Origin of the sequence: Allostigmatella hybrida, assembly GCF_020103775.1 — a bacterium.
Classification (GTDB): domain Bacteria; phylum Myxococcota; class Myxococcia; order Myxococcales; family Myxococcaceae; genus Hyalangium; species Hyalangium aurantiaca.
Map to the genome: position 1 here is coordinate 169,213 of NZ_JAHXBH010000004.1, position 114,686 is coordinate 283,898.

Here is a 114,686-nt window from a genome sequence, read left to right on the forward strand (position 1 = left end):
AGCTGGAGTTGATGAACTTCTCCAGCCGCTCGGTGACGCCCTTCTGCACGCGCTCCTCGAAGAACTTCATGTCCGGGGCGCACTCATTGAGCACCGCCTGGAAGACGTACTTGAGGAAGCGCTCGGCGAGCGCCGCGTCGTCGTTCAGGTTGGCGAAGGCGATCTCCGGCTCGATCATCCAGAACTCGGCCAGGTGGCGCGTGGTGTTGGAGTTCTCCGCCCGGAAGGTGGGGCCGAAGGTGTACACCTTGGACATGGCCAGGCAGTACGCCTCCACGTTGAGCTGGCCGGAGACGGTGAGGTAGGCCTCCTTGCCGAAGAAGTCCTTGTGCCAGTCCACCTTGCCCTCGGGCGTGCGGGGCGGGTTGAGGGCATCCAGCGTGGAGACGCGGAACATCTGCCCGGCGCCCTCCGCGTCGCTGGCGGTGATGATGGGGGTGTTCACCCAGAAGAAGCCCTCCTCGTGGAAGAAGCGGTGGATGGCCTGCATCGCCGAGTGGCGCACGCGGGTGATGGAGCTGAAGGTGTTGGTGCGCACGCGCAGGTGGGCCACCTCGCGCAGGAACTCCAGCGTGTGCTGCTTGGGCTGGATGGGGTAGGTGTCCGGGTCGTCCACCAGCCCCAGCACCTGCACCTCGTCGGCCTGGACTTCGAAAGCCTGCCCCTTGCCCTGGGACTGCACGAGGGTGCCCCGGCAGATGACGGAGGCGCCCGTGGTGAGGTGGAGCACCTCCTTCTCGTAGTTGGGCAGCGTGTTGGGGGCGACGACCTGAATGGGATCGAAGCACGAGCCATCGCTCACGTTGACGAAGCTGATGCCCGCCTTCGAGTCCCGGCGCGTGCGCACCCAGCCCCGCACTTCCACCTTGTCCCCCGCGCTCACCGCACCCGCGAGGGCCTTCTTCACACTGATGACCTGCATGGCGCTCTCCCTGGCTTCCTGCTCCCAGCCGGAGCAGCGAGTTAGCCGTGCGCGGGCCGAAGGACAAGGCCCGCGTGGGAACTCCCACCAGGACTGACACCCGTGTCAGGGCACCCCGGGGGCAGAAGGCCCCGGCGTGACGAAGTTCCAAGGGTTATCGCTGGCACTGGAGTTGCTCAGGAGACCGTGCATGCGCAAGGCACTTCGAATCCTCCTCCTCGTCGCGGGCTGTACCGTGATGATGGCGACCTCCCAGATCGATGACATGGGCAGACGCTCGGCGTTCGTCACGCTGGGGGCGGGGGAGGCCCAGACCTTCGCGGTCCAGGCGCACCCGACGAAGGCTGTCGAACTCCAACACCGGCTTCATGTGAGGTTCTCGAGCGAGTGGAAGGGCGGGGAGGGGGCCTGGGTGGTGGGGCTGGTCTCGAAATGGGGAGCTGGCCCGCTCCAGGTCACCCCTCAGGACACCTTCACCGTGGGCCAGGAGCTGAGCGGCGGGTGGCGGGTGGCCTTCGTGGCCCAGGTGCCCTTCGAGACGCGCTCCGGCGATGGCTGGGAGCTGCCCGAGGGGGATGCCCTCCTCACGCTGTACGCCCCGGAGCAGGCGCTGCTGGGCGAGCTGGAAGTGGACCTCAAGGCCATGGAGGCCCAGTGCAAGTGTGACGTGTACGCGGGCGTGAGCCCGCAGGCCGGCTCCTTCGTGCCGGGAATGCCTGCGGATGGCGGCGATGGGGGCTGAGCCCACAGGCGCCTGCCCCCGGCTCTTCACCCGGGCGCTGCCCGTGGCCTGCATGGGGCTGGTGGCCCTCAATGACCACTGGCTCAAGGGCTCCGGGCTGTTGCCCGGGTGGCTCACCGGAAAGCTGTCGGATGTGGCGGGCCTCTATTTCGCGCCGCTGTTGCTCGCGGAGTTGTCGCTGCTCGCGTGGCCTGCCTCCGGCCCCCCGGCCGTCCTGCGCCGGGTGGTGGGGGCGGCCCTGGCCGTGGGCGGGGTGTTCACCGCCATCAAGACCTGGCCTGCGGCCGACGCGCTGTACGAAGCGGGGCTCTCCGCGCTGTGGCGGCACCCCGCTCGAAACACGATGGACCCCACGGACCTCCCGGCCCTGCTCGTGCTGGGGCTGGCCGTGGGGGCGGCCTGGCGAAGCATGGACCGTGACGAGGCCCCGGCGCTTCCCGCCGGATGTCAGGGCAAAGGAGCTGGACGATGAACACGCGAATGCTGGGAATCCTGGCCGTGGTGGCCCTGATGGGCTGTGGCGGCGACGAGCGGGCGAGGGCGGTGTGCGCGGGGCTGATCGATGGCGCGTTCAAGCACTACGAAGAGGCCCTGGCCCCCTGTGTGAATGCCTCGGAGGAGGCGGGTTTCTTGAGGCGCTACACGCGCAACCTCGACCGGTGCGAGGACACGCTCGGCCATCATTGCACGGAGAGCGATCTCAGCCAGATCGAGCAGTTCGGAGAGTGCCTGAGCACGCTCCCCCAGTGCGTGCCCAGCAGCCCAGACGCGTTCCTGCAAGCCACCGAGAGCTGTCAGCAAGAGCTGAATCACGTGCGCACGGAGTGTCAGTGGTAACCCCTTGAGCAAGCGTTCGCCATAGCCGGGGATGAGTGCCCCGAGCCCCGAGTACCCCCAGCGAGCGAAGGCCTATACTCTGGCGCGCTGGCGCGACGACGTCATGGGGACCGGTGTGCTCGCCCACGAGGGTGCTCGTTCATGTTGGATATTCCAGGGTACAGGGTTCTCGGCACCCTCCGGGCCACGGGCTCGAACGCGCTGTTCCTGGCGGTGCGAGAGGCCGATGGCCTGCCCGTCATCATCAAGACGCCCATGGCGGCCTCTCCGGGCCGCATGGAGAGCGAGCGGTACCGGCGGGAGTTTGGCATCCTGCAACGGCTGCGGGACGTGCGGGGCGTGGCCAGGCCCTATGCCTGCGAGCGGCTCGGCGAGCGGCCCGTGTTGCTGCTGGAGCGGGTGCAGGGCCAGACCCTGTCCGAGTCCACATCGGCGGGGCAGCCCCTGGAGCTGTCCCGGTTCCTGAGCCTGGCCCTGTCGCTGGTGTCCACGCTGGGGGAGGTCCACTGCCGCAACGTCATCCACAAGGACATCAAACCCTCCAACATCATCCTGGAGCCATCGGGGGAAGGGCGGCTCATCGACTTCGGCGTGGCCACGCTGCAGCAGGTGGAATACCTGGACGCGGCGCCGACGCACTTGATCGAAGGCACGCTGGCGTACATGTCGCCGGAGCAGACGGGGCGGATGAACCGGGTGGTGGACTACCGCACCGACTTCTACTCCCTGGGCGTCACCTTCTACGAGCTGCTCACGGGGCACCGTCCCTTCCAGGGAAAGGACGCACTCGAGTGGTTTCACGCCCACATGGCGCAGCAACCGAGGCCTCCGCACGAGCTCAACCCGCTGGTGCCCCAGGCCCTGTCCGCCGTCGTGCTCAAGCTGATGGCGAAGACGGCCGAGGAGCGCTACCAGAGCACCGAGGGCCTGCGGGCGGACCTGGAGCGCTGCCGCGAGGCGTTGGGCCAGGACGTGCGGGAGCTGTTCCCGCTGGGCACTCAGGACACGCCCAGCCGCTTCCAACTGCCGCAACGGCTCTACGGGCGCGAAGCCCAGGTGTCCACCCTGCTGGAGGGCTTCGAGCGGGTGGCACGCACGGGGAGGCCGGAACTCTTTCTCGTCAGCGGGTACTCGGGCATCGGCAAGTCCTCCGTGGTGCATGAACTGCACAAACCCGTGGTCCAACGCCGCGGCTTCTTCCTGAGTGGCAAGTTCGATCAGTTCCAGCGGGATATTCCCTACGTCTCCCTGGCCCAGACGCTTCGGGGCTTGGTGCAACAGTTGCTCGCGGGAAGCGAGGAGGAGCTGGCCCGGTGGCGCCAGCGGGTGAATGAAGCCTGGGAAGGTGCGGGTCAAGCGCTCGTGGAGCTGGTGCCCCAACTCGAAGTGCTGGTGGGCCCCCAGCCCGCGCTCCAGGACGTGCCGCCCAGCGAGGCCTCGCGCCGCTTCTACCGGGTGGTCCGCCAATTCCTCTCGGTGTTCGCCACCCTCGAGCAGCCCCTGGTGGTGTTCCTGGATGACCTGCAGTGGGCGGACCTCGCCAGTCTTCAGCTGCTTGCTCAAATGCTGTCCCAGCCCGAGTCCCTCCCGGTGCTGTGGATTGGCGCCTACCGGGACAACGAGGTGAGCCTCACGCACCCGCTCATGCCGGTGTTGGAGGAGGTACGCAAGGCGGGCGCAAGCGTGACGGATATTCACCTGGAGCCGCTGAGCGTGGCGCAGGTGGAGCACCTGGTGGGCGACACGCTGCCGGGGGCGGGGAGGGACGTGGTGGCGCCCCTCTCGGCGCGGGTGCACGAGAAGACGGGGGGCAATCCCTTCTTCCTGCTGCAGTTGCTGGTGGCGCTCCACCAGGACGGCCTGCTGGTGCGTGTGCCCGGAGAAGGCTGGCGGTGGGATGCCGAGGGCGTGCGCGCCCGGGGATATTCGGAGAACATCGTCGGCTTCATGGTGGGCAAGCTGCGCCAGTTCCCCCCGGGCACGCAGGACTTGCTGCGGCTGGCCGCGTGCGTGGGCAACCACTTCTCCCTCCCACTGCTGGGCACCCTCGCCCACCAGGGAGGGGGAGGGGACGTGGAACAGGGGCTCGAGCCCGTGCTCCAGGAAGGCCTGCTGGTGCGCACGGGCCCGGAGCAGTACCGCTTCCTGCATGACCGCATCCAGCAGGCGGCCCTCTCCCTTCTCTCCGAGGCCGAGCGCGGGGCGCTCCACCTGCGCATCGGCCGCCTGCTGCTCGAGAGTTTTCCCCCGGGACAACTGCGCGAGTCGCTCTTCGACGTGGTGAGCCAGCTCAACGCGGGGGCGGCGCTCCTGGAGGAGCCCGCCGAGCGCCACCAGCTCGCGCGGCTGAACGCCGAGGCGGGTGACAAGGCCCGGGCCGCGGTGGCGCTCCCGCGCGCCATCACCTACTTCTCGACGGCCTTCACGTTCATTCCCGGAGACCCGTGGGAGACGGACCCCGCGCTGGCCTTCAAAGTGAGGCTCGAACAGGCGCGCTGTGCCTTCATGCACGGCGACATTGCCGAGGCGCGCCGTCTGGCCGAGGAGCTCCGCCCCCGGGTGCGCACGCCTCCGGACATCGTGGCCGTCTATGGCCTGAAGCAGGACATCCACTTCGCCATGGGTGAGGGCGAGGAGGGCATCACCTGCATGCTGGACTGCCTGTCCCTGCTGGGCATTCCGCTCTCACGAGAGCCCTCCCGGGAGGAGGCGGTGGCTGCCCATGAGGAGGTCTGGGCCTTGCTGGGAGCGCGTCCCATCGAGAGCCTCATCGAGATGCCCGCCATGACCGACCCGGACATGAAGCTGTCCGTCGGCGCCCTCTTCAAGCTTTTCTATGCCGCGGGCTCCATCAACCAGAACCTGCACATCATCACCCTGAGCCGGATGGTGTCCCTCACCCTCCGCCACGGCTTCGTGGATGCCGTTGTGAGTGGATATGGCTGGTTTGGTGTCCTCACCGGCTCGTACTTCCAGCGGTACCGGCAAGGCTTTGCCTTCGCCAGACTCGCTCTCGGGTTCATCGAGCGGTACAATCTGTCCACCAGCCGGGCAGCGGTTCTCTTCAGCACGCAGTTCATCAGCTGTTGGACCGAGCCCCTGGTCCATGCGCAGGAGCTCTCCCTCAGCGCCCTCCACCACTCGCTTCAAGTGGGGGACATCATCACCGCTGCCTTCAGCAACCTCTATAGCGTCACCAATCGCCTCGCCATGGGGCACAACCTGGAGGAGGTCCACGAGGAGTCGCTCGCGCGCGGCGAGTTCTTGCGCAAGACGGGCTTTCTGGATCCCCAGGAGTGGCTGCTCCCGGTTCAGCGCTACGTGCAGCAGATGCGCGGTCAAACCCTCTCGTTTGGCACACTCGACGGGGAGGGCTTCGAGGAGCGGTCCTTCGAGGCCGGGATGCCCGGGCGCAGGATCGGCACGCGGTGCTTCTATTGGATCATCAAACTCCAGTCGCACTTCATGTGCGGCGCCTACGCGGAGGCCCGGGAGGCCGCGGACAAGGCCCTCGAGTTCCTGTGGACCATCAGTGGCCAGCTCCCCCTGCGCGAATTCCATCTCTACCGGGCCCTGACCCTGGCCGCGTGCTTCGAGGACGCTCCGCCCGAGGAACAGCAGCGGTGGCTCGAGGCCATCCAGGGTCATCAGCGGCAGCTCGCGGCGTGGGCGGAGCATTGCCCCGAGAACTTCCACGCACTCGAGCGGTTGGTGTCCGCGGAGCTGGCCCGCCTGTCGGATCGGCCGGACGTGGCGACACGCGCCTACGAAGCGGCCGTCCGCTCGGCGCGAGAGAACGGGGCCACCCAGTACGTGGGCCTGGCCAACGAGCTCGCCGCGAACTTCTGGCGCACGCAGCAGTCACCCACCGTCGCTCATGCCTTCGCACGCGAGGCCCGGGCGGCCTACCGGCAGTGGGGCGCCCTGGGCAAGGTGCAGCACCTGGAGTCCCTCTGGCCCCACCTCTCCTCCTCCACGGACGCCGGGGAAGCACTGACCACCAGCAGCACGGATTCCACTCGCATCGACGCGCTCACGCTCGTCAAGGCCCAGCAGGCCGTCTCCAGTGAGATCGAACTGGAGCGGCTGGTGAAGACGCTGCTGCATGCGGCCATCGAGAACGCGGGCGCCCAGCGCGGCGCCCTGTTGCTGCCCGACGGGGACACACTGGCGGTGGCCGCCACCTCCGAGGCCCCTCCGGGGGGGGACGCCCCCGCGCTGCCCTGGACGCTCCTGTCCTACGTGCGGCGCACCCGCGAGCACGTGCTCATCGGCGATGCCTCCAAGCCACACCCCTTCGCGTCCGATGCCTACCTGGCACACCACGGAGCGCGCTCGGTGTTGTGTCTGCCCCTGCTGAGAAAGGAGCAACTCTCCGGGGTGCTGTACCTGGAGAACAACCTGGCGGCCAATGCCTTCAGCCCCATGCGCCTGGCGCTCCTGGGACACCTGGCCTCCCAGGCGGCCATCTCCATCGAGAACGCCCGGCTCTATGAGGACGTCCAACGCGCCAAGACGGAGCTGCGCCGGGCGAACGAAGAGCTGGAGCAGCGGGTGGAGGAACGCACGCGCGAGCTCAAGCAGGCCCAGGCCCGGCTGGTGGATACAGCGCGTGAGGTGGGCATGGCGGAGGTGGCCGCCAACGTGCTGCACAACGTGGGCAATGTGCTCACCAGCGCCGTCGTCAACATGGAGGGGATGCGCAAGACCGTGGGCTCGCTGCGCGTGGGCCGGGTGAAACAGACGGCGGCGCTCCTCGTGGAGCAGCGGGGGAACCTGACGGACTTCCTGACGGGCAACCCCCGGGGCCGGCACCTGCCGGACTACCTCATGGCGCTGGGCGGATCGCTGGTGAAGGAGCAGACGCTCCTGATGGAGAACATGGATGCGATGAACCGGCACATCGAGCACATCCGCGCCATCGTCCAGGTGCAACAGACGTATGCGAAGAGCTCGCTGATGACGGAGGAGTGCGAGCTGCCCCAGCTCATCGACGACGCGCTGCGCATCCAGCTGGCGGCCTTGCAGCGCCATGGGGTCACCGTGCACCGGGAGCTGTCGGCGGTGCCGCGGGTGAAGGTGGACAAGCACAAGGTGCTGCAAATCCTCATCAACCTCATCAGCAACGCCAAGCATGCGTTGGACCCGAAGCCCGAGGGCCAGCGCAACCTGTGGGTGCGGCTGTGGGTGGAGGGGCCGGTGGTCCGCATCCAGGTGGTGGATGATGGCGTGGGCATCGCCCCCGAGGTGAAGGGCAAGCTGTTCTCCCACGGCTTCACCACGCGCAAGGACGGCCACGGCTTCGGCCTGCACTCCAGCGCGCTGGCGGCACAGCTCCTCGATGGCCGCCTGACCATCGAGAGCGAGGGACCGGGAAAGGGCGCCGTCTCCACCCTGGAGCTTCCGCTCCACTAACGGAGTGCCGTCCGGCTCACACCGGACGGCACCGGGCTTCGTCTCCTTCACTCAGGACAGGGTGATCGCGTACACCTCGAACCGGGCGTCGTTCGGCAGGCTCATGGAGTGCACCTGCTTCGTGGGATCAAGTGCGAGGGATTGGCCGAACAAGCGCACCGGCGGTCCATCTACGCCGCTCCCGGCCTTGATCCGGTGGGGCATGTCGAGCAACACGCTGCTGCCAGACGGCGGGCTGCCCGCCCAATCCCCGGCGGTGACCGGGAGGTCCACCACGCTGCCATCGGTGTACCGGACGGAGACCGTCGTCGTCACGGGACCATTGTGCGACGTGGAGACCAGGTGGAGCGTCTGGTAGTTGCCTCCCGGAAGCAGGATTCCCTGGCCTCGTGCCTCCACGAAGTTGTTCGTGGTCCCGCCCGGGTCGGGCGCCGAATACGTCACACCCGCCCAGGTGACGGAGCCGGCCGCGGGCAACAGGGTGGCGTCATAGCTCCAGCCCTGGCCGTCGAAGTTGCCCTCTCGCGATTGGGCAACCGTCGCGGTGCCGTCATGGTTGCGGTCGTTCGTCAGATCCACGGCGCATTGTCCGGAAACGCCGGTCAGACAGACGCCCTCCGGCCGCAGCTCGAGGGTCACGTTCCGGGTGACGGTGTTCGCCCCCTCCGCCGAGACGGTCACCTGGACGGGATACACGCCCGCGGGCGTGTGGGCGGGCACGGTGACGGCGAGGGGCCCGGTCCACTGCACGGGCAGACGCCGTGACGACAATGTGAAGGACGTGGCCGGGGCGGACCAGCCCGCCGGGACGGCCGGCGTCACGGTGATGTTCAACCCCTCGGGGGCCTGGCCGAGCACGTCCAGCGTCAGCCCGATCGTCTGGGCCTCGCTGCTGAGGGGCAGGACGGCCGCGGACGGCCGCACGGAGGCGTCGACATGGCGGCGGGAGTCCCCCTCGCCCGGATTGATCGACGGGGGCCTCGTGTTGCTCCCGGTGCCCCAGTTCGAGGGCTCGTCGCCGAGCGTGTGGGCCAGCTGGCCGCCCCGGAGGAGCTCGTTCCACTCCACATGGGTCCGGGTGAGCTCCTGGCCATCGAGCGTCACACGCTGGATGTACCGCCGGGTGTCACTGGCACCGGACGCCGTGAGGGTCAGTGTGCTGGCCGGACGGGGGCCGAAAGCCCCGATGCGAACCACGGCGGACTCGAACTGGGGGCTGGACAGGGCGAGGAAGTTCGCGCCACTCATCGTCGGATACAGGCCGAGCGAGGAGAACACGTACCAGGCGGACATGGTGCCCAGGTCGTCATTGCCCGTCATTCCGTCCGGCCCCGTGGTGAACAAGGTCATCGCCGCGCGCACGACGGTGGCCGTCTTCGCGGGCGCACCCGCCCACAGGTACAGGTAGGGCGCGAGCAAGTCGGGCTCGTTGTTGGGGTTGTACGTGGGCTTGCCGTAATAATCGTAGGGTTGGGTGATCCAATCCGCGCGAGCAGTCCCGGCAGGATCTGCGAGCAGCTTGTCATAGGCGAAGAAGGTATCCAGGCGCTGTTCGGCCGCGCGCTCACCGCCCATGAGCGCGATCAGCCCGGCCGGATCCTGGGGTACCAACCACTGGTACTGGTGAGCCCCTCCCTCGTGGAACTGGTGGGAGGCCTCCACCGGATCATACGGCGTCAGCCACGTGCCATCGGCCGTGCGGGGACGGAACTGGCCGAGGGAGGCGTCCCACAGGTTGCGGTACCACTGCCCGCGCCCGGCGAACATCTGGGCATCGTCCTCATGTCCGAGCCCTCGCGCCATCAACGCGAGCGCCGCGTCGGCCGCCGCGTACTCGAGCGTCGCCGAGGCCGGGTGCACGCAGTCGTTGTCCCCACCCTTGTGCGCGCAGTCGACGCCCAGCCTCAAGCCGGAGGGGATGTAGCCCCGCTCGTTGTAATACTCGACGCCCGAGCGGCCGTTGTAGGGCGAGTCGGAGGGAGGCGTCTGGAGCGCGTTCTTGCGCAGCAGCGCGTAGGCCTCCTGCTCATGGCCTGCGAGGAGTCCCCGGGCCCAGACCTCGACGAGGAAGGGCGTCACCGGATCTCCCGTCATGATGTTGGTCTCGCTGTTGGCGAGCGACCAGCGGGGCAGCCAGCCCCCATCCCGGCCGATGGCGAGGATCGACAGCGCGACGTCCCGGGCGACCTGCGGCTCGATGACTTCCAGCAAGTGGTTCTGGGGGCGGTACGTGTCCCACAGCGAGAAGTTCTGATACGGCGTGTAATCGCTCGCCTCGTGGACCTGGTTGTCGAAACCGACGTACCGGCCGTCCACGTCACCGGCCGGGTTCGGGTGCAGCTGCGCATGGTAGAGGGCGCTGTAGAAGGCAACCTGCCGGTCGCGGGTGCCTCCGCTGATCTGGATGGCGCCGAGCTTATGGGCCCACGCGTCATGCAGCCGGGTCCGCGTGGCCTCGAAGTCGAAGGACTCTCCGGTCTCCTTCGTGAGGTTCTTCCGGGCGCCCTCGAGCCCGGTATAGGACAGGCCAACCTTCACGATGACGTCCAAGTCCGTGGTCGCATCGAACGTCACCCAGGCGCCGTTGCTCCCAGAGCCGGCCGCGTCCCGGGAGCCCGGAGTCCGGGTGGCGCCGCGCCAGGTGCCGTGGGCCGCGAAGGGCCGGTCGAACGTGGCCGTGAAGTACACCGTGTGCTGGTCCCGCCCGGCGCAGAAGCCACCCGCCCGGACGCGGCCCTCGAGGGTCCTGTCCCCGACGACGTGGATCTCCGAGTCCTGGACCGCCTGGTTGGCTTTGCCGGTGTTGAACAGGACGTTCGCGGTGGCCGTGGACGGGAAGGTGAAGCGCAGCCAGCCCGTCCGTTCGGTGGCGGTGAGCTCGGCGTTGATGCCGTAGCGCGAGAGTCCGACACGGTAATAGCCTGGCGTGGCCTCCTCGTCGTCATGCGAGTACTTCGACTTGTAGCCGTTGACGTCGACGGACTCGACGGCACCGGTCGTGGGCATGATGGGCAATTCGCCCATGACACCGCAGCCGACACCCGACAGGTGCGTCTGACTGAAGCCGTAGATGGCGTCCTGTTGGTAGTCGTATCCGCCCTGTCCGCCCGTGTCCGGACTGAGCTGCACCATGCCGAAGGGCGCGCTCGCGCCGGGAAAGGTGTTGCCGAAGTTCTGGGTACCGATGAAGGGATTGACGAGCTGGGTGGGATCCACCGGAGGAGGTGGGGGCGGTGGCGGTGGCGGAGGTGGGGGCTCCTCCTCCCCTGGAACGTCGGGCTCCTCGCTGGGGGGCTGCGGGTCCTTGCATCCGGCGAACAGGAATCCGGCGACGGCCAGACCCACCAGGCTTCTCCTGTGGAACAACCCCATGAACAGAACTCCTCGTTGTGTCGGCATTATTGAGGTGAAGTGTAAAGTACAGGAAGGATGGAGAGTCGGCTGAGGGGACGTTGGCCGCAGCTTCGGTGGCTAACGAAGTCTTTGCATCATTTTGCGCCCCGCCGGATCATCCGCCCTGAGTGCATCCCCTCATGCCTCACGAATGGAGAAACGCCTTGCAGAAACCTTCCTGGAAGCACCTGATGTTCACCTCTGGCCTCACCGTTCTCTCCGCATGCGGAGCTCCGTCCGCTGATGCCACCGAGTCCCAGGCACAGGCGGAAGGCGCTGCCTTGACGGCCAGCACACCGGCGCCGGTGCGGGAGGGCGCATCGGCCCTTGAGACCCTGGCCGCGGGCAAGTTCTTGAGGTCCTCCGACGCCATCCCCGGGCAGTACATCGTCGTGCTGAAGGGCACCTCGCTCCGCGCCGCCCAGGTCTCCCAGGCCGCCCAGAAGCTCGCGCTGCCGCAGCGCGCCACCGTCACCCGGACCTACGCGCACGCCCTGAATGGCTTCGTGGCGCAGACCACCGAGGAGGGGGCCCGTGCGATCGCCGCCCAGCCCGAGGTGGAGTACGTGGTGGAGGATGGACGCGTCCACACCACGGCGACGCAGTCTGGCGCCACCTGGGGGCTGGACCGCATCGACCAGCTCAACCTTCCGCTCAACGGCACCTACAGCTATGGCCCGACCGGCGCCGGGGTGAACGTCTACATCATCGACACGGGCATCGAGACGAGCCACCCCCAGTTTGGGGGCCGGGCATCCGGCGATTACACCGCTGTCGCCGACGGCAATGGCACCAACGACTGCAACGGTCACGGCACGCACGTGGCCGGTACGGTGGGCGGAGCCACCTGGGGCGTGGCCAAGGCGGCCCGGCTCCATGGTGTCCGCGTGCTGGGCTGCAATGGCTCGGGGACGATCTCTGGCGTCATCGAGGGCGTGGACTGGGTGACGGCCAACCGCATCAAGCCGGCGGTGGCCAACATGAGCCTCGGCGGATCGCCCAACCCCGCGCTGGACGCGGCCGTCAGCAATTCGATCGCCTCGGGCATCACCTACGTCATCGCCGCGGGCAATAGCTACATCGACGCGTGCTATCCCTCCCCCGCGCGGGTTCCCGAGGCCCTCACGGTCGGGGCCTCCAACAATACGGATTCCACGGCCTCCTTCTCCAACTGGGGCCCCTGCCTCGACGTCTACGCCCCGGGGGTGGCCATCACCTCTGCCTATCTGGGCGGCGGTACCGCGACCCTGGATGGCACCTCGATGGCCGCTCCCCATGTGGCCGGTGTGGCGGCGCTGTACCTCGAGAGCAACCGCACCGCCACCCCCGCCACGGTGGCCGCGGCGATCGTCCTCAACGCCCCGGCGAACAAGGTGCGCAACACCATCAACGGCTCCACCACGCGCCTGCTCTACAGCAACCCTCCTCCCGCTTGCGGCACGCTCGGCAGTGGCCAGGCACTCGCGCCTGGACAGACACTCCCGGCATGCTCTGGCAAAGCCGTCCTTGCGCATCAGACGGATGGGAACGTGGTGCTCTATGCCCAGTCAGGCGCCGTGCTCTGGAATACGGGCACCTGGAACCAGACCACGTCTACCTTCATCATGCAGACCGATGGGAATCTGGTGCTGTATCCCAGCTCGATGAGCGCGATCTGGAACACCGGGACCTATGGGAACAGTGGGGCCTACCTGAAGGTGCAAGACGACTGCAACCTCGCTGTGTACAGCGCGGGGGGCTCTCTCCTCTGGGCGAGCCAGACTACCTGCCGGTAGTGCAGCTCGCTCGCGGAGCGGCTACGGCGCGGTGGATGCCCGCTGGGTATAGACAGTGGGCATCACCGCGCGCATGCGCGCGCCCAGCCCGACGAGGCTCTCGGAGTGTCCGAGGAAGAGCAAACCCGAGGGGGACAAGTGGCTCAGCAACCGCTCCACGGCCTGGGCCCGTGAGGTCTGGTCGAAGTAGATGAGGACGTTGCGGCAGAAGATGATGTCGAAGCGCCCCACGACGCCGTGCCCATCATTCAGGTTCACGCGGTGGAAGCGCACCAGCCCGCGCAGCTCCGCGTCCGCCTTCATCCACGCTTCCTGGCTGCCCACGCCCCGCAGCATGAAGGCCCGGAGATAGTGTTTGGGAATCTCCTGCGCCTTTTTGACCGGGAAGCGGGCCTGACGGGCCTGCTCGAGAATGCGCGTGGAGAGGTCCGTTGCCAGGATGTCGATTTCCCAGCCCTCCGAGGCGGGCAGGTGGTGGCGCAGCACCATGGCCAGCGAGAAGGGCTCCTCGCCTGTCGAGCACCCCGCGCTCCAGACGCGGACTCGCCGCGGCTCATCACTTCCGGCCGTCTTCTGCGCCCTCCAGCGGGGGAGCACCTCGCGTTCCAGGAACTCGAAGTGACGGGGCTCCCGGAAGAAGTGCGTCTCGTGCGTGCACAGCGCGTCCAGTAACCGCACCCGCTCCAGGTCGTCCGTCTCCGCCCGGCGGAGGTAGGCGCTGAACGAGGGACTCTTCAGCTCGCGCAACCGGCGCGCCAGCCGCCCCACCACGAGGGCCTTCTTCGCCGGAGAGAGCCAGATGCCCGCCTCACGGTAGAGCAGCCGCTGGAAACCCCCGAACTCCCGCTCGGACAGCGGAGGAGGTTCGAAGAAGGCCTCGCCCTGGTTCATGTCTCCTCTTCAGGAAGGCCATGGGCGGCCGTTTCGGACGGGGGCGCTGCCGTGGCCAGAGCGATTTCCTGGGTGCTGAGCACCTTGTTGATGTCCAGCAACAGGACGAAGTGCCGCCCCGTCGCCACCCGCCCCATGCCCACCAGATAGTCCGCGTGCACCGGGGTGCCGAAGGAGGGTGGGGGCGCCACATCCTCGGGCGCCAGCTCGATGACCTGGCCAATCGCGTCGGCGAGAAGCCCCAGGACGATCTCCTCGCCCTCCAGCCGCACCTCCACCACCACGATGCAACTGCGGCGGGTGAGGGTGGCCGGTGGCAGGTTCAGCTTGACCGTCAGATCCACCACGGGCACCACGTTGCCGCGCAGGTTGAACACCCCGCGGACCCACACGGGCGCTCCCGGGACGGGCGTCACGGTGTCGTATTCGATGATCTCCTTCACCTGCAGGATGCCGAGCGCATACTCCTGCGCGGCGAGGATGAAGCTGAGGTACTGCGTGGCGGCGGACGTCTCCTCGGTCGTGTTGTTCATGGTCACACCTGGAAGCGCTTGAACTCGCGATCCTCGTCGGTGGGAGCGAGGGGGGCGCGAGGCGGCGGGGGGGCGCCCGTGCCGAGTCCACGCGCGGCGGCTTTCAGCCCGGGCGCGGCCGGGCCGCCCGTGAAGCGGTGCCCCATCAGCCGCGAGCCGCGCTCATAGCCATCTCCCACCCGGAAGAAGGACACCAGTTGCTGCAATGCCTCTGCCTGGGCGGACAGCTCCTCTGCGGTGGAGGCGAGCTCCTCGGAGGCCGAGGCATTGCGCTGGGTCACCTGGTCCACGTGCAGCATGGCCTTGTTCATCTGGGTGACGCCACCGGCCTGTTCCGCGGAGGCGGCCACCACCTCCTGTACCAGGTCCGCCGTCTTGCGGATGGAGGGCACCAGCTCCACCAGCAACTGCCCCGAGCGCGAGGCCACCTTCACGCTCTGGGAGGCCAGGCTGGAGATCTCCCGCGCGGCCGTCTGGCTGCGCTCGGCCAGCTTGCGCACCTCGGTGGCCACCACCGCGAAGCCCTTGCCATGGGCTCCCGCGCGCGCTGCCTCGATGGCCGCGTTGAGCGCCAGCAGGTTCGTCTGGTAGGCGATCTCCTCGATGATGGAGATCTTCTCCGCGATGGAGCCCATGGCATCCACCGTCTCCTTCACGGCCCGGCCGCTCTCGTCGGCATCCCGGGCGCCCTGCACGGCCATCTGCTCCATCTGCCGGCTGTGCTCGCGGTTCTGGGAGATGGTGGCGGTGATCTGCTCGAGGCTGGAGGTGGTCTCCTCCACGCTGCTGGCCTGCTCGCTGGTTCCCTGGGACAGGCTCTGCGACGAGGAGGACACCTGCGCCGAGGCGGAGGCGAGCGTGCTGGCGCCCTCGCGCACCTCACTGATGACTTGGGCGAGCTTCTGCACCATGCGCTGCATGGCCCCGAGCAGCCGGCCCGTCTCGTCCTCGGTCGTCGAGGCGATGCGCACGGTGAGGTCTCCCTCGGCGATGCGGTCCGCCACCTGCACCGCGTCGGCGAGGGGCCGGGAGATGACACGCGAGATGAGAACGCTGAGCAGCACACCCGCCAGGAAGCTGAAGCCCACGACGGTGAAGATCCACCCACGCGCGGCGGCATAGATGTCATCCGAGTCGCCCGAGGCGGTGCCCGACGATTTCTGGATGGCCAGCACCAGCTCCTCCAGCTTGTCGCTGGCGCTCTGATAAGTCTCCTGCAGGCGGCCTTGCTCGACGGCGCGCGCCTCCTCTTTCTGGTTGGCACGTGAGAGGGTGATGAGCCGCTCATGTTCCTCCAGGAAGTCCTTCCAGAGCCTGTTGAACTCCTCAAGCATGCGCCGCTCCTCGGAGGAGGAGATGAGCGCCTCGTACTTGCGCATGTTGGAGTCGATCGACTCCAGCTCCTGCCGCATGCTCCGCTCGTAGCTGGCCATGCGCACGGCATCGGTCGACAGCAGGTGTTGATGCTCGTAGATGAGGAAGTCCGAGGTGTCGGTGTTCGCGGTCGAGACGAAGATGATGCTGGGCATCCGGTTGTCGGTCACCACGTCGGTCGCATCGTTCATCTTGCTCAACTGGTGGATGGCGAAGGCGCCGAGCAGGACGCTGAGCATGCTCAAGCAGAGGAAGGAGAGGAGCAGCTTGGAGGAGATCTTCAAGTCGTAGAACCAAGTCATAGGAGAAGGGAGAGAGGCTCAGGCTGGGAGGGCCGTGGGGGGCGTCTTCACGGCCTGTTGGAGGAGCGCGGGCACATCGAGGATGAGGGCAACCCGGCCATCGCCCAGCAGGGTGGAGCCCGAGAGCCCAGGCAATCCCTGACAGAATTTTCCCAGGGGTTTGATGACCGTCTGGCCCTGGCCGAGCAGCGTGTCCACGGCGAGGCCCGCGACGCCCCGCCCATGGCCGATGACGACGAGGTTTTCCCGGGCCGGGGCGCTTCCCTCCAGGCCGAAATGCTCACGTAAGCGGACGTACGGGAGCGCGGCTCCCCGCAGGTTGACGAAGCCGGTGCGGCCGGGATGGCTCTCCTCCACGGGCAGCTCCACGCACTCGAGCACGTTCTCCAGCGGGATGACGTACGTCTGGGCGCCCACGGCGACGCTGAAGCCTTCGATGATGGAGAGGGTGAGTGGCAGGCGGAGGCTGAAGGTGGTGCCCTGTCCTGGGGTGCTCTCCACGGAGACGGTGCCCCGCAGCATCTCCACGTTGCGCTTCACCACGTCCATGCCCACCCCGCGGCCGGACAGGTCGGTGACGCGCTCGGCGGTGGAGAAGCCCGGCTCCAGGATGAGCCGCAGGAGGGCTCCGTCGTCCGGCGTCTCCTCCGGCCCGAGCATCCCCAGGGTTCTGGCGCGCCGGGTGATGCGCTCGCGGTCCAGTCCCGCCCCGTCGTCGGCCACCTGGATGACGATGGTGCCCGCCTCATGGAAGGCCCGGAGGGCCAGGGTGCCGGTGGGCTCCTTCCCGCTCGCCTGGCGCACCTGGGGCGTCTCCAGGCCGTGGTCCATGGCGTTGCGAACCAGGTGGTTGAGCGGATCGCGGATGAGCTCGGCGACGGTGGTGTCCACCTCCACGTCCTCGCCGCTCACCTCCCAGCGGATCTGCTTTTCCAGGCGGAGGCTCAGGTCTCGCACCGTGCGTCCGAAGGGCTGGAAGGTGCGCCCGATGGGCACCATTCGCACCTTCATCACCAGCTCTTGCAGGTCCAGGTAGAGCCGGTCTCCCTCCCGATGGGCCTCCAGCAATTGTTGGGGCGTGTAGCGGTTCGCCTGCGCGAGCATGGTGGCCAGGCGTCCGCGCGCGATGGCGATCTCCCCGGTGAGGTCCAGCATCCGGTCCAACCGGTGCAGCTCCACCCGCAGGGTGTGCTCCCGGGGCGCAGCGGCTTCAGGGGAGGGTTTGGCGGGTTCCTGTGGCAGCGCCCGGCCGGTGAAACTCGCGGGGCGGGCGGCCTTGACCAGGCTCGCCAGGAGCCCTTGCACCTCCGCGGCAGGCAAGCCCAGGGAAGGGTCGCTCGTTCGCGTCAACCCCACCCGCTCCCGGAGCCCATCCACCGCCTGCAAGAGCAGTGAACCCAGCCCCTCGTACAGCATGATGGCCTGCGTCTCCAGCAGGGTGAGCAGGTCTTCCAGCGTGTGGGCCAGCTCCACCACTTCGGTGAGCCCCAGCGAGGAGGCGGCTCCCTTGAAGGTATGGATCGTGCGGAAGACGGCCTGCAGGCGCTCCGGACCGAATGAGCGTTCGAGCGCCAGCAGCTCCTGCTCCAGCGTGGCGAGCAGTTCCTCGGCTTCGGCGAGGAACACAGCGTGGACCTTCTCCAACTCGGGAGTCATGGGTCCGGGACGCAAGAGCAATCCGCACGCCAAGGATAAATCTGTTCAGAAGTGCGCGGAACTCCTCGCCTTGTGAAACGGGGCCATGCTCGATGCTCAAACTTTTGAATCTGGATTCTAGACTTTGGACGAAAGGCCCAAGCTCTTCAGGCGCTGATAGAGCGAGCTGCGGGGAATCCCCAGCCGCTGGGCAGCCCGGCCGACATGGCCTCCCTCGGCTTCCAGCACGCGGGTGATGTGGCGGCGCTCCACCTCGCGCAGGGTGAGGTGCAGCTCAGGCCCCATGGAAGCCTCCTCGGGGAGTTCGTTGAGCATTCGCGCGATGGCGGAGCCGTTGAACTGCAAGTCCTCCACGCGCAGGGTGGAGCGGGATGAGAGCAGCACGGAGCGCTCCAGCACGTTGCGCAACTCGCGCAGGTTGCCGGGCCAGGGGTAGGCGCGCAGGGCGGCCTCCGCTTGCGGGGCCAGCTTGAGTCCTGGGCGTCCGAGTTCACGCGAGAGCTGGGCGAGCGAGGCGTGGGCCAGAGGCGGGATGTCCTCGGGGCGCTCCCGCAGGGCGGGAATGTGCAAGGGCAGGGTGCTGATGCGGAAATACAGATCGCTGCGGAACTGCCGGGCCCTCACCCGCTCGACGAGATCCTGATGGGTGGCGGCGATGAGCCGGATGTCCACCGAGCGCTCCTCCACCTCTCCCAGGCGCCGGAAGCGCCGCTCCTCCAGCACCTTGAGGAGCTTGGGTTGGACGAGGGGATCCATGTCTCCCACTTCATCGAGGAACACGCTGCCCCGGTGGGCGCGCTCGAGCAGGCCCTGCTTGCTGCTGACGGCACTGGTGAAGGCGCCTCGCTCGTGGCCGAAGAGTTCCGTCTCCAAGAACTGGGGGGACAGGCCCGCGCAGTTGAGCTGAATCAGGGGCTCATGGGCCCGGGGCCCGTGGCGGTGCAGCCAGGATGCGAGCACGCCCTTGCCCGTCCCGGTCTCTCCCTGGATGAGGATGGAGCGGTCACTGTCGCGCACGCGCTGCGCGGTGGCTTCCAGCCGGCGGATGAGCGGACTGGTGCCCAGGAAGGGGTCGAGGTCCTCCGGTGGGTTCCGGGTTCTCCGTGCCTCGTGGATGCACTCCATCGCCCGGGACAGCACGGGCCACTCCACCGGCTTGGGGAGGAACTGCTCCGCCCCAAGCTTGACGAGCTGCACGGCCCTGTCGATGGACGCGTTCTCGGCGAGGACGATCAGGGAGGTCAGGGGGGACATCTCGCGCAGCTCGGGAAGCAGCTTGTGCACGGAGAGACCCGGCAGACGGTCATCCAGCAGCACCACTTCCAGCGGGGCACGGCGCAGGGACTCATGCACCTCCTGGGTGTTCCGGGCCTCGAGGACCTCCCAGCCGTGCGCCTCGAGCCACCGGCGAAGGGTTGAACGGACCAACGGCTCCGCATCAGCGATCAAACACCTACTTCCCATGGCGTTTCACCGTCTTCCTCGTACCGGGTCCCCGGCGAAACGCACGGGCGGCCCCCCTTCGCGCCCGGGAGGCCACCCCGGCGCGACACAGCTAACAAAATATGAACACGCGGCGTGTATCGAAGAGCATGTCACGCGGAACAGGGGGGCGCGTCCCGTGGGGAAGCAGCGGCCCTGGCCGGCGTTTCACTCAGCGCCCGGGTTATCCGCCGCCGGGAGACTTCGGGCTGGGCACTGCGCGAGCGCAAGGTCTTCCTGCTCGCCCTGTCCCCATAACGGCGTTGGCGTCCGCACGTGGCTCTGGATGGTGCTGCATGGGAGGCTCCCCCTGAGGGTCCGTCAGGTGCGCCCGGAGTCTACCGGATCGAATCCTGAAAACACCAGAAACAGAAGCTCTCGGGGGCCAGGGCGGGATACCGGGCCGAGACAGCGAGACTCAGGCCCTTGATAACACCCCATGGGAAATTCATATCAATTCGAAAGGCCGAGGGAGTGAAGACGCTTCTTGAGCGGATGAGATGTCTATTCGAGGCATCCCATCATCGACGCGGACCGTGTTGCCGGCGTGGGCCGTCACGAAAGATAGACATGCTTGCCAAAGAGAGAAGAGACTTCTCGGAGAGGGCGTAGCGTTTCCCTCCATTCGCTGAGGAATCGATGAAACTTCCCTTTCGAGCCCGTCCGCACCAGGGCCTCTTCGCCACACTGGCCGTGCTCCTGCTCGCCGCTGCCGGCTGTGGAGGCAATGAGGCTCCTACCCTGGCCGAGCGCACGCAGTCGGCGGCCAGCGCGCGGCCCCTGGAGACCGTCACCTTCCGCGTCGCGGCGAAGGACGCCGGGAGTTCATCCCTTCGCTTCTCCTGGGAGGCCAGCACAGGCACCCTCGGGGACCCGAGCCATACCGCCACCACCAGCGAGGTTGCTTGGACCGCCCCCGCCTGTGCCGCCCGCGCCACGGGAGAGGCCACCGTCACCGTCACCCTTCAGGACGAGGAGGGCAGCGCGCTGGCCCATCCCTTCACCGTCTCGCTCCAGCCCTGCCGCGCCCTCTCTCTCTCCAGTGGGGCCTCCCACGCCCTCGCGGCGCTGTCGGACGGAACGGTCTGGAGTTGGGGGAGCAACTCGAGCGGTCAGTTGGGCGATGGGAGCACCCGCCTGAGCAGCACGCCCATCCAGGTGTCTGGGTTGAGTGGCATCACCGCCGTGGAGGCAGGTGACTTTCACTCGCTGGCCCTGCACAAGGATGGCACCGTCTGGGTCTGGGGCCCCATCCTCGACAGCCAAAAGGGCGATGGCTCCTCCATCGACCAGCTCACGCCCATCCAGGTGCCCGGGCTAACGGGCATGACCGCGCTCGCCGCTGGCATCGAGCACTCCCTGGCGCTGCGCAACGACGGCACCGTCTGGGCCTGGGGAGACAACTCCTCCGGCCAGTTGGGCGATGGGACCCGTACCGTGCGCCCCACGCCCATTCAGGTACCTGGGCTGACGGGCATCGTGGCCGTCTACGCGGGCGCCTACCACTCGCTGGCCGTGCGCAAGGACGGCACCCTGTGGGCCTGGGGAGACAACTCCTCCGGCCAGTTGGGCGATGGGTCCTACACCGCCCACGCCACCCCCCTTCAGGTGCCCGGGCTGACGGGCATCACCGCCGCCGCTGGAGACGAGAGCCACACCCTGGCGGTGGGCAAGGACGGCACCGTCTGGGCCTGGGGGCAGAACTTCGGTGGCCAGCTGGGCGATGGGTCCTATGACGAACGTACCACCCCGGTCCAGGTGCCTGGGCTGACGGGCATCACCGCCATCGCGACGGGCTATATCCACTCCCTGGCGCTGCGCAGCGACGGCTCCCTGTGGGCCTGGGGAGACAACGCCAAGGGCCAGCTGGGCGATGGAACGCTCACCGAGCGCCTCACCCCTGTTCAGGTGCCCGGCCTGAGCGGCATCACCGCCATCGCGGGGGGCTACAAACAGTCGCTGGCCCTGCTCAACGACGGCACGGTCCGGGCCTGGGGCCAGAACAGCTTTGGCCAGTTGGGCAATGGGGCCACCTCCCACCGCTTCACGCCCGTACGGCTGGCGGGACTCACCGGCGTGACCGCCGTGGCAGCCCACACCAGCCACTCCCTGGCGGTGGGCTCCGGCGGCGTTGCGTGGTCCTGGGGGCTCAACACCCTGGGGGCGCTGGGTGACGGAACCTCCGCCGGCGAGCGGGACACGCCTGCCCCGGTGTCCGGGTTGACAGGGGCTGTCGCGGTCTCCGCCGGCTCTTTCCACTCGTATGCGCTCCGCAACGACGGCACCGTCTGGGCCTGGGGCAGCAACTCCTTTGGCCAGCTGGGCGATGGGAACTCTCAGATCAGCCGCACCACCGCGGCCCTGGTGCCAGGGTTGACGGACATCACCGCCATCGCTTCTGGCTCCTCTCACGCCTTGGCCTTGCGCGGTGATGGAACGGTCTGGAGTTGGGGAGAGAACCGTGATGGCCAGCTGGGCAACGGGACTACCTCCCAACAGGGCACGCCTCTTCAGGTGCCCGGGCTGACGGGTGTCACTGCCGTGTCCGCCGGCGCCAGGCACTCGCTGGCCGTGCGGGTTGACGGCACCGTCTGGGCCTGGGGGCGCAACGCCCAGGGCCAGCTGGGCGATGGAACCACCACCCAACGCCTCAGCCCGGTCCAGGTGCCCGGGCTGATGGGGGTCACCACCGTCTCCGCGGGCCTCTTGTTCTCCGTGGCCGTGCGCAATGACGGCACCCTCTGGGCCTGGGGAAGCAACTCGTCCGGCCAGCTGGGCGACGGGAGCACGGCGCAGCGCCTCACCCCGGTTCAGGTGTCTGGGCTGACGGGCGTGAGCGCTGTCTCCGCCGGGGCAGTCCACTGCCTGGCCGTGCGCAATGACGGCACCCTCTGGGCCTGGGGGAACAACGAGACGGGCCAGCTGGGCGAGGGGATCATCCCCGGCCGGCTCCTTCCGGCCCAGGTGTCTGGGCTGGCGGGCATCACCGCCATCGCCGCGGGCTATGACTACTCCCTGGCCGTGAGCCATGACGGGGCCCTGTGGGCTTGGGGCAGCAATGAGTTCGGCCAGGTCGGGGACGGAAACGCGGCGTCCTACAAAACCCCTGGGCCCGTGCTGCTGCACTGACCGGGCTATTGCAGCAGCAGCCTGAGCACCGCTGGCGAGGCGGCCACGAGCACGCCCGCCATGAGGGCCAGCAGCATCTGAACGAAGAACAAACCCTCCAACGGGTTTGATGACGGCGTACAGGTAGCAACCTTTGAGTGCCCCGAGCAGGCCGGCCCCCACCAGGGAGGGCACCATGCTGATGAAGAGCCGCAGCCCGGAGCGTGTCAGCGCCAGCGGCAGCCATGCTGGGAGGGGACTGGGTGTTTTGCTTTTTATGCTTGGAATACTCGTTTTGTGATATGTGATAAGGGCCGTGGACAAGGCGTCAAGTCGGCCGTCTGTGGCGTGGACGAATGGCGCTGCGTGCCTGTCTCCCCGGAGGGACCATGTCCAAAGTGCTCCACAGTGTCGGTGCCGCCGTTGCGGCGCTCTTCGTGTCCGCGCCGTCGGTGGCCGTGGCGGCCATCTGTAACAAGTATTGCGATGGCCGAGACCCTGCGCTGTCGCCGAAGGACCGCCAGCCGGTCAGCGCTTCCATCCACTCGCGGAGCATCGTTCTGCACTTCAACGATGACGACGCGATGGCCTGGGCCTCCATCGAGAACGGCAATCCGGGAGACCAGGTGTGGCTCGACCGGTCTTTTGATGGGGGCCGCACCTGGGGATCCGGCAGCAAGCTGGGCGAGGCGGCGATTCCGGGTTCGTACCGGAGTTGGCGCACCCTGATGTACAACGTGGACGACTGGAGCACCCACGGCGTGGGGGCCCTGCGCGCCTGCGGCAAGGCCGGTGACCGGCCTGAGATTGCCTGTACGCCGTGGGCCCGCACCACGTGGAACGCCTGGGACCGGCGCACCGCCGCGGCGACCGCGCTGATGCAGTTCTACGACAACAACACCGGGCTGTTCAGCACCACCGGCTGGTGGAACTCGGCCAACGCGCTGACCGCGATCATCGACAACATCCGCGTGTCCGGCATGCCGAGCTACCGCTACGCCATCGCCAACACCTATGACCGCAACCGCTCCGCGCAGGGCGGGAACTTCACCAACGACTACATCGACGACACGGGCTGGTGGGGGTTGGCGTGGATCGCCGCGTACGACCTGACCGGCGAGACCCGGTATCTGGACACCGCCCGGGCGGACGCCGATTACATGGCGCGCTACTGGGACAGCGTGTGCGGCGGCGGGGTCTGGTGGAGCACGGCCAAGCAGTACAAGAACGCGATCTCCAACAGCCTCTACCTGCAGCTCAACGCCGCGCTGCACAACCGCATCCCGGGGGACACCGTCTATCTGCAGCGGGCCCGTTCAACGTGGATGTGGTTCCAGGGCACCGGGATGATCAACTCCTCGAACCTGGTGAATGACGGCGTCAACCTGAGCACTTGCAAGAACAACGGGGATGTCGCCTGGACGTACAACCAGGGCGTCCTGGTCGCAGGGCTCGCGGAGCTGTACCGCGCCACCGGGGACAGCACCCTGCTGACCCGGGCGCGCCAGCTCGCGGACGCATCGACCACCCACCCGTCGCTCCACGTGAACGGAATCCTCCGGGAGCCGTGTGAGAGCGGCGACTGCGGAGGGGACGGCCCCTCGTTCAAGGGGGCGTACGTCCGTGGGTTGGGAGCGCTGAACGCGCTGCTGGCCGACCGGCCCTACAGCGCTTACCTGCGCCGTCAGGCGGACTCCGCGTACACGAAGAATCGCAACGCCCTGGACGCGTATGGCCTGCGGTGGGCGGGAGGCCTGGACCGCACGGACGCGGCCCGCCAGCACAGCGTGGTCGATCTGATGAACGCCGCGCCCTGAACCGGGCGCCGCTCAGGTCTCCTGGAGCCGGCTCCAGGCAGCGCGGTAGCGCGTGAGGCGCTCGGCCTCGTGGGGGCCCACGGCGGGCAGCCGCCGGACATCCATGTTGTCCTCCAGGTCCGCCAGCTTCACGCGGCGGGCCAGAGGGTGGGGGCGGAGGCGCTCGATGAAGGCCTCGTAGCTCTCACCCTCCCGCTTGGTGAGGCAGTCCAGCGCGCCCAGCACCTCGTCCGGGTAGCCCAGGGCGCGCAGCCGCTCCAGCGTGTAGGGGGTGTCCTCCACCACGTCGTGGAGGATGGCCGCCATGCGCTCGGTGTCCGTCTGCAGGCGCATCATCACCCGCAGGGGGTGGAGGATGTAGCTCTGTCCCGCCTTGTCGCGCTGGCCCCGGTGGGCCTCCACGGCCAGGGCGATGGCATCTTCCAGGGTGGGCATCAGCACTCTCCAGGCCGGGGAGCCATCCACGGCGGACTCGGGTTCACCAGAGGTCCTTCTTGCCGCGCAGGGCTTTTTTCTGGCTGTCCTGCTTCTTGCCCTCCAGGCGCCGCCGCTGGGAGCCCTTCGTGGGCTGGGTGGCCCGGCGCACCTTGGGCACGAAGGTGAGCGCCTTGAGCCCTTGCCGGAGCCGCTCCAGCGCCACGCCCTTGTTCTGCACCTGGCTGCGGCGCTCGGTGGCGGTGACGGACAGCTCGGTGGGCGGGTGGGTCAGCCGCACGCCGCTGGCCGTGGTGTTGCGGTGCTGGCCGCCAGGGCCGGAGGCGATGAAGTACTCCACCTCGCACGTCTTCAGCAGCGCCTCGTCGTCGAGCTGGAGGGCCGCCAGGGCGGCTTGTCTGCGGATGGGGGAAACGCTCATGGCGGCCCGTACCCTAGCACCCGCGAAGGCGAGGGCGGACAGGCGCCTGGAGGGTGTTAGGTTCCCGGCCATGGTGCTCAAGATCGTTCAGGCGGGAGAGCCGGTGTTGCGGCAGCGCGCGCGGGAGCTGACGCCGGAGGAAATCGCCAGCCCGCAGGTGACGCAGCTCATCCAGCTCATGCGCGACACGATGCGGGATGCGCCGGGCGTGGGGCTCGCGGCGCCCCAGGTGGGCGTGGGATTGAGGCTGGTGGTGGTGGAGGACCGGGCCGAGTACCAGCTGGGCGTCAAGCCGGAGGAGCTGGCCGCGCGCGAGCGTCAGCCGGTGAACTTCCACGTGCTCATCAACCCGAAGCTCGTGGTGGAGGATCCGGAGCCCGTGGAGTTTCACGAGGGGTGCTTGAGCGTCAGCGGCTTCTCGGCGCTGGTGCCCCGGGCGCGTGGCGTCCGCGTGGAGGCGCTGGACGAGCACGGGGCCCCCGTCACCCTGGTGGCCCGGGGCTGGTACGCCCGCATTCTCCAGCACGAGTTCGACCACCTGGAGGGGACGCTCTACCTGGACCGGATGGAGCCCCGCAGCTTCACCACCGCGGAGAACCACCGCCGGCACTGGGCGGGCCGTCCCACCGCCGAAGTTCGCGCGGCGCTCGGATTGCCGGAACGTTCCCCGTGAGACATCAGGGTCCGTGAACACCCGCACGGAGAGTGGGGTGGAAGACGTGTACGGTCGCCGCCAGCAGCCCCGTCACAAGACGACCTGTGGGGGCGTGTGCAACTGATAGGGTTGTCCTCCAGAATTCGCCTGCTTCACCCAATCCCCCTTTGTCGAGGTACGCATGAGTTCGGTTCGAGTTGTGCGCCGTTGGGCTGCCGCCAGTGTGGTGTCGCTGCTGGCTGTTGGATGCGGTCAGGAGATGAGCCAGGAGCAGGCGCCTCAGGCGGCCCCGGCCTCCGCGTCGCAAGAGATTGTCGGTGGTGCCAACACCACCATCGCCGAGAACCCGTGGCAGGTCTCCCTGCAGGATGGCAGCTTCCACTTCTGCGGCGGCTCCATCATCAACGAGAACTGGATTCTGACCGCGCAGCACTGCGTGAACAGCGGTGGGTCCATCTCCAAGCCGGGCCGCGTGGTGGCCGGCATCACGAAGGTCTCCGGAAGCAGCGCCGGGCAGATCCGCACGGTGGCCGAGGTCGTCGTCTATCCGGGCTATGTGGACGCGAACATTGGCAAGGATGCGGCGCTGCTGCGCCTGTCCTCGCCGCTGGACCTGAGCGGCCCGAACGCGAAGGCCATTCCCCTGGCCACGGCGGCGGACGGCTCGGCGGGCTTCCCCAGCACGGGCTCCTCGGTGCGCGTCACCGGCTGGGGCACGCTGCGCAGCGGCGGCTCTTCTCCGGACACGCTCCAGACGGTCGATGTGTCGGTGCTGACCAATGCCCAGGCCCAGTCGAGCTACCCCCAGGAGACCATCTCGGCGGACCAGCTCGCCGCGGCCGCGGCCGGCAAGGACTCGTGCCAGGGTGACAGCGGCGGTCCCCTGACCGCGCTCAAGGGCAGCACCCGCGTCCTGGCGGGCATCGTGAGCTGGGGTTACGGCTGCGCGGATGCGCGCTACCCGGGCATGTACGCCCGCGTGTCGTCCTTCGAGAGCTGGATCAACTCCACCATCAACGGGACGACGCCTCCTCCCACCGGCTCGACGCTGCTCAACCAGAGCGGTATCTCCGGTGCGTCCAAGGCCTGGAAGCACTACGCCATCACCGTTCCGTCCGGCGCCACCAAGCTGACCGTCAACCAGTCGGGCGGCACGGGTGACGCGGACCTCTACGTCCGCCGGACCTCGCAGCCCACCACCAGCAGCTATAACTGCCGTTCCCAGAACGCGAACAACACGGAGTCCTGCTCCGTCTCCAGCCCCGCCGCGGGTACCTGGTACGTCTCCGTGTACGGCTACTCCGCCTTCTCGGGTGTGACGGTCACGGCCACCGTGCCGTAGTTCCCAGGCCTTCACCTTGAAGTTTTGGAAGCCCTCTTTCTCCACCGGGAGAAAGGGGGCTTCTGTGTTTGAGCCCTCGAGTGTCCAGCACGAGGCGCCTGTACTGGCACCTGGAGGATGGGGTGCTCATCTTCCCGCACTGAGAACCGGGGAGGGGGCGCATGGGCTGGAAGGGATGGCGGTGGGGGAAGGTGCTGGCCGCGGTGCTGTGCGTGCAGGCCGTGGGCTGTTCGTCGGACGAACCCGCTCCCACTGGGCCGCCGGACGCGGAGGAGGCGCCTTCCGCCCCTCCCACGCCCCCCCAGGCGCAGGTGCCCGTGCCTCCCTCGCCTCCGGAGGACCCGGCGCCCGCGTCCGCGTGCGAGGGCCTCCTGCCCGAGCAGCTCGGGCCCAGCCGGAGCATCGTCGTGGATGCCCTTTCCCCGGAGGTCTACTGCGGATCGGGCAGGAGTGATGGCGCGGGTTTCCTGGCGCTCCTGAATTCCAACTCGCATGGCGTGGATGTCTGGCAGGTGGTCTCGGGGGAGGGCGTCGCCACGGGAAAGCGGATGGGGTTCGGTGACGGGGCGGGCTACCCAGTGCCCCAGCCCCAGGGGTTCCTCGTCTCCAGGTTTACATCTAGGGGGGAAGAGCTGATGGCCTTCTCCTCCTTGGGAGAGCAGCTGAACCACCAGCAGCTGACGGATGTGTATGACGATTACCCCAGCGTGGCCTACGATCCCCAGGGGGGCGCGCTGGCCGCCGTGTGGAAGACGCGCCCGGGCAATCTCCAGGTTTTGACGTACCGGTTCTTCGATACTGTGGGGATGCCCCTCGGGGAGACCCTCGAACTGGGAGCGCTGCCCCTGGACGAGAACCGCGACGTCTTCGCGGGGGTGGACACGAAGGGCCGCGCGCTCCTGCTCTGGCCAGAGCCTGGGGGCAGCAACTGGACCGGCCAATGGCTGAGCCGCCAGGGGGGGCCCTTGACCCAGCCCTTCACGTTCCCGGCGCCCGCGGTCTCCGCGTCGTTCTGGCTGCTGGAGCCGCTGGCTGGCGGAGGCCTGGCACTGCGGGGAGGAGAGCAGTGGGTGGCGCGGTTTCCCAGTGGAGAGGCCGTGGCCCAACCCGCTCCCGCCTGGCTGGCCAGCCACCCGGGCTCCCGCCTGACCCTCATCCGGAACCAGCAGGCCAACGTCCTCGCCCCGGTGCCCACGATGAGCGGAGCCGGGTGCCAGCAGTCCCTGCTTGTCTTCGCCAGTGACGGCACCGCCTGTGGCGAGCTTGTGTTTCCTCCGGATGGAAGTAACTGCTCCCCTTGGTCCTTGGACGTCGGACGGGATGGAACCGTCATCCAGAAACTCGAGCTGAGCGCCCAGGCCACCCCCCAGTGCTCTTGGCGGTGGTGGCCCGGGCTGCTGCGGTAGGGCGGTGCCGCCCCGGCCGCTTACAGCGACTCAAGGAACGTAATCACCGCGTCCCGGTCATCCTTCGAGAGCGCCTCGAACCTGGCGCGGCTGGCGCTTGCCTCGCCGCCGTGCCAGCCGATGGCCTCCTTCAGCGTGCGGGCGCGGCCGTCATGCAGGTAGCGCACGTTCTGGGCGCCGCCCTGCACGAACTTCAGCGAGCCCACGCCCCACAGGGGCGGCGTGCGCCACATGCGGGGGGCCGCCTGGCCTTCGGTCAGCGTGTCGGCCAGCTCCGGGCCCATGTCGTGCAGCAGCAGGTCGGTGTACGGGCGGATGGTCTGGTTGCGCAGCTCGGCGAACGGGTGGGTGTTGCCCGTGGTCATCTGCGGCGTGTGGCACGCGGTGCACTGGGCCTGGGCGAACAGGGTCTTGCCGCGGGCAATCTGCGCCGGGTTCACATCGTGCTCCGGCGACACGCGGATGCCCTCGGGGTAGCCGCTGCGCAGGCTGCGCTGGGCCGGCACACCGATGAGTGCCAGGTAATCCGACAGCCGCTGGAGCTCCGTCTCGGACACGGACGTGGCGCCCGTCGCGTTGTGGCAGTTGGGTGAGCCCTTCTGGCAGTCGCGGGAGGGGAACACGGGCGAGGTGACGCTCATGTCCTTGATGAGCGCATCGCCCACCTGCTGGCGCAGGCTCGCCTTGGTGGCCTTCCAGCCGAAGCGGCCCAGGTGCACCTGGCCCGTCTCGGGGTTGGTCACATAGTGGGGCACGCCGCGCACGCCGTCCCCGTTCGCGTCGTTGGGGTCCGCCAGTGCCAGGAGGGTGGTTTCATCCACGGCCTCCAGCAGGCCCAGGCCGATGACCTGCGGGGCCTGCCGCACGGAATAGAGCGACGGCGTGGGCCCGCTGAAGGTGTAGACGGGCTTGAGCAGCTCCACCGTCTCACCGCCCGACAGCGTGCGCGTCGTCTTCGTGTAGGAGGCCACGCTCACCCCGTAGTTGGGGGCGGAGGTGGAGGCCGCCTGCTGCTGCACGTTCCAGCCGTAGGTGGGATCCGGCAGCACCGCGCCGCTGCTGCCCGCGGTGCCGGTGAGCACCGACAGGGTGGAGAGCTTCGCGCCCACGGCCGGGGCCACGCCGCGGCCGTTGGCCGTGTGGCACTCGATGCAGCGTGCCTGGTTGTAGCGGGGGCCGAGCTGGCCCTTGTGCTCGGTGAACACCGGATTGGTGGTGGGGTGCTCGGAGTGCGTGCCGTCGGCGAACGAGGTGTGGAACAGGCGGCGGCCCTGCACGAAGCGCTTGGTGTTGGTGATGCCGATGTTGTTGGCCATCTGCTGGAACACCCGGTGCGGCTCCTCCGAGTAGTTGTAGGAGACGCTGGCCTGGCCTCCCAGCAGCGTCTCGTCCGGCAGGGGCTCGGAGTCCAGGTTGGGGACGATGCCGTACCAGGGGCGCATGCCCACGCCCACCACGTAGAGCTGCTCGAACGAGTAGTAGCGCTCGCCGCCGCCGTCGATGACGGGCGCCAGCAGGCGCGGGGCGGGGGCCAGTTCGATCTTGTCGCCAATCTTCAACGGGCTGTGCGGGGACGTGCGCCAGTTGGAGGTGAACGACATCATGCAGTCGCTGGACCCCGCGTGGCAGATGGGCTGATTGCCTTCGTTGGGGTTGTTGAAGCCGTAGTTGAGCGACCAGCCGAAGTCGCGCACGTTGGGGTTGTTGATGTTGCGGAACAGGCTGAAGGTGGTGCCCCGGAACGTGCCGTCATTGACGTGCAGGTACACCTCGATGCGCTGGCGGCCGGCGGGCACGTGGTCGCGGATCTCCAGGCCGAAGGTGCGGTTCTGGAAGTAGAAGGTGGGGAAGGTGAAGTACCGCCCCGGCCCCTTGTCGGGCTCATCCCAGGCCTCGCCGCGCTCACGGGCATGGCGCTCCGTGGGCCGGGCGCCCATGAAGGTGACGAGGGTGCCGTCGGCTTCCCTGTATTGGATTTGCTCCGTGATGCTGGTGCCCGGTGGGTACAGCGGCGTGTAGGCGGCTGCCAGGGTGTTGCTTGGGGACGCAGCCTCGGGGGTTACATCCGCCGCGCTGTCTTCTCCGGGGGCGGCCCCACAGGCCGTCAGTGAGACCGCCGCGGCCACCATGGCCGCGAGCGTTGAAGCGGATGGACTTCCAGACGGATCGGGAGAGGGGAATACCGGTGTCTTGGATTTCAAGGCGCCTCCTTGAGAGGGTGTTGCGTGGGACGGCGCCTCCCTGTCTACCTGAAGATGGAAATGGATTTAAGGACTAAACTCGAATTTCATGCTAGGGGTATTTTTCTAATCCAGGAGGGAAGCGGCACATGAAGCGGTTGATGATGGGATTGGGGCTTGCTGTGTGTTTGGGAGGCGCGTTCGAGGCGCACGCCCGGCGGGCGCCCGAGACGCTGACACTGTCGGGTAAACAACTGTTGATCAACGGCAAGCCTTTCACCGCGAAGGGCGTCAACTACCACCCCGTGCCCCGGACGGGGCCGGGCAACTGGCCCGACGACTGGACCATGAACCGGGCGGTGGTGTTCAGCGACTTCGCGAAGATGAAGGAGATGGGCGTCAATACCATCCGCGTCTACGTGTTGTACGACCGGCTGTTCCAGAACTGGGAGGAGCAGAATGATCCGTCCACGGACCCGGGCCGGGTGGACCCCGCGGTGCTCGCCAATTACCGCGCCGTGCTGGACGAGGCCGACCGCCAGGGCATCTATGTCATCATGAACTACTTCCTGCCCACGAACGCGGACCTCCGCGCGGGGCAGCAGGTGAAGTTCAACAAGGACGCGCGTACGCGGCACAAGCTGCGCTTCCGCAACATCATCAATGTCTTCAAGAACCGCACCGAATTCCCCATGGTGTTGATGTGGGCCTTCGGCAATGAGAACAACTTCGATTGGAACCGCGGACAGATGACCGCCGCGGCGATGTTCGACTTCTACGGAGAGGCCATCCGCGAGGCCGATCAGCAGGCCGATGCGTCGCATCCCTACACCGTGGTGCTCGGGGACAACCCCCAGCTGGACATTCACAACAGCAGCCTGCTCAACCGGGCGCCGCTCGTGGATGTCTGGTCTGTCAACATGTACAACACGGAGCAGGGCTTCAAGAACATCATCCAGGGCTATCCGCTCAACAAGCCGCTCCTGTTCACGGAGTTTGGCTATGACGCCTGCCAGCACAACCAGGGGTGTGACTTCTCCAATCCCGAGGGCCGGGGCACCGCGGAGGCGCAGCAGCACCAGGCCGCGTTCTACAAGAACCGCTGGGAGAACACGATGCTGCCCAACCTCAGCGCCCGGAACGCCAACAACAAGCTGCTCGGCGGCGTCGTGTTCGAGTGGAGCGACGAGTGGTGGAAGGATGGCAGCGGGCCCCGGGATGTCCACAACACCGGCGGGTTCTCCAACGCGAACCTCGGCCCCGATTACTTCCTGAACGAGGAGTGGTTCGGGCTGTCCACCGCCCTGACGGAGACGCAGACCACGGGGCGGTATTACCGGTCCGCCTTCAACCAGCTCAAGACGATGTGGACCGCCCCGGCCCTGATGTCCGCCGAGGAGGCCACGCAGGGGACTGCCACAAGGCCCTGAAACCCGGTATCGTCTGGCCGAGTATTCATGAGCCAGGCCAAACCTGCCGGGACGGAAGTCTCCTCTTCGGAGGGCGCCTCGTCCGAGGCCCCCTCCCCCTCTTCGTCCCCGGGCGTCTTCCCCCCCACGGTGGATTCCTCGGGCATTGGGGAGGCGCCCACGCTGCGGACGTCCGCGCCCGCGCGTCTGGCGCCTCCTTCGCCGGGCCAGCTGCTGCCCGTGGTGGACCCCGCGTTGTATGCGCTCGAAGGGGAGCTCGCTCACGGCGGCATTGGCCGCATCCTCCGGGCGAGGGATCTGCGGCTGGGCCGGGCCGTGGCCCTCAAGCAGATCCTCTCGCCGTCGCCGGAGGCCGAGTCCCGCTTCATGACCGAGGCGCTCGTCACCGCGCGGTTGCAGCACCCGTCGATTGTGCCGGTGCACGAGGTGGGGCGCTGGCCCGACGGCGAGCTGTTCTACTCGATGAAGCTCGTCTCCGGCCGCTCGCTGGCGGAGGTCGTCTCCGAGCTCAAGAGCTTGAAGGAGCGCCTGGCCTTTCTGCCCCATGTGCTGGCGGTGGCGGAGGCCATGGCCTATGCGCACTCCGAGCGCATCATTCATCGGGACCTCAAGCCGGCGAACATCCTCGTGGGAGGGTTTGGCGAGACGGTGGTCATCGATTGGGGCCTGGCGAAGGACCTGTCGCGCGCGGACCCTCCCTCCGCCCCCGATGCGTTCTCCCCCGCGGCCCTCTCCTCCGATGGAGGATTGACCCGGGTGGGCACGGTGATGGGGACGCCCGCGTACATGCCGCCCGAGCAGGCCGCGGGCATGCCCGTGGACGAGCGCGCCGACGTCTATGCCCTGGGGGCCATCCTCTACCACCTGCTCGCGGGGGCCCGTCCGTATGACGGGGACACCTCGGATCAGGTGCTGACGCGGGTGATCAAAGGACCCCCGCCGCCCCTGGCCAGCCTCCAGGAGTTCATTCCGAGGGATCTGCTGGCCATCGTGACCAAGGCGATGGCCCGCCGCCCCGAAGACCGCTACGCCACCGCGCGCGAGCTGGCGGAGGACTTGAGGCGCTTCCAGACGGGGCAGATCGTCGGGGCGTACGCGTACTCGCGCATGGAGTTGCTGCGCCGCTTCCTGCGGCGCTACCGGGCCGTGGTGACCGTCACTGGGGTGGCCCTGCTGGTGCTCGCCGCCGTGGGTACGGAGAGCGTCCTGGAGATCCTGGCCCAGCGCGATGCCGCCCGGGCCTCCCGCCAGCAGGCCCAGGAACTCTCCGACAGCCTGCTGTTGACGAAGGCCCGGGACATCGTGGAGGAGGCGCCCAACGACTCCCTCGAATCCCTGCGGGGCATCTCCGCTGGATTCAATCAGTGGTCCGCCGCGCGGGTGGTCGCCGCGGATGCCCAGGCCCATGGGTTCGCCACCGTGCTGCGGGGGCACACCCAGCACATCAATGACATCGCCTTCACGGCCAGCGGCGACTACCTCATCTCCGCCAGTGACGACCACACGCTGCGGGTCTGGGACACCCGGCTGGGCAAGAGCCACCGGCTGCTGCGCGATGACGCCCGGACCGAGACGGACACGGACACGGATGATGTGTGGCGCATCCAGATGCTCCCGGGCGGCGGGTTCATCTCGAGCGGCAAGGATGGCGTGCTGCGCCAGTGGGACCTGGCCACGGGCAAGGCCAGGCTCTTCGCCACCTTGCCAGGGCCTGTCTCGGCGCTCACCCTGGGGTGCCAGGACCGGTGCCTGCTCGCCGCGACCCAGACGGATGAGGTGCTCTATTCCTGGGACCTGGGCACGGGGCAGCTCCGCACCTTCCACACGGGCGTCCCGGGCATCGAGGAGCTGCTGGCCTCGCCGCGCGGCCCCTGGGTGTTCGTGCGCGGCTACCAGGACGCCCCCTCGGCCCTGGGAGACGTGAAGGGTGGGGCCTTCCAGGTCCTGAATCAGGCCCGGTCCACCGTGGGGGGATTTTCCGAGGACGGCCTCCTCTTCACGGTGAACATCCAGGGGGAGCTGCACCGCTGGGTGCCTGGAGCCCCCGAGGGGCAGCTGCTCGCGCGCGGCCTGGGCATTGGCACGGCCCTGACCTTCGTGCCGCGAACGCCCTGGGTGGTGATTGGCACCCAGGAGGGGGTGATCCGGCTGCGGAATGCCTCCACGGGCGAGGCCCGGGAGTTCCGCCAGCATGAAGGGTCTGTCACCAGCCTGGATGTCACCTCGGATGGCCAGTACCTCGCATCGGCCAGTGCCGACCGGACCTCGATCCTCTGGGAGCTGGAGACCGGGGAGCCCCGCGTGCTGCGGCGGGCCCGGCAGCAGGCCCACCTCGTCCAGTTCTCGCCGGATGACCAGCAGCTGGCCGTGGCCAGCTTCAACGGGCAGGTGCGCCTGTTCTCCATGCAGGACAAGCTCCACCATGTGCTCTTCTCGGGCGTGGGGCCCCAGGTCTCCCTGGAGCTGTCCCCGGAGGGGGATTGGTTGGCCACCCTGTCCCGCCAGGGGGAACTGCGCCTCTTCGAGGCCCGCTCGGGAACCCTCTTCCTGAATGCGCCGGGCTTCGTCCCGGACGCGTTGAGCTTCTCCCCGGCGGGCCAATGGCTGGCCGTGGGGGGGAGTGATGGACGGGTCCACCTGTACGAGCCCTCCACCGGGAGCAAGCTGGCCGCATTGCAGGGACATACCGCCCGGGTGGTGGCCGTCGGCTTCTCCGCCAGCGGCGAGCACCTGGCCTCGGCGGATGAGCAGGGGAATGTGTGGGTCTGGGAGGCTGGGGAGGGGAAGGGCACCTTGCTGGGGACGCATGAGTCGCGGGTCTGGCAGCTCGCCTTCTCCCCGGATGGCAAGCGTCTGGCCACGGCGTGCGATGACGGCACCGTGCGGGTGTGGGAGCTGGAAACGGGCACGTTCCGCGTCCTGTCCGGCCACACGGGGGCCGTGCGGACCGTGGCGTTCTCCCCGAAGCCCCTGAACGGAGAGGTCCTCGTCACGGGGGGCATGGATCACCGCGTGATTTTCTGGGACCTGGAGACGGGCCAGAGCCGCTCGCACACCACGAGCGGGGGAGGGGTCCTGGAGCTTCGCTTCTCGCCCCAGGGCACGCTGGTGGCCAGCCGTGACCAGAAGGATGGCTCCGTGAGGCTCTGGGATGGACGGACGGGCGAGCCGTACGCCATCCCCGTGCTCAGCCATCAGGCGGATGTGCTGGGCTTTGCCTTCTCACCCGATGGCTCCCGCCTGGCCTCGGCGAGCCTCGACAAGACCGCCCGGATGTGGGACCTGGCGACCGGAGAGAGCCGCGCGCTGCGGGGCCACATGGGGCCCGTGGAGGCGGTGGCCTTCTTCCCAAAGGGGACGATGCTCGTCTCCACGGGAGCCGATGGCAGCCTCCGGCTCTGGCCGGACAGCTTACCCCTGGAGCCGGAGGCCCTGCGCGCCTGGTTGAAGTCCTTCACGAAGGACGAGCGGCCGCCCGCGAACTCCTGGCAGTGAGGTAGAAAGTCGCATCAAGCCGTGCCGGTCCAGTGCAGGTGCAGCAGCGGGAAGGGCTTGCCCTGGCCGTCCCGCTCCGAGCGGCCTTCCACGGCAAACCCCAGGTGTTGGTAGAACCCCACCGCCTGGGGGTTCTGCTCGTTCACGTCCACCGCCGTGATGCCGCCCTCGTCGAGGACGTGCCTCAACAGTGCCCGGCCGAAGCCCTGGCCATGGTGGGCCGGATCCACGAAGAGCATCTCGACCTTTCCCTCCGCGGTGCCGATGAAGCCCACGATGGAGCCCCCCGCCCCACGGAGGCAGACGAGCCTCACCGCATCCAGGTAGACGTCCCGCACCAGGGGCTTGAAGAACTGGATGTCCTCCTCGCCCAGGAAGTGGTGCGTGGCGCGCACGGCGGCCTCCCAGACTTCCACCAGGCGCGAACGGTCGACGGCATTCAGCACCGTCAACCGTTCCGGGGTCATGGGAGAGGTGGGGCTCATGGCAGGTCTCTACTTGCCCTTCACCTGCTCCTTGGCCCAGGAGTCCTTCAGCGTCACCGTGCGGTTGAAGACGGGCTTGCCTGGCTGGGAGTCCTTCGAGTCCACGTTGAAGTACCCCAGCCGCTCGAACTGGAAGAAGGCCTCGGGGGCCGCCTGGCCCAGCATGGGCTCGACGCGGGCGTTGGAGAGCACCTCCAGCGAGTTCGGGTTCAGGAACGTCTTGAAGTCCTTGTCCTTGTCGCGGTCCGGGTGCTCCACGGAGAAGAGCCGGTCGTACAGCCGCACCTCCGCCACGGGCGCGCTGGCCGGCACCCAGTGCAGGGTGCCCTTCACCTTGCGCCCATCCGGCGAGTCTCCGCCCCGGGTGGCCGGATCATACGTGCAGCGCAGCTCCACCACCTGGCCCTTGTCGTCCTTGATGACCCGCTCGCACTTGATGAAGTACGCCGAGCGCAGGCGGACCTCCTTGCCGGGCGCCAGCCGGAAGAACCCCTTGGTGGGCTCCTCCATGAAGTCATCCGCCTCGATGTACAGCTCCCGCTCGAACCGGAGCTTGCGCTTGCCCAGCTCCTCCTTGTTCGGGTGGTTGGCGGTCTCCAACTCCTCGCTCTGGCCCTCGGGGTAGTTCTCGATGACGACCTTGAGCGGCCGCAGCACCGCCATGGCCCGGGGGGCGCGCTCGTTGAGGTCCTCCCGGATGCACAGCTCCAGGACGCTCATGTCGATCCAGCTGTCCGTCTTGCTCACGCCGATGCGCGTGGCGAAGTCCCGCAGGGAGGCCGGGGTGAAGCCGCGCCGGCGCAGGCCGCTGATGGTCATCATGCGCGGGTCGTCCCAGCCGGACACCAGCCCCTCGTTCACCATCTGGAGCAGCTTGCGCTTGCTCATCACCGTGTAGGTGAGCTTCAGGCGCGAGAACTCGTACTGGTAGGGCCGGTCCCCTTTGATGAGGCTGTCGACGATCCAGTCGTAGAGCACCCGCCGGTTCTCGAACTCCAGGGTACAGATGGAGTGGGTAATCCCCTCGATGGCGTCCGACAGGCAGTGGGCGAAGTCGTAGAGCGGGTAGATGCACCACGTGTCGCCCGTGCGGTGGTGGTGCGCGTGGCGGATCCGGTAGATGGGCGGGTCTCTCAGCACCGGGTTGGGCGAGGTCATGTCGATCTTCGCCCGCAGGGTGTGCGTGCCGTCCGGGAACTCGCCCGCGCGCATGCGCCGGAACAGGTCCAGGTTCTCCTCCACGGAGCGCGTGCGGTAGGGGCTGTCCCGGCCCGGGGTGTTGAAGTCACCCCGGTACTGGCTGATCTCGTCCGCCGTGAGGCTGCACACGTACGCCTTGCCCTGCTGGATGAGCGAGACGGCGAACGTGTAGAGCTGCTCGAAGTAGTCCGAGGCGAAGAACTTCCGGTCGTCCCACTCGCCCCCGAGCCACTTCACGTCGCGCTCGATGGACTGGACGTAGTCGGTGTCCTCGGTGAGGGGGTTGGTGTCATCCAGGCGCAGGTTGCACTTGCCGCCGTATTGTTGGGCCAGGCCGAAGTTCAGGCAGATGGCCTTGGCGTGCCCGATGTGCAGGTAGCCGTTGGGCTCCGGGGGGAAGCGGGTGTGCACCCGCCCGCCGTGCTTCCCCGCGCGCCGGTCCTCCTCGATGATTTCCTGAAGGAAGTTCTGGCCTTGCGACTCGCTGGTCGTCGTCATGGCCCGGCATCCTCTTGGAGCTTTCCAGCCTCGGCAAGGGGAACGAGGTTCACCCGGCGTAAATCCTCAGCGCAGGCCTGCCCGGCGGCCCAGTTCGGCGGCCAGGGCGCGCAGCTCCTCCACGCCGGGGGAGCCCGGGCTGGTATCGAACACCACCTCGTAGCCCAGCCCCGCCTGGTTGATGGCCTCCGAGCGGGGGATCCGCATGGGCAGCACCGGCACGGTGGACTCCTGGAGCGCCCCGTCCATGGCGTCGTTGGTGGCCTTGGTGCGGCGGTCCCAGAGGTTCACCACCGCCACCAACTCGCCGCCCCCCTCGCGGAGGTCCTTCCAGGCGGTTTCGATTTCCCCCAGCCCCTGGAGCGCGAAGGCCCCGGTGGGCACGGGGGCCACCACCACGTCCGCGTGGTGGAGCACCGCCTCGGTGTAGGCCCCGAGGCTGGGGGGCGTGTCCACCACGAGGACGTCCGGGGTCCAGCCGAGCGTCTTCAGGGCCCGGGGGAGGGCCTGGAGGCGGTGGCCCCACTGGAACAGCTCGCGCTCCTGGGCCGCCATGCGCGGGTGGGCCGGGGCGATGAAGAGGGTGGGGCGCTTGGCGGAGGCCACCACCACCTCGTCCAGGCGGCGGCGGGGCCGGGGGCCGAGCGCATCCCCCACGCAGGGAATGTCCCCGGGCTCCAGCCCCAGCACCAGCGAGGCGTGGGCCTGGGGGTCCAGGTCCAGCAGCAGCACCCGGTGCCCGGCATCGGCCAGGGCCGCCGCCACGTGGACACAGAGGGTGGTTTTTCCGACTCCACCCTTGATGGTGGAGAACGCGATCATCGGCATGACGCCCTGACGGAAGACGGGGGGAGGCTCAAGAGGGGATGCGGGACAGCGCCGCGTCGAAGAGGATCATCTCCAGCCGGTCCTGGTCGTACTCGGACATGCCCTCGAAGGCGAACGAGAGCCGGTAGTTGCCAATCTGCTTCTTGGAGGAGATGACCCGGGCGCGGCCGATGACGGGGTCCATGCCGTCCGGCATCCGCAGCGTGTAGCCCACCAGCTCCTTCTCCCCGGGCGGCTTGGTGAGCACCACCGAGAAGCCCCCCTTGGAGATGTCCAGCGTCATGGCGCGCACGATGCCCGTGTTGAGGCTCAGCTCAATCTGCATGGCCTGCGCGACGCGGAACGTCTGGCGGGCCATCTCCCCGGGCCGCAAGGTCATCCCCTGGGCCGCGGTCAACGCGCGGGCGAACTGCTCGCGGGCCATGACGTAGAGCTGCTTCTCTTCGTCGTTGAGCTGTTTCTGACGGGCCCTCTTGTGGAGTGCCCGGAATTCCTGGAGCCAAGCGTTGATGCTCATGGTCAGATGCTATGCGCCACGGACACGGAAGTGCACCTTCTCGATGGGTGCACGGCCCTGGGGTCTGGCGCTCCTTTCAGCTCTTTCCATTCTGACGTGGGAGGCGCCGGGAGCGGTACAAAATGCGTGAAGGAGACGGGATGACGTCGAAGCCGCTGCCGAAGAACAGGCGCTCGAAAGAGGAGGTGCTCGCGGAGCTGCGCACCCTGCGCGCGGACGATGCGCGGTGGAAGGATGGGCGGACCTTCAGCCTCGTCTACCACGTGGATGACGAGCACTCGGCGCTCCTCAAGGAGGCCTACGGCGAGTTCATGTCCGAGAACGGGCTGTCGCCCCTGGCCTTCCCGTCCCTGCGCCGCATGGAGTCCGAGGTGGTGTCCATGGCCGCGGAGCTGTTCCACGGCGATGCGGACGTGGCCGGGACGATGACCACGGGGGGCACCGAGAGCATCCTCATGGCGGTGAAGGCCGCGCGGCAGTGGGCACGCGAGGAGAAGGGCATCGCCCGCCCGGAGATGATCGTCCCCCGGTCGGTCCACCCCGCCTTCGAGAAGGCCGGGCACTACTTCGACGTGGACATCCTGCACGCGGACCTGGACGCGGACTTCCGCGTGGACGTGAAGCACGTGGAGCGCCTCATCACCCCGCGCACGGCGCTCATCGTGGGCAGCGCCCCCCCGTACCCCCACGGGGTGATGGACCCCATCTCCGAGCTGGCCGCGCTGGCCCAGTCCCGGGGGCTGCTGTTCCATGTGGATGCGTGCCTGGGCGGGTTCTTCCTGCCATTCGCCAAGAAGCTCGGCCAGGACATCCCCCCGTTCGACTTCGAGGTGCCGGGCGTCACCTCGCTGTCCGCGGACCTGCACAAGTATGGCTACGCGGCCAAGGGGGCCTCGGTGGTGCTCTACCGCGACCGCGCCCTGCGGCGGCACCAGTTCTATGCCTATGGCGGGTGGCCGGGCGGGCTGTATGCCTCGCCGTCCATGACGGGCACGCGCCCCGGGGGCGCCATCGCCGCCGCCTGGGCCGCGATGCAGTACCTGGGCGAGGAGGGCTACCTGGAGAACGCACGGCGCGTCCTCTCCGCCATGCGGACGCTCACCGAGGGCATCCACGCGATTCCCGGCCTGCGGGTGCTGGGCAAGCCGCAGATCGGCGTCTTCGCGTTCAGCTCGGAGTCGCTCAACGTGTACGAGCTGGGCGATGCGATGGACGCCCGCGGCTGGAAGATGGACCGGCAGCAGAACCCGCCCGCGCTGCACTGCATGCTGACCCCGTCGCACGAGCGCATCGTGGAGCCCCTGCTCGCGGACCTGCGGGAGTGTGCGTCGCGGCTCGCCGCGGGAGAGCCCGCCCCGGAGGGCAGCGCGGCCATGTACGGCATGGTTGGCGCCATCCCCGACTCGAAGCAGGTGGACGGCTTCCTGATGGAGTTCCTGGACGGCGTGTTCGACCGGAGCTGAGGCGGTGCGCGTGGCGATGACGGCCTTCCAGGTGGTGTTCTTCCTGCTCTTCCCCCTGCTGGCCATCCGCATGGGGGAGCGGTTCCGCGTGGCGAAGGTTCTCGGCCCGGTGACGCTCTGTTATCTGGCGGGTTTCCTGTCCGCCAACCTGCCCGGGGTGAAGCTGTCCCAGGCCGCCTCGATGCAAGTGAGCGAAGCCGCGGTCCCGCTGGCCATCCCCCTGTTGCTGTTCTCCGCGAACGTGCGGGGGTGGCCGAAGCTCGCGCGGCCGTTGCTCATCTCCTTCTGCCTGGCGTGCGTCTCGGCGGTCCTGGCCGCGGGCCTCGTCGGCTGGGGCTTCCGGGGAGAAACCCCCGAGTGGTGGAAGATCGCCGGCATGCTGGTGGGGGTGTACGTGGGCGGCACCGCCAACATGGCCGCCATCGGGCGGGTGCTGGAGGCCCACAACGAGACCTTCATCCTGCTCAACACGGCGGACCTGGCCGCGGGGGGCGTCTACCTCCTTTTCCTGCTCACCTTCGCGCAGCGGGTGCTGCTGCGCTTCATGCGGCCCTTCACCGCCCTGGCGCACGCCGAGCCCTTCGCGCACCCGGGGGAGTCCCTCGGCACGTGGACGAAGTCCCACCTGCGCGACATGGCCCTGGGGTTCGGGCTCTCGGTGGTTCTGGTGGCCGTGGGGCTCGGGGCCACGCTGCTCGTGTTCCAGAAGCTGGAGGCGGGCCCCGCGCTGCTGCTCATCACCTCGCTGGGAATCGCGGTGTCCCTGTCCAGGCGCGTGCACGCGCTCGTGGGGACGTATGAGCTGGGGGAGTACGTGCTGCTCATCTTCTGCGTGGCCATGGGCTCCCTGGCCGACCTGCGGATGCTGAGCGGGGGCAGCGTCACGCTGCTGCTCTTCGTGGTGGCGGTGATGGGGCTGGCCATCGTGCTGCACGTGGCGCTCTCGGCGCTGTTCCGCATCGACGTGGACAGCACGCTCGTGTGCTCGACGGCGACCATCTACGGCCCGGCCCTGATTGGCCCGGTGACGGCGGCCCTGCGCAACCGGGCCCTCGTGGGGCCGGGGCTCACGCTGGGGCTCGCGGGCCTGGCGCTGGGCAATTACCTGGGGCTCGCGACGGCCTGGGGCTTGCGCTGGCTGGCGGGGGAGTGAGGCCGCGCTATTCGCGCGTCACCGCCCGGAGGATGAGCTCCCGGCGCTGCTCCAGCCGGCGCAGCGCCAGAGGGAGGACGAGCCGGTAGAGCCCCGCGTAGAGCCCGGCGCTCAGGGAGATCATCGCCACCGTCTGGAGCGTGGGGCCGGACTTGCCCGCGAGCTTCATCGCCCAGCCGAAGGGCATGCTGCCCAGGGCGGCGGCGGCGATGCCGAGCAGCGAGGCCATGAGGGGCAGCTTGTCCCGCCGCTGCAGGCTGGCGTGGAACTTCACCGGGAAGTACAGCGACAGGAAGTTGCCCGCCGCCAGCGTCAGGGGCACCAGCGCGGCCACGGAGGCCATGGCGCACAGGAAGTCCACCCAGGAGCCGTGGCCGAAGTACACGCGGTAGAAGAGGCCAACGAGCAGCGCCATGCCCAGGCCCGCCACCCCCTGCACCAGGTTCTTGGCGCGCAGCACCTCCGCCAGGTCCACGGGCGCCGCCAGGAACACGGCGAAGCCCTGCCCGTCATAGGCGAAGGTGTTCTGCGAGAAGGTGGAGGAGATGACGATGGCGCCGTAGACGGCCAGGCCTCCCATCAGCCACGCATCCGCGGAGTCCCCCAGCAGGTACGCGAAGAGCGCCCGCCCGGACAGGAGCTTCAGGAGGATGGCCAGCACGAAGGGCACGGACAGGAGCAGCCGCGCCCGGGGGTTGCGCCACAGGTCCAGCGCCTCGCGCGCCACGAGCGTGCGGAACCGGCTCCCCGTCCGGGCGAAGGGGTTCCGGTCCCCGGACTCCTTGCGGGCATGCCCCGCGCGCCCGGATTGGCGGTGGAAGCGCAGGAGCAGCCCGTACGCCACCGCCAGGCCCACCAGGGCGAACAGCCCCAGGCCGAAGGCCTCGGCCAGGGCGATGCGCACGCGCCCGTGGGCGAGCTGCCCCAGCGAGTCCCCGAAGAAGCCCGGCGGCACGCGGCTCAGCGCGATGGCCGCGTTGGTGATGAGGCTCATGTCCAGGGCGTCCATGCCCCCCGCCTCGCTCACGGCCGTCAGCCACGAGGTGTCGATGGGGGGAATGAGCGAGGCGGCGAAGAGGAACAGGGCGAAGCCGCTGCCCAGGATTTCCGCGCTGCGCTTCTCCCGGAGCACGTTGAGCACGGCGTGCAGCGCCACGCGGCTCCACGCGGCGCACAGCAGCGCGAACAGCGCGTAGTTGAGGGCCGCGAGCCAGGGCGCCCGGAGCCCGTTCACGGAGGCATAGCCCAGGGCCGCCCCCGTCAGCGGGGCGTAGAAGACGAGCGCCCGGGGCTCGAAGAGGCTCGCCACGGTGGAGGCGATGAGCAGCCGGAAGGGGGAGATGGGGAAGGGGGCATACCGGCTCAGCTCCGAGTGGTCATCCACCCCCGCGGACAGGAGGGGCCACGCCACCCACACCGCCGCCGTGACGAAGCACAGCAGGTTGAGTAGGAAGTAGGGCCACACGTTGCTCGAGGCCACGGGCCGCCACCGCATGAGGCCGAAGAAGACGAGCCCGAAGAAGACCGCCGGGGCGCTGGAGAGCAGGAACGTGGCCACCGCCAGCAGCCGGTGGGGGCGCCCCGCGCCCCGGTTGAGGCCGATCTGAAGCCGCAGGCCCCACAGCAGCCCCAGGTGCCGGAAGAAGCCGGGCGCACGGGGCGGGCTCACGCGGATTCCTTGCGCGGGGCCGCCGCCTCGCCGGGCACCTCCCCGTAGAAGGAGAGGCGGGCGTTGCGCGCGGCGGGCACGGCGATGAGCTTCTCGAAGAGGGCCTCCAGCGAGCCGGTGCCATGGCGGCCCAGCAGCTCGCCCACGGGCCCCTGGTCCAGCATCCTCCCGCCGCGGAGGATGCCCGCGTGGGTGGCCAGCCGCTCGGCGATCTCCAGCACGTGCGTGGTGAGCAGCAGCGTCACCCCCCGGCGGCTCAGCTCCCGCAGCAGCTCCCGGATGACGCCCGCGGCCAGCACGTCGATGCCCTCGAAGGGCTCGTCCAGGAGCACCAGCTCCGGGGCGTGGATCAGCGCCGCGGCGATGGCGAGCCGCCGGCGCATGCCCTTGGAGTACTCGGCCACGAGCGCGCCTGCCTTGTACGTGAGCTCCGTGAGCTCCAGCAGCTCCGCGGCCCGCGCCGCCGCCTCGTCCCCCTCCAGGCCGTACATGCGCCCGCAGAAGGTGAGGTACTGGCGCCCGGTGAGCCGCTCGAAGAGGCTCAGCTCCTCGGGCACCATGCCGATGCGGCTCTTCACCTGAAGGGGGTGCCGCACCGCGTTCAGGCCCAGCAGCGTGATGGAGCCCGCATCCGGGCCGTACACGCCGGTGAGCAGCGCCAGCGAGGTGGACTTGCCCGCGCCGTTGGGACCGAGATAGGCGTAGAAGGCGCCCCGGGGAATCTGGAGATCCAACCCGTTGAGCGCCGTGAAGCTCCCGAAGCGTTTGATGAGCCCTCGGGCGTCGACGGCCAGGGCCGTGGGGGAGTGCGGCATGGGTGGCCGGAAGTCTCGGCTGGCCGTGCCCTGCGCGGCAATCCCCCCTCGTCTCAGTGCATCGCCTCAGTGCATCAAAGACATCTCGGGCGGCCCGACGATCTGCTGCACCGTCATGCGCACCTTGTCCAGGTCCACCGGCTTGGAGATGTAGCCGGCGGCGCCCACCAGCTCCGCTTCCCATTCGAAGCCGTAGCCGGAGATGATGATGATGGGCAGCCCGCGCGCCCGGGGCATCTTCTTGAGCGCATCCAGGAGGCCCCAGCCGCTCATCACGGGCATCCGTAAATCCAACAACACCGCGCCAGGCATGTCGCCTTCGAGCAGGTCCAGCGCCTCGCGGCCGTTGGCCGCCTGAACGGTGCGATAGCCCAGTTCTTCCAGGGCATCGCAGATGAGCGTGCGGTGGCTCGCGTCGTCGTCGACGACCAGGATGTGAGACATGTTGGTGCCTCGGTCAGACAGCCAGTGGGGGTTGGCGTGATTCTATGGACCGCAACATGGGATCTCCCCTTGAAATACGGAAGGGGGGGATCCGTTTTTCAACAGGTTTTGGCCCGGGAACCATGCACTTTCCGGGCTAGGGGGCACCATAGAGCCGCAGGGCGTTCTGCCCCAGGATTCCCGCCTCCACCTCATCCCCCAGGCGCAAGCTTAGCAGGGTTTTCAGCTCGCGATCCCAAGCATACGGCAGGTTGGGGAAGTCCGTCCCATAAAGGATGCGCTCGGGGCGCACCTCCAGCGTCCTGCGGGGCAGCGCGATCGGGAAGTAGTCCGCCGCCGCCATGGTGGTGTCCAGCCAGAGCGTGTCGTAGCGCTCCAGCAGGCGCTCGTAGCCCCCGAACTCGTCCGCCCCCAGGTGGGGCACGCACAGCTTCAGGCGGGGGTGGTCCCGGAGCACCCGCTCCACCCGCTCCGCCGAGCAGAGCGCATGGGTCTCGCATTTATAATGAGGGCTGGAGGGCTCGCGTCCCGCGTGCATGACGAGGGGCCGCCCCGCCTCGGCGCACGCCGCGTACACCTCGTGGAGGGCAGGATCATCCGGGGCGAAGCACTGGACGTGGCAGTGCAGCTTCACCCCCTGGAGCCCCGCGGCGAACGCCTCCGCGAGGATGTCCCGCGCGCCTTCTTCGCCGGGCAGCACCGTGGCCAGGCCCACCACGCGCGGCTCGGCGCGCATGACTTCCGCCACATAGGTGTTGAGGAACCGGGCCATGCCCGGCTTGTGCGCGTAGTGCAGCGCCACCACCCGGCTCACCCCGCGCGACAGCAGGAAGTCCAAGACCTGGGGGGTGTGCAGCTTGTAGCGGATGGGCCAGCCGTACTTCTCGAACCACCGCCAGATGGCCTCGAAGACGCCGTCCGGGAACAGGTGGACGTGGGCATCCACCACCGGGGGCAGCCCCTCGGGCAGCCGGGGCCCCTCCGCATCGTTCAGGGCCACCAAGGGCGTTCCCAACCACCCAGGGGTGGGACCGAGGCAGGCCGGAACGTCACCGGAGGACATAGGCGAACCCCCGTTACTCCTTCTTGGGCGGGGAGGAGGGCTCCTGATCCACCCGCCGCAGGAAGTGGTTCTGCTGGGAGTAGCCCTGCCGTTCCAGCCGCTGGGCCTCGATGAGGTCCGCGACCTTGGCGCACACCTGGCCCAAGGTCCGGAGGGACTCGGCGAGCAACTTCTCCATCTGCGCCTGGGGCTCCTCGCCTGGGCGGATGGCTTTGTCGCGGCGGAAGAGCAGGGGCAACTTCATCCGCCTCAATCTAGGGGATGTGTCGCGACGGTGCCACCCAGCTGCCCTCGCGTCGCAGGGCCGCTGTAGGTGCCGCGGCAAGTCGATCTCAACAGATTTACAAAGCGGCAAATTTACGAAACGGGCCTTTGAGGGGTCTCCTCCCCTCGAAAAGCCCGGTGGGAGGGCTGCCAAGGGCCCGAATCGCCTGGGGTTTGACGAATTTTCAAGTGGGGGGGTGACGCGAAGTTAATTCGTGCTTAGAGTCTGGCCATCCCACTTAACGAACTGGGGACTGCGCATGGCTTACGACGGCGAGCTGGTGAAGATGCAGAATGGTCGCTGGGCGCGGTTCCAGCGATGCCGGATGTTCCGTCCCGATGGGGAGGTCGCCGGCGAGACGATGTTGCTCATCGCGGTGGAGCTCGATGAGCGTTACCAGGGGCTGCTGGACGAGGTGGAAGACTCGCTGGCCCAGTACCGGCGTCAGGGCATTCCGGTTCAGGTCCAGATGCACCCGGACGCCCAGGGCGTCACCCTCCAGCCCGGTGCCGCGGCAGAGAGCGTTCACTGAGGCCATTGTCCTTCGGGACAGGGCTTGTGTTGACTGTTGAAAATCTCAGGGCCCCGCGTCTTTTCTGACGCGGGGCCTTGTCTTTTACAACGCGGTGCGGCCAAGCCTTGGATTTTTCAGGAGTGGACCTGAAAAAAGCGCTCGGCGTTCTCGTACGCCACCCGGCGCACCACCCGTTCGGAAAGATTGGCCTTGGCGAGCAGCCGCGCCAGCCGGGCGAGGCCGAGAATGTCGCCCGCCCCATCTCCGGCATCCGAGTTGAGCAGCAGCCGCTCGCTGCCCAGCTTTCGCACCAGCACCACGGCCCGCTCGGCCTTCAGGGCCTCCGGGTGCAGTGTCAGCCCCGCCCAGTGGCCGCAGCCCAGGATGGGTCCCACCGTGCGCGCCGTGGCGTGATCCACCAGCACCCGCGAGGGCAGGTTTCCCGCGGTGCGCAGCAGCGTGAGGATGCGCCGGGTGTGGCGCTCCTTGTCCTGGGTAGGTGTATGGACCACCACCCGGAGCTTCAGCCGCCGGGCCAGCGCGAGCTGCTCCAGGAAGGCTTCCTCCTCCTCCTCGCCGCCCCCGTGCAGCCCCGTCTCGCCCAGCGCCACCACGCGGCCCCCCTGGAAGTAGTCCGGCAGGCTGGCGAGCACCTCGGACAGCCCGCGCCGGGGGATGCAGCGCGGGTGGACGCCCAGCGCGGCGTAGGCGCGGATGCCCAGCCGTTCCAGCCGGGGCAGCTGCCGGCCCACCAGGTTGTCGAAGTGCAGCCGCAGCGCCTTGGGGGTGGGCTCCGCGAAGTGGTGGGCCACCACCAGGGCCCGCTCCACCCCGAAGAAGCGCATGGACTCGAGATCCTGGTCGCTCAAGGACTCGGGATGGAGGTGCGCATCGAAGAGGGGCAACAGCTCGGGCACGGCCACCTCACTTCACGGCTGGGTGGGATTCCCCCCCTCCCAGAGAAATTTCAGCGTGATAGAAGTTTTGAACTTGAACGGCTGTAAGAATCCAGACAGAGTGGAAACATCAGGCGTCGCCCATCGGGGTAGGTTATGAGCACCACCGCCGTCAAGCCCGCGCAGTGTCCGCCGGCCCAGGAGCAGGAGATCAAGGTGTTCTTCAAACCGCGCTTCGGCATCCGGGTTGTAGCGGGCGGTTTATCCGTGGATGTTCGGACGGGGCCGGGAGAGGACAAGGAGAAGTCCGAGCCCTCCCACGGTTGACGATCCCTTCAGTGCTCCTTATTTCTGCGCCGCATGTCCTCTCCCTTAGCGGCGGTGGTGCTGTGTGCTGGCAAGGGCACCCGGATGAAGTCGGAGAAGGCCAAGGTCCTTCACCCCATCCTGGGCAAGCCCCTCTGCGCCTATCCTTTGAAGCGTGCCCTGGAACTGGGCGCTTCTCCGCTGGTGCCCGTCGTCGGCCACCAGGCGTCTGAAGTCGAGAAGGCCATCCGGGCGAACTTCCCGGCGGCCTCCCTGCGCTTTGCCCTCCAGAAGGAGCAGCGGGGCACCGCGGACGCGGTCCGCTCGGCGGAAGCGGCGCTGAAGGAGTTCTCCGGCCGCGTGCTCATCCTCTATGGCGATGTGCCGCTCCTGCGCCGCGAGACGCTGGAGGCCCTCGTCGCCGCGCACGAGGCGGGCAAGGGGCCGCTGTCGCTGGTGGCCACCACGCTGGAGGACCCCACCGGCTACGGCCGCGTCATCCGCGAGGGCGGCAAGGTGACGCGCATCGTCGAGCACAAGGACTGCACCCCGGAGCAGCGCGCGGTGCGCGAGTGCAACGCGGGCATCTACCTGGTGGAGTCGTCCTTCCTGTGGCGGGCGCTCTCGGAGATCCGCCCGCAGAACGCCCAGGGCGAGTACTACCTGACGGACCTGGTGGAGATGGCGGCGCGGCAGGGGCCGGTGGCCTCCATCGACGCGGACGCTACCGAGACCGCCGGGGTGAACGACCGGGTGGAGCTCTCGGCGCGCGCCCGGGTGATGCAGCAGCGCATCAACGAGCGCCACATGCGCGCGGGCGTCAGCATGCAGGACCCGGCCACCACCTTCATCGACGAGGACGTGACGATTGGCGCCGACACGGAGCTGGGGCCGCTGGTGAGCCTGACGGCTGGCACCGTGGTGGGGCGCAACGTCACCATCGGCCAGGGCAGCGTGCTGACCGCCTCCAGCGTGGCGGATGGCACCGCCATCAAGCCCTACTCGGTGTTCGAGGAGGCCAAGGTGGGCGAGCGCTGCGTCATCGGCCCCTTCTCGCGCCTGCGTCCGGGCACGGAGCTGTCGGAGGAGGTGCACCTGGGCAACTTCGTCGAGACGAAGAAGGCGGTGATCGGCAAGGGCTCCAAGGCCAACCACCTGGCGTACCTGGGGGATGCGAAGATCGGCTCCAAGGTGAACGTGGGTGCGGGCACCATCACCTGCAACTACGATGGGGTGAACAAGCACCTCACCGAACTGGGGGACGGGGTGTTCATCGGCTCGGACACACAGCTGGTGGCGCCAGTGTCCGTGGGCGACGGTGCGTATGTCGGTGCGGGCACTACCGTGACGAAAAATGTACCGCCTGGAAGCCTCGCCGTCTCCCGATCTCCACAGGTCAACAAGGAGGGTTGGGTGGCCCGGAAGAAGGAAAAACAGGGCTAAGTCTAGGAGTTTCGGGCGGTTAGGTGGACTGCCCAGGCTGCGCTAGGATGTGGCGCGGCTCTTGCTCAGAAGTTGATCGCAGCGCAGCGTGACAGTGGTTCGGGAAGCCCACGGATCATCCCGATGGGCGAGGGCGTGAGAAGGAGAGGTTCATTCATATGTGCGGGATCGTTGGTTACGTGGGTGACAAGGAGTCTGCTCCCATCCTGGTGTCCGGTCTGAAGAAGCTGGAGTACCGGGGGTATGACTCGGCGGGGGTGGCGGTGGTGGGGCGCAACACCCTCAACGTGGTGCGCGCCACCGGCAAGTTGAAGAATCTGGAGAGCCGCGTCTCCCAAGAACCGCCCCAGGGAACCCTCGGCATTGGCCACACCCGGTGGGCCACGCACGGCCGGCCCTCGGATGAGAATGCCCACCCGCACACCTACAAGAACGTGGCGGTGGTGCATAACGGCATCATCGAGAACCACCTGGCGCTCAAGGAGCAGCTGCGGGCCAAGGGCCACGTGTTCTCCTCGGAGACGGACACGGAGGTGTTCGCCCACCTCATCTCGGACGAGCTGGAGCGCGGCGTGGACCTTCCGGACGCGGTCCGGCTGGCCATCAAGCAGGTGAAGGGCACGTACGCCCTGGCGGTCGTCACCTCCAATGATCCGAACCGCATCATCTGCACCAAGGACGCCTCCCCCATGGTGCTGGGGCTGGGCCAGGGGCAGAACTTCGTGGCCAGCGACGTGCCGGCGCTGCTCGAGCACACGCGCGACTTCGTCTACATGGAGGAGGGTGACCTGGCGGTCATCACCGCCCAGAGCGTGGACATCTACAACCGCCAGGGCCAGAAGGTGAACCGCCCCACGCGCCGCATCGACTGGACGCCGATGATGGCGGAGAAGGGCGGCCACAAGCACTTCATGCACAAGGAGATCTGGGAGCAGCCCCGCGCCATCGCGGACACGCTGCGCGGCCGGATGGTCCTGTCCGAGGGCGACATCCACTTCGAGGGCTGGAACCTGTCGGCCGAGAAGGTGCGCACCATCTCCAAGGTGACCATCCTGGCGTGCGGCACGTCCTGGCACTCGGGCGTCGCCGGCAAGCACATGATCGAGTCGCTGGCGCGCATCCCCGTCGAGGTGGAGCTCGCCAGCGAGTTCCGCTACCGCGACCCCATCGTGGACCCCTCGCACCTGGCCATCGCCATCAGCCAGTCGGGCGAGACGGCCGACACGCTGGCGGCCTTCAAGGAGGCCAAGGCCCGGGGCGCCATGTCGCTGGCCATCTGCAACGTGATGGGCAGCGCGATGACGCGCGAGGCGGACATCTCGGTGCTCACCAACGCCGGGCCGGAGATCGGCGTGGCGTCCACCAAGGCGTTCACCACCCAGCTCGTCACGCTCTACATGCTGGCGGTGAAGCTGGGCCGCATGCGCGGCACCCTCACCGTGAAGGCGGCGCAGGAGCACCTGACGCACCTCACGCAGATCCCCAAGATGATCGAGGACGTGCTCAAGTGCGAGCCTGCGGTGAAGCGCGTGGCGCGTGAGTTCATGAACGCCCAGGACTTCCTGTTCCTCGGCCGTGGCCCCATGCACCCGGTGGCGCTCGAGGGCGCGCTGAAGCTCAAGGAGATCTCCTACATCCACGCGGAGGGCTACGCGGGCGGTGAGATGAAGCACGGCCCCATCGCGCTCATCGACGAGAAGATGCCGGTGGTGGTCATCGCCCCGAAGCAGCCGCACGTGGCGTACGAGAAGATCATCGGCAACATCGAGGAGGTGCGTGCCCGCGGCGGCAAGGTCATCGCCATCATCGACGAGGACGACCACCACGTGGACAGCCTCGCCGACCACGTGATTCGCATCCCGGCCGCGTGCGCGCTGCTGGCGCCGGTGGTCTCCACCATCCCGCTGCAGCTGCTCGCCTACCACGTGGCGGAGATGCGCGGGAACGACGTGGATCAGCCGCGCAACCTCGCCAAGAGCGTGACGGTGGAGTAGCCCCCGGCCTCACGGTACAGGGGGATCAGGCGAGCCCAGGTGCCTTCCGTCCGCGGAAGCCCTGGGCTTCGCCGCGTCTAGAGCAGGGGCTGGCCGGACACCTTCTTCAGCCAGTCCTGGATGTGCTGCCGGGAGGGGCTCTGGCCCGAGTCCAGGAGCCAGGTGAAGAGCGTGCCGGCGAACTCCCCCGCCGTGTGGTAGCGGCTGGCCGGATCGGGCGCGAGCGCGCGGCGGAGGATCAGCGCCAGCGGCCGGTCCAGCGAGTCCAGCAGGGGCAGCTTGCCCGCGCGGATGGCGGCCATCACCCGCGCCTCGTCCGTCTCCTCCCGGAGGAACGGGTGCACGCCCACCACCAGCTCGTGCAGGACGATGCCCAGGGCGAACAAGTCCGAGGCGGGGATGGGCGGCTCGCCGCGCGTCTGCTCCGGCGCGAGGTAGTGCAGCTTGCCCGCGAGGATGCCGTCCTGCGGGCCGATGGTGGCCCCGCGCGCCTTGGCCACCCCGAAGTCGCCCAGCTTCACCTCGCCCTCGCCCGAGAAGAAGATGTTGGAGGGGGTGATGTCGCCGTGCACCAGCTCCAGCGGCCGGCCACTGCGCGTGCGCGCCTGGTGGAAGTAGGAGAGCGCGCGCAGCACCTCGATGCAGGTGTGCAGGGCGATGCCCAGGGGCACCCGGCGGCCGAGCCGCTCGTGGACGCGCAGCAGCCGGTCCAGGTCTCCGCCCGACAGGAACTCGATGGCGATGTAGGGCCGCCCGAAGGCCTCTCCGTCCTCCAGCTTGCGCACCAGGTTGGGGTGATCCAACACGCCCATCAGGTCCGCCTCGTCCGCGAAGGCCTCCACGGACACGTCCTTGCGCATCAGCTTGAGCGCCACCGAGAAGGGCTGGCCCCGCGCATCCACCGCGTCCGCCAGGAACACCTCGGCCATGCCTCCCTCGCCCAGGCGCGAGCGGAGCCGGTACCGGCCGTACCTCCGGGAGGGAACCTCCACGGTCTTGGCGGAGCCCGTCTGCACGCGCCCCAGTAAGCCACAGGCGGGGCCACGTCCGGAACTGTCTCCATCTCATCTCCTCAAGAAAGGAGAGGCTTCACGTTGCCTTCCGGAAGTTGCGGGCCTCCTGCGCTTTGAAGCCGATGGGGGGCCGCGGCTACAGTTTTTGGCGTGGCCACCCGCTCCCGCCCCCCGCAGCCCTCCGCCCAGCGCTCCTTCCGGGAGGAGGAGGGGGACGGCGCGTCCGGCCCGCAGGAGCTGCTGCCGGGCGAGTTCCCGGCGGCCGAGGCGCCGGTGCCGGCCTCCCGGGAGCGAGGCTCCTCCCTGCCGCCCACCAGCCCCACCCCGCCCCTGGGGCTCCCGCTGCCGCTGATGGCGCTGGTGGAGCAGGCCCACCGGGAGGAGCGGGACGCGCAGCAGCGGCGCCTGGCAGGGCGCATCAACCAGGCGCTGGCGCAGCTGGCCCACGGCGAGGGCGGCCGGCCCGTGGCCGATGTGTTCCACCGGCTCATCGAGGGCGGCATGCTCGAAGGCCTGGAGGATGAGAAGGGCCAGGCCTGCGTGGAGGCCGCCCTCCAGGGGCTCCTCTCCCTGGGCTTTCCCTATGCCCTGGAGGTCCGGCCCGAGGACCTGGAGCGGCTCCGGGCCTCCCCGCCGGCGGCGCCTTCCGCCCCAGGCCTGGGCCCCAGGCCGGCCGCCGCGGCGATCGCCGGAGGGGGGGCCGCCGGGCAGGTGGCCCTGGAGCTGCTGACGTCGGGCACCCTCTCCGCGCAGGTCACGCTGCAGGTAGGCGCGCTGCTGGCGGCGCTGGTGCCGGTGCTGCTGAGCGCCCCGAAAACCGCGCTGCGCTACGGCGGGCTGGCCGTGCTGCTGCTGGTGTCCGTGACCGAAATATTTCTAGGTTTTTCGCCCGGTTATGCTGGGCTGCTGTCCGGGCTGGCAGGGCTGGTGGCCTGTCTCCTGATCGCTGTCCGCGAGAGCTGAAGTGTTCTGTGTCCACCCGCATGTCAGAGGGGTGGACTAGGGTCTACCCAACGCGTATTAAAGCGTGCCGCGTTCTGAACGCGGGTTCAGGTGGGCCGGGGTGGCCCACCGCATACAACTGGAGGAGTAGTCAGATGGCCGTGAATTCAGAGAAGGAGAAGGCGATCGAGTTGGCGATGACCGCCGTCGAGCGCCAGTTCGGTAAGGGTTCCATCATGCGGCTCGGCAAGGACGAGCCGCTCCTGCGTGACATTCAGGCCATCTCGACGGGCTCGATCTCGCTCGACATCGCGCTGGGCGTGGGCGGCGTTCCGAAGGGACGCATCATCGAGATCTTCGGGCCGGAGTCCTCCGGTAAGACGACGCTGTGCCTCCACATCGTCGCCGAGGCGCAGAAGCGCGGCGGCATCTGCGGTTACATCGACGCGGAGCACGCCATGGATGTGGGTTACGCCCGCAAGCTGGGGGTGCGCACCGACGACCTGCTGCTCAGCCAGCCGGACACCGGTGAGCAGGGGCTGGAGATCGCCGAGATGCTGGTGCGCTCGGGCGCCATCGACGTGCTGGTGGTGGACTCGGTGGCGGCGCTGGTGCCGAAGGCCGAGCTCGAGGGCGAGATGGGCGATGCGCACATGGGTGTGCAGGCCCGCCTCATGAGCCAGGCGTTGCGCAAGCTCACGGGCACCATCTCCAAGAGCCAGACGTGCGTCATCTTCATCAATCAGATCCGCATGAAGATCGGCGTCATGTTCGGCAACCCGGAGACGACCACGGGCGGCAACGCGCTGAAGTTCTACGCGTCGCAGCGCCTGGACATCCGCCGCATCGGCGCCATCAAGAATGGCGAGAACGTGGTGGGCAGCCGCACCCGCGTGAAGGTGGTGAAGAACAAGGTCGCGCCTCCCTTCAAGGAGGTGGAGTTCGACATCATGTACGGCACCGGCATCTCGCGCGAGGGAGACCTCATCGACCTGGCCTCCAACGAGAACATCGTCGAGAAGAGCGGCAGCTGGTTCGCCTTCAAGGGTGAGCGCATCGGTCAGGGCCGGGAGAACGCGAAGGACTACCTGCGCGAGCACCCGGACACCTACAAGGAGATCGAAGCGCGCGTGCTCGAGAAGTACGGCGTCACCAAGCCCGCGGTCGCCGCGGTACCGGACGAGCCTGAGCCTTCGGGTGAGGGTGAGAAGCGTCCGCGCGTGAAGGCTGTGAAGTAAGCTGACGCCGCGTGTGAAGTTCCTGGGGCGGTCCCTCGCAAGGGGGGCCGCCCCGCTTCATTTCGAGGCGCGGCGCGTCACACGGATGTTTTGTCCTTGGACAAGGGAAGCGCCATAGACTTGCGCGCCCGCGAAGGCCGCATGGCCCGCGCACTGGAGGGTTCCTTGTCCCAGAAACTGCATCGCCGCACCATTCTTCAGTCCATTGTCGCGGCCGCCGCGACGACCGCGTTTGGCTGTGGTGACGATGCGCCATCGGTGAGCGCCTCGGACCGGTCGCGCGCGTACTTCCCCCAGTCGGTGGCCTCTGGCGAGCCCCGCCCCGACAGCGTGGTGCTGTGGACGCGCGCGGTGGACCCGGAGCACACGGGGGACGACACGGCGCTCACGCTGGAGGTGTCCGAGGAGGAGTCCTTCGGCACGCTCGTGCTGCAGACCGAGGTGGTGGCGCGCGCGGCGCACGGCCATGCGCTCAAGGTGAAGGTGACGAACCTCAAGCCGCGCACCACCTACTACTACCGCTTCCTGTACGCGCACGGCGGCGAGCGCTTCTCCACCGTGGTGGGCCGCACACGCACCGCGCCGGCAGCCGGGGACGATGTGCCGGTGAAGTTCGCCTTCGCGAGCTGCCAGGACTACGTGGGCCGCTACTTCAACACGTGGAACCGGCTGCTGCAGCTCGACGAGGAGCTGGACTTCGTCATGTTCCTCGGGGACTACGTGTACGAGACGACGGGCGACCCGGCCTTCCAGTCCACCAACTCCCTGCGCGGCGTGCGCTTCAGCGAGCCGGAAGGGGCGCTCGTGCAGCGCACGGGCATCTTCGAGTACTACGCCGCCGCGTCGCTCTCCAACTACCGGGACCTGTACAAGCTCATCCGCACGGACCCCGTGCTCCAGCGCGTGCACGAGCGCTACCCCTTCATCGTCATGTGGGATGACCACGAGTTCTCCGACGACTGCTGGGGCGCGCACGCCACGTACGAGGACGAGAAGCGCTCCGAGGTGCAGAACGAGCGGCGGCGCCACGCGGAGCAGGCCTTCTTCGAGTTCATCCCCATTGACGCCACCCCCACGGGCGCGGCGCAGGGGGCCATCGACGTGGGCAGCGAGCCCCGGTTCCCGGACACGCGCATCTACCGGGACTTCGAGTTCGGCAAGCACCTGAAGCTCATCGTCACGGACTACCGCACCTACCGGCCCGACCACCTCATCGCCGAGGACGCCTACCCGGGCACGGTGGTGATGGATGCGCCGACGCTGGAGGCCCTGGGCGCCGCGCCGGCGTTTGCCTCGGAGCAGTTCGCCTACATCAACGTGGATGAGCCCCAGTACGCCCAGGTGAAGGGCGCGCTGCGCCAGGTGTACCTCCAGCTCGCCACCCAGGCGGGGGCGGACGACCCCCAGGGCAAGGCGGACATGTGGGTGAAGGGCAACCTGGCCCTGGCGTACGTCAACCCCGTGCTGGCGCAGATCGGCGTGGACTCCATCCCCACCGACAAGCAGCCCCGGGGCATGGCCTACGTGCACATGGGCAAGGTGGGCCTGTTCGACATCCGGGGCTCGCGCTACGTCGTGGTGAAGGACACCTTCGACCTGTACGCGCAGTACCGCTATGCCACCTCCCAGGGGGCCAGCGAGAACGTGCTGGGCGCCACCCAGGAGGCGTGGTTCAAGGAGCGGCTGACCGCGCAGAACACCTGGAAGATCATCGTCAGCTCCGTGTCGCTGACGCCGCTCATCTGGGACTTGCGCGGCAAGACGGACATCCCGGACGCCACGCTGCGCCAGCGCTTCACCTTCAACGCGGACGGGTGGGACGGCTTCCCCACCAAGCGCAAGGATCTGCTGCAGTACGTGGCCGCGAACGCGCAGAACGCGCTCTTCATCTCCGGGGACATCCACGCCTCGTACGCCTCGGTGGAGGAGAACGTCCCGGCGCTCACCACGCCGGCCATCTCCTCCGGGGTGGTGAAGGATCTCGCGGGCACGGCCGTCATGGGCGCGGGCTACGCGGAGGGCAGCGCGCTCTACCGCTACGCCATCGCGGAGCTGGATCCGACGCTCAAGGCGGGCAACCCCAACATCGTCTTCTCCAACTCCGAGGCCCATGGCTTCGTGGTGCTGGAGGTGCGCGCGGGCGAGGCCCTGGCCGCCTTCCACCTCATTCCCGGCAGTGAGGTGAACAAGGACTACTCGCAGCGGGGCGAGAGCGAGCTGCGCAACCGGTTTACCCGGCAGGATCTGCGCATCCAGAATGGGAAGATCTCCACCCTCTGAGCCTGACAGGGGCTTTGTATGAGCACACCGGATGTCCGCCTGGTTCCCGCGCTGGCCGAGCACCTCGAGGTCTGGCTGGCCATCCGGGCGGGGCCCACCTCGCGCCGCCTGCTCCCCCTGGAGGAGGCGCCGCGCGAGGCCTTGTTGCGGCGGCTGACGGAGGCGAGCAGCGACGTCATGGACCTGCGCGCCACGAGCTTCCGGTGGATGGTGGAGTGGGAGGGCCGCATCGTGGGCACCGTGTCCGCGCGGGACTTGTCGCGCTACCACGGCCGCGTGGAGGTGGGGTACATGCTCGCCGAGGAGGTGCTGGGCCTGGGGCTGGGCACCCGGGCCCTGACGCTCCTCTTGGACAAGCTCTTCGCGATTCCCTCGCTCTACCATGTGTGGCTCACGACGACGGAGCCCAACCGGGCCTCGCAGGGGCTGGCGCGCAAGCTGGGCTTCCGCCAGGAGGGGCTCCTGCGCGGCCACTGCATCGTCCAGGGCGAGCGGATGGACCAGCAGGTGTGGGGCCTGCTGCGGCCCGAGTGGGAGGCCGGGCGGAGTGCGCGGAATTTGAAGCCCTTCGGGGGATGATAGGGTGGCGGCGCCATGCACGCCTACGCCGCCGAGTTGGCCCGGGAACTGGGCCTCAAGCCCGAGCAGGTGGACAAGACCCTCGCGCTTCAGGACGAGGGGGCCACCGTGCCCTTCATCGCCCGCTACCGCAAGGAGGCCACCGGGGGCCTCGATGAGGTGCAGATCCAAACCATCCTGGACCGCGCCGCCGAGCGGGCCGAGTTCGATGCGCGCCGGGAGACCATCCTGCGCACCATCGAGGGCCAGGGGAAGCTGACGCCGGAGCTTGCCCAGGCGCTGCAGAAGGCCCGGACGCGCGCCGAGCTGGAGGACCTCTACCTGCCCTACAAGCCCAAGCGGCGCACCCGGGCGGCGATTGCCCGCGAGCGCGGCCTGGAGCCGCTGGCGGACGTGCTCTGGAAGCAGGAGGGCCGGCGCGGCGAGGACGCCGAGGCGAAGGTGCGGCCGTTCGTGAACGCGGAGAAGGGCGTGCCGGACGGGGCCGCGGCGCTCGCGGGCGCGCGGGACATCTGCGCCGAGCGCGTGGCCGAGGACGCGGGGCTGCGCCGGGCGGCGCGCGAGGTGTGCGCCCGGAGCGGGCGCCTGGGCTCCAGCGTGGTGCCCGCCAAGAAGGGGGAGACGACGAAGTTCGAGGCCTACTACGCCCACGAGGAGCCGCTCGCGCAGGCGCCCTCGCACCGCATCCTGGCCCTGTTCCGGGGCGAGGCCGAGGAGGTGCTTCGGGTGAAGCTCTCCTTCCCGGGGGATGAGGTGAAGGGGCTGCTCACCTCGCGCGTGGTGACGAAGCCGCAGGCGCTCTTCGCGGGGGAGCTGCGCGCGGCGGCGGAGGATGCGTGGGAGCGGCTCCTGGAGCCCTCGCTGGAGTCCGAGCTGCGCGCGGAGTTGAAGGAGCGCGCGGACCGGCAGGCCATCGCCGTGTTCGGCGAGAACCTGCGCCACCTGCTGCTGGCGCCCCCGGCGGGCACGCGGCCCGTGCTGGCGTTGGATCCGGGGCTGCGCACCGGCGTGAAGCTGGTGATGCTGGATGACACGGGCACGGTGGTGGAGACGGCCACGCTCTACACGGAGCGCTCGCCCGACGAGCGCGCGCGCGCGGCCAGGCAGTTCGCCGCGGTGGTGCAGAAGCACCGCCCGGAGCTCATCGCCGTGGGCAACGGCACCGGCAGCCGCGAGGCGGAGGGCTTCGTGCGCGAGGTGCAGCAGCAGCTCGGCACGAAGGTGCCCGTGGTGTCCGTGAGCGAGCAGGGCGCCTCGGTGTATTCCGCCTCGGAGGTGGCCCGCGAGGAGTTCCCCCACCTGGACGTGTCCCTGCGCGGGGCGGTGTCCATCGGGCGCAGGTTGCAGGACCCGCTGGCGGAGCTGGTGAAGATTGACCCGAAGAGCATCGGCGTGGGCCAGTACCAGCACGACGTGGAGCAGGGCTGGCTCAAGAAGAAGCTGGGCGAGGTGGTGGACTCGTGCGTGAACGCGGTGGGCGTGGACGTGAACACCGCGTCCCCCCAGTTGCTGGAGCACGTATCCGGGGTGGGGCCCTCGCTGGCGAAGAAGCTGGTGGCCCACCGCAGCCAGAAGGGCACCTTCTCCACGCGGCGCGAGCTGCTCAAGGTGAGCGGCCTGGGGCCGAAGACCTTCGAGCAGGCGGCGGGCTTCCTGCGCGTACGCGGCCCGGAGCCGCTGGATTCGAGCGCCGTCCACCCCGAGCGCTACCCGGTGGTGGAGCGCATGGCGAAGGACCTGGGCGTGGAGGTGGGGGCGCTGGTGGGCAACGGGGCGCTGGTGAAGAAGATCGACCCGAAGCGCTACCTGGGGGCGGACCTGGGCGAGCTGACGCTCCAGGACATCCTCGCCGAGCTGGAGAAGCCCAGCCGGGACCCTCGCGGCGACTTCACCGCGCTCGCCCTGCGGGATGACCTGAAGACGCTGGAGGACGTGAAGGAGGGGATGGTGCTCCAGGGCGTCGTCACCAACGTCACCGCGTTCGGTGCGTTCGTGGACGTGGGCGTGCACCAGGACGGCCTGGTCCACGTGTCCCAGCTCTCCACGCGCTTCGTGAAGGATCCGTCGGAGGTGGTGAAGGTGGGGGACCGCCTCACGGTGAGGGTCCTCTCGGTGGACCTGGCCCGCAAGCGGCTGGCGCTCTCCGTGCGCGCGGCCCAGGAGGGCGGGGCCGCGGCCTCCTCCGCGCCCCAGGCCGCGAGCCGCCCACCGGCGAGCCCGGGACGGGCCCCGGCGGGAGGACGGGAAGCGCCTCCCCGGCGGCCTTCCGGAGACCGGCCCGCGCCGGCGGAGAAGAAGGGGCCCGAGCCGTTCAACAACCCCTTCCGCAACCTCAAGCGCTGAGGGACGGGAGCCCATGAGCCGGCGGCCCTGGGCCTTCCTCGCGGTCTCCCTGGGGCTGCACGGCCTGGTGCTGGGAGGACTCGCGTGGTGGGCTCCCGGGAAGCCCCTCTCCGGCCGGGCCCCGCCGGCCCCGCTGTGGATGGAGGTTCAGGAGGCGCCTCCGCCTTCGCCTCCGGCCGGGCCCGCGGCCACCGCCCCGTCCGAGCCCATCGTTTCCTCCCAGCCCCAGCGGCGCGGAGGAGCTCCGCGGCAGGTGCTGCCCTCGCCGCCGGCCGCCGCTTCCCCACAGGGGCCCAGCGGGGAGGCGGTTCCCTCCTCACCAGGGGTTCCCCTCGCCTCGGACGTTCCCCGGCGGCCCACCCTGGTGCCTTCGGTGCCTGCTCTCCCAGTCCCCGCCCCCGAGGAGAAGGGCGAGCAGGCACGGGTCGCCGAGCGGGTCGACGCGCTGCTGCGCGGAGACCAGGCGGCTTCCCAGGTGCGCCATGGACATGTGGATGCCTACTTCGCGCAGCTCCGGCAGGCGATGGCGCAGGGGGTGGGCGGGCGCGTCCAGGAGGGGGCTCCGGCGCCGCGCGCGCCTCCCCCGGAGGAGACGGGCTTCGTGGAGGACCGCCCCGTGCCGCCGCCCTCCGCCGACCGCATCGAAGTCGTGGAGCGCTATTCGGCGAACACGCAGGCGGTGAAGCGGGATCCCTTCGGGCTGACGCCGGGGGGCCTGATTGGCCGGGCCCTGTTGATGCCCATCTTCAGCACGGACCTGGAATCACCTGACAGCCGCCTGCCCCTGAGGGCTGTCATCGAGCTGCGGCAGGTCCGCGCGTCCCAGGAGTCCTTCGCCCGGCTGCTCAAGTCCTCCCAGAACGCGGCGTTCGATGCATACGTGCTGGCACGGGTTCCCGAGGCCGTGGCCGCCCTGCCGCTGCCGGCCCGCAGGGTGGGTAGCGCGATGGACGAGGTGCGCAGTGTCTGGTCTTTCGAGGGAACCCCGGAGCCGCCCACCGTGGTGCGGCTCCGGCTGCTGCGCATCTACTGAGCGGCCCCGGCGGCCTCGTTGGACTGAAGGACACTGCAGCCGTAAGCTGCCCCCGGGTGTCTGTCTGCTCCAAAATGGAGCCGGGCAAGTTCAGATCAGACCCAAGTGCTGGGCGGGGGGCATTGAGTGAATGGGTTGGCCATCATACCCATGTTGATACTCAGGAGACGCGAGGTCTGGAGGACGAGTGGGTCGCTCCCGCATTAGAATAACCGTCCAACCAAGGCCTCGGTTTCATTCCGGCTCCTCGCTGTCGAGAGGAGCGGATCCATGAACCGGGATGCCGTGGCGCGCACGGCCCTCGCGATGTTCATGGGGGACCACAAGGCGGACATTCTCGAGCGCTGGAAGAACCGGGTCCGGGAGGGATTGGATCCGCTGCTCGTGCCCAAGGGCTTCCTGGACATGCTCCCGGAGTTCTTCGAGGCCTGGCTTTCCACGCTCACGGGGTGGCGGGGGCAGTTGACCCTGGATGCCTCGCTGGAGGCGATCTCCGCGATTCAGCGGTATGGCCGCCACTGCTTTCAGTCGGGCCTGAGCATCGCGGAGCTGGTGCGTGGCCACCAGCTGCTGCGCGAGACGGTCTTCGATGCCATGGAGGAGACGCGGGAGCCGCCGGACTTCGCGGCGCTGCGCGTGCTGACGGGCACGCTGGAGGCGGCCCTGGCGGAAGCGCTGCGCCAGTACACGCAGACGCATGACCACGCGATGCGCCTGAGCATGGACCAGCGCGTCCTGCGCGAGCGGGAGGAGGCGCGCCGGAGCCTGCGCGAGCTGGTGGACCTGCTGCCCATCGTCTTCTGGAGCTTCGATCCGAGGGGCATCTTCACCCTGTCGAGGGGCAGTGGCCTGGCGGCGGTGGGGCTCATCTCGGACCAGGCCGTGGGCCAGTCCCTCTATGAGATGTATGGGGACCGGCCCGAGGTGCTGGAGGCCGTCCGGCGGGCCCTGAAGGGCGAGCGCGTCTCGGTGGAGGTGAAGCTGGGCGAGGCGTGGTTCGACATGCGCTTCCAGCCGCAGTTCGGGCCCAACGGCCAGGTGACCGAGGTGCTGGGGCTGTCGCTGGACATCACCGAGCGGCGGCACACCGAGGATGCGCTGCGGAGCACCGAGATGCGCTACCGGCTGGCGACCCTGGCCACCCGGGACACCGTCTGGGACTGGGACGTTGCCGGACAGAAGTTGCACTGGAGCGACAACGTCCACCGCCTGACGGGCTACCTGCCGGAGGAGATGGACCACTCGTTCGAGTGGTGGTCCGAGCACATGCACCCCGAGGACAAATCGTCCGTCCACCGCAGCCTCCAGGAGGCCGTCGAGGGGGAGGGGGAGCGCTGGGAGTGCGAGTACCGCTTCCTGCACAAGGATGGCACGTACATCATCCTGGAGGACCGGGGCTACATCGTGCGCGACGAGCAGGGCAAGGCCCTGCGCATGGTCGGCGCGCTGGAGGACATCACCCATCGCCGGGTGGCGGAGGAGCGGGCGCGGCGCCGGGCGGAGTTCGAGCAGTACCTCATCGGCATTGTCAGCCACGATTTGCGCAACCCCCTCAACGCCATCACCCTGGCGTCCACCGTGCTGCTCAAGCGCGACGGGGTGGATCCGGCCCAGCAGCAGGTCCTCAACCGCATTCTCTTCAGCGCCCGGCGCGCCAACCGGATGCTGCGGGACTTGCTGGACTTCACCCAGGCGCGCCTGAGCGGGGGCATTCCGCTCAAGCCCCAGCCGCTGGAGCTGCACGCCTTCGCGCAGCAGATCCTCGATGAAATCCAGCTGGCCCATCCCAGCCGGCGGCTCATCCTGGAGCAGCGCGGGGACGGCAAGGGGGAGTGGGACGCGGACCGCCTGGCGCAGGTCATCACCAACCTGGTGAACAACGCGCTGGCCTACAGCCCGGGCCATTGCCCGGTGCGGGTGCGGACCCGCGGGGAGCGGGACTTCGTCGTCATCTCCATCCACAACGACGGGGACCCCATTCCCGCGGAGCTGCTGCCCCGGCTCTTCCAGCCGCTCAAGCGGGGCAAGGCCAAGGAGGGCAAGTCCCAGGGCTCCATCGGCCTGGGGCTCTTCATCGTGAAGCACATCATCGAGGCCCACCGGGGGAGCATCTCGGTGCACTCCACCCCGGCGAACGGGACGACCTTCGTGGTGCGCCTGCCCCGCTACACCCCGCCGCTCGCCGAGAGCACCCCCTCCTCCGAGGAGGTCTTCTCCCGGGACACCCAGCACTGAGGCTCAGCGCCCGCGGGTGGGCAGGGGACAGGGGGCCACTTCCTTCGAGAGCTGGGCGGTGCGCTCCAGCAGCGCCTGGAAGCGGGAGGTGCCATTGCGCGCGTCGAAGCGCGCCGCGAGCCCCTGGGCCTGGGCCTTCACCCAGCCGAGCACGGCCTGCGTGTCATACGTGCCCTGCGCCTGGTGGAGCGCGAAGCCCTTGGGCAGGCGCAGGCTGACCGTCTCCCGGCCCTCCTCCTGGAGGCAGGTCCAGAGGAAGCTCGCCGCGGTGAAGAAGGTGAAGCGGTCGCGGTGGCTGGAGTGGTCCAACGCCCAGCCGAGGTGCCGCTCGAACATCGCCAGCGCGGGTGCCAGGTTGCCGGTGAGCACCAGGAACTCCAGGTGCTCGCCCACCGTGGCCAGGAAGTCCCGGTTGCGGTGGATGAGTGGATAGCCGAGCTGGTGGAAGCGCAGCGCCTCCTCCCGCTCGCCCAGCTTGAACAGTGGGTAGAGCAGGCTGCCGTAGGTGAGGTGGGGAACCTCCGCGCAGCCCTGGTGGCCCTGGAGGAGGGGGTCCGCCTTCTGCCAGGCCCGCCGGTACTCGCCCCGGTCGATGTGGTAGTCGATCTCGTCGTCGAGCTCGCACGCGGGACAGTCGGTCAGGTGGTCCCGGGGCGCCACCACCCACTGGGCCCAGTAGGCCTCCGCCTCGGCCACATCGCCCATGTCCCGCGCGGTCTGGTAGCGCAGCTTGAGCACGGCCCGCTTGCCGGCGCTCGCCCGGGCGTAGGTGTCCTCGATGTCCACCAGGGCCTCCTGAATCTTCTGGCGGCTGATGTGGGGGAACTCGTCCAGGCGGCCCACCACCCACTTCTGCTTCCACAGGAGCACGCCGTCATCGAAGCGGTCCGGGTGCTTCTTCTGCTGGGCGCGGCACCAGGCGAAGGCCACCAGGGCCTTGTCCGGGTACCCGCCGAAGGTGGCCGCGTCGATGAGCGCGTCGCGCACCTCGAAGGCCAGCGCCAGGTCGCCGTGGACCTCGGCCATCCGCGCCGCTTCCTCCAGGGCCATCACCTTGGCCTCGCCGGGGCGCTGGCGGGCCGCGCGCGCCTGGAGCTCCTCCACCTGGGTGCGCCAGTCCGGGGCGGTCAATGCAGGCCTCCCCGCCCGGGGGGCGGCTCGGTGCCCTCCAGCCGCGCCGCGATGAGCCCCAGCAGGCCCTGGTTGAGCAGCGCCATCTCCCGGGCGTTCAGCGGCCGGTGGCCCAGGAGCAGCGCCTGCACGTACAGCATCTCCACCGACAGTTTCACCAGGTTCGGGTCCGTCACCGCCGCGAGCCTGCGCACCACGGGGTTGTGGAAGTTGAAGGTGAGCAGCGGCTCGTCATTGCCGGAGGCGGCGCCCGAGAGCACCCCCTCCACCATGGAGGCGTACAGGTCGTCGCTCTCCTCGCGCGTCCGCTCCGCGTCCCGCCGGAAGGCGCTGCCCGTGTCCGAGCTGTAGAGGGTGGGCACCTCCTGGGGGCGGAACTTCTTCACCACGACCCCGCAGCCGAAGGGCCGCAGCACCTCCTCGGCCCGCCGGAGCAGGGAGAAGACCGTTTCCCGCTCGTCCAGCGACAGCTCGTCGAAGCTCTGGGGCAGGTCCGAGGCGGAGAAGCGCTCCACCTGCATGTCCGCGAAGACGCGGGGCAGCTTCTCCAGCAGGTCCGCGTCGTACACGTAGGCGGCGTTCAGCACGCACAGGCCCTGGGCGGCGGCCACGCGCGACACCTGCCGGAACTCGTCCAGCGAGGGCACGTAACGCACCTGGGTGGCGTTCTTCCGGTAGTCCGCCAGCGTCATGGCGCCCAGGGAAGTCTCGAAGGGCAGCCAGTCGATGATGAGCCGGTAGAAGTCATCGTCATCCAGGGCGAGCGCCTTCATGGAGAGGGCGTGCAGCTGGATGAGCCCCTGGAGCGCACGCGGGTCCTCGCGGGCCAGGTCCACCAGGTAGCGCCGCAGGGCCTGGCCCAGGGCCTCGCGCGCCTGGGCGAGCGTGTCATTCTCGTAGAAGGACTCGCGGCTGGCGGTGGGGCGCAAGCCGTTGGCGTTCACCACGCACTTCACGAAGAAGGCCCACTCGGGCAGCAGGTTCTCCGCGCTCTCGGACAGCAGCATGTGCTTGAGGTACACGCGGTGCTTCTGCTTGGCGTTGTAGTGCGGGCTGAAGGGCAGCACGAAGGCCACCCCCTCCACGTCCCCCGCCGGGGACTTCAGCGGGATGCAGTCGATGAAGGTCATCCCGAACACCTCGCGCCCATAGGCGAGCAGCGCCTCCCGCCGCTCCGAGGCGCTCGCGTAGGCGCGGCGCCAGGGCGGGCCCTCCGGGTTGATGCGCGCGCTCTGGCCGTTGGCGGTCAAATGAATGGGGAAGGGCAGGAGGCTGCCGTAGTGCAGCGCCAGCTCCCGGACGCGCTGGGGGGTGAAGAGCGCGGCCGCATCGGGCCGGGCCACGAGGAACACCTGGGTGCCCGGCCGCTCCAGCGGGTGGTCCGAGGGCCGCACGGTGTAGGTGCCGTCATGACGGCCCCGCCACTCCATGGTGGGGGAGGGCTCCCGGGCGGAGCGCGTCACCACGAGCACCTCGTCGCACACCATGAAGCAGGAGAGCAGGCCAATGCCGAACTGGCCGATGAAGTCCCCCCGCCGCTCGGCGAGCACCTCCCGCTTGGAGCTCTCCCCGATGGTGGCCAGGAAGCGGTGGATCTCCTCCTCCGTCAGCCCGATTCCGTCATCACTGAAGAGCAGGGTGGGTGGGCCCCCGTCCTGCTTCTCGATGAGTTCGATCTGGACGGTGCCCTCATGGCCGGGCTCGGCGTGCTGCCGGGCCCGGATGGCGTCCGTGGCGTTCTGGAGCAGCTCCCGGAGGTAGACGTCCGGCGAGCTGTAGAGGTGGTGGGACAGGAGGTCGATGACCCCGCGGAGGTTGATTTGGAATCGATGGTCCACGCTCGGCCGGAGCGTAGCGCACCCCTTGCCCGGGCTGGGGCGGGAAGGTGGCGGGTGCGCCCGGTTGGCTACCCCGCATTCCCCGGGAGCCGAGGTTGTTATTGGGACGGAAGGTGGGGTATTCCCCGTGCTGACGCGGGGCGTTGCGCGTCCTCGGGTGAAAACGGTCATGGATTTCGGCAAGGCGGGTTGGCTCTCCTCGATCATCGAGGAGGCGGTGGCGGCACATCCGCCCGCGCCTTCCCCGGTTCCGCCGGGGGACCGCTCTGGCCACGCCCGGGCCCGGGCGTACCTGCGCCAGACGCTCCGGGTCAGCGGCCTGCTCCATGGGCCCGTGCTCGAGGACCGGCCGGCAGAGGCCGGGGCGGAGCCCTCCGCCGAGACGCGTCTGTTCCTGTCGCTGGTGCGCACGCTGGCGCGGATGGCGCTGGACATCGCGTCGCTGACGGGCGCGCCCGCGGGCCCCCGCCAGGAGCAGCTCTTCCTGCTGTTCGCCGTGTTCTCCGGGGAGCTGGACGTGGCCGAGGCCCTGGATGCGAAGCTCGGGCAGAAGCACGAGGTGCCCCGGCGCCTGCACGGGAAGGTGGAGAGCGCCCTGGCGCGGCGCGCCCTGTCCCTGGCGGGAGACCCCGTCTACGGGCTCGTGCTCCACAACGGGGCGCTGTACCTGGACGCGCAGTTGTTCGGACGGCAGGCCATCGCCTACTTCGCCCGGGGCCGCTTCCGGCGCGCGGCGGCGCAGCGGCGCACCGGCCTCGTGGCCCGCCAGAAGGCCCTGCTGGTTCAGGTGCTGGCGGGGCTCTCCGCCGCGGACCACACGCCCAGCTACGCCTCGCGCCGCGCCATCCTCCGGCAGGTGGAGGGGTTGATGCTGCCGGAGGCGGTGGCCTCCGGGCTGCGCGGCGCGGTGAAGAAGTCCTTCGAGCACCGGCTGGACGTGCGGGCCCGGGTGGCGGGCGTCCGGGGCCCGGACACGCGGCACTTCCTGCTGGAGCAGGCGCTGCTGGCCTCGCTGGTGGATGGGCAGCGCTCGCCGGGGGAGCGCCGCTTCATCCGGGAGCTGGCGGAGGGCCTGGGCGTGCCCGAGGCGGAGCTGCACCGGCTGGAGCTGGAGACGGTGGGCTTCTACGCGAGCCACCGCTCGGTGGTGGACGTGTTCACGGCCCCCGCCACCGCGAGCCTGATGGGCGAGGACTTCATCCTCCGGACGCAGGCGGTGCTGGAGAAGAACTTCCAGGCGCTGATGCAGGAGGCGCGCGAGACCGGGGACCTGGCGGTGCTGCTGGCCAAGGCGGTGCGCGGGCAGAAGCTCACGGCGGACGAGCGCCGGCGGATGCGGGAGCAGCTCATCGACGTGGCCAAGGTGATTCCGGCGCTGGCCATCTTCGCCGCCCCGGGCGGACTGCTGTTGCTGCTGGCCGTGGCCAAGGTGCTGCACATCAACCTGCTGCCCAGCGCCTTCCAGGCCCTGTCGGCGACCTCCCTGGGGCCGGTGGAGCCGGGGCCCGAGGGCACGCCGGTTCCGGGACCTCACGCCCAGGCCCTGGCCGGGCCTCAGGACGAGGCGCCGCTCGAGGCCCCTGCCCAGAGCCGGCGCTGCGGCTGAGCGGCGTCATGACGCAGGGCGCTGGCGCATTGCGTCTGATCGCTGGCCAACGCTGAGCGGGCTTCCTCGTTCGACGGCCGGGCGCGCGCGTTTCTAGCATCGCCCCGCGCACGGCTTGCCCGGCCCCCACGGTTTGTTCGTATCGTGCGCTTCCCCAACACACGAAAGCCAGGTCCCGCGATGACGAAGATCTATGAAGCCCCCGGACAGCCGGGCAGCAAGATCCAGTTCTCCAGCCGCTATGGCAATTACATCGGCGGAGAGTTCGTTCCCCCCTCCAAGGGCCAGTACTTCGAGAACATCTCGCCGGTGACGGGCCGGCCGTTCTGCGAGGTGGCCCGCTCCAACCACGAGGACATCGAGAAGGCGCTGGACGCGGCCCACAAGGCGAAGACCGCCTGGGGCAAGACGTCCGTCACCCAGCGCGCGGAGGTGCTCAACAAGATCGCCGACCGCATGCAGGCCAACCTGGAGATGCTCGCCGTGGGCGAGACGTGGGACAACGGCAAGCCCATCCGCGAGACGCTCGCGGCGGACCTGCCGCTGGCCATCGACCACTTCCGCTACTACGCCGGCTGCATCCGCGCCCAGGAAGGCACCATGGGCGAGCTGGACGAGAACACCGTCTCGTACCAGTTCCACGAGCCGCTGGGCGTGGTGGGGCAGATCATCCCCTGGAACTTCCCGCTGCTCATGGCGGCCTGGAAGCTGGCGCCCGCGCTGGCGGCCGGCAACTGCGTGGTCATCAAGCCCGCGGAGCAGACGCCGGTCACCCTGCTCAAGTTCATGGAGCTGGTGGGCGACCTGCTGCCCGCCGGCGTCGTCAACGTGGTGAACGGCTTTGGCATCGAGGCGGGCAAGCCGCTCGCGAGCAACAAGCGCATCGCGAAGATCGCCTTCACGGGGGAGACGACGACGGGCCGGCTCATCATGCAGTACGCCTCCGAGAACCTCATCCCGGTGACGCTGGAGCTGGGCGGCAAGTCGCCCAACATCTTCTTCGCGGACGTGTTCGACAAGGACGACGACTTCGCGCAGAAGGCGCTCGAGGGCTTCGCCATGTTCGCCCTCAACCAGGGCGAAGTGTGCACCTGCCCGTCGCGCGCGCTCGTGCAGGAGCGCTTCTACGAGGCGTTCGTCCAGAAGGCGGTGGAGCGCACGAAGAAGATCGTCCAGGGCAACCCGCTGGACACCCGGACGATGCTCGGCGCCCAGGCGTCGAATGATCAGCTGGAGAAGATCCTCTCGTACATCGACATCGGCAAGAAGGAGGGCGCCAAGGTGCTCACCGGCGGCGGCCGGGCCTCGATGCAGGGCGCGCTGGCGGAGGGCTACTACGTGGAGCCCACCATCTTCGAGGGCACCAACCGGATGCGTGTCTTCCAGGAGGAGATCTTCGGCCCGGTGGTCTCGGTGGCGAAGTTCAAGGACATGGAGGACGCTGTCGCCACCGCCAACGACTCGCTCTACGGCCTGGGCGCCGGCGTGTGGACACGCGACACCAACACGGCCTATCGCATGGGCCGCGCCATCCAGGCAGGCCGCGTGTGGGTGAACTGCTACCACCTGTACCCGGCGCACGCCGCGTTCGGCGGGTACAAGCAGTCGGGCATCGGCCGCGAGACGCACAAGATGATGCTCAGCCACTACCAGCAGACGAAGAACATGCTGGTGAGCTACGACCCGAAGCCGATGGGCTTCTTCTAGACGGCAGCCCGAAGGGAGGCACCATGAGCGTGGAGCGAGTGACGGTGACGCCAGCGGCCGAGAAGTTGCTGCGCCTGCTGCAGGCGCAGCATGGGCCGTTGATGTTCCACCAGTCGGGGGGCTGCTGTGATGGCAGCGCGCCGATGTGCTTTCCCCGCGGGGACTTCAAGATCGGCCAGCAGGATGTGTTCCTGGGGACGATCGTGGACACCCCGTTCTACATCTCGGGTCCGCAGTTCGAGTACTGGCAGCACACCCACCTCACGGTGGACGTGGTGCCGGGACGGGGAAGCGGCTTCTCGGTGGAAGCTCCCGAGGGCGTGCGCTTCCTCATCCGCTCGCGCGTGTTCGAGGATGTGGAGTACCGCGCCCTCCAGGAGGCAGGGCCTCCCCTGCGCGGGTTGCAGCACTGAGCCGGAGCGGGGGGCTGGGGTTCACCCAGCCCCTCGTGCCCAGGCCGTCAGCGGTTCTTGGCCTCGTCCAGCGGGCCCTCGCCGTCGTTCAGGATGCCCTTGTCCTCGCCGGGCTTGGCCGGTTGTTCGAAGGGGCCCTCGCCATCGTCGATGACGCCTTCCTTGTCACCGATCTCGGCGTCCGAGCCCGAGCCGCCCACGCCTTCCTGGAAGCCCTCGACGGTGCCCCGGGTGGCATCGCGCACCCCGCGGGCCGCTTCGCCCACTTCCTCTCCCACTTGCCGGGCGTTGCTGCGGGCCTCTTGCTCCGAGCAGCCCGTGACGAGCCCCGTGGCCGCGATCAGGCTCATCGCCGCCCACGTCTTCCAACCTTGTCTTGCCATGGTGTCTCTCCCCCGGGTCGTGAAGCCGTTCCGGGGGACAAGGTAGGCATTCCCGTCCAGCGGCGGGCAGCCCGGTGGGAGCTTGGAAGCAGGCAGGCAGACAGGGGCTTGTGGCCGTGCCCGCCCCCAGGGCTCAGGTCCGTTCCAGCCGGAAGATGAGCCGGCGCAGGTCCTCGTTCACCTTGAGGTAGCGGGAGTTGCCCTTCTCCTCGGCGAACTGCGCCTGGAGCTTGGGCAGCGCCTGGCGCGCCTTGGCCGCCGCCTCCTTCGAGTCTCCCACCAGCCAGTCCAGGGACTGGAGCAGGGCGGTGCGGGCCTCCAGGTCCTTGCCGGCCACGCGCCCGGCGAGGGCCTCGGCGTGGGCCGCCTGTCCGCCGCGCCCCAGCTCCAGGGCCGCCCGCTCCACCACGAGCGCATCCGGGCTGGAGACCTGCTGTGCCCAGCAGCCGCCGTCCGTGCCGCACGCCTGGGCCTGCCCCAGGACCTTGCCGTAGCCGGTGAGGGTGTCCGCCCGCTTCTGGGCGAGGGCCGCGGGGTCCTCGCACTCCTCGCCGCCGTACTCCTGGCACTCGCGGGCGGTGAGCGCGGCCTCCGCCTGCGCCCACTTCGCGAACAGGGGCTGCTCCCGCGCATCGCCCAGCAGCGCCAGGCCGCGCATCGCAGCCTCCCGGGCATACCAATCGCCCTGGCCCGAGGCCTTCTCCAGGGCGGGCAGGGCCTCGCGCCCGCCAATCAGCGTCAGCGCCCGGACGTAGGCGGCCCGGATGGTGGGGTCCTCCTCGGAGACGAGCGCGGAGAGGGGGCGCGTGGCCGCGGCGGTGCGCAGGCGGCCCAGGGCCTCCGCCGCCTGCATCCGCACGAGGGCCTGGATGCGCGGGTCTGTGTTGGTGAAGGTGAGCTGCTTGAGCAGGGCCCCTTCGGCCCGGCGGTCCCGGAAGTCCCCCAGGAGCTGGGCGGCCTTCATGGCGTAGCTGGCGGGGTGGACGCCCCGCTGGCCCGCCCACTTCGTCAGCTCCGCGTCCCGGCCCTCCAGGGCGGCCAGCAGCGCATCGGCCGCCGGGGGGCCCACCTGGTAGAGGGCGAAGGAGCTCTCCACATAGAAGGAGACGCCCTGGCGCTCCTGGGTCAGCATGCGCATCAGCGCGGGCACGGCGCGGGCATCGCCGATGTGGCCCAGCGCCTCGATGGCCTTCTTGTTGAGGAAGGGCTCGGCGCCCTCATCCGTGGCGAGCTGGAGCAGCGGCTCCACGGCCTCGGTGGCGCGCAGGGCGCCCAGGGCCTGGATGGCCTCGATGCGGGTGTAGTTGTCCCGGGAGCGCAGGAGCTTCGTCAGCGCGGGGGCGGCCTTCGGCTGGCCCAGCTTGCCGAGCGCCGCGGCCAGCTCCTTGTTGGCCAGGTGCGTGTCGGTGTCCGAGGCATCCACCGCCAGCGCCCCTTGCAGGGGCTCCACCGAGGAGGGGTGCTTCAGGTCGCCGAGCACCCGGGCCAGGGCGGCCTTCACCTCGGGCCGTGTCTCGGCGGCCAGCCGCGCGTGCAGCATGGGCAGGAAGCCCTCCTGGAGGTTGCCCGAGGTGCGCAGCGTGTCCACCACCTGGACCTTGGCGCTCGTTTTCCGGGCGCCTTCCAGCTTTTTCTCCCAGTACTCGGGGGTTTTCGGGTCCCCCTTGCACCCCGGCAGGAGGGCGAGGGCGGCGGCAAGGCTCAGCGCGGCGGCGAGACGGGGCATGGAATCCCTCCTGGACGGCGGGCAGCACCCTCCGTCGTACCGCTGTCCGAAAGAACGGATCAAACCCCCCCCGGTGGATGGGGTACGCTGGTTAACGGCATGTCCACCGAAACCGTCATTGCCTCACAGAAGCCCAACTGGCGCCGCCGCACCTACCTCATCGACCGCGAGTTCCAGCTCAAGTACATCGCGATGCTCTCCACCATGGGGGCCGGCAGCGTGGCCCTGTTCGGGGTGCTGGCCTGGTGGGCCCACACCTCGGCGGTGGAGACGGGCTCCTCGTCGGAGGGGTTCGCGGGGATGACGATTCTCTGGCTCACCGTGCTGGGCGTGGTGGGCACGGCGGCGGCGCTCGGCCTGTTCGGCCTGCTGTTCACCCACCGGGTGGCCGGGCCCGTGCACGTGATGAACCTCTATGTGGAGGCGCTGGCGGCGGGGCACTACCCGCGGCTTCGCCCGCTGCGCCGGTACGACGAGCTGAAGCGCTTCTTCGACCGCTTCAGCCACGCGGTGGAGCGCATCCGCGCCCGCGAGGCCGAGGAGGCCCATGCGCTCGCCACCGCCCTGAGCGCCTTCCAGCCGCTGGCCTCCACCGAGGAGGCCCGCGCCGCGCTGCAGGTGCTGGAGGAGCTCCACTCGCGCAAGCGCCAGGCGGTGGACAACCCCATCAGCACCCGGACCCCCCTCCTCCCCCCCCGCTGAGGCCCGCGCCATGAGCCGTCCCCGCATCGTCTTCATGGGCACGCCGGAGTTCGCCGTGGCCTCGCTTGCCGCCTGCCTGGAGCTCGGCGAGGTGGTGGCCGTCGTCACCCAGCCGGACAAGCCCAAGGGGCGCGGCAACGCGCTCACCGCGCCGCCGGTGAAGCTGCTGGCACAGGAGCGCAACGTGCCGGTGCTCCAGCCGCCCAAGCTGCGCACCCCGCCGTTCTCCGAGGTGCTGCGGGAGCTGGCGCCCGATGTGTGCGTGGTGACGGCCTACGGGAAGATTCTCCCCAAGGACGTGCTGGAGGTGCCGCGCCGGGGCTGCGTCAACGTGCACGCCTCGCTGCTGCCGCGCTTCCGCGGCGCCGCGCCCATCCAGTGGTCCATCGCGCACGGGGACGCGGAGACGGGCGTCTCGCTCATGTGCATGGACGAGGGACTGGACACGGGGCCCGTGCTCGCGATGAAGCGGCTGCCCATCGGCCCGGAGGACACGAGCGCCACGCTTCACGACAAGCTCTCGCAGCTTGGCGGCAGCCTGCTGCGCGAGTTCCTGCCCGCGTACCTGAGCGGCGAGCTGAAGCCCGTGCCCCAGCCCACGGAGGGCGTGGTGCTGGCCCCCCTCATCCAGAAGGAAGACGGGCAGCTGGACTTCACCCGGCCGGCGGTGGAGCTGGAGCGCCGGCTCCGGGCCTTCACCCCCTGGCCCGGCGTCTACACGGGGCTGAACGGCGCCCGGCTCAAGGTCCACCGGACGAAGGTGGGCGCGGGCCAGGGCGCCCCGGGCACGGTGCTCGCCGCGTCCTCGGAGGGCATCGAGGTGGCCTGCGGGGAGGGCTCGCTCGTGTTGCTGGAGGTTCAGCCCGAGGGCCGCCGGGTCATGAGCGCCCATGAGTTCCTGGCGGGCCACAAGCTGGCGCCCGGCAGTCAACCGTTCTCGGCGCTGGCCGAGGCCAAGGGCTGAGCGGTGGGCCACGAACGAAGGGAGAGACGCGGATGAGCATGACACTCCTGGTGCTGCACGGGCCGAGCCTGAGCCTCCGGAAGGACTTCGAGGGGCTCGATGGGGTGCTGCGCCTGCGCGCCGCCAGCCACGGCCTCGCGCTGAAAATCATCCAGTCCAACCACGAGGGAGGGCTCATCGACACGCTCGTGGCCGAGCGCCGGAGCATCGACGGGGTGGTGGTGAACCCCGCGGGCCTCTTCGCCTCCTATCCGCTCCGGGATGCGCTGGAGGCGCTGAGCATGCCCGTCTACGAGGTCCACCTGGAGGCCGCGCGCGCCAAGCAGTCCGTGCTGAAGGACGTGTGCACGGAGCAGTTCTCGGGCAAGGGCGCCGACCCCTACCTCCAGGCGATTGACGGCTTCATCCAGTCCCAGCGCACCACGGGCAGCGGGAAGGGCAAGGCCCCGGCGCTCGCGAAGATGAAGACGCTGGGGCGCAAGAACTCCCGGGAGCCCAAGGTCCCCCCGGCGCCTGGGGGCAAGACGCTGGGCCGGGGCGTGAAGGCCGCGCCCGCCGAAGGGATGCTCTCCCGGACGCTCGTGCGCCAGAAGATCGCCGAGCGGCTCGCGGGCAAGCTGTCCGCGGCGGAGCTGGCCGCCTGGGCACGGGTGCAGTGGATGGAAGTGCAGCGGGGAGCCCCCGCCGAAAGTGGTTACCGAGACATGCTGGAGGACAGCCTGCAGACCCTCACCCTCTCCACGATGCCCGCCAGCCGGTTGACGGACGAGCAGCTCGTGGACCTCATGGCGCAGCTCGAAGGATGAGCGCCCGGACCCTTGCCATCCAGGTGCTGTCGCGGGTGCGTGCCACCGACGCGTACCTCAACGTCGTGCTCGACACCGCCCTGTCCGAGACGCCGCTGAAGGACCCGCGCGACAACGCGCTCGTCACGGAGCTGTCCTATGGCACCACGCGCCGGCAGCTCGCGCTCGACTACGCCATCACCCGCTTCGCGGACCGGAAGCTGGACGCCATGGAGGACCGGGTGCTCGCCGCCCTGCGCATTGGCGCCTACCAGCTCTTCCACACCCGCGTGCCCCCGCGCGCGGCGGTGGCCGAGACGGTGCAGGCGCTCAAGGACCTGGGCGTCGAGCGCGCCGCGGGCTTCGTGAACGCCATCCTGCGCAAGCTGGCCTCGCTGCCCGGGCCGCCGCTGCCGCCCGAGGGCGACGTGGCCGAGTACCTCTCCATCCGCGAGAGCCACCCCCGGTGGCTGGTGGAGCGGTGGCTGCGGCAGTTTGGCCGCGAGCGGGCCGAGGCGATGCTGGTGGCGGACAACCAGACGCCCCCGGTGGTGATCCGCGCCAACAGCGCGAAGGTGACGCGGGACGAATTGCTCACCCAGTTGCGCGAGGTGGGGCTGGAGGTACAGCCCACGCCGGTGTCCCCGGTGGGCATCATCCTGCCGCCGGTGGGGCGGCTGGAGGACGTGTACGGCTACTCCGAGGGGCTCTGGCAGGTGCAGGACGAGGCCGCCCAGCTCGTGGGCCTGTACGCCGCCATTCCGGAGACGGCGCGCACGATGGATGCGTGCGCGGCGCCCGGCGGCAAGGCGTGCCACCTGGCCGAGTCGCACGAGGTGGTGGCCATGGACCTGCACGCCAACAAGCTGCCGAAGATTGTCTCGGAGGCGAAGCGGCTGGGGGTGATGAGCCGGCTGCGCGCGGTGGCGCACGATGCCACCAAGCCCTACGCCGGGGAGCTGGGCGAGTTCCATGCGGTGCTGGTGGATGCGCCGTGCTCCGGGCTGGGCACGCTGCGGCGCCACCCGGAGCTGCGCTACCGGCGGGAGGAGGCGGACCTGGGACGGCTCGCCTCGCTCCAGCGCCGCATCCTGGAGAACTGCCAGGAGGTGGTGCCCCCGGGCGGGCTGCTCGTTTATGCCGTGTGCACCCCTGAGCCGCAGGAGGGCCAGGACCAGGTGGACATGTTCCTGCGCAGCCACCCCGAGTGGACGGCGGAGCCGCCGGTGCTGCCGGGCGCGAAGCTGCCCATGAGCCAGGCCTGGCTGCGCACGCTGCCGGGGCCGGAAGGGTGGGACGGCTTCTTCGCTGCCCGCCTGCGCAAGCTGTACTGAGCTACCGGGGCCGGTGGATCCACAGCGAGCCCCCCACGCGCGCGGCGCGGAACACCGCGAGCGGGCGGGTGGCGGGGCCCTGGAGCACCTGGCCGTCCTCGCCGAAGCGCGAGCCGTGGCAGGGGCACTCCAGGAGCTTCTCGTGGGGCAGGTAGGCCACGCCGCAGGCGCCGTGGGTGCAGATGCTCCACACCGCCGTGTAGCAACCCGGGGCGGTGTGAATCACCCAGACATCCAGCAGGGCCTCGGGGAGGCGCACCGCAGAGAAGCCCCCCGGCTCAAGCAGGGTGGGGTGCCCGGACAGCGGAACCTCCACCCAGCCTTCCTCGGGGCGGCCCGGCGTCACGCCGCAGGGGTTCTCCTCCTCGGAAGGAGGGGCGGGCGGGGGCTCCGTGCCTCCGCACCCGGCACAGGCCGCGGCGAGGGCACAGGTGCCTCGCAGCAGGGTGCCGAGCGCGGTGCGGCGGCCCATGCGAGGGGCCCCCGCTGGACTCACGGGGTGGACCCCAGGCTCACGCCGTTGACGACGGCGACGGCGTCGAGATCAAACCCGCCGGAGGTGCCGCTGTAGCCGTTGGCGCCGCTGTCGCGGATGCGCACGAAGCGCGCCCGCGAGACGCCGAGCGTGGCCAGGTCGAACCCATCGCCGCCGGCCACGGTGGGGTCCGTGGGGCTGATGCCGTTGTCGGGGTGGGAGAACACGGGCTTGACGCCCGCGCACCCGGGGAAGCCCTCCGGCCGGTTCGTGGCGTCGCAGGGGAACTCGCTCCACGTGACGCCGTCGTCGCTCACCGCCACCACGCCCGTCTCGGGAAAGCGCGCGAAGGCGTTCTCGAAGACGATCAGGTCCACGCCGGGACCGTCCACCACGGCGATGTCGGTGAACTCCAGGACGATGACGCCCTGCTGGCCCAGGCTGAGCACATCCAGTGAGCCGGCGCTGCTGCCCTCGCCCCGGGGCGGCCCGAGCACGACGCCCGGGAACAGGTCCTGGCCAAAGCCCGCGGAGGCCCCGGGTTGGAATGAAACGACACGGTCCGCGAAGGGGTTGGAGGCCGCCGCCGGAGGGGGGCCCGCGTCCCGCTGCTCGTCGTCCCCGGGCCCCGGCTCACCGGAGGCATCGTCCCCGCCACAGGCGGTCAGGCTCATGAGCGTGGCCAGCCCCACGCCAGACAACCCTGCTGGAAACCGGAGGAGGTTCATGGCTGGTCAATGCGGACGAGCCGCTCTCCATTCTTGTCGGACACGCCCACGAGCAGGCTGCTGCCCAGCTCCGTGAGCGACAGGACCTGCGTGCAGCTGTCGGTGAACTTCAGCACGGGGGTGGCAGGGCCCGGGGTGACGGAGCCCTCGCTGAGCGCCAGCGCCACGCGAGACACGTCCGTGTACGCGGGCGGCCAACTGGAGCTGTCTCCGAGCAGCAGCGCCACGCCGTTGCCGAAAGCCGCCACGGTGAAGAAGTCGCTGGGCAGCGTCAGCTCGGGGGCGTCCGAGAGGTTGAAGGGCGTCTTGCTGCTGAGCGCCGGCTGGTAGAGTGACGGCGCCGCGGCCCGCAGGCGGTTGGCGAAGCTCAGGCCATCGAAGTAGCCCAGCACGGCCACGCCCTCGGCGGTCACCGCCGTGTGCCCGCTGGAGGCCTCCCAGGCGGGATCAAACCGGGCGAGCAGCGAGATCGTGGGCGGATCCGTCTGTGCCTGGAGGGCGTAGATGCCTGCCTCCGGCGGGTTGCTGCCCAGCCCCAGGCCGTTGATGAAGAAGGTGTCCTGGATCGAAGCGGCCGTGAAGTTACCGGGTGCGGAGAGGTACCGCGGGCTGGCGGGAGTCTGGTTCTGGTAGAGCGAGACGTAGCCCGGGAAATTGGCGCCGGACTTGGTGTAGCCGCTGAGCAGCCGCGAGCCGTCATTCACCAGGTAGCCACTGGGGTAGACCGTGTTGCCACGGTCCGAGGGCTCGATGATCGAGAACAGGGCCTCGCCACCGGTCTGCAGCGAGGGCCATGTGCCCAGCGGATACACCTGGTTGTCCGCGCCGCTCAGCCCATAGACGGTGTACACGGGCCCCGGGCCCACGGCCGTGACGGCGATGATGCCCACGGGCAGGGCCGAGTTTTCCGAGGCAGAGAAGCCCGCCTGAAGCTGGAGCGTGCCAAGCTTCGCGTCGTGAGGCACATCGCAAGGGCCTCCGCCGCCGTCCGTGCCGCCATCGCCCGTGCCGCCATCGCCCGGAGGCGTGGGATTGTCCCCGCCGTCCGTTCCCCCGTCCCCTGTCCCCGCGTCGCCCGGGCCCGGGCTCGTGGGCGGGCCATTGGGATACAGGGGAACGCACTTCTCCTCCTGACAGACCCGGGGATTGGCCGGATCCCGCTGCTCGGCGTCCTCCTGGCAGTCAAAGGAATTGGTGCACTCCGAGCCGCAGCCGGTGCCCAGGCCCACGAGCACGAGGGTGCCCAGGACGGGCATCCACCGCGTCCACGTCTTACCGAGTCTCATCGCGTTCCACATTTGGCGCTCCGCTCCTCCGCCCCCTCCGGGCGAATGACCTTCGAGGCGCGTGCGCGGAGGCCCCCGGAACGGTCCGGAGCATGCCTCCGTCACCTCCCCTCGGAGGTTCCGGTGATGGCCGTGCCGCTGGGCGGCACGGATCCTGGGCAGGTCTTCGGACTCACAGGCGCGGAGGGCTCGCGGGGAGACCTCCTCCTACTGGCTGTCGCTTCCCGGCCTCGGATGGGGCCAGTGCTTGCGTGGACAGCGCTCGTTCCTGTTCACCGCTGCGGGGCAGTCCCGGACTCACACCGGGTTCCCTTGAGCCTCCATGACGTCATGGGGGCGCCGAGGACAACCCGGGGGATATGGCGGCATGCAGGCGTTTGTCAAACGGCAACCCCGGCGCGCCCGGGGTGGGAGGGCTACTCCTCGCTGGCCGCGGCCAGCTTGAAGGCGTCGAGCACCGCGGCGGAGGCCCGGTCCAGGTACTTGCCCTTGCGGATGAGCAGGCCGATGGGGCGCGAGACGGTGCCCTCGGCGAACGGCTTCACCACCAGCGAGTTGGCCTGCACCTCGGCCTGGCACGTGGACAGCGGGAGGATGGCCACCCCGAGCCCCATCTCCACCGCGCGCTTGATGGTCTCGACGTTGTCCATTTCCATCACGGGGTTGAGGTCCAGGTTCTTCTCGCGGAAGAGCCGGTCCAGCGCCTTGCGCGTGGGGGCCTCGCGGTCGAAGGCGATGAAGGGCACGCCCGACAGCGCGGTGAGGCTCACCTTGGCCTTGCTGGAGAACGGGTGGCTGGGCGCGCACACCACCGCCAGCTTGTCGTCGCGGAACGGCAGGATGTCCACGCCGGCGCGCGGCTGCGGGTAGGCGACAATCCCAATCTCCGCCGCCCCGAGGATGACGTCGTCGTAGACCTGATCATTGCGCCGGTAGTTCAGGCGCATGTTCACCTTGGGGTGCGTCTTGAGCAGCTGCTTCTGCACGCTCTGCAGCTCGTGCAGCCCCACCGAGTAGATGGTGGAGACGGTGGTGGTGCCCTGCACCTCGGCGGCCTGCTCGCGGATCTCCTGCTCCACCTCCGCGAAGCGCGCCAGGATTTCCTTGCAGCCGCGGAACAGCCGCTCGCCGGCGGGCGTGGGGGTGACCTGGCGTGCGCTGCGCGACAGCAGCTTCTGCTCGTACCGGTTCTCCAGCGCGCGAATCTGCTGGCTGACCGCCGACTGCGTCACGTGGTTCAGCTGCGCCGCGCGAGAGAAGGAGCCCGTCTCCACGACATCACAGAACATCTTCAGGCTTTCGAGCTGCATTGGGGGGGCTCCTACACCGGTGGAGAGGGGTAAAGCCAGAGGTAATTAGCTGTCCTTACATACCCTTGGGGCTCAGAGCGTCTCAAGGCTGCGGGGGAGGCGGAGGAGGGGAGAGGTAGGGGCGCGTCAGGACAATGACACACAGGCCCAGCGCCATCAGCGCACCACCGCAAAGGGTTTGGACGCGGCCGATGTGTGTGGCCGCGTCGAGAATGACCTCACACTCCAGCTTGCTGAGCCCCACGCAGTCCTGCCGTCCGAAGAGGCCGCGCAGGCCGAAGAAGAGCAACAGGATGCCGCCGCTGAGCATTCCCGCGCACAGCCCGAAGACAGCGGCTCGCGTGAGTCCGGACAGGGTGGAGCGGCCAGGGCTGTTGGAGGCGGCGGTCATGATGCTGAAGCTACAACGGTGCGGGCGTGAGCGCCTCTTCCCGCCTATGCTGCGCGGGCATGAGGATCCTCTATGGAGTGGTGGGCGAGGGCATGGGCCACGCGACGCGCTCCCGGGTACTGCTCGAGGCGCTCACCCGGGAGCACGAGGTCCACATCGTCGTGTCGGGCCGCGCCCAGCAGTACCTGGCCCGGAGCTTCCAGAACGTGCACGGCATCTGGGGGCTCACCCTGGCCTACGAGGGCAACTCGGTGAAGAAGTGGCAGACGGTGCTCCAGAACCTCCAGGGCGCGGTGGCCGGCCTGCCGGGCAACATCCGGCGGTACTTCGAGCTGGTGGAGCAGTTCCGGCCGGAGGTGGTCATCAGCGACTTCGAGACGTTCAGCTACCTGTTCGCCAAGGCGCACCGGCTGCCGGTCATCAGCGTGGACAACATGCAGATCATCAACCGGTGCAGCCACGAGGCGGGGCTCCTGGCGGGGTACGAGGATTCCTTCGAGGCCACGCGGGCCATCGTCAAGGGCAAGCTGCCGGGGGCGTTCCACTACCTCGTCACCACGTTCTTCTATCCGCCGGTGCGCAAGGAGCGCACCACGCTGGCCCCGTCCATCCTGCGCCCGGAAATCCTGGAGGCGAAGTCCGAGCCCGGCGAGCACCTGCTGGTGTACCAGACGGCCACCACCAACACGCAGCTGCCCATGATTCTCCAGCAGAGCGGCATGCCCTGCCGCATCTACGGCGTGCGCCGCCACATCACCGGGGATGAGGTGGAGGGCAACCTCACCTACCGGCCCTTCAGCGAGCAGGGCTTCATCGATGACCTGCGCACCGCGCGCGCGGTGGTGGCCGGCGGGGGCTACACGCTGATGAGCGAGGCGGTCTACCTGCACAAGCCCGTGCTCTCGATTCCCGTGGAGGGCCAGTTCGAGCAGATCATCAACGGGCTCTACCTGGAGCGGCTGGGCTACGGGATGCATGCCCGGCACCTCACGGCGGACACGCTGCGGGAGTTCCTCGCGCGCGTGCCCCGCTGCCAGGAGGCGCTGAAGGGCTACGCGCAGGAGGGCAACACGAAGATGCTGGCCGCCCTGCGCGAGCAGCTCGAACGGGCCTACGCCTACCGGGGGCACTGGCGGGCCGAGATGGCCGAGCAGGACTGAGCCCCATGAGCGAATGGCTGAACCTGCCCCGGGTGACGGATGCCCAGGGCCACGCGCTGGATGTCATCGAGCTGCGGAACCTGGCGGTGGATTGCATCGTGGGGCTCTACCCGCGCGAGCGCATCGCCGCCCAGCCCCTGCGGCTGGATGTGGCCCTGTTCCTGGAGGCGCCCAAGGCCCCGGAGGCCGGGCACCGGCTGCCCGCCGCGCACGATGGGCGCCTGGCCGGCGAGCTGCTGTTCCTCCTGGAGGCGTGCCGCTTCAAGGTGCTGGAGTCGGCGGCGGAGACGGTGGCCCGCTACGTGTTGCTGTCCCCCTTGCCGGAGGCGCCGCACGCCCAGGTCCGGGCGGCCACGGTGCGCGTCACCAAGCCCCACGCGCTTGAGGGGCTGGCGGTGCCGTCCCTGCAGGTGCACCGCACGGCAGAGGAGCTCGGGGCCCCGGAGCCCGCCGCTTCGGGGGGCATGGACTTCGTCCACGAGGGGCCGGGCTACAGCGTCTACCGGCTGCACCTTGGACCGGGACGCACCGCCGCCCATGCCTTCGCGCCGCCCGGAGAGCAGGCGGAGCTGGTGCTGGGCGGAGGGTTGCTGCTGAACGGGGCGCCCGTGGCGCGCGGCATGGCCTTCCACTGGCCCGGGGGCACCGTCCGCGAGTACGGCAACCCCACCTCCACCGCGCAGGCCATTCTCTGCGTCAGCCTGCCGCGGTTCTTCCCGCTGGTGGAGAGGGCGCCGCTCCCCGCTGGCGCGCCCCCGGTGCAGGGGCGCTCCTACTACCCCGCTGGCGCGGGGGGACCGTCAGCTCACCGGTAGCAAGGGCTCGCCCGGGGGGCGGGGCTGTCCGTCCGCCTCTTGCGAGACGGGCTCCTCCGGGTTGCCCAGGGGCAGGTAGCGGCCCGCGGAGGCAGACCACTCCAGCAGCTCCGAGCGCACCATGTCGTAGAACCACGCGTGGAGGCGGACCTGTCCGGACTCCACCTTCTCCCGCATGCCCGGGTAGCTGAGCACGTTCTGCATCTGGGCAATCGCGCTCTGCTTGGCGGCATCCTCGGGGGAGCAATCCACGGCCAGGTGCTCCAGCACCGGCTCGGCCTCCTTGAGCCAGGACGCCACGCTGGGCAGCCCCTCCGGCGGCTTCCGGGCAATCAGGGCCGTCATCGCCCCGCAGGCCGAGTGGCCGCAGACGATGATGTCGGTCACCTTCAACACGTTCACCGCGTATTCGACGGCGCTGGACACGGCGGCCGACGCGGGCGAGCTGGCCGGGGGCACCAGGTTCCCGACGTTGCGCACGATGAAGAGTTCGCCAGGGTCCGTGGAGGTGATGAGGTTGGGGCTGATGCGGCTGTCCGCGCAGGTGATGAACAGCGAGTGGGGCGTCTGCCCATGGGCGAGCCGGTCGAAGATGGGCCCATACCGCTGCAGGCTGTCCTGGCGGAACCGCTCCACGCCGTACACCAGCCGCTCCCGGACCGAGAGGTAGCCCGTGCCCTGGAGGATGGTGGCCACGTCCGTCTCGGTGAGGGCGAAGAGCGGCTGCAGCGCCTGGCCGTTCTCCTGGCGGATGAGCACCTGCTGCAGCTCGGGCCGCGGGGCTTGGAGCACGACCTTGATGTTGGCGGCCAGCAGGTCCGTCACCAGGGTGGTGAGCATGGCCGCGCCCGAGGCATCCATCGTCGTCACGTCCGACATGTCGATGACGACGCCCCGCGAGGAGCCCTGCTTGATGGCCTGGTCGCGCACCGTCTCCAGCTTCGAGGAGGACATGAACGTGAGGGGGCCCGTGAGCGCGGCGCGGTAGGCGGCGGGCGTCTCCCGCTGAATCAGGCGGCCCTGGGTCTGGCTGAGCCGCACCGCGGCGATGGCCAGCGCCGCGAGGATGCCGGCCTGCACGCCCAGGGTGAGGTCCACCAGCACGATGGTGATGAAGGTGACGCCGAAGATGGCCGCGTCCGTGCGCGACACCTTCCACAGTGCCTTCAGCTCGCGCAGGCGCATCATGCCCAGCGCCAGGAACAGGAGCACGCCGGCCAGCGAGGCGATGGGGATGTAGGCGATGAAGGGCGCGAAGAGCGCCAGCACGGCCAGCAGCGTCAGGGAGTGGATGATGGAGGCGCGCCGGGTCCGGGCCCCCTCCTGCGCGTTCGTCTTCGAGCGCACGGCCACGGCCGTGATGGGGATGCCGCCGAACAGCGCCACCACCGCGTTGCCGAGCCCCTGGCCCACCAGCTCCTGGTCCGTGTCGTGGCGCAGATCCTTGACGACGCGGTTCACGGCCGCCCCGGCGAACAGCGCCTCCAGCGAGCCGAGCGCGTAGACGATGAGCGCGGTGCCCAGCAGCGGTATCAGGCTGCCTTCCGGCAGGTGCGGCAGCTGCGGGCTGGGCAGGAAGCGGGATATCTCCCCCACCGTATCGGCCTGCAGGCTCAGCCCCACGTTGACGAGCGCGGAGAGGGCCACCGCGATGAGCGGCGCGGGCAGCCGGGGCCACACGCGCGGCAGCCCCAGGCACAGGGCCAGCGTCAGCGAGGCCAGCACGAGCGCGCCGGGATGGAACTCGTGGATGAGTTGCCCCAGGTGCGTGAGCACCTCCACCACGTGGCCCTCATCCGGCGACACCAGGCCGAAGGCCCGCGGCAACTGCCAGATGAAGATGATGGCGCCGATGCCCGCGGTGAAGCCAGTGGCCACCGGCAGGGGCACGAAGCGGACGATGCGCCCCAGGCCGAACATGCCCGTCAGCACCTGGAGGATGCCCACCACCAGGCCAATGAGGAGCATGCCCCCCAGCCCGTACTGGTACACGGCATTGGCGATGAGCACCGACATGGCCACCGCCGGGCCGCTGATCGTCAGGGGTGTGCCGCCGAACAGGGCGCACACCACGCCGGCCAGGATGGCCGTCACCATGCCCATGTGGGGCGAGACGCCCGAGGCCAGCGCGATGGCCAGGGTGAAGGGGATGGCGATGGCGGCCACGGTGAGCCCCGCGCGCAGATCCTCCTTGAGGTACTTCGTTGAAAAGAGCGCCTTCCACTCAGGCAAAAGGGAACGGATGCCCAGGTCCAGGCGCATCGTGGAGGGGCCCTCGGCCCGTGCTCTTCCGAAGTGCTCTTTCTGCTGCATGTCAGTCAAATCCCTCGAAGCGGGGGCCCGAACGTCCGGGCGCTCTGCACCGTCCATCCAGATGAAATCTTCCGGAGGCACGGTGAAATGAGCACTCCGATGCTTTGTGCACAGATCCAGGGCAGCCCGCTTGGATTAATTTGAGCCCATTCAAAATGGGGGCCGATCGGCAACTTGGCGTGCTGGGTTCAGACAATTCGAGAGGTTCAGCGAAGTAGGTCAGGCCTCACCTACGGGAGCCCCTTCATGAGCATTCGCCGCTCGAGCACCAGTGAGTCGCTGCCGGTCCAAGCCCTTCGGGCGGATGCCGCTGCCCCCCTGCCGCACATCAACCAGCTCCGGCCCAAGGGGGCCGCCGCCTCCCATTACGTCAATGGCCCCTACAACTGCGCCCCGGCCGTCGTGGCCATGGTGGCGCGCAGCTGGGGCAAGCAGGGCCAGCTCAACGACGCGCAGCTCATCAACAGCCTGGGCAAGGGCGTCGTCACCTCCAAGGGGACGACCCCGGAGGGGGTGGCGCAGATGCTGGGGCGCATCGGCGTGCCCCTGGCCGGCGAGGCCCTGGCGGGCCAGTACAGCGACGCGGCCCTCAAGCAGCACCTCCAGCAGGGCAACACCCTCATCGCCCAGGTTGGGGTGAATGACCGCGCCACCGGTCAGGACAGCGCGCACTACGTGCTCATCCACAAGGCCACGGCCGACGGCAACTACGTGGTGTCGGATCCGATGGCGAACAAGCCCTACGTCATCAGCCCCAAGCAGCTCCGCGAGGCGGTGGGCCGGGCGCCCCCGGACGGTGGCCTGCTCATCCCCGTGGGTGGCCCGGGCAACGCCTCGGCGGCCGCCACGGCCTCGTCCCTGGCCTCCGGGCAGCCCATGCCGGCGGAGATGGCCCGGACGGACGCCTTCGTGGGGGCCTCGCGCACCTCGCGCGGCACGGCCGAGATGCCGCTGCCTTCCCTGCTGCCCACGGCGCCTGCGGCGCGGGGCGAAGGGGCCACCGTGCTTCCCTCGCGGGCCGGGGCGGAGTCCCTGCTCCAGGGGCTGAACACGGCGACGCTCGCGTCCACCACGGGCGCCTTCGCGGGCAGCCCGGCGGCGGCCGCCCCCCTGGAGGCGCCCGTGCCCGCGGCCTTCTCGGTGCCGGACAACGCGCTGGAGGGCATCGACACGCGCTTCCACGAGGCCGCGGTGGCCGGGCCGGCACTGCCCCTGAGCACCGCGGAGCAGCACAACCTGGCCTCGCTCGACGTCCGCTACGGGCAGGAGAGCGTGCAGGCCGCCCCCGTGAAGGAGCAGATCACCTCCCAGGAGCAGAACGTCGAGCAGATCTCCCGCGAGCTGCTCTCGCGCAAGGAGCGCAAGGACCCGGAGCTGAACCGGCTCCTGGCCCGGCTCGAGTCCAGCCTGTTCTCCAAGGACCGGCAGGTGCTCAACCGCATCAAGCGTGAGGACTTGAGGGATCCGGGCATCGGCAAGAAGACCTGGATCGACTCGTTCTGAGCAGAACCTCCGGCACGCTGGACCCGCCAGTCTCGTGACAGGCAGGCGGGACCGGCTAGTATTTCGAGGCGATGGCTGGCCCCCCAACGGATGGAAGAACTGGAAAGTCCTCCGTCAAGCACCGGCGGCCTGCCTCGGACGAGAGCTCCCGGTTCTCGAAGGCGCTGGAGCAGGGCACCCGGATCGACCGCTACGTCCTGCTGAAGGCCGTGGGGCAGGGCGGCATGGGCACCGTCTACGCCGCGTATGATCCGGAGCTGGACCGCAAGGTCGCCCTCAAGCTGCTGCGCCCCGACAAGGAGGGCGAGGAGGGCTCGGAGGGCCGCGCCCGGCTGCTGCGCGAGGCGCAGGCCATGGCCCGCATCTCCCACCCCAATGTCATCACCGTGCACGACGTGGGGACCTTTGGCGCCCAGGTCTTCATCACCCTGGAGTTCATCCAGGGGCAGACCCTGCGCGAGTGGCTGCGCCGGCAGAAGCACCCCTGGCAGCAGATCCTCCAGAAGTTCCTGGAGGCGGGCCAGGGGCTGGTGGCCGCCCACCGGGCGGGCCTGGTGCACCGGGACTTCAAGCCCGCCAACGTGCTCATCTCCGACAGCGGCCGGGTCTACGTCACGGACTTCGGCCTGGCCCGGCTGGCCGAGGCCGCGGGGCAGGAGGAGGCCTCCTTCGAGGCGGACGCCGCGTTCGAAGAGCTGTCCGGCGGGGTGCTCTCCTCGGCGCTGACGTCCGCCGGGGTCATCGTGGGCACGCCCCAGTACATGCCGCCCGAGCAGTACCTGGGCAACGCAGGCGACGCGCGGCTGGACCAGTTCAGCTTCTGCGCCTCGCTGTACTGGGCGCTCTACGGCAAGCGCCCCTTCCAGCCCCAGCAGATGGCGGCCGTGGCGGCCGAGGTCAGCCAGAGCCTCCAGGCGCCGAGCGCGCAGGAGCTGCGGCGCAAGTGGCCCCCCGGCACCATCGTCCAGGAGCCGCCGCGGGATGCGCGGGTGCCCTCCTGGGTGCGGCGCGCGGTGCTCCGGGGGCTGTCGCTGGGCCCGGAAGACCGCTTCGCCTCCATGGAGGACCTGCTGACGGCGCTGTCCCAGCACCAGCGGCGGGGCCGCCGGCGCCGGGTGCTCGCCGCCGTGGGGGCAGCGGCGGTGGCGGGCGCCGGGGTGGCGCTGTACGTCCAGCAGCGGGGCGAGCGGTGCACGGGCTCCGAGCCGCTCATGGCCTCCGTGTGGGGGCCCGCGGCGCGGCAGAAGCTTGAGACGGCCTTCGCCGCCACGGACAAGCCCTTCGCCCCGGAGAGCGCCCGCAAGGTGGTCCAGGTGCTGGAGGGGTATGCCCAGGGCTGGACGCGCATGCACACCGAGGCCTGCGTGGCCACGCGCATCCAGGGGACGCAGACCGAGGCGCTGCTGTCCCTGCGCATGGTGTGCCTGGACCGGCGCCGGAGGGATTTCCGGGCGCTGGTGGGGCTGCTGACCGAGGCGGACGCCAAGGTGGTGGAGCGCTCGGTGGATGCCGCCGCGGCGCTCCCCTCGCTCCAGGCGTGCCAGGACATCGAGTCGCTGACCGAGCAGACCCCGCTGCCCGAGGACCCCGCGCGCCGCGCCACCATCGAGCGGCTCGGCGAGCAGCTCTCGCAAATCAAGGCCCTCCAGGACGCGGGGCGCTACCAGCCCGCGCTGAAGCTGGCGCGGAGCATCGAACCCGAGGTGGTGGCCACCACCTACCTGCCGCTGCAGGCGGAGCTGCGCTACCACCTGGGCTGGCTGCTGCAGCAGAGCGGGGACGCGGAGGCGGGCCTGCGCGAGCTGGAGCGGGCCTTCGACGAGGCGGAGTCCAGCCGGTCCGACCGCACCCGGCTGGAGGTCCTCATCAAGCTCATCTTCACGCTGGCCGACAACGGCCAGTCCGAGCAGGCCCGGCGCTGGGGAGAGGTGGCGGTGGCCGTCCTCCACCGGCTCGGTGGGGAGCCCTCGCTGGCCGGGGACCTGATGGGCAACCTGGGCAGCGTGGCCCTGATGCAGGGGCGCTACCAGGAGGCCACGGATTATTTCGAGAAGGCGCGCGCGCTGCGGCGCGACCCCCTGGGCACCGAGGACCCGAAGCAGGCCAAGGTGAGCTACGGGCTGGGGCTGGCGGCGCTGCGCCAGGGCGAGCATGCCCGCGCCATCCAGATGCTCGGCGAGGCGCTCCAGCAGACCCAGTCGGCCAAGGGCGCCCAGCACCCCGAGATGGGCAGCCGCCACGTCATGCTCGCCACCGCCTACCGCGAGGGCGGCGACGCGGCGAAGGCGCTGCCCCACGCCGAGGCCGCCCTGAAGCTGCGCAAGGCGGCCCTGGGCTCGGACCACCCGGCCGTGGCGGATGCGCTCGACGAGCTGGGCGAGTGTCTGCTGGGGCTCCAGCGCTATGAGGAGGCGATGGAGGCCTTCCGCAAGGCCGTGGACATCAAGGGTGAGAAGCTCGGGGCGGACCACCCGGACCTGTCCTACTCCTATGATGGGATGGGCAAGACGCTGCTGGCGCGCGGGCAGGCGGCGGAGGCCATCGCGTACCTGAAGCAGGCGCTCGCCTACGAGAACACCGAGCCCGAGGCGCTCGCGGAGACGGGCTTCCGCCTTGCCCAGGCGCTCTGGGAGACGGGCAAGGCCCCCCAGCGCGCCCGGGAAGAGGCGCTCCGGGCCCGCCAGGGTTACGCGAAGCTGGAGAAGCCCCAGCAGGTGGCGCAGATCGACGCGTGGCTCCAGGCGCGGGAGGCGCCGCCCGCGCCGCCCCCGCGTCCCGGCCGGCGCCCGAGGCGCTGAGCGCCGGGGCTGAAACGCCGTGAGGCCGGAACCCAGGGGCTCCAGCCTCACGCGCTACGCACGCTGTGCGGGAAGAATCAGCCGAGGCTCACAGGGGCCGGGGGCGCGGCAGCCTGGAACTGGCTGACGCCACCGAGCTCCGGGGGCGCGCCCGCGGCCATCGCCTTCAGGGCCTCGGGGTTCTGGGCCACCTGCTGGAGCAGCTCGGGGTTCTGGGCCAGCTGCTTGAGCATCTCCGGGTTCTCGAGCAGTTGCTTGGCCAGCTCCGGGTTCTCCTTGAGCAGCTTCATCAGCATCTCGAGCACGCCGCCCGCGCCGCCCGCTGCGCCACCGGCCTCGCCCGCGCCGCCTGCGCCACCGGCCTCACCCGCGCCACCGGCCTCACCGCCGCCCGCCGCGCCGCCGGCCTCACCGCCGCCACCGGCCTTCCCGGCCTTGCCCTCGCCGCCCTCGCCCAGGCCGAGCGCCTCGAGCAGCTTCTTGGCGTCCACGCCCATCGACTCGCACAGCTTCTTCAGGCCCTCCACCGCGCCTTTGACATCTCCCGACTGCAGCTTCTGGCTGATGTCCGACACCAACCCATCCAGCTTCTGCGGGGCCTGCGGGGCGCCCGGAGCCTGCGGACGGGAAACATTGGCGATGGAAGGAGCCGCGCTGCCCTTGATGGAGGAGATGCCCATGGTCTGAAACCCTCGTGAGTTGGTGATGCGGTGGAGGTAGTGAGACTGCTTACTTGGAAGTCAGTGGGTGCGCTTTGGTTACATTGTCGGAGGCCACCGCAGATTGTTTCCGGGGCCTGATTAAAAATTGGATTTTGAGAGATTTGTGGGATGCGCTCGCATGCGAAAGCGGTACCGGTGCTGTACAAAAACCGTAACGAAAACGCAGGGTTTCCCCCTCTCGGGGGCAGGTGGTGCGGTGCGGCAGGGGGGTCAGGAATGGCAGGGGGGTAGCAAATGACTCTCAGCCTGCGTCAGGGGGCTTCCATCCCAACGGGCAGAATCCCGCCGCATAAAATTTGTGACCGCCAACAATCGGTTCCGCGAACAAGCAGTCTGTAGCCGTGCAGTGGGGGCGGGCGGCCGAGCACGAACCGGGGTTCGGCTTCATCCATGCAATGGCCCTCCTCGCGAAGGGGAGAGAGTCCATGACCAAGTTGCTGCTCATCGGGTTGGCTGCGCTGAACATCACCACGGCAGAGCTTCAGGACACGGCGGTCTCGTGCACGGCCACCGCGACGGGCCCCACCTTCGGCTTCAGCGGGCGGATGTACTTCCACTTCGTCACCACGTGCGACGCGCCCGTGGAGAGCATCACCCTCAACGCCACGGTCTCCGGCCCCACGGTCGTCACCGGCTCGGCGACGTGCACGCAGACGGACCGCTGCACGTTCATGCTGCCGGTGACGTACAAGCGCGGCACGTGGACGTGGACCAACGACAGCGTCTACACGGCCGAGGGCAGCTCCGTGGAGACGAAGACCATGACGTTCATCCAGTAACCTCGTGCGGCGCGCCGCATCCCGCTCTCTTCGGCCCGGCGCCAGGGTAGACTGCGCGGCCAGAGACGCGTGTGGATGCAGGGGGGCGCCCGAGTGAACTCCGCGAACTTCAGCCTGAAGAACGAGCCCTCGGAGCGCACGATCTACCTGCGCATGGGAGGGTTTTTCGAGGAGCGCGAGATGATGGACTTCATCCGCGTCTACCGCGAGGCGACGGCCTGCTACGGCGGCCAGCCCCACCTGGTGTTGGCGGACATGCGGCCCATGCGCATCGCCAGCCTGGCGGCGACCCACCGCTTCGGTGAGCTCATTCACGAGGTCCGGCAGCGCGGCGTGGTGTGCTGTGCCCACCTGTCCTCCTCCACCGTCCAGCGGCTGCAGATCGCCCGGCTCACCCGCGAGCACTCCGGCCCGGGCGATGTGACCATTCACGTCACCACCTGGGAAGAGGCGCGCGCGGTGCTCGCGGCGGAGCGCCGCCGGTGGATGACGGACGCCGCCAAGACGCCGGTCCCCCGCCGCCCCTGAGCCCGGCGCGCCGTGGGTGGGATTGCGGCCGCCCACCGTTGCGCTTCCCCCCGGTGATGACTTCATTGGCGCCGCGGCGCCGCGTTTTCCTGGCTCAGGCATGTGACAATCCAGGCTGAGGACGTTTCGGGACGCAGGACCCTTTCCCTCGGGAAATGGGCCAGAGAGCCGGGTATGATGCGTGAACGTTGTCATCGCCCCGGGCCAGGCCACCAGGGTTCGGGTGAATTTCCTGAAATACCTGGCTTTGCCTGGGGGCCCCAGGTGTGCTGAATAGGATTCAGGGCAACGGTCCGCCACGCCTGTGAGCGGCTTGCCACTCTCCCCCACAAGGGCTCCCCCCGGAGCCAAGGAGTGCAGCGTGAACAGCGTGAACAAAAAGGTGAGCAGTCCCAGACATCTTCGGCGGGCCGTGGTGGTGATGACAGCCCTGCTGGGAGCCTGTGGCCCGGTGGACGAGGGCCAGAGCGGGGCCGTGGAAGCCCCCGCAGGCGCCATCGAGCAGGAGGCGCTGGCGGGCGTCACGCTGGGACTCGTGGCCGGCAACATCCGCACGGCGAGCTCGCAGCCGCTCAGCACGTACGCCGAGCAGATCTACTGCGAGTTCAACCAGCTCGGGGCGCAGTGGGTCCGTATTGACGCGAACCAGATGGACACGGGCACGCCCGTCTACACGTCCATCGTTCAGAAGGCGCATGCCAAGAACATCAAGGTCGATGTCGTGGTGCCGGCGCGCTACTGCGGCTCGGACACGAACCAGGCGGAGATCGACGCGTACACCACCGCCTACGTGAGCCAGCTCAACGCCCTGGCCAACAGCCTCTTCACGGGCACGGCGAAGGCGGACGCGTACGAGATTGGCAACGAGCCGAATGTCATGGACACGGGCTGTCCGGACGGGGTGAGCCGCTACCGCGTGAGCCCCAACGCCTTCGCGTGGCTGCTGCGCCGGGTGTGGGAGTGGAAGACGGCCAACAACCGCACCGAAATCATCATCAGCGGTGGTCTGCGCAACACCTACCTCACCGAGCCGTACTGGACGCCGTTCTTCAACTCCAAGGCGTTCGTGCTGGCCAATGGCAGCAAGCACCGGCCCTTCGACTACTTCGGCATCCACCCGTTCAACCCGAACCACCTGGATTTGCAGTGCATCAACACGCCGACGAGGGGCAACGGCCCGCCGACGGAGGGCGACGGCTCGCCGGGGTCGGACACCAGCAACAGCGCGTGCTTCGGCACGTGGAAGGCCAACATCACCTCGGGCCTGAAGAACGTGGCCACGCGCGTGAATACCGCCACGGGCAAGACGGACTCGAAGCTGTTCGCCACCGCCTTTGGCCTGCAACTGGCCCAGCCTGGTGCCACCATGTGCGGCGCCAACAACTGCGTGCACACGCAGAGGCAGATGGCCGCGGGCATGGACGCGGCGGCCAACGCCCTGGTGAGCAGCGGCGTGACGCCCTTTGGCCTTTGGTACAACTACCGCGATGACGCCGTGGAGCGCTTCGGCCTGCGCGGGGAGTGGAACGGCAAGGCGTATGTGGCCAAGACGCAGGTGTGGGACAAGTACCGCAACCTGGCGGGCGGCTCGACGAACACGGACCCGGACGTGTGCTGGAACCTGGGCGCCGCCTACTACGCGCTGAGCTTCGACACCAAGGACTCGCGCCGCACCACCGTCACCTACGAGTGGTTCCTGGACCACTACAAGGCCGAGTGCGCCCCGGGTGAGCGCGTGGTGGGCCTCTCCCGCTCCTCCGCCAACGGCTGGGCCAGCACGGCGCTGTGCTACACGGACACCGTCACCGCCCCGCGCTACGAGCACCCCGTCCAGGGCGTGCCCCCCACCGGCTGCCAGTCCCGCTCCGTACTGGGCGGGGACAACCGCGGCACCACGGCCTCGGGGGATTGGGATTCGGGCTACGCCAAGGTGGAGTGCGGCCTCGACGAGTACGTGGCCGGTGTGGCGCAGAGCCCGGACAACTTCTTCGCGGGCGTGCTCTGCTGCCCGGCCGCGGGGACCACGCGCAATTCCTGTACCCCGCGCGTCTTCGCCACCCAGGACAACCGCGAGACGACGGACTTCGGGAACTGGGACGCTGCCGGCACCAAGGGCCAGTGTGGCACCGATAGATTCGTGGCCGGTGTGAGCCGCGACGCCAACGGCGACCCGCACGCGCTGCTGTGCTGCACCCAGTAGTCCACCCTGGATAGACCGGGCAGGGGCCGTGCTGTCCGGACGGCCTCCACCCCCTCGAACCGCGCTCCGCCCTCCCGGGCGTGAGCGCGGTGCCGTTTCAGTGGACGGGCACCCCGTTCTCGTTGTTGCGCTCGGCGGCCCGGCGCGACAGCTCCGTCAGCCACGAGCGCGTGAGCGGCGTCTCGCTCTGGTGGCCCTTGAAGCGCTCCGGGCTGCTGTCCTGCGGCAGGTGGCGGTTGGCGAACGCCAGCAGGGAGGTCGTCAGGTTTGGGGCCAGCGCGCGCGCCAGGGCGCCCAGCTTCGCGGGCAGGCCCACCAGCACCTCGGCGTCCCCCCGGCGGCTGGCCTCGATGATCTTCTTCGCCACGCGCTCGGCGTTCATCGAAAGGCCGGGCAGGGAGTCGCTCACGGAGAACCAGGCGTACTCCGCCTCGTGGTTGCCCTTGAACGTGGCGTTGCGCGGGCTGCCGGTGCGGATGAGCCCCGGGCACACGGTGGTGACCTGGATGCCGTCCTGCGCCAGCTCCGCGCGCATCCCGTCTGACAGCCCCACCAGGGCGAACTTGCTCGCGCTGTAGGGCACCAGGTGCGGCACGCTGATTTTTCCGCCGATGGAGGCGATGTTGATGATGCGCCCCTGCTGGCGCTTCTTCATCCCCGGCAGCACCGCGAGCGTCGTGTAGAGCGGGGCCCAGAGGTGGATGTTGAAGGCCTCCTGGAAGTCCTCGAGCGTCATGGACTCGATGGGGCCCGCCTGGATGATGCCGGCGTTGTTCACCAGCACGTCCACGGGCCCCAGCGTCTCCTGGACTTCGGCGACCATCGCCTCCACCTGGACGGGGTCCGTCACATCGCACGTGAGGGTCATGCTCTGGCCCCCCAGGGCGTCCAGCTCCACGCGGGCGCGCGCCAGCGTGGCCTCCTCCCGGCCGCAGATGGCCACGCGCGCGCCCTCCCGGAGGAAGCGCCGCGCGAGCACGAAGCCCAGCCCCCGGGAGCCTCCGGTGATGAGCACCGTCTTGTTCTGGAAGCTCGTGTTCGTGCGCAGCAGGGCCCGGAGCCCCAGCACCGTGCCGAGCCCGGCGGCGGCGAATGTTCCAAAGGTGAAGCGCGAGGATTCCTTCGTGTGGCGCTCGGCCATGGTTCGCTCCCTGTCCGCCGCGGCACTCCGGAAAGGATGCGGGCGGGACTGCGCACAAGGTATTCATCCCGTGCGGGCGCCCCTCCCCAGCCCCCGGTCAGCGCTTGCTTGCCCGGAAGGAGGGGGGCCGCCCGGACGGTGGCAGGGCAAGCAGGCATCGAGAGGAGCGGCATGCGGATCCCCGACTTCAAGCTGGAGCGGTACTTCGCGCGGTGGGAGTTCACCGCGCCCCACCTGCTGTGCTCCTCGGACATCGAGGGCTGGCGCATGGCGGACCTGCTGGCGCTCGCGGACGCGGAGGCCCGCGCCCGATGGGAGGGCCTCACGCTGGGCTACACCGAGTCCACCGGGCTGCCCGCGCTCAAGGAGGCCATCGCGGCGCTCTACCCGGGCCTGTCCCCCGGCCAGGTGCTCACCTTCGCCGGGGCCGAGGAGGCGGTGTTCGTGCTCATGAACGTGCTGCTGGGCGCCGGAGACCACGCGGTGGTGACGTGGCCGGGCTACCAGTCCCTGCACGAGGTGGCGCGCGCCACCGGGGCGGAGGTGACGCTCCTGCCCCTGCGAGAGGAGGACGGGTGGGCGTTGGACCTGGAGGCCCTGCGCGGGGCGCTGCGGCCGCACACGCGGCTCATCGTGGTGAACTTCCCCCACAACCCCACCGGGGCGCTGCCCACGCCGGAGGCCTTCGAGGCGCTGTGCGCGCTCGCCGAGGAGCGCGGGGTGTACCTGCTGTCCGACGAGGTGTACCGCCTGCTGGAGCATGCCCCGGCCCAGACGCTGCCCGCAGCGGTGGAGCGCACGGCGCGCGGGCTCAGCCTGGGCGTCATGTCCAAGGCGTTTGGCCTCGCGGGGCTGCGGGTGGGGTGGCTGGCGTGCCGGGACGCGGAGCTGCTGCAGCGGTGCGCGGCCTACAAGGACTACACCTCCATCTGCAACAGCGCCCCGAGCGAGGTGCTGGCCCTCATCGCCCTGCGCGAGAAGGAGAAGGTGCTCGCCCGGAGCCGGGAAATCCTCGACGGCAACCTGAAGCGGCTGGATGCCTTCTTCGCGCGCCACGCGGACACGTTCCAGTGGGTGCGGCCGCGCGCCGGGAGCGTGGCCTTCCCGCGCCTGCTCCGGGACGTGCCCATCACGGACTTCTGCCAGGCGCTCGTGGAGCGCGAAGGGGTGTTGTTATTGCCCGGCAGCGTCTATGACTTTCCGGGCAATCACTTCCGGCTGGGGTTCGGCCGCACCCGCCTGCCCGAGGCCCTGGAGCGCTTGGAGCACTTCCTCGCCGCGGGGTGAGGTCGCTTCCAACCCACGCGATACATTGACACATTGAGTCAGCTTCTTCACGGACGCCTTGTTCTTCAAGGCTATCGATTTGTCAGGGAATAGCGCCGTAAGCTGAGTGGGCTCCCCGCTGGGTTTCCATCCCGCACGGAGCGTCCCTCTCCATCCCCCTTTGCTGGAGGCAATCGCATGAAGAAGCTGCTTTACGCTGTCCTTGTGGCGTCATCCATCCTGGTGGTTCCGGAAGCTTCGGCCACCAACTACACCCTGTGGATCCACGGCCGGAATGACGGCAAGACCCAGGCGGGCAATTACAACGACTTCAGTTACTGGGGGCCCAGCAGCGCCGCGGCGGGCGCGAACAAGAAGGCGGTGAACTGGAACGGCACGCAACAGATTGGCGGCCAGAACAGCCGCATCCGTGATGCGCTGGATTGTTTCTGCACGGGAACCAACTGGTGCTACATCGCCGCGCACAGCGCCGGGAACCTGCAGATTGGCTATGCGCTGTCGCTCTACGGCGGCTCGGCGCGCTACAAGAAGAACGCCGTCCCCAACTCCAGCGGCGTGTGCGGCAACACGGATGGCACCACGCAGACGGGCTGGAACATCAAGTGGGTGCGCGTGGCCTCGGGCGCGGGCGGTGGCAGCGAGCTGGCCGATGTGGGCGAGTGGGCCATGAGCGAGCCGCTGGTGAAGGATCTCGTCACCACCACGGCGCGCACGATGTATGACCACAACGCCACGCGCTCCAAGGTGTTCCACATGTACGCGGGCGCCAGCGGGACGTTCTACGCGGCCATCCTGGATGGCCAGGATGACGAGGCCGTCGGCTACCACTCCACGGGCGGCGTCTCGGGCAGCTCGGGCGGCGCCTACTGCAACCCCGGCGACTGGTTCTGCGATGGCACGCTGAACACCGGCACCAACGCGTGCAGCAACGGCAAGGCCAAGTGGAGCAACCACTCGGTGGCCCTGCGCGATGATGGCGAGGCCTACAACCACTACGCCAACGGCAACTGGGCGGGCATCATCGGGCCGGTCCGCGCGGACGTCGCCCGGCTCGCCACCGCCAACTGAGTGACTCACTCCCATGTCCCTGCCCCCTGCTGAAGGTGCTTCCCGTTCCCGGACACGCCGTGCCGCGTGGCTGGGGTTGCTCGTTCCGTTGGTGCTTGGAGGCTTGTGGTGGGGTGGGGTCCTGGGAGGAGATGAAGCGGCCGGGCCGCCGGGGGCTTCTGACTCCCGGGGGGCCGGCACGCCCGGGCCCGTGGGCCCTCGGAATGGGGGGGCCCCTGTCCGGGGCGCTGCGCCCGTCCGGGCGGCCGCGGGAAAGCCGTCCCTCTCTGCGGAGGAAGCGGAGCGGGAGGCGCAGCGCGAGCTCTGGGCGCAGCGGTTGGAGCAGGCGCGGCTCACACTCGACACGTACCGGAAGGGGACGCGCTATCCGCCAGAGTCCTCGCCCATCCGGGAGCACGCGGACCAGGAGCAGCTTCCCGCGCCGGAGCGCTCCCAGCCGCTGAGCCAGGAGTCTCCGGAGGTGCGGCTCCGGATGAAGCAGGACAAGGTCTTCCTCGCGGGCGAAGAGGCCGTGCACTTCTCCGTGGGGTGCGAGAACGCGAACACCCGTGAGCCCCTGCCGTGCGAGGTGACGGGCGGCAAGGCCTTCGAGGCCGAACACCTGGCGGGGGCCGGGGGCGCTGCCGCGCCGGTGCCCCTGGTGTTCTCGGACGAAGGCCTTCAGGGAGACACCGTGGCCCGCGATGGCCTGTTCACCGCGCGCCTCCAGCCCTCGAAGCAGGGCTTCGCGATGTTCTCCGGCACGCTGCGGGTGTCGTTCCAGGTCCGCTCGGGCCGTGCGGAAGGGGGCGCGTTCTTCGATGTCCTCTACACGTCCATGCCGCCGGCGGTGCTCACGGGCAAGGTGCGCGAGGCGGTGGAGCAAGGCTCCCTGCGGCTCTACCTGGGCATCCAGGTGCGCAAGCCCGGCCGCTACGTGCTGACGGGGCGGGTGGATGACGAGGCGGGCGTGCCGTTCGGGCATGTGTCCTTCAACGAGGAGCTGAAGGAGGGGGCGCACGAGGTGAAGTTCACGCTCTTTGGCAAGCTCCTCCTCGACGAGGCGCCCAGCTTCCCCTTGAGGCTGCGCGATGTGGATGGGTTCCTGCTGAAGGAGGAGGGGGATCCGGATCGCGAGCTGATGACCGCGCTTCGCGGGTACGTCCATGCCACGCGGGAGTACCCGTCCACGGACTTCTCCCCGGACGAGTGGCAGTCGGAGGAGCGCACCCGCCACCTCGACGAGTTCACCCGGGACGTGAACGAGGCCCAGGATCAGCTCGATGCCATCGCGGGCAAGGGCACGCCCTGAGGCGCGGCGCGCGGATCAACCTTCAGCGCTGTCCGGAGGAAGGTCCTCGTCCGAGGGCGTGAAGGTGAGCGCGGGAGGCGCCACGGCCGCGAGCATCGCGGTGGTGAGGAACGTGTCGCCGGGCGTCAGGCCTCCGGCGAACAGTCCCGCGCCCCGCTCCTGGGACTCGGCCCGGGCCTCGGCGGGCGTCATGTTCCCCGAGCAGAGCGCCTCGAAGAGCTCGTCATTGCCCATCGCCGCCACGGCCCGGGCCGCGCTCGCCGCGTAGAGCGCCGCCTGCGTCTCCTCAGGGAGGTCCACGGGCAGGCTGTAGCCCAGCAGGGCGGCGCCGTGCGCCTGGAGGGCCGGGGCCACCGTGTCCCATGCGAAGGCGCCCACCGCGCCGCCCACGAGCAGGACGCGAAGCACCTCCGCGCGCAGCGACGCATCCGCCTCCTGGAGCTCCTCCCTGCGCGAGGGATCCGCGAGGAGCTGGGCCCACGCGGCGCCGAGCCCTGCCACCTCGCCCTGGAAGAGGAGGGAGGCGAGCTCCCCCAGCACGCTGGCGCTGTCCTCTCCCAGCTGCGAGAGCTGGACGGCGTAGAGCTGGGTGAGGGCCGCGGCCACCTCGCCGACGGGATGGGGGGCCAGGCCCAGGCCTGGGATGCCGAGCACCTCGCCGCTCAGCGCGCCCAGGGGCAGCCGTCCCCCTTCGCGCAGCGCTTCCACGGCCTGGAGGGTGCTCTGGGCGAGCCGCCGCGCCGCCGCGGCGCCCACGGGCCCTCCCAGCGCCATGCCGAGGTGGTCCATGGCCGTGAGCAGGAAGCCATGCGCCACGCGGCCGTCCACCCCGGGCCCCTCCAGGGTGTCCGCGGTGAAGGCGGGCAGGTTCTGGAAGAAGCATTGGTGTTGCAGGGCCGCCAGCACGAGGAGCTGGGCCACCTGCTGGGGCGCGGTCTCGGCGTGGAACTGTTCCTCCAGCGCCCGCAGGCCTTCGGCGGCGGCGTCCGCGAACGCGAGCCGGGAGGCCTTCAGGGGCCCATCGTCCTGGGCCGTCTGGAGAATCTCTTCCGCGAGGGCGTGGATGAGCCGCGCGGCCTGATCTGGGCGCAGCACGTGGGGAATCAGGACCGAGAGCGCCTGGGCATCCACGGGCGGGGACAGCGAGGCCAGCTCCGGGAACCGGGGCCGCAGCGCCTCCGGGAACCGGGCGATGGGCGCGACCTGGCCGGGCTCGAAGGCCTGGAGGCAGAGCTGGGCCTCATGGGCCGCCACGTGGGTGAGGTTGCCTCCATAGATGGAGGGAAGCTCCAGCAGGAAGGTGGGCCTCACGAGGAAGAAGGCGGCGGTCTCCAGGCGCTGCGCGGGCAGCAGCCGTGGGTCCGCGAAGAGCTGCGGGCCCAGGGCGTCCGCGAACAGGGCCTCCCACTGGGCCGCGTCCTGGTACCGGGCCTCGGGCTCGTTCGGGTAGCGCGCGCTGGCCAGACAGGCCGCGAGGCCTTCCTGGAACTCGCGCTCCTGGAAGGCCGCCGCGTCCGCCTGGAGCAGGGCCTGCGTGAGCAGGGCGTCCGTGGTGGGTTGCCGGGGCAGCTCGGCCGCCGCGCGCAGCAACCGGCCCAGGAGGGCCGCACCGGGAGGAGGGCGCGTGTCCGGTGGCGTCTGCATCACGCCTGGAGGACAGAGCGCACGAAGTCCGCGAGGCGCGGCTCGCCGATGTGCTGGAGCAGGGCCTGCGCCGCCTCGGGGTGGGCGGAGGCCGTCAGGGCCGCGGCGCGCTGGAACGGGGCCGGGCCTTGCTCATAGAGCGCCCGGGCCAGCTGCGCCTGCTGTTCGGACGTCCCCCGCGCGGACACCTGGCGCGCGGCCGCCATCGGATCCGTGCCCTCGGCCAGCGTGCCGGTGGGACCGAGCAGGTTCGAGAACGCCTCGCCGGAGAGCGGGAGCAGCTCCTCGGCCATGGCGAGCACCTGGGCGGACTCGCTGGGGCCCGCCAGGTCATCCATCGAGGGCATGAACGCGTCCGCGCGCCCCGTGTCCTCCAGGGGCTCCGGGCGGACGGGGACATCGTCGATCGACGGCATGAAGCCATCACCCGTCGCGGCGAAGCCCTCCGAGGGGCTGAAGGTGCTGGCGAGCTCGGAGAGGACCTCGTCCCGGGCGGCCCCCTCGGGCATGTCGAGCACGAGGTCGGCATCGCTGCGGGACAGGGTCAGGGCGCGCGTCAGGCCCGGGTTCGCCTGCTCCCAGGCGGCGGCATCCGGGAACGAAGTCCCTGGTGCCGCCGGATCGGTGACGCGGCCATCGGCATGCTGCACCACCGAGCGGCCCGTCCCTTCCCCCTCAGGGGTGTACAGCAGGACCGAGTCCTCCTCGACCGCGAGGCCGGCGGCCTGGGCGAAGTCCTCCGGGGCGGTGAGCCCGGACGCCTGCCCGTGGCCGGGCGTGGACTCGAGCGGAGCCTGCGCCGCCTGGGAGCGGCCGCCCGGGGAGAGCCAGGAGTGGCTGCCCGGCGGGGGCGGGATGTTCGTGCCCAGCAGGTGCTGGTAGCGGGGCAGGGCGGCCTGGAAGTCGCTCATGCCCGCGTACCCGCGCAGCACGTCCGCGTTCCGGGGCTCGCGGCCCGAGAAGTTCGCCGCACGCGCGGACAGCGGGGAGCTCTCCACTTCATCGGCGGACTGGAAGTCGCTCTGGTCCGAGAAGCCCTTGCGCTGCACCGGCGCCACGGGCGCGGGCGGCGCCTGCCGGAGGGGCGCAAGCGCCTCATAGCGGGCCGCCCAGGGGGCCGAGGAGATACCGGCGAGAATTCTGCGGATGGAGCTCATGGGGGCACCTCTCGGCACGGAGAACGGGCAGCATCCTCATTGTCGCCCGGAGCCGGTGGAAGTTGCTACCCCGGTTGGCTGCTTGAGCCCTCCCCGGCGTGGGCCTTCTGCTCCCGGTATTCCGAGATGTGGGCGTAGACGCTCTCGGGGAACTGGAGGTCCTTGTAGACGTTGCCCGCGTCGGGGTCCTCCGGGTTGGGGATGATGGGGAACTCCTGCTGCGCCTGGAAGGCGAGCACCTTCTCCCGGCGCGGCGGGTTGTAATCCCGGCCCTTCACCTGCTCGACCAGCGCCCGGGCCTGCTCCTCGCTGCAGTCCGGATTCTTCTGGAGCAGCGCGATGAGCTCCTCCTCCTCCGTGAAGTGCCGCGCCACCATCGCGAACACCAACTGGCCGTAGTGGCCGATGTTCTGGCCTGCTTCGAGCGCGTCGAGCAGGTGGGCCATCATTCCATTCTTTCGCAGTGCGTCGATTGCCATGGGGGGATACCTCTCCAGGTGGATCCAACTCAGGGTCTGTGGCTGAAAAGATGTTCAGCGGTGGCGGAGGTGCCAGCCCAGAGGGGGATGGATGCCTGCCCCTCGCTCAGGCTGTCTGCCGGGGGACGGGGCACTGTGCTGGAAGCGGAAACCGCTCACTGTGCCTTGCGCCAGAGGTAGCCCCCCTGTACCTGCTGCCCTAATCGCTCAGCGTGGGAGAAGCCCATGGTAGAGATGTTGATCGGCGTGGTGGTGATGGTGTTCCTGGTCGTGGTGCTCGGACCGGGGCTGTGGAGCTCGAGCTTGAGCCTTCGCCGGGAAGAGGACGCGCGGCGCAAGCGCGAGGAGCAGCACGAGAAGGAAGAAGCGCAGAAGCAGTGAACCGGGTGAAGCCCCTTGCGAGGCTCCACCCGGTCCGAGGAGCAGTCCCAGGCTCCGCTTGAAAGGCGAGCCGCGCTTACCAGCTCACCGAATCGAGGTAGACGGTGCCCGTCCAGGCGCCATCGGTGAAGATTTCGAGCCCCAGCTCGGCCACGGGGGACACGGCGTTGGCGGGAACCTGCAGGAACACGGTGTTCCAACTGCCCGCCGTCATGGGGCCGGTGCTCACCCACGCGCCGGTGTACTTCCACCCTCCGCCCGCGCCCTGGATGAGGAAGGGCTGAAGCGCGCTGACGCGGCTGCCCGTGGGAAACCAGACCCGGAAGGAGAGCTTCGCGCCCGCCGGTAGGGCCACGTTGGCCACGGACACCTTGACGAGCCCGCCCGTCCCCGTGGACTCCAGCTTCGCCGCCAGCGCGTGCGTGCCCGCCCAGGCCTGCTCCGTGGAGGACGCCACGCCCTTGAGCATCTCGCCCCACATGACCCAGCTCTGCAGACCGTCCTCGAAGTGGAACGGGGCCGTGTCCGGCGGCGTGGGCGTGGGGCCCTCGCTGGGCAGCGGCAACCCGCCCGCCCGTAGGAATGCACCGGCCCGGCTCTTCATGAAGAGCTGCCCGTCCGTGTAGACGTCATTCGTGTAGGAGCTCTGGCGGCCCTCCCCGCGGCCGAAGAGCAGGGCGATGACGCCGCTCTGGGCGAACTTCTCCAGGTGCGCGGTGTCGCCCGTGCCAAAGAAGTACTCGGCCCGGTTGTCCTGATAGCCCGCGCGGGGTGCGTCGCCGGTGTTGTCCACGTTGAGGTGGTTCGAGTTGCCCAGCGGGATTTGCCACAGCACCCAGCGCTTGCCGGCGGCCACGTTCCACAGGCGCAGCCACTCCGCGTAGCGGTTGAAGCTCTTCGAGGTAAGGGGCGCCGTGTCGCTGGGATCCCACCACCGGTCCTGTCCGGCGTTGAGCTGGTAGAACTCGGCATCGCGGTCGAGCGGGTCGGCCACGAGCACGTCCCAGGTGGCCCCCGTCACGTTGGGCGCCAGGCCCAGCGGCTGGAGGAACGTGTGGACCTTGTCCACCTCGGGCTCCAGCGGATCCGTGAGCGAGAAGTGGGCGATGTCCTTGCCGCTCGCCCAGGCCGAGATGTGGATGCCCAGGATGGCGTTGCTGGCGCCCACGGCCTTGCTCAGCTGGAGGAACGCGAGCCCCCAGCCGGCCACCGTGTCGGGCAGCCCGGCCAGCTCCGGCAGGCCGGTGGCCGCCACCGCCGCGTAGGCGTTGGGGTTGTCTGCGGACTGGTGCTCCATCAGCGCGAAGCCATCGGCCTCCATCAGGATGAGCACCGGCTTGCCGAAGTCCTTGGCCCGCTGCATGAGGAGCTTGAAGTCCTCGAAGTAGCCCTTCATGGTCGCGGTGTTCTGCGCCTTGGCGAGGAACTGAGCCTCGCCGCCGCCCGCCTCACCGTTGAGCTGGTAGTACTGGATGGCGGGCACGAAGCCCTGGGTGTCGCACTCCTTCATGTACTTGAGGCCCCAGGTGCCGTCGTGCTGCCCGTAGCCGAAGTTGTCGGCCCAGCCTTTGACGAAGTAGCGGTAGCGCACGTTCCAGGGCACCCCGCTGTCCTTCATCCACGTCTTCCCGTTCTCCTCGAAGAGCCCCACCATCAGCGTGGCCGGCAGCCCCACGGGAATGCTCCCCGCGGGGGGAGCTCCCTGCACCGCGTGGATCCGTTCCGGATCCGCCGCCGCCCACCCCGGCTGCCAGGCCATGCTCGCCCCCACCATCGCCGCCCATCCCCACATCCGTCTCATGACGTCGAAAGTAGGGAGGGCCTATCCGCTTTCATTCCCTGTCCTTTGGGCCTGCCTTGAGTGCGGCGGGGCGGACGGCCCTGACTTCAGGGAGGCTTCACGCGCGGACTCGGACTTCGGGGAGGGGCGGCCCCGCATTTCACCCGGGATGTGCTGTGCTCACGATGCCCACCCTGGCCTACGTCAGAGGAGGCACCTCGGAGTGGGGTTCGATTGACACGCTGTCGCATGACTTAGACGATGCCCGCATGTCCGAATCACACTGTTCATCCAGAATTTCCAGACTTGCGGCACTTTCTCTTCTCCTGGCCCTCGCGGCCTGTGGCAGCGACATCGTGGACCCGAAGCCCGACGCGGGCGACGGAGGCAACAACCCGCCGGATGCTTCGACGGATGCAGGCACCGACGGGGGCACCGTCGACCCGACGGATTGCGGCAACGGCACGCTCCAGGCCGGGGAAGCTTGCGACGATGGCAATAGGAACGACGGGGACGGGTGCTCGTCGGTCTGTACCATCGAGACGAACGAGAACGGGTGGATCTGCCGGACGCCGGGCCAGCCGTGCGTGCGCAACGAGTGCGGCGACGGCGTGCGCGGGCTGAAGGAGGCGTGCGACGACTTCAACGCCAAGTCTGGAGACGGGTGCAGCGCCACGTGTGCGGTGGAGAGCGGCTGGAACTGCCCGAGCACGGGCGGCAACTGCCAGGCGGCCAAGTGCGGCGACAACATCATCGCCGGTGACGAGGAGTGCGAGGACGGCAACTCCGCGGCGAACGATGGGTGCAGCGCCACGTGCCGTCTGGAGGAAGGGTTCAAGTGCCCGACGCCGGGCCAGGCGTGCGCGCGCACCACGTGCGGAGACAAGAAGGTGGAGGGCACCGAGCAGTGCGACGATGGCAACAACGACATGGGCGATGGGTGCTCGCCGTTGTGCAAGCGGGAGCCGGTGTGCAGCAACGGCAATTGCACGGCCATCTGTGGCGACAACCTCATCCTGCCGGGCAGCGCGGAGGAGTGCGATGACGGCAACGTGCGGGACAACGACGGGTGCTCGTCGCAGTGCAAGCTGGAGGCGGGCTTCCAGTGCAAGCAGATCGAGAGCGAGCCGCCGTCCGAGGTGAAGATCCCGGTCGTCTACCGCGACTTCATCGGCAACGACCGGAACCACCCCCAGAAGCACATCGACTTCGAGAACGCCACGGGCAGCGGTGAGTTGGAGATCGTCAAGGAGACGCTAGGCGCCAACCAGAAGCCGGACTACGCGAAGGAGGGCCAGCCGAGCGCCAGCACCCACGGCAAGGCCCTCTTCGACCAGTGGTACACCGACTCGGCCCGGAGCAAGACCATCGTCGAGACGCTGACGCTGACCCAGGAGAAGGACGGCCAGGGCCGGCCGACGGGCAACTACGTGTACTCCAACAGCAACTTCTTCCCGCTGGACAAAAAGGGCTGGGTGGCGACGGGAGACGAGCCCGAGCGCACGGGCGGCCACAACTTCAACTTCACCAGCGAGAACCGGTACTGGTTCGAGTACAAGGGCACCGAGAAGCTCTCGTTCACCGGCGACGATGACGTGTGGGTCTTCATCAACAAGAAGCTCGCGCTGGATCTCGGCGGCGTTCACCCGGAGCAGAGCGGAACGGTGGACCTCACCACGGCCGCAGCCGTCACGAAGTTCGGCCTGAGGAAGGGCGGCGTTTACGAGGCCGTCGTGTTCCAGGCCGAGCGGCACACCACCCAGTCCAACTACAAGCTCACCCTGGGCAACTTCACCACCAAGCGGACCGAGTGCACGAGCAGCTGCGGCGATGGCAAGGTGCAGCCGCCCGAGGAGTGCGACACGGGGACGAACCCTGGCGGCTACGGCCAGTGCGCGCCCGGATGCATCTTTGGCCCGCGCTGCGGCGATGGTGTGGTGCAGGAGGCGTTCGGCGAGAGCTGCGACGACGGGAACGACGACAACGACGACCTGTGCAGCAACACCTGCAAGCCGCGCATCGGCTAAGGCCGTCTCCGGGGGGGCCGCGCCGTCCGGCGGCTCCCCGCTCCCTGGGCAGGGAAGCATTCCGGGCCTGAGGACACCTGAGGGGAGGCGGCGCCGGACTTCGGTCCCCCCCCTGGGCCAAATTCCATGAAGACAGGGTAGACTGGGTTTAGCCACCGTTCTGCCCTGTCCTCTTTCTGGCCCCATCGCGCATGAAGCTCAGCCTCGCAGCCCGGGTGACCGCCGCGTTTTTGCTCGTGGTGTTCGTTCTGACATTCGGCAGCGTGGCGATGGTGGCCTTGTCGCTGCGCAAGAGCCTCGAAGAGGGGCTCGCCCGGGACATGGAGCAGGACATCTCCAGTTGGCGGGGGCTCCTGGAGCAGGAGGGGCGGGTGCTGGCCGCGGCGTCCCGGGGCATCGTGACCCGGAGCGCGGTGCGCTCGGTGTTCGAGGGCCCCGGAGCGGAGGCCGCCGCGATCCAGGACATCGCCAGTGAGCAGCGCGCGTTGCTGGGCGTGGACCTGCTGCTGCTCATCGATCCTGCCGGGAAGGTGCGGGCGGGCAGCCTCACGGGCGAGATGCCAACGGTGCCCCCCGTGCGCGAGCTGCGCGGGCGCACCGGCCTGCTCCTGGCGGAGGACATTCCCTACTGGAGCGTGAGCACGCCGGTGGAGGTGGGTGGGCGCCTCGTGGGCTATCTCCTGCTGGGCATCCGCCTGGACGAGGGGCCGGTGCAGCGGTTCCAGGAGCAGCGCGGCACGGAGATGATGCTGCTCATGGGCCGGAGCATGAACGCCCGGGGGCTGCACTCGGTGAAGCCCCAGGACGTGCTGCCGGTGCTGCCCTCCTCGGGCAACTTCCGCCGCTTCCTGATGCTGGGCGGGGTGCGGGTGCTCGCGGCCCAGGTGGAGGTGGGCGAGGGGCTGCGGCTGGTGCTCGTGCGCCGCGCGGAGGAGGACTACGCCCGCTTCCACGCCACCCAGCTGGGGCTCGTGGGGCTGGGGGCGGCGTGCGCGCTGATTGCCGGCGCGGTGGCTTTCCTCATGGCGCGGCGAGTGACGGAGCCCTTGCGGCAGCTCACCGCCGCCACGGCGCGCGTGGTGGCCGAGGGGGACTTCCGGGGCACGCTGGAGGTGAACTCGCGGGACGAGATTGGCGAGCTGGCCACGTCATTCCAGCAGATGATGCAGCGGCTGCGGGACGTGCTGCTCGCGCTGCGTGCCGCCTCCGCGCAGCTGGAGAGCGCCGCCACCCAGCTCTCCCATGAGGCCTCGGAGCAGAACCGCACGGCCACGCGGCAGGTCGCTGCGCTCTACGAGACGCAGGTGACGGCGCAGGAGCTCCAGCGCAGCTCCCAGGCAGCGGCCCTGCGGGCGCAGACGATTCTCCAGGTGGCCGAGCAGGCGGACTCCCTGGGCAGCGCCGGCGAGCACTCGCTGGAGAGCAGCGTGGGCGGGCTCACGCACATCCGGGAGCAGGTGGATCAGATCGCCCGCACCAGCCAGGAGCTCCAGCAGCGCACCGCGCAGATTGGCGGGATTACCCAGACGGTGAAGGACCTGGCCGACCAGTCCAACATGCTGGCGCTCAATGCCGCCATCGAGGCGGTGCGCAGCGGCGAGCACGGCAAGGGCTTCGGCGTGGTGGCCCGGGAAATCCGCTCCCTGGCGGACCAGTCCGCCGAGGCCACGGGGCGGGTGCAGGAGATCCTCACCGACATCAGCCGGGCCATCGCCGCCACCGTGCACACCAGCGAGAGCGGCGCGCGCGAGGTGGAGGGAGGGCTTGCCCAGGTGCGGGCCACGGGCGAGAGCCTCCGGGCCCTGGCCACCCTCATTCACGACAACGGGCTCGCCGTCCGGGAGATCGCCGAGACGGTGAGCCAGCAGGATGCCGGCATCGCGCAGATTTTCGAGGCCCTGCGGGACTTGTCGATGCTCTCCCAGGAGACCGTGACGCGCCTGACCGCCACGGAGCAGGCCGCCTCGAAGCTCTCCCTGGCCTCCCGCGAGGTGGGCTCCATCGTGGGCCAGTACAAGCTCTGAGGCGGGGTTACTGCGGCTGGCCCTCGCGGCCGTTGCCGCCCCCCTCGGTGACCCAGCCCGAGCGCGCGGGGCCCATGGCCGCGCCCAGCTCGTAGGCGTGGATGCCGAGGAACGGGGTGCCGTCGTTGTCCGAGTCCCAGTTGAGGTAGGCGCCCAGGAACAGGCGGCCCTGGTGGAGCGCGGGGGGCGTCACGAACGGCGCCTGGCCCTGGAGCTTGCAGGAGATGCGCTCTTCTCCCTCCTGGGAGAACTCGTGCACGTACGAGTCGAAGTACGAGTCGGGCCCCTTGCAGCCGAAGTCACAGTCCTCGGGCACGGGGCGGTCCACCAGCAAGAGCGTGCTCCGGTCGGTGAGCAGGGGCGCGGAAGGCGAGTCTCCCACGGGCAGCGTCCAGCGCAGCGCGCCGCTCGCCACATCCACGCCATAGAAGAACTGGCCGCTCACGTGGGGCTCGGTGGGGCAGGAGGCCCCGGTGCACCGGCCGTCCGCGAGCGCCAGCAGCGCCTTGCCGCCGAGCGCCACGTTGCCGTGCGGATAGGGGCCAAAGGGAAGCTCGCCCTCCGAGCGGGAGTGGGAGATGCCGGTGGTGCCGAGCGTGGCCAGGAAGCCCCCGGTGCCGGCGTCGGCGAGCTCCTCGGTGGAGAGCAGCAGCGTGCCGTTGCTGACGGCGACGGGCTCCCGGTGGCCCGCGCGCGTCTGGCGCCACCGCTGGGTTCCCCCGTCCGTATAGGACAGCAGCTCGGTCTGCTCCTGGCCCCAGTTGTAGGTGGACGTATAGAGGTGGCCCTGCGCATCGGCGATGGGCTGGGACAGGCGCTCGGGGGCGTTGAGCTGCCAGGCCACCGCGCCCGTGGCCGCGTCCAGCGCAATCAGGGCGTTGCAGGCCGTCCGCTCGCCCGTGGCGTGTACGGCGACCACCAGGTGGGACGGCGTGAGCACGGGGGCGGAGACCCAGGCCCACTGGCAGTCCGCATCGAGCAGGGGCGGCAGGGGCGTGGTCCACAGGACGCTGCCGTCCGCCGCCGCCAGCGCCGAGACGCGCGCGGTGGCCCCATTCAATGTCCCGTAGAGCCGCCCGCCGGAGCTGAGGTCCACGTGGACGTACTCCGTGCCGGACAGAGGCTGCCGGTAGCGGAGGCTCCCGTCCCGGCCGAGCGAGAGCAGCTCGCAGGTGCGCTCCTCGATGGGGCCCTCCCCATACCGGGGGCACTCCGTGGCGTAGAGGTTGCCCTCGGCATCCATCGTCCCCGTGAACTCCAGCGCGCGGTCATCGCGGGGCACGTAGGACCAGGCGAGCGCTGCCGTTCCCTCGGGGCCCGAGCAGGTGGGGGCGGCGTTGGTTTCCGTCTCCTCGCCGGGGGCGATGGGCGCCGGAGGGGCCTCGGATGCAGCGACTGGCTCCGGGGGGCTCCCGGCAGGGGCCGTGCCCACTGCCTCCGGGCCACATCCCGCCACCGCACAGAGTCCCACCGCCACCACGCTCCAGGTCCATCGCATGACACGCCTCTCGCCCTTCAAGGTGATGCGAGAGGCTGATCATCGGGATATTCCCGCGCAACGCTCAGGGGACGGAGCGAGCGCTTCACTGGTGGGCTGCTGGTGTTCAGCCCGGCTCGCCCCCGTCGATGGCGTAGGCGGCCCCGGTGATGCCACCCGCCGACTCCGAGGCCAGGAAGAGGCACACGGCGGCCACCTCCTGCGGCAGGATGATGCGGCCCATGGCGTTCATCCCCGCGAGCGCCTCGCGCGCCTGCTCCTGGGTGCGGCCGGTGGCCTGGGTGATGCTGCCCACGGCGGCGGAGAACATGTCGGTCTCCACCCAGCCCGGGTTCACCTGGTTCACCGTCACGCCCTTGCGCGCGTACTCCACCGCCAGCGCCCGCGTCATGCCGAGCAGGGCGTGCTTCGAGGCGCAGTAGGCGGAGGTGTACCGGGCCCCGCGCGTCGCCGTGATGGAGCCGATGCTGATGACGCGCCCGCCGCCGGCGGCCACCATGGGGGGAATCAGCTCGCGGCAGAAGATGAAGGGCGCCGTCACGTTCACGGCCATCACCTTGTTCAGGTCCTCGGTGCGCGTCTTCGTCAGCGGCGCGGACAGGGTGATGCCCGCGTTGTTCACCAGCACGCGCGGCGTCCCGGCCTGGAGCACCGTGCGGCAGGCCTCCAGCACGGCCCCCTCGTTCGCCACGTCCACCGCGAGCGGGCGCAGGGCCTCACCGGCCTCCTTGCGCAGGCCTTCCAGGGCTTCGGCGGAGCGGGCCAGGGCCCACACCTCGTACCCCTCGCGGATGAACGCCAGCGCCACTTCCCGGCCAATGCCCCGGCTGGCGCCGGTCACCACTGCCGTCTTCTTGGGAGTCGTCATGGGGCGGCACGATAGCCAGAGCGGCCCGGGAAGGGGTACAAGCCCGTGCATCCCGCCCACCCGAGGAATCCCCATGCCGCGCGCGGAGATAACGGATCTGCTCCTGCTGGAGGAGCTGCTGACGGACGAGGAGAAGGCGGCCCGCGACACCGTGGCCCGCTTCGTGGACAGGGAGGTGCTGCCCATCATCGGCCACCACTTCCGCGAGGGGACATTTCCCGCGCACCTCATCCCGGGGCTGGCGGAGATGGGCGTGCTGGGCGCCAACCTCCAGGGCTACGGCTGCGCGGGGATGAACACGGTGAGCTACGGCCTCATCCTCCAGGAGCTGGAGCGGGGGGACTCGGGCCTGCGCTCCTTCGCCTCGGTGCAGGGCTCGCTGTGCATGTTCCCCATCCACGCCTATGGCAGCGACGAGCAGAAGGAGCGCTTCCTGCCGGGCATGGCCCAGGGGCGCCTCATCGGCTGCTTTGGCCTCACCGAGCCGGACTTCGGCTCCAACCCGGGCGGCATGCGCACCCGGGCGGTGAAGGACGGGGACACCTGGGTGCTCAATGGCGCCAAGGCGTGGATTACCAACGGCGCCATCGCGGACGTGGCGGTGGTGTGGGCCAAGACGGAGGAGGGCGGCGCCGAGTCCGTGCGTGGCTTCCTCGTGGAGAAGGGGATGCCAGGCTTCAGCGCGCGGGAGATTCCCGGCAAGTTCTCGCTGCGCGCCTCGGTGACGAGCGAGCTGTCCTTCCAGGACGTGCGGGTGCCGGAGCGCAACGTGCTGCCGAAGGTGACGGGGCTGCGCGGGCCCCTGTCCTGCCTCAACAACGCGCGCCTGGGCATCGCCTTCGCGGTGACGGGGGCCGCCATCGCCTGCTTCGAGGGGGCGCGCGAGTACGCGCTCTCGCGCAAGCAGTTCGACGGCAAGTCCATCGCCGGCTACCAGCTCACCCAGGAGAAGCTGGCGGACATGCTCCAGGAGATCGTCAAGGCGCAGCTCCTGTCCCTGCGGCTGGCGCGGCTCAAGGACGCGGGCAAGGCGACGCCCGTGATGGTGAGCCTGGCCAAGCGCAACAACGTGAAGGCCGCGCTGGAGATCGCCCGCACGGCGCGCGGGGTGTACGGCGCCAACGGCGTCACCGACGCGTACCCGCCCATCCGGCACATGCTCAACCTGGAGAGCGTCTTCACCTACGAGGGCACCCACGAGGTGCACACGCTGGTGCTGGGCAAGGCCATCACCGGCCTCGACGCCTTCAACTGAAGAAACCCCCTGCCCGGAAAGCCCCCTCCCGGGAAGGAGGGGGCCTGAGGCGGAGAGGGCTACGAGGCCTGAGGCTCCGAGGGGCCGTTGCCGGCCTCCGGGCTCTCCTCGGCGGGGGACGCGGCGCCTTCGGCGGCCTCCTCGCCGGCCTCGGGCTCGTCCGGAATCTCCGGCGCGGTGCCCGCGGCCTCGGCGGCCTGCTGCGTCTTGACGTCCTCATCGCTCATGAAGCCGATGGGGCTCTCCTTGCGGTTGAGGAAGCGCACCGACTTCTTGGAGAGCGCGAACATCTGCTCCGCGGTGGCGGCGGGCACCAGCGAGTGCTCGATCTGCGCCGGCTCGGGGCGCTCCACCACCGCGAGCACGCCGTCCTCCAGCTGCTTGGCCTGGGAGGGGCTGAGCTCCATGCGGCGCAGCTTGCCCTTGCGCGTCATGAAGTAGAACGTCGTCTCGCCGGTCTCGGAGGGCACCTGGGCGCCCTGCACCAGCTCGCGCAGGGCCTTGTCCAGCTCGGCCTGCTTCTTTGACTCGATGCGCTGGTAGGCCTTGGAGCCCGGCATCGGCGGCAGCTTGGGAATCGGCCGCTCGGCGGCGGCGGCGGCGGTGGGCGCGGGGCGGCCCGGCGGCGGACGGCTGGCATCCCGCCGGGGCGGACGCTCGTCGTCCCTTCGCGGGGGCCGGTCATCCCGGCGGGGCGGCCGGTCGTCCCTTCGCGGCGGCCGCTCGTCCCGGCGCGGCGGCCCACCTTCGGCGCGCTGCGGCTGGACAGGGGGCGGGCGGCGGGGGGCCGGAGCGCTCGTCTCTGCTTTTTTGGCCTGATCCTCGGATACGAGGCCTGCTTTCAGGAGTTTGTCGCGCAGGTTCTGCATGGGTCCGGCGTTCTATCCCTTGCACAGCCGGGCGCAAGGGGCGCTTGCCGCGTCTGTACACGCCACGTAACTTGCGCCGCCCGCCCGCCGGAGGAGCCGTGAGCCGTTTGAAGAGGTCCGTACTCGTTGCCGCCCTGGCGCTGTCCGCCTGTTCCGACCCCGTCGACAAGGCCGCCAAGGCGCGCATCTTCTCGGCCGAGGACCCTCCGAAGGTGGTGGCCTCGGCCGCCGAGAAGCTCCCCCCGGAGGACGTGGCCGACAACCCCCACGTGGCCCGGCGCATCCTCGGCATGGACGCGGCGGAGGTGACCGAGCGCCTGGGGCCCCACACCTACAAGGCCACCGTCTCCTACGAGTGGACCAACGGCGCGGCGCCCCCGGTGAAGATTTCCGAGACGCGCACGTTCGTGGCGGGCCCGGGCGGGGTCAGCGGCGACTTTCATGGTGTGCTGGAGAACAGCCGGGACCAGGGCCTGGAGGTGATGCGGGTCGGGGGCAAGGTGTTCGCCCGCAACCGCTACGGCACCTTCCGCCAGCGCCTGCGCGACCGGGGCATGGCCGAGCGCACCCGCACGGAGCTGACCGGCGCCATCCGCGACGTGGACAGCCTCTTCCAGGGCCGCATGCAGCTCTCCCCCCAGGGCACGGTGACGTACGAGGGCCGCACCGCGTGGCGCTATGACGTGACGCTGGGCGCGGCGGGCGAGGCCACCGCCCCCTCCAACCTGCCCGCGCTGCTGGAGCCCAAGGGCGGCCGGGACGAGACGACCCGCCGCCGGCTGGCGTTCTTCGAGCACCGGGTGCCCCAGTCCCTGGTGGGCGAGGTGCTGGTGGATGCCTCCACGTCCGTGGTCCTCAAGGTGCGCCTCAATGGCCACCTGGTGGTGCCCCCGGGCAAGGGGGCCGAGGGCGCGGAGCTGCGCGTGTCGCTGAACTCCGACATGTCGGCCATCGGCCAGGACCCCCAGCTCCAGCCGCCCGAGAACTTCCTGCCCGACGCCGACAAGCCCCAGGGCATCGCCGACGCCCTGGACCGCTTCGGCATCGAGCGCAACAAGGCGGACGCGGGCACCCCCGGCGCCGCGGAGCCCGCGGACCCGGTGGACGAGTAGGCGGGCGGGCAGGGGAGGGGTGGCCCGGCGACCCTGACCGCCGTGTCCTTCCCCGGCCTGGTGTTCCGTTTCCAGCACTCGTAACCCTCTGAAATCCTTGCGCTGGCCGTGGCCCCAGCCTTGCTGAGGACAGGGCCCATGCGCCGTGCGTGGGTGTGCTGGGTGTTCGTCCTGGGACTGGCGGGGCCTGCGTGGGCGGGCCGCGCCCACAGCCTGGCGCTCACCTTTTCCCCGGTGGGGGGCTTCCTGCTGACGCAGGCCGCGGACGGCAAGGCGGCGGGCTACAGCGTGGAGCTGGGCTGGTCCTACCGCCGGGACGAGGCCCTCGTGGAGGTGGGCGGACACGTGGCCTCCAGCCGGGTGCTCACCACGGCCACCCCCTTGAGTGTCCGTTTGACACCATTCCGGGAATCGCGCCTGCGGCCGTCCCTGGGGCTGGGGGCCAGCTTCCTGATTCCCCACGTGCGGGCCGTGTCGCGGCAGGAGGGCCACCCCGGGTTGCTGGTGGGGCTGGAATTGAGCGGAGGCCTAGAATTCGGCCTGCAAGAGCGTTTCTTTCTCAGCGCGGAAGCCTACTATCAGAACTTCTCGGCCCAGCCGGAGCCGCTGTCCGGGGAGCGCCAGGGCATGTCCTCGGTGTTCCTGGGAATGGGCGTCCGCCTGTAGCGCGCCACCCCAGGCGCTACAGCGGCGCAGCAAGATGTTGGGAGAAAATTTGACGGTCCTCTTGCGTCTTCTAGAATCCCCAACGGTTGCGGCCCGGACGCGTCTGACATGCGCGGATGTTCAGTGGGGGCCACTTCAAGGGAGCACAGATGGAGCGCAAGGTCGGTAGTAGCACGGTCACGACGAAGGAGGTCAAAACGGCGCTGGAGAAGGCGCGCACGCTGACCGCCGAAGAGGAGAAGGTGCTGCGGATGCGCCATGGCGTTGGCGCTCCGAGCACGCGTGCTCCCCTGCCTCGCGCCGCGGGTAACAACGAGGAGCTGGCCGACGAGCTGCTCGTCATCGAGATGCAGCTCATGAAGGCGATGCGCGCGCGCACCGGCCAGACGAAGACGGCGAGCAAGAGCCCGCCGAAGGCCGCCGCGCCCGCAAAGGAGCCGGTGAAGAACGCGGCGAAGGAAAAGATCGTCCGCGCGCTGCGCAAGAAGAAGTAGCCCCTCGCGCCGCGGCCACTACTGGTTGAGGATGGTCACGAGGCGGGCTCCCGCCTCGGGCAGGGCCAGCGGTGTGCCTGAAATCTCCTGGGCGAGCGTCTCCGCGTCGTCGGTGCCGCCCCGGGCGAACAGCCCTTTGAGCCACGTGCTGGCGGAGGGGTTGCGCCAGAAGTCCTCGTTGAAGCGCTCCATGAGCCAGCCCGTCAGCCGCGTCTCCAGGGCCCAGGCCCTCAAGTAGCGCGCCGAGTAGAGCTGCGGGTCCACGTCGAAGAGGAAGAAGCCCGGGTGGGGCTCGACGAAGAGCGCCCGGCGCTGGCCGGCCGCGTACTCCTCGGCCCGCTCCTCCGAGGGGCCGCGCGTGAACAGGGACACCTCGTAGGAGAGCTTCGCGCAGTGCCGCCGCAGCACCGCCAGGGCCTGGAAGGCGGCGATGCGCGCCACATCCTTCGCCAGCGCGGTGGGCAACTGCAGGTAGCGCTTGAGCCACTCGGGGGAGAGCAGCAGCCGCTCCGTGAGGGCCGCGAAGGCCTCGGTCACCGAGGCATCCCCCAGCCGGCGCAGCTCCAGGGGCAGCGCCTCGCCCACGTGGGCCAGGTGCTGGGCGTGGCCGGACTCGTGGAGCAAGTCTCCCAGGGCCCCCAGGCCCCCGCGGGGCTGGAGCACCAGGCGCACCTCGCCGGGCACGCGCACCGCGGCCACGAAGGGGCGGCGCGCCTTGCCGGGCCGCGGCTCATCGTCGATGCGGATGCGCCCCTGGGCCGTGGGCGGCAGGTTCCACTCGTTCAGCCAGCGCATCACCGCGGGGGTGAGGCTCTCGCGCAGGAAGAGGGGGTCCAACCACGGGGCCTGTAGCCCCGCTTGCAAGTCATGCCGCCGGGCATCCCCGCCAGGCAGCGGGTCCAGGGTGGGCTCCACCTTGTGCAGCACGTAGCCGAGCACGTCGCGGTAGGCATCCTCCGTGGCCCGGAGCGTCTGGTTCGCCGCCTCGACGAGCTTGTTCAAGGCAATGCCGGACACGTCCTCTCGCAGGGTGGGGTAGTCCTTGGCGCCGAGGTGCTCGGCGGTCCGGAGCGCCGCCTCGCGCCGCGCGCCGTACCGGCCCTTCTCGCCCCAGAGGAAGTTGCCCACGGCCCGCTCCAGCAGGGCCCGGCGGCCCCGGTTGGGCTCGTGGGGGAGCTGGGCAAGTGCCTCCCCGAAGGAGAGCGTCTGGTCATTGACGGT

90 protein-coding genes and 1 riboswitch (2 of these 91 only partly in view) are annotated in these 114,686 nt (G+C 69.5%); of the genes, 49 read left to right on the plus strand and 41 right to left on the minus strand.

Annotated elements, in window-relative coordinates:
• On the minus strand, positions 1-922 hold the 5' portion of the coding sequence (gene asnS / locus KY661_RS09700) for an asparagine--tRNA ligase (protein WP_225409937.1). Its footprint begins 482 nt before the window's first position; the window shows 922 of its 1,404 coding nt (coding positions 1-922); it begins with the start codon at positions 920-922; the stop codon falls past the left edge of the window.
• Positions 923-1,112: 190 nt separating this feature from the next.
• Here asnS and KY661_RS09705 point away from each other — a divergent pair, with 190 nt between their 5' ends.
• The 4 genes from KY661_RS09705 (at position 1,113) to KY661_RS09720 (ending at position 7,916) form a co-directional block, all read left to right on the plus strand.
• A complete protein-coding gene (locus KY661_RS09705) occupies positions 1,113-1,664 on the plus strand; it encodes a hypothetical protein (protein ID WP_225409938.1) in 552 nt (183 codons plus the stop codon).
• On the plus strand, positions 1,654-2,136 hold the full coding sequence (locus KY661_RS09710; protein ID WP_225409939.1) for a hypothetical protein: 483 nt from the start codon (positions 1,654-1,656) through the stop codon (positions 2,134-2,136). The genes KY661_RS09705 and KY661_RS09710 overlap by 11 nt, the downstream gene beginning before the upstream one ends.
• Positions 2,133-2,501 (plus strand): hypothetical protein, encoded by a 369-nt coding sequence (locus KY661_RS09715; RefSeq protein WP_225409940.1) that lies wholly within the window; start codon positions 2,133-2,135, stop codon positions 2,499-2,501. Before KY661_RS09710 ends, KY661_RS09715 begins: the two co-directional genes overlap by 4 nt.
• 141 nt (positions 2,502-2,642) lie before the next feature.
• Complete coding sequence (locus tag KY661_RS09720) at positions 2,643-7,916, plus strand: trifunctional serine/threonine-protein kinase/ATP-binding protein/sensor histidine kinase (protein ID WP_225409941.1); 5,274 nt, start codon at positions 2,643-2,645, stop codon at positions 7,914-7,916.
• A gap of 51 nt (positions 7,917-7,967) precedes the next feature.
• On the opposite strand, the gene KY661_RS09725 is transcribed toward KY661_RS09720, so the two are convergent.
• On the minus strand, positions 7,968-11,261 hold the full coding sequence (locus tag KY661_RS09725) for a GH92 family glycosyl hydrolase (protein ID WP_225409942.1): 3,294 nt from the start codon (positions 11,259-11,261) through the stop codon (positions 7,968-7,970).
• 329 nt (positions 11,262-11,590) lie between these two features.
• Between KY661_RS09725 and KY661_RS09730 the strand changes: the two genes are divergently transcribed.
• Complete coding sequence (locus tag KY661_RS09730) at positions 11,591-13,084, plus strand: S8 family serine peptidase (RefSeq protein ID WP_225409943.1); 1,494 nt, start codon at positions 11,591-11,593, stop codon at positions 13,082-13,084.
• 21 nt (positions 13,085-13,105) lie between these two features.
• Here KY661_RS09730 and KY661_RS09735 read toward each other — a convergent pair whose 3' ends face one another.
• The 5 genes from KY661_RS09735 to KY661_RS09755 all read right to left on the minus strand — a co-directional run bounded on the left by KY661_RS09735 (position 13,106) and on the right by KY661_RS09755 (position 19,289).
• Positions 13,106-13,975, minus strand: coding sequence for a CheR family methyltransferase (locus tag KY661_RS09735; protein ID WP_225409944.1), 870 nt, complete (start codon positions 13,973-13,975; stop codon positions 13,106-13,108).
• Positions 13,972-14,508 carry a chemotaxis protein CheW gene (locus KY661_RS09740; protein ID WP_225409945.1) on the minus strand — a complete coding sequence of 179 codons (537 nt, stop codon included), beginning with the start codon at positions 14,506-14,508 and terminating at the stop codon, positions 13,972-13,974. The genes KY661_RS09735 and KY661_RS09740 overlap by 4 nt, the downstream gene beginning before the upstream one ends.
• Before the next feature lie 2 nt (positions 14,509-14,510).
• Positions 14,511-16,184, minus strand: coding sequence for a methyl-accepting chemotaxis protein (locus KY661_RS09745; RefSeq protein WP_225409946.1), 1,674 nt, complete (start codon positions 16,182-16,184; stop codon positions 14,511-14,513).
• Positions 16,185-16,202: 18 nt separating this feature from the next.
• Entirely contained in the window at positions 16,203-17,840 is a 1,638-nt protein-coding gene (locus KY661_RS09750; RefSeq protein ID WP_225409947.1) for a chemotaxis protein CheA, read from the minus strand.
• A 117-nt stretch (positions 17,841-17,957) separates the two neighbouring features.
• Complete coding sequence (locus tag KY661_RS09755; protein ID WP_225409948.1) at positions 17,958-19,289, minus strand: sigma-54-dependent transcriptional regulator; 1,332 nt, start codon at positions 19,287-19,289, stop codon at positions 17,958-17,960.
• A gap of 672 nt (positions 19,290-19,961) precedes the next feature.
• Between KY661_RS09755 and KY661_RS09765 the strand changes: the two genes are divergently transcribed.
• Together KY661_RS09765 and KY661_RS09770 are read left to right on the plus strand one after the other, a co-directional pair.
• Complete coding sequence (locus tag KY661_RS09765; RefSeq protein ID WP_263436858.1) at positions 19,962-22,451, plus strand: RCC1 domain-containing protein; 2,490 nt, start codon at positions 19,962-19,964, stop codon at positions 22,449-22,451.
• A gap of 368 nt (positions 22,452-22,819) precedes the next feature.
• Positions 22,820-24,247, plus strand: a complete 1,428-nt coding sequence (locus KY661_RS09770; RefSeq protein ID WP_225409949.1) for a glycoside hydrolase family 76 protein — start codon at positions 22,820-22,822, stop codon at positions 24,245-24,247.
• A gap of 12 nt (positions 24,248-24,259) precedes the next feature.
• Here KY661_RS09770 and KY661_RS09775 read toward each other — a convergent pair whose 3' ends face one another.
• Both KY661_RS09775 and KY661_RS09780 read right to left on the minus strand, forming a co-directional pair.
• Positions 24,260-24,682, minus strand: a complete 423-nt coding sequence (locus KY661_RS09775; RefSeq protein WP_225409950.1) for an HD domain-containing protein — start codon at positions 24,680-24,682, stop codon at positions 24,260-24,262.
• 43 nt (positions 24,683-24,725) lie between these two features.
• A complete protein-coding gene (locus tag KY661_RS09780; protein WP_075004487.1) occupies positions 24,726-25,103 on the minus strand; it encodes a peptide chain release factor family protein in 378 nt (125 codons plus the stop codon).
• A gap of 70 nt (positions 25,104-25,173) precedes the next feature.
• Here KY661_RS09780 and def point away from each other — a divergent pair, with 70 nt between their 5' ends.
• The 3 genes from def to KY661_RS09795 all read left to right on the plus strand — a co-directional run bounded on the left by def (position 25,174) and on the right by KY661_RS09795 (position 28,506).
• Positions 25,174-25,776 carry a peptide deformylase gene (def, locus tag KY661_RS09785; protein ID WP_225409951.1) on the plus strand — a complete coding sequence of 201 codons (603 nt, stop codon included), beginning with the start codon at positions 25,174-25,176 and terminating at the stop codon, positions 25,774-25,776.
• A 241-nt stretch (positions 25,777-26,017) separates the two neighbouring features.
• Complete coding sequence (locus tag KY661_RS09790; RefSeq protein WP_317987241.1) at positions 26,018-27,100, plus strand: trypsin-like serine protease; 1,083 nt, start codon at positions 26,018-26,020, stop codon at positions 27,098-27,100.
• Positions 27,101-27,261: 161 nt separating this feature from the next.
• Entirely contained in the window at positions 27,262-28,506 is a 1,245-nt protein-coding gene (locus KY661_RS09795; RefSeq protein ID WP_225409953.1) for a hypothetical protein, read from the plus strand.
• A gap of 20 nt (positions 28,507-28,526) precedes the next feature.
• Here the strand turns inward: KY661_RS09795 and KY661_RS09800 are convergent, their stop codons facing one another.
• Positions 28,527-30,707, minus strand: coding sequence for a di-heme oxidoreductase family protein (locus tag KY661_RS09800; RefSeq protein WP_225409954.1), 2,181 nt, complete (start codon positions 30,705-30,707; stop codon positions 28,527-28,529).
• Positions 30,708-30,835: 128 nt separating this feature from the next.
• On the opposite strand from KY661_RS09800, the gene KY661_RS09805 reads away from it, so the two are divergent.
• Positions 30,836-32,116, plus strand: a complete 1,281-nt coding sequence (locus KY661_RS09805; protein ID WP_225409955.1) for a cellulase family glycosylhydrolase — start codon at positions 30,836-30,838, stop codon at positions 32,114-32,116.
• 27 nt (positions 32,117-32,143) lie between these two features.
• Complete coding sequence (locus KY661_RS09810; protein ID WP_225409956.1) at positions 32,144-35,611, plus strand: serine/threonine-protein kinase; 3,468 nt, start codon at positions 32,144-32,146, stop codon at positions 35,609-35,611.
• Positions 35,612-35,625: 14 nt separating this feature from the next.
• Here the strand turns inward: KY661_RS09810 and KY661_RS09815 are convergent, their stop codons facing one another.
• From KY661_RS09815 to KY661_RS09830, 4 genes are all read right to left on the minus strand, one after another.
• Positions 35,626-36,096: a GNAT family N-acetyltransferase gene (locus KY661_RS09815; protein ID WP_225409957.1), complete on the minus strand. Its 471-nt coding sequence runs from the start codon at positions 36,094-36,096 to the stop codon at positions 35,626-35,628.
• Between the two features lie 9 nt (positions 36,097-36,105).
• Positions 36,106-37,794 (minus strand): glutamine--tRNA ligase/YqeY domain fusion protein, encoded by a 1,689-nt coding sequence (locus tag KY661_RS09820; protein ID WP_225409958.1) that lies wholly within the window; start codon positions 37,792-37,794, stop codon positions 36,106-36,108.
• A 66-nt stretch (positions 37,795-37,860) separates the two neighbouring features.
• Positions 37,861-38,622 (minus strand): ParA family protein, encoded by a 762-nt coding sequence (locus tag KY661_RS09825; protein ID WP_225409959.1) that lies wholly within the window; start codon positions 38,620-38,622, stop codon positions 37,861-37,863.
• Positions 38,623-38,650: 28 nt separating this feature from the next.
• Entirely contained in the window at positions 38,651-39,139 is a 489-nt protein-coding gene (locus tag KY661_RS09830; protein ID WP_075004495.1) for a PilZ domain-containing protein, read from the minus strand.
• A gap of 140 nt (positions 39,140-39,279) precedes the next feature.
• Between KY661_RS09830 and KY661_RS09835 the strand changes: the two genes are divergently transcribed.
• Positions 39,280-40,602 (plus strand): pyridoxal phosphate-dependent decarboxylase family protein, encoded by a 1,323-nt coding sequence (locus tag KY661_RS09835; RefSeq protein ID WP_225409960.1) that lies wholly within the window; start codon positions 39,280-39,282, stop codon positions 40,600-40,602.
• 16 nt (positions 40,603-40,618) lie between these two features.
• On the plus strand, positions 40,619-41,755 hold the full coding sequence (locus tag KY661_RS09840; RefSeq protein ID WP_225410124.1) for a DUF819 family protein: 1,137 nt from the start codon (positions 40,619-40,621) through the stop codon (positions 41,753-41,755).
• 7 nt (positions 41,756-41,762) lie between these two features.
• Here the strand turns inward: KY661_RS09840 and KY661_RS09845 are convergent, their stop codons facing one another.
• The 5 genes from KY661_RS09845 to KY661_RS09865 all read right to left on the minus strand — a co-directional run bounded on the left by KY661_RS09845 (position 41,763) and on the right by KY661_RS09865 (position 45,990).
• Entirely contained in the window at positions 41,763-43,424 is a 1,662-nt protein-coding gene (locus tag KY661_RS09845; RefSeq protein WP_225409961.1) for a hypothetical protein, read from the minus strand.
• Positions 43,421-44,239 (minus strand): ABC transporter ATP-binding protein, encoded by an 819-nt coding sequence (locus KY661_RS09850; RefSeq protein ID WP_225409962.1) that lies wholly within the window; start codon positions 44,237-44,239, stop codon positions 43,421-43,423. The genes KY661_RS09845 and KY661_RS09850 overlap by 4 nt, the downstream gene beginning before the upstream one ends.
• Positions 44,240-44,305: 66 nt before the next feature.
• Positions 44,306-44,683 (minus strand): response regulator, encoded by a 378-nt coding sequence (locus KY661_RS09855; protein WP_075004499.1) that lies wholly within the window; start codon positions 44,681-44,683, stop codon positions 44,306-44,308.
• Positions 44,684-44,819: 136 nt separating this feature from the next.
• Entirely contained in the window at positions 44,820-45,746 is a 927-nt protein-coding gene (locus KY661_RS09860; protein ID WP_263436859.1) for an amidohydrolase family protein, read from the minus strand.
• 13 nt (positions 45,747-45,759) lie between these two features.
• Complete coding sequence (locus KY661_RS09865) at positions 45,760-45,990, minus strand: hypothetical protein (RefSeq protein ID WP_225409964.1); 231 nt, start codon at positions 45,988-45,990, stop codon at positions 45,760-45,762.
• A 280-nt stretch (positions 45,991-46,270) separates the two neighbouring features.
• On the opposite strand from KY661_RS09865, the gene KY661_RS09870 reads away from it, so the two are divergent.
• Entirely contained in the window at positions 46,271-46,543 is a 273-nt protein-coding gene (locus KY661_RS09870) for a hypothetical protein (RefSeq protein ID WP_225409965.1), read from the plus strand.
• A 116-nt stretch (positions 46,544-46,659) separates the two neighbouring features.
• On the opposite strand, the gene KY661_RS09875 is transcribed toward KY661_RS09870, so the two are convergent.
• The gene (locus tag KY661_RS09875; RefSeq protein ID WP_075005095.1) at positions 46,660-47,442 is read right to left on the minus strand and encodes a TatD family hydrolase; all 783 of its coding nucleotides are present in this window, start codon (positions 47,440-47,442) and stop codon (positions 46,660-46,662) included.
• Positions 47,443-47,577: 135 nt separating this feature from the next.
• Between KY661_RS09875 and KY661_RS09880 the strand changes: the two genes are divergently transcribed.
• The 3 genes from KY661_RS09880 (at position 47,578) to glmS (ending at position 51,164) form a co-directional block, all read left to right on the plus strand.
• The gene (locus tag KY661_RS09880; protein ID WP_177241286.1) at positions 47,578-47,748 is read left to right on the plus strand and encodes a hypothetical protein; all 171 of its coding nucleotides are present in this window, start codon (positions 47,578-47,580) and stop codon (positions 47,746-47,748) included.
• A gap of 33 nt (positions 47,749-47,781) precedes the next feature.
• Positions 47,782-49,170, plus strand: a complete 1,389-nt coding sequence (glmU, locus tag KY661_RS09885) for a bifunctional UDP-N-acetylglucosamine diphosphorylase/glucosamine-1-phosphate N-acetyltransferase GlmU (RefSeq protein WP_225409966.1) — start codon at positions 47,782-47,784, stop codon at positions 49,168-49,170.
• Between the two features lie 158 nt (positions 49,171-49,328).
• The gene (gene glmS / locus KY661_RS09890; protein WP_225409967.1) at positions 49,329-51,164 is read left to right on the plus strand and encodes a glutamine--fructose-6-phosphate transaminase (isomerizing); all 1,836 of its coding nucleotides are present in this window, start codon (positions 49,329-49,331) and stop codon (positions 51,162-51,164) included.
• A 77-nt stretch (positions 51,165-51,241) separates the two neighbouring features.
• On the opposite strand, the gene KY661_RS09895 is transcribed toward glmS, so the two are convergent.
• Positions 51,242-52,180, minus strand: a complete 939-nt coding sequence (locus KY661_RS09895; protein WP_225409968.1) for a serine/threonine-protein kinase — start codon at positions 52,178-52,180, stop codon at positions 51,242-51,244.
• 147 nt (positions 52,181-52,327) lie between these two features.
• On the opposite strand from KY661_RS09895, the gene KY661_RS09900 reads away from it, so the two are divergent.
• From KY661_RS09900 to KY661_RS09930, 7 genes are all read left to right on the plus strand, one after another.
• On the plus strand, positions 52,328-53,140 hold the full coding sequence (locus KY661_RS09900; RefSeq protein WP_225409969.1) for a hypothetical protein: 813 nt from the start codon (positions 52,328-52,330) through the stop codon (positions 53,138-53,140).
• A gap of 134 nt (positions 53,141-53,274) precedes the next feature.
• Positions 53,275-54,357: a recombinase RecA gene (gene recA / locus KY661_RS09905; RefSeq protein ID WP_225409970.1), complete on the plus strand. Its 1,083-nt coding sequence runs from the start codon at positions 53,275-53,277 to the stop codon at positions 54,355-54,357.
• A 141-nt stretch (positions 54,358-54,498) separates the two neighbouring features.
• A complete protein-coding gene (locus tag KY661_RS09910; RefSeq protein WP_225409971.1) occupies positions 54,499-56,637 on the plus strand; it encodes an alkaline phosphatase D family protein in 2,139 nt (712 codons plus the stop codon).
• A gap of 18 nt (positions 56,638-56,655) precedes the next feature.
• Positions 56,656-57,216, plus strand: a complete 561-nt coding sequence (locus KY661_RS09915) for a GNAT family N-acetyltransferase (RefSeq protein ID WP_225409972.1) — start codon at positions 56,656-56,658, stop codon at positions 57,214-57,216.
• A 15-nt stretch (positions 57,217-57,231) separates the two neighbouring features.
• The gene (locus KY661_RS09920; RefSeq protein ID WP_225409973.1) at positions 57,232-59,559 is read left to right on the plus strand and encodes a Tex family protein; all 2,328 of its coding nucleotides are present in this window, start codon (positions 57,232-57,234) and stop codon (positions 59,557-59,559) included.
• Between the two features lie 13 nt (positions 59,560-59,572).
• Positions 59,573-60,592, plus strand: a complete 1,020-nt coding sequence (locus KY661_RS09925; protein ID WP_225409974.1) for a hypothetical protein — start codon at positions 59,573-59,575, stop codon at positions 60,590-60,592.
• Between the two features lie 270 nt (positions 60,593-60,862).
• On the plus strand, positions 60,863-62,827 hold the full coding sequence (locus KY661_RS09930; protein WP_225409975.1) for a PAS domain-containing protein: 1,965 nt from the start codon (positions 60,863-60,865) through the stop codon (positions 62,825-62,827).
• A 3-nt stretch (positions 62,828-62,830) separates the two neighbouring features.
• Here KY661_RS09930 and KY661_RS09935 read toward each other — a convergent pair whose 3' ends face one another.
• Together KY661_RS09935 and KY661_RS09940 are read right to left on the minus strand one after the other, a co-directional pair.
• On the minus strand, positions 62,831-63,958 hold the full coding sequence (locus KY661_RS09935; protein WP_225409976.1) for a hypothetical protein: 1,128 nt from the start codon (positions 63,956-63,958) through the stop codon (positions 62,831-62,833).
• Positions 63,955-65,796 carry an HSP90 family protein gene (locus KY661_RS09940; RefSeq protein WP_225409977.1) on the minus strand — a complete coding sequence of 614 codons (1,842 nt, stop codon included), beginning with the start codon at positions 65,794-65,796 and terminating at the stop codon, positions 63,955-63,957. Before KY661_RS09940 ends, KY661_RS09935 begins: the two co-directional genes overlap by 4 nt.
• 169 nt (positions 65,797-65,965) lie before the next feature.
• Here KY661_RS09940 and KY661_RS09945 point away from each other — a divergent pair, with 169 nt between their 5' ends.
• The 3 genes from KY661_RS09945 (at position 65,966) to KY661_RS09955 (ending at position 69,522) form a co-directional block, all read left to right on the plus strand.
• Positions 65,966-67,402 carry a TerB family tellurite resistance protein gene (locus KY661_RS09945; RefSeq protein ID WP_225409978.1) on the plus strand — a complete coding sequence of 479 codons (1,437 nt, stop codon included), beginning with the start codon at positions 65,966-65,968 and terminating at the stop codon, positions 67,400-67,402.
• A 180-nt stretch (positions 67,403-67,582) separates the two neighbouring features.
• Positions 67,583-69,109, plus strand: a complete 1,527-nt coding sequence (gene exaC, locus KY661_RS09950; RefSeq protein ID WP_225409979.1) for an acetaldehyde dehydrogenase ExaC — start codon at positions 67,583-67,585, stop codon at positions 69,107-69,109.
• A 23-nt stretch (positions 69,110-69,132) separates the two neighbouring features.
• Positions 69,133-69,522 (plus strand): DUF779 domain-containing protein, encoded by a 390-nt coding sequence (locus KY661_RS09955; protein ID WP_225409980.1) that lies wholly within the window; start codon positions 69,133-69,135, stop codon positions 69,520-69,522.
• 47 nt (positions 69,523-69,569) lie between these two features.
• Here the strand turns inward: KY661_RS09955 and KY661_RS09960 are convergent, their stop codons facing one another.
• On the minus strand, positions 69,570-69,905 hold the full coding sequence (locus tag KY661_RS09960) for a hypothetical protein (protein WP_225409981.1): 336 nt from the start codon (positions 69,903-69,905) through the stop codon (positions 69,570-69,572).
• 133 nt (positions 69,906-70,038) lie between these two features.
• Positions 70,039-71,631 (minus strand): HEAT repeat domain-containing protein, encoded by a 1,593-nt coding sequence (locus KY661_RS09965; protein ID WP_225409982.1) that lies wholly within the window; start codon positions 71,629-71,631, stop codon positions 70,039-70,041.
• Positions 71,632-71,730: 99 nt separating this feature from the next.
• Here KY661_RS09965 and KY661_RS09970 point away from each other — a divergent pair, with 99 nt between their 5' ends.
• Genes KY661_RS09970 through rsmB form a run of 4 tightly spaced genes read left to right on the plus strand, consistent with a single transcriptional unit; the run spans position 71,731 to position 75,416 of the window.
• Positions 71,731-72,333: a signal protein gene (locus tag KY661_RS09970; RefSeq protein WP_225409983.1), complete on the plus strand. Its 603-nt coding sequence runs from the start codon at positions 71,731-71,733 to the stop codon at positions 72,331-72,333.
• 10 nt (positions 72,334-72,343) lie between these two features.
• Positions 72,344-73,297 (plus strand): methionyl-tRNA formyltransferase, encoded by a 954-nt coding sequence (gene fmt, locus KY661_RS09975; protein WP_075004521.1) that lies wholly within the window; start codon positions 72,344-72,346, stop codon positions 73,295-73,297.
• A 32-nt stretch (positions 73,298-73,329) separates the two neighbouring features.
• A complete protein-coding gene (locus KY661_RS09980; RefSeq protein ID WP_225409984.1) occupies positions 73,330-74,103 on the plus strand; it encodes a type II 3-dehydroquinate dehydratase in 774 nt (257 codons plus the stop codon).
• A complete protein-coding gene (gene rsmB / locus KY661_RS09985) occupies positions 74,100-75,416 on the plus strand; it encodes a 16S rRNA (cytosine(967)-C(5))-methyltransferase RsmB (protein WP_225409985.1) in 1,317 nt (438 codons plus the stop codon). Before KY661_RS09980 ends, rsmB begins: the two co-directional genes overlap by 4 nt.
• Before the next feature lies 1 nt (position 75,417).
• Here rsmB and KY661_RS09990 read toward each other — a convergent pair whose 3' ends face one another.
• The 5 genes from KY661_RS09990 to KY661_RS10010 form a co-directional block, all read right to left on the minus strand.
• Positions 75,418-75,888, minus strand: coding sequence for a QcrA and Rieske domain-containing protein (locus KY661_RS09990; RefSeq protein WP_225409986.1), 471 nt, complete (start codon positions 75,886-75,888; stop codon positions 75,418-75,420).
• 20 nt (positions 75,889-75,908) lie between these two features.
• Entirely contained in the window at positions 75,909-76,619 is a 711-nt protein-coding gene (locus KY661_RS09995; protein ID WP_225409987.1) for a cell surface protein, read from the minus strand.
• Complete coding sequence (locus KY661_RS10000) at positions 76,616-77,905, minus strand: hypothetical protein (protein ID WP_225409988.1); 1,290 nt, start codon at positions 77,903-77,905, stop codon at positions 76,616-76,618. Before KY661_RS10000 ends, KY661_RS09995 begins: the two co-directional genes overlap by 4 nt.
• A gap of 140 nt (positions 77,906-78,045) precedes the next feature.
• Positions 78,046-78,264: riboswitch (cobalamin riboswitch) on the minus strand.
• A 57-nt stretch (positions 78,265-78,321) separates the two neighbouring features.
• Positions 78,322-79,215, minus strand: coding sequence for a LysR family transcriptional regulator (locus tag KY661_RS10005; protein ID WP_225409989.1), 894 nt, complete (start codon positions 79,213-79,215; stop codon positions 78,322-78,324).
• Between the two features lie 82 nt (positions 79,216-79,297).
• Positions 79,298-79,606, minus strand: coding sequence for a hypothetical protein (locus tag KY661_RS10010; RefSeq protein WP_075004527.1), 309 nt, complete (start codon positions 79,604-79,606; stop codon positions 79,298-79,300).
• Positions 79,607-79,665: 59 nt separating this feature from the next.
• Between KY661_RS10010 and KY661_RS10015 the strand changes: the two genes are divergently transcribed.
• Positions 79,666-80,766 carry an MJ1255/VC2487 family glycosyltransferase gene (locus KY661_RS10015; protein WP_225409990.1) on the plus strand — a complete coding sequence of 367 codons (1,101 nt, stop codon included), beginning with the start codon at positions 79,666-79,668 and terminating at the stop codon, positions 80,764-80,766.
• 5 nt (positions 80,767-80,771) lie between these two features.
• Positions 80,772-81,581 carry a dihydroneopterin aldolase gene (locus tag KY661_RS10020; protein ID WP_225409991.1) on the plus strand — a complete coding sequence of 270 codons (810 nt, stop codon included), beginning with the start codon at positions 80,772-80,774 and terminating at the stop codon, positions 81,579-81,581.
• Here KY661_RS10020 and KY661_RS10025 read toward each other — a convergent pair.
• A complete protein-coding gene (locus KY661_RS10025) occupies positions 81,567-83,894 on the minus strand; it encodes a bifunctional SulP family inorganic anion transporter/carbonic anhydrase (protein WP_225409992.1) in 2,328 nt (775 codons plus the stop codon). The two genes, KY661_RS10020 and KY661_RS10025, sit on opposite strands and share 15 nt — an antisense overlap.
• Positions 83,895-84,140: 246 nt before the next feature.
• Between KY661_RS10025 and KY661_RS10030 the strand changes: the two genes are divergently transcribed.
• Both KY661_RS10030 and KY661_RS10035 read left to right on the plus strand, forming a co-directional pair.
• On the plus strand, positions 84,141-85,397 hold the full coding sequence (locus tag KY661_RS10030; RefSeq protein ID WP_225409993.1) for a C39 family peptidase: 1,257 nt from the start codon (positions 84,141-84,143) through the stop codon (positions 85,395-85,397).
• Between the two features lie 71 nt (positions 85,398-85,468).
• Entirely contained in the window at positions 85,469-88,195 is a 2,727-nt protein-coding gene (locus tag KY661_RS10035) for a serine/threonine-protein kinase (protein WP_225409994.1), read from the plus strand.
• 77 nt (positions 88,196-88,272) lie between these two features.
• Here the strand turns inward: KY661_RS10035 and KY661_RS10040 are convergent, their stop codons facing one another.
• Positions 88,273-88,875: an XPC-binding domain-containing protein gene (locus KY661_RS10040; RefSeq protein WP_225409995.1), complete on the minus strand. Its 603-nt coding sequence runs from the start codon at positions 88,873-88,875 to the stop codon at positions 88,273-88,275.
• 467 nt (positions 88,876-89,342) lie between these two features.
• Here KY661_RS10040 and KY661_RS10045 point away from each other — a divergent pair, with 467 nt between their 5' ends.
• The 3 genes from KY661_RS10045 to KY661_RS10055 all read left to right on the plus strand — a co-directional run bounded on the left by KY661_RS10045 (position 89,343) and on the right by KY661_RS10055 (position 92,424).
• Positions 89,343-89,696 (plus strand): hypothetical protein, encoded by a 354-nt coding sequence (locus tag KY661_RS10045; RefSeq protein ID WP_225409996.1) that lies wholly within the window; start codon positions 89,343-89,345, stop codon positions 89,694-89,696.
• A gap of 93 nt (positions 89,697-89,789) precedes the next feature.
• Positions 89,790-90,224 (plus strand): hypothetical protein, encoded by a 435-nt coding sequence (locus KY661_RS10050; protein WP_083422968.1) that lies wholly within the window; start codon positions 89,790-89,792, stop codon positions 90,222-90,224.
• A 361-nt stretch (positions 90,225-90,585) separates the two neighbouring features.
• Complete coding sequence (locus tag KY661_RS10055; RefSeq protein ID WP_225409997.1) at positions 90,586-92,424, plus strand: hypothetical protein; 1,839 nt, start codon at positions 90,586-90,588, stop codon at positions 92,422-92,424.
• 97 nt (positions 92,425-92,521) lie between these two features.
• On the opposite strand, the gene KY661_RS10060 is transcribed toward KY661_RS10055, so the two are convergent.
• Positions 92,522-93,565, minus strand: a complete 1,044-nt coding sequence (locus KY661_RS10060) for an SDR family NAD(P)-dependent oxidoreductase (RefSeq protein ID WP_225409998.1) — start codon at positions 93,563-93,565, stop codon at positions 92,522-92,524.
• Between the two features lie 171 nt (positions 93,566-93,736).
• Between KY661_RS10060 and KY661_RS10065 the strand changes: the two genes are divergently transcribed.
• The 3 genes from KY661_RS10065 (at position 93,737) to KY661_RS10075 (ending at position 97,211) form a co-directional block, all read left to right on the plus strand.
• Positions 93,737-94,852, plus strand: coding sequence for an aminotransferase class I/II-fold pyridoxal phosphate-dependent enzyme (locus KY661_RS10065; protein ID WP_225409999.1), 1,116 nt, complete (start codon positions 93,737-93,739; stop codon positions 94,850-94,852).
• Between the two features lie 177 nt (positions 94,853-95,029).
• Positions 95,030-95,920, plus strand: a complete 891-nt coding sequence (locus KY661_RS10070; protein WP_225410000.1) for a hypothetical protein — start codon at positions 95,030-95,032, stop codon at positions 95,918-95,920.
• Between the two features lie 13 nt (positions 95,921-95,933).
• Positions 95,934-97,211: a hypothetical protein gene (locus tag KY661_RS10075; protein ID WP_225410001.1), complete on the plus strand. Its 1,278-nt coding sequence runs from the start codon at positions 95,934-95,936 to the stop codon at positions 97,209-97,211.
• Positions 97,212-97,226: 15 nt separating this feature from the next.
• On the opposite strand, the gene KY661_RS10080 is transcribed toward KY661_RS10075, so the two are convergent.
• The 3 genes from KY661_RS10080 to KY661_RS10090 form a co-directional block, all read right to left on the minus strand.
• Positions 97,227-98,855 carry a hypothetical protein gene (locus KY661_RS10080; RefSeq protein WP_225410002.1) on the minus strand — a complete coding sequence of 543 codons (1,629 nt, stop codon included), beginning with the start codon at positions 98,853-98,855 and terminating at the stop codon, positions 97,227-97,229.
• The gene (locus tag KY661_RS10085) at positions 98,855-100,012 is read right to left on the minus strand and encodes a hypothetical protein (RefSeq protein ID WP_225410003.1); all 1,158 of its coding nucleotides are present in this window, start codon (positions 100,010-100,012) and stop codon (positions 98,855-98,857) included. Before KY661_RS10085 ends, KY661_RS10080 begins: the two co-directional genes overlap by 1 nt.
• 65 nt (positions 100,013-100,077) lie before the next feature.
• Positions 100,078-100,491 carry a hypothetical protein gene (locus tag KY661_RS10090; protein WP_075004542.1) on the minus strand — a complete coding sequence of 138 codons (414 nt, stop codon included), beginning with the start codon at positions 100,489-100,491 and terminating at the stop codon, positions 100,078-100,080.
• A 225-nt stretch (positions 100,492-100,716) separates the two neighbouring features.
• On the opposite strand from KY661_RS10090, the gene KY661_RS10095 reads away from it, so the two are divergent.
• Positions 100,717-100,872, plus strand: a complete 156-nt coding sequence (locus KY661_RS10095; protein ID WP_225410004.1) for a hypothetical protein — start codon at positions 100,717-100,719, stop codon at positions 100,870-100,872.
• 76 nt (positions 100,873-100,948) lie between these two features.
• On the opposite strand, the gene KY661_RS10100 is transcribed toward KY661_RS10095, so the two are convergent.
• Positions 100,949-102,631, minus strand: a complete 1,683-nt coding sequence (locus tag KY661_RS10100) for a hypothetical protein (protein WP_225410005.1) — start codon at positions 102,629-102,631, stop codon at positions 100,949-100,951.
• Between the two features lie 290 nt (positions 102,632-102,921).
• Here KY661_RS10100 and KY661_RS10105 point away from each other — a divergent pair, with 290 nt between their 5' ends.
• On the plus strand, positions 102,922-104,679 hold the full coding sequence (locus KY661_RS10105) for a DUF4215 domain-containing protein (RefSeq protein WP_225410006.1): 1,758 nt from the start codon (positions 102,922-102,924) through the stop codon (positions 104,677-104,679).
• Positions 104,680-104,870: 191 nt separating this feature from the next.
• On the plus strand, positions 104,871-106,703 hold the full coding sequence (locus tag KY661_RS10110) for a methyl-accepting chemotaxis protein (RefSeq protein WP_225410007.1): 1,833 nt from the start codon (positions 104,871-104,873) through the stop codon (positions 106,701-106,703).
• Positions 106,704-106,710: 7 nt separating this feature from the next.
• Here KY661_RS10110 and KY661_RS10115 read toward each other — a convergent pair whose 3' ends face one another.
• A complete protein-coding gene (locus tag KY661_RS10115) occupies positions 106,711-108,201 on the minus strand; it encodes an outer membrane protein assembly factor BamB family protein (RefSeq protein ID WP_225410008.1) in 1,491 nt (496 codons plus the stop codon).
• Positions 108,202-108,307: 106 nt separating this feature from the next.
• A complete protein-coding gene (locus KY661_RS10120) occupies positions 108,308-109,069 on the minus strand; it encodes an SDR family NAD(P)-dependent oxidoreductase (protein ID WP_225410009.1) in 762 nt (253 codons plus the stop codon).
• 73 nt (positions 109,070-109,142) lie between these two features.
• Here KY661_RS10120 and KY661_RS10125 point away from each other — a divergent pair, with 73 nt between their 5' ends.
• Positions 109,143-110,324, plus strand: coding sequence for an acyl-CoA dehydrogenase family protein (locus KY661_RS10125; RefSeq protein WP_225410010.1), 1,182 nt, complete (start codon positions 109,143-109,145; stop codon positions 110,322-110,324).
• A gap of 59 nt (positions 110,325-110,383) precedes the next feature.
• On the opposite strand, the gene KY661_RS10130 is transcribed toward KY661_RS10125, so the two are convergent.
• The gene (locus KY661_RS10130; RefSeq protein ID WP_225410011.1) at positions 110,384-111,193 is read right to left on the minus strand and encodes a DUF2058 family protein; all 810 of its coding nucleotides are present in this window, start codon (positions 111,191-111,193) and stop codon (positions 110,384-110,386) included.
• Positions 111,194-111,291: 98 nt separating this feature from the next.
• Between KY661_RS10130 and KY661_RS10135 the strand changes: the two genes are divergently transcribed.
• From KY661_RS10135 to KY661_RS10145, 3 genes are all read left to right on the plus strand, one after another.
• A complete protein-coding gene (locus tag KY661_RS10135) occupies positions 111,292-112,305 on the plus strand; it encodes a hypothetical protein (protein WP_075004548.1) in 1,014 nt (337 codons plus the stop codon).
• 138 nt (positions 112,306-112,443) lie between these two features.
• Entirely contained in the window at positions 112,444-112,971 is a 528-nt protein-coding gene (locus tag KY661_RS10140) for a hypothetical protein (protein ID WP_225410012.1), read from the plus strand.
• A 149-nt stretch (positions 112,972-113,120) separates the two neighbouring features.
• On the plus strand, positions 113,121-113,465 hold the full coding sequence (locus KY661_RS10145) for a hypothetical protein (protein ID WP_075005100.1): 345 nt from the start codon (positions 113,121-113,123) through the stop codon (positions 113,463-113,465).
• 18 nt (positions 113,466-113,483) lie between these two features.
• On the opposite strand, the gene KY661_RS10150 is transcribed toward KY661_RS10145, so the two are convergent.
• A protein-coding gene (locus KY661_RS10150) for a peptidase M3 (RefSeq protein WP_225410013.1) crosses the window boundary here: on the minus strand, positions 113,484-114,686 show its 3' portion. The gene runs 318 nt beyond the window's last position; only the last 1,203 of its 1,521 coding nucleotides appear in the window; its start codon lies beyond the right edge, outside the window; its stop codon occupies positions 113,484-113,486.

What these genes read in the sequence shown, in the direction of transcription:
- KY661_RS10075 (WP_225410001.1), top strand. Translation starts at nt 95,934, where the DNA reads ATGTCCCTGCCCCCTGCTGAAGGTGCTTCCCGTTCCCGGACACGCCGT.
- KY661_RS09915 (WP_225409972.1), top strand. Translation starts at nt 56,656, where the DNA reads ATGAGCACACCGGATGTCCGCCTGGTTCCCGCGCTGGCCGAGCACCTC.
- KY661_RS09880 (WP_177241286.1), top strand. Translation starts at nt 47,578, where the DNA reads ATGAGCACCACCGCCGTCAAGCCCGCGCAGTGTCCGCCGGCCCAGGAG.
- KY661_RS10045 (WP_225409996.1), top strand. Translation starts at nt 89,343, where the DNA reads ATGACCAAGTTGCTGCTCATCGGGTTGGCTGCGCTGAACATCACCACG.
- KY661_RS09775 (WP_225409950.1), bottom strand. Translation starts at nt 24,682, where the DNA reads ATGCCCACCCTGGAAGATGCCATCGCCCTGGCCGTGGAGGCCCACCGG.
- KY661_RS10030 (WP_225409993.1), top strand. Translation starts at nt 84,141, where the DNA reads ATGAGCATTCGCCGCTCGAGCACCAGTGAGTCGCTGCCGGTCCAAGCC.
- KY661_RS10035 (WP_225409994.1), top strand. Translation starts at nt 85,469, where the DNA reads ATGGCTGGCCCCCCAACGGATGGAAGAACTGGAAAGTCCTCCGTCAAG.
- KY661_RS09980 (WP_225409984.1), top strand. Translation starts at nt 73,330, where the DNA reads ATGAGCATGACACTCCTGGTGCTGCACGGGCCGAGCCTGAGCCTCCGG.
- KY661_RS09710 (WP_225409939.1), top strand. Translation starts at nt 1,654, where the DNA reads ATGGGGGCTGAGCCCACAGGCGCCTGCCCCCGGCTCTTCACCCGGGCG.
- KY661_RS09865 (WP_225409964.1), bottom strand. Translation starts at nt 45,990, where the DNA reads ATGAAGTTGCCCCTGCTCTTCCGCCGCGACAAAGCCATCCGCCCAGGC.
- KY661_RS09965 (WP_225409982.1), bottom strand. Translation starts at nt 71,631, where the DNA reads ATGCCCCGTCTCGCCGCCGCGCTGAGCCTTGCCGCCGCCCTCGCCCTC.
- KY661_RS10000 (WP_225409988.1), bottom strand. Translation starts at nt 77,905, where the DNA reads ATGAGACTCGGTAAGACGTGGACGCGGTGGATGCCCGTCCTGGGCACC.
- KY661_RS09990 (WP_225409986.1), bottom strand. Translation starts at nt 75,888, where the DNA reads ATGGGCCGCCGCACCGCGCTCGGCACCCTGCTGCGAGGCACCTGTGCC.
- KY661_RS09970 (WP_225409983.1), top strand. Translation starts at nt 71,731, where the DNA reads ATGTCCACCGAAACCGTCATTGCCTCACAGAAGCCCAACTGGCGCCGC.
- recA (WP_225409970.1), top strand. Translation starts at nt 53,275, where the DNA reads ATGGCCGTGAATTCAGAGAAGGAGAAGGCGATCGAGTTGGCGATGACC.
- KY661_RS09870 (WP_225409965.1), top strand. Translation starts at nt 46,271, where the DNA reads ATGGCTTACGACGGCGAGCTGGTGAAGATGCAGAATGGTCGCTGGGCG.
- KY661_RS09780 (WP_075004487.1), bottom strand. Translation starts at nt 25,103, where the DNA reads ATGAGCGTTTCCCCCATCCGCAGACAAGCCGCCCTGGCGGCCCTCCAG.
- KY661_RS10025 (WP_225409992.1), bottom strand. Translation starts at nt 83,894, where the DNA reads ATGCAGCAGAAAGAGCACTTCGGAAGAGCACGGGCCGAGGGCCCCTCC.
- KY661_RS10115 (WP_225410008.1), bottom strand. Translation starts at nt 108,201, where the DNA reads ATGCGATGGACCTGGAGCGTGGTGGCGGTGGGACTCTGTGCGGTGGCG.
- KY661_RS10005 (WP_225409989.1), bottom strand. Translation starts at nt 79,215, where the DNA reads ATGCAGCTCGAAAGCCTGAAGATGTTCTGTGATGTCGTGGAGACGGGC.
- KY661_RS09955 (WP_225409980.1), top strand. Translation starts at nt 69,133, where the DNA reads ATGAGCGTGGAGCGAGTGACGGTGACGCCAGCGGCCGAGAAGTTGCTG.
- KY661_RS09735 (WP_225409944.1), bottom strand. Translation starts at nt 13,975, where the DNA reads ATGAACCAGGGCGAGGCCTTCTTCGAACCTCCTCCGCTGTCCGAGCGG.
- KY661_RS09945 (WP_225409978.1), top strand. Translation starts at nt 65,966, where the DNA reads ATGGATTTCGGCAAGGCGGGTTGGCTCTCCTCGATCATCGAGGAGGCG.
- KY661_RS09810 (WP_225409956.1), top strand. Translation starts at nt 32,144, where the DNA reads ATGAGCCAGGCCAAACCTGCCGGGACGGAAGTCTCCTCTTCGGAGGGC.
- KY661_RS09925 (WP_225409974.1), top strand. Translation starts at nt 59,573, where the DNA reads ATGAGCCGGCGGCCCTGGGCCTTCCTCGCGGTCTCCCTGGGGCTGCAC.
- KY661_RS09770 (WP_225409949.1), top strand. Translation starts at nt 22,820, where the DNA reads ATGTCCAAAGTGCTCCACAGTGTCGGTGCCGCCGTTGCGGCGCTCTTC.
- KY661_RS09790 (WP_317987241.1), top strand. Translation starts at nt 26,018, where the DNA reads ATGAGCCAGGAGCAGGCGCCTCAGGCGGCCCCGGCCTCCGCGTCGCAA.
- KY661_RS10010 (WP_075004527.1), bottom strand. Translation starts at nt 79,606, where the DNA reads ATGACCGCCGCCTCCAACAGCCCTGGCCGCTCCACCCTGTCCGGACTC.
- KY661_RS09715 (WP_225409940.1), top strand. Translation starts at nt 2,133, where the DNA reads ATGAACACGCGAATGCTGGGAATCCTGGCCGTGGTGGCCCTGATGGGC.
- KY661_RS09740 (WP_225409945.1), bottom strand. Translation starts at nt 14,508, where the DNA reads ATGAACAACACGACCGAGGAGACGTCCGCCGCCACGCAGTACCTCAGC.
- glmU (WP_225409966.1), top strand. Translation starts at nt 47,782, where the DNA reads ATGTCCTCTCCCTTAGCGGCGGTGGTGCTGTGTGCTGGCAAGGGCACC.
- KY661_RS09920 (WP_225409973.1), top strand. Translation starts at nt 57,232, where the DNA reads ATGCACGCCTACGCCGCCGAGTTGGCCCGGGAACTGGGCCTCAAGCCC.
- KY661_RS10070 (WP_225410000.1), top strand. Translation starts at nt 95,030, where the DNA reads ATGAAGAAGCTGCTTTACGCTGTCCTTGTGGCGTCATCCATCCTGGTG.
- KY661_RS10140 (WP_225410012.1), top strand. Translation starts at nt 112,444, where the DNA reads ATGCGCCGTGCGTGGGTGTGCTGGGTGTTCGTCCTGGGACTGGCGGGG.
- KY661_RS09960 (WP_225409981.1), bottom strand. Translation starts at nt 69,905, where the DNA reads ATGGCAAGACAAGGTTGGAAGACGTGGGCGGCGATGAGCCTGATCGCG.
- KY661_RS10100 (WP_225410005.1), bottom strand. Translation starts at nt 102,631, where the DNA reads ATGGCCTGGCAGCCGGGGTGGGCGGCGGCGGATCCGGAACGGATCCAC.
- KY661_RS10080 (WP_225410002.1), bottom strand. Translation starts at nt 98,855, where the DNA reads ATGCAGACGCCACCGGACACGCGCCCTCCTCCCGGTGCGGCCCTCCTG.
- KY661_RS10130 (WP_225410011.1), bottom strand. Translation starts at nt 111,193, where the DNA reads ATGCAGAACCTGCGCGACAAACTCCTGAAAGCAGGCCTCGTATCCGAG.
- KY661_RS10090 (WP_075004542.1), bottom strand. Translation starts at nt 100,491, where the DNA reads ATGGCAATCGACGCACTGCGAAAGAATGGAATGATGGCCCACCTGCTC.
- KY661_RS09835 (WP_225409960.1), top strand. Translation starts at nt 39,280, where the DNA reads ATGACGTCGAAGCCGCTGCCGAAGAACAGGCGCTCGAAAGAGGAGGTG.
- KY661_RS09860 (WP_263436859.1), bottom strand. Translation starts at nt 45,746, where the DNA reads ATGTCCTCCGGTGACGTTCCGGCCTGCCTCGGTCCCACCCCTGGGTGG.
- KY661_RS10020 (WP_225409991.1), top strand. Translation starts at nt 80,772, where the DNA reads ATGAGCGAATGGCTGAACCTGCCCCGGGTGACGGATGCCCAGGGCCAC.
- KY661_RS09705 (WP_225409938.1), top strand. Translation starts at nt 1,113, where the DNA reads ATGCGCAAGGCACTTCGAATCCTCCTCCTCGTCGCGGGCTGTACCGTG.
- KY661_RS09745 (WP_225409946.1), bottom strand. Translation starts at nt 16,184, where the DNA reads ATGACTTGGTTCTACGACTTGAAGATCTCCTCCAAGCTGCTCCTCTCC.
- KY661_RS10145 (WP_075005100.1), top strand. Translation starts at nt 113,121, where the DNA reads ATGGAGCGCAAGGTCGGTAGTAGCACGGTCACGACGAAGGAGGTCAAA.
- KY661_RS10105 (WP_225410006.1), top strand. Translation starts at nt 102,922, where the DNA reads ATGTCCGAATCACACTGTTCATCCAGAATTTCCAGACTTGCGGCACTT.
- KY661_RS10065 (WP_225409999.1), top strand. Translation starts at nt 93,737, where the DNA reads ATGCGGATCCCCGACTTCAAGCTGGAGCGGTACTTCGCGCGGTGGGAG.
- KY661_RS10085 (WP_225410003.1), bottom strand. Translation starts at nt 100,012, where the DNA reads ATGAGCTCCATCCGCAGAATTCTCGCCGGTATCTCCTCGGCCCCCTGG.
- KY661_RS09830 (WP_075004495.1), bottom strand. Translation starts at nt 39,139, where the DNA reads ATGAGCATCAACGCTTGGCTCCAGGAATTCCGGGCACTCCACAAGAGG.
- KY661_RS09815 (WP_225409957.1), bottom strand. Translation starts at nt 36,096, where the DNA reads ATGAGCCCCACCTCTCCCATGACCCCGGAACGGTTGACGGTGCTGAAT.
- KY661_RS09825 (WP_225409959.1), bottom strand. Translation starts at nt 38,622, where the DNA reads ATGCCGATGATCGCGTTCTCCACCATCAAGGGTGGAGTCGGAAAAACC.
- KY661_RS09910 (WP_225409971.1), top strand. Translation starts at nt 54,499, where the DNA reads ATGGCCCGCGCACTGGAGGGTTCCTTGTCCCAGAAACTGCATCGCCGC.
- KY661_RS09720 (WP_225409941.1), top strand. Translation starts at nt 2,643, where the DNA reads ATGTTGGATATTCCAGGGTACAGGGTTCTCGGCACCCTCCGGGCCACG.
- KY661_RS10125 (WP_225410010.1), top strand. Translation starts at nt 109,143, where the DNA reads ATGCCGCGCGCGGAGATAACGGATCTGCTCCTGCTGGAGGAGCTGCTG.
- KY661_RS10015 (WP_225409990.1), top strand. Translation starts at nt 79,666, where the DNA reads ATGAGGATCCTCTATGGAGTGGTGGGCGAGGGCATGGGCCACGCGACG.
- exaC (WP_225409979.1), top strand. Translation starts at nt 67,583, where the DNA reads ATGACGAAGATCTATGAAGCCCCCGGACAGCCGGGCAGCAAGATCCAG.
- glmS (WP_225409967.1), top strand. Translation starts at nt 49,329, where the DNA reads ATGTGCGGGATCGTTGGTTACGTGGGTGACAAGGAGTCTGCTCCCATC.
- KY661_RS10040 (WP_225409995.1), bottom strand. Translation starts at nt 88,875, where the DNA reads ATGGGCATCTCCTCCATCAAGGGCAGCGCGGCTCCTTCCATCGCCAAT.
- KY661_RS09820 (WP_225409958.1), bottom strand. Translation starts at nt 37,794, where the DNA reads ATGACGACGACCAGCGAGTCGCAAGGCCAGAACTTCCTTCAGGAAATC.
- fmt (WP_075004521.1), top strand. Translation starts at nt 72,344, where the DNA reads ATGAGCCGTCCCCGCATCGTCTTCATGGGCACGCCGGAGTTCGCCGTG.
- def (WP_225409951.1), top strand. Translation starts at nt 25,174, where the DNA reads ATGGTGCTCAAGATCGTTCAGGCGGGAGAGCCGGTGTTGCGGCAGCGC.
- KY661_RS09750 (WP_225409947.1), bottom strand. Translation starts at nt 17,840, where the DNA reads ATGACTCCCGAGTTGGAGAAGGTCCACGCTGTGTTCCTCGCCGAAGCC.
- KY661_RS09840 (WP_225410124.1), top strand. Translation starts at nt 40,619, where the DNA reads ATGACGGCCTTCCAGGTGGTGTTCTTCCTGCTCTTCCCCCTGCTGGCC.
- KY661_RS10095 (WP_225410004.1), top strand. Translation starts at nt 100,717, where the DNA reads ATGGTAGAGATGTTGATCGGCGTGGTGGTGATGGTGTTCCTGGTCGTG.
- KY661_RS09765 (WP_263436858.1), top strand. Translation starts at nt 19,962, where the DNA reads ATGAAACTTCCCTTTCGAGCCCGTCCGCACCAGGGCCTCTTCGCCACA.
- KY661_RS09930 (WP_225409975.1), top strand. Translation starts at nt 60,863, where the DNA reads ATGAACCGGGATGCCGTGGCGCGCACGGCCCTCGCGATGTTCATGGGG.
- rsmB (WP_225409985.1), top strand. Translation starts at nt 74,100, where the DNA reads ATGAGCGCCCGGACCCTTGCCATCCAGGTGCTGTCGCGGGTGCGTGCC.
- KY661_RS10110 (WP_225410007.1), top strand. Translation starts at nt 104,871, where the DNA reads ATGAAGCTCAGCCTCGCAGCCCGGGTGACCGCCGCGTTTTTGCTCGTG.
- KY661_RS09795 (WP_225409953.1), top strand. Translation starts at nt 27,262, where the DNA reads ATGGGCTGGAAGGGATGGCGGTGGGGGAAGGTGCTGGCCGCGGTGCTG.
- KY661_RS09995 (WP_225409987.1), bottom strand. Translation starts at nt 76,619, where the DNA reads ATGAACCTCCTCCGGTTTCCAGCAGGGTTGTCTGGCGTGGGGCTGGCC.
- KY661_RS10060 (WP_225409998.1), bottom strand. Translation starts at nt 93,565, where the DNA reads ATGGCCGAGCGCCACACGAAGGAATCCTCGCGCTTCACCTTTGGAACA.
- KY661_RS09855 (WP_075004499.1), bottom strand. Translation starts at nt 44,683, where the DNA reads ATGTCTCACATCCTGGTCGTCGACGACGACGCGAGCCACCGCACGCTC.
- KY661_RS09805 (WP_225409955.1), top strand. Translation starts at nt 30,836, where the DNA reads ATGAAGCGGTTGATGATGGGATTGGGGCTTGCTGTGTGTTTGGGAGGC.
- KY661_RS10120 (WP_225410009.1), bottom strand. Translation starts at nt 109,069, where the DNA reads ATGACGACTCCCAAGAAGACGGCAGTGGTGACCGGCGCCAGCCGGGGC.
- KY661_RS09850 (WP_225409962.1), bottom strand. Translation starts at nt 44,239, where the DNA reads ATGCCGCACTCCCCCACGGCCCTGGCCGTCGACGCCCGAGGGCTCATC.